The organism is Modestobacter lapidis (genome assembly GCF_054780755.1).
Window position 1 is genome coordinate 287,248 of record NZ_BAAGVS010000001.1, and the last position, 113,849, is coordinate 401,096.

A 113,849-nucleotide genomic window follows, 5' to 3' on the forward strand; every position below is an offset into this window, starting at 1 on the left:
GCACACTTCCCCGCATGGCCGCCGACTTCCCGCTGCTGCTGGTCCTGGACCTGGCCGGCACGTTCGCGTTCGCGCTGAACGGGGCTCTCGTCGCGGTCCGTGCCGCCCGGTTGGACCTCGTGGGGGTCGTCGCGCTCGGCGTGACCACTGCGGTCGGGGGCGGGATCATCCGCGACGTCCTGCTGGGAGCCCTGCCGCCGGCCACGTTCAGCGACTGGCGGTACCTGGCCGTGGCGGCCGCCGGAGGCCTGCTGGCCTTCCTGTTCAGCGGCCTGCTGGACCGCCTGGCCACGCCCATCGAGGTGTTCGATGCGGCGGGCCTGAGCCTCTTCGCGGTCGTCGGAGCGGCGAAGGCGCTGGAGTACGGCATGGGGCCCGCGCAGGCGGTCATCCTCGGCGCGCTGACCGGCGTGGGCGGTGGCACCCTGCGGGACGTCCTGATCCGGCGGGTCCCCACCGTGCTGACCAGCGGTCTCTACGCGATCCCGGCTCTGGTGGGCGCTCTCCTCGCCGTGCTCGCCACCCGCGGCGACGTCGATGACGTCCTCGGCGTGCCCGCCTCGCTCGGTGCGGCCGCCGCCTGCTTCGTGATCCGGATGGTCGGGGTCCGGTTCGACCTCCACGCGCCACGGGCTCCGGGCACCCGGCGTGGTCCGGCCACGCCACCGGGCGGCAGCGCCGGGTGACCCGCGGGCAGCGACCGGGCGGCCCGCGTCAGCGCGAGTGGCCGAGTTCGGCCGCCAGGGCGGTGTCGGCCACGGGCTTGAGCACGTCGAGCCACCGGAAGTAGATGTCGGTGCTCCGGGCAGCCGGCCAGTCGCCGTACAGGTAACGGGCCGGCAGTCCGGGATCACTGCGGAGCACCCGCAGCCAGTCCGCGCCGAGCAGGGTGATCTGCCCGAGGGGATCGTCCCCGGTCGGTCCGGCCGACCATGCCTGGATGAAGGCGTCGTGCCGTTCCCGGATGCGTTCGACGGGCCAGGCCCGGCCGACGAGGTCCGCGACGTCGACGCCGGGCATCGGGGTGGCCGCGAACCAGTCGGCGTGATCCCCTCCCTCGTCCAGCCCCGCACGGGCGAACACCCCGGCGACGTCCACCCGCCCGGGCGCTATCCACAGTCCGTCGCGTAGCCCGCCGAAGCCCGCCCACGTCAGCGCCGCCCGGAGCTTGTGGCGCAGGTCGCGCCGGCTCTCGGGCATGGAGTAGCTCAGCAACGTCCACTCGCCGTCGAGATGGTCGAAAGGTGCGGGCGACCACACCCGGTCGGCACCCCGCCGCAGCAGCTCCTCGGCCGTCGCGGTGAGGGTGTACCGCGCGATCCGGCCGGCCTGCTCCCTGGCCAGCAGACCGTTGCGGGTCATCCGTCCCAGCGTCGCCCGCGCCGCTGCCTCGGCGACACCGAGGTTGCTGAGCACGCGGAGGAAGACCCCGGCAGGAATGGGGGGGAGCATGCGGTCCACCACCAGGGTGCCGAAGAAGCTGAACAGCAGGGCTTGCGGACGATGGCCGCCGAGGCCGGGCTCCTCCGTTCCAGTTGACCTGCCGACAACGTGCCCGTCCACTCCGGCCTCCCTCGGTGCTCGATCACGAAGCGATGTCGGAACGGGTGCGAAAGTCGACGTTCCCTTGACGCTCGTCACGGCCAACTTTACGGTCCCTGTGATCCACGACACGCTCGTCGTCGGTCGGGCGCCTGTCTCCACCCATGGGACGGGGAGGGCGCGGCCGCCGCCACCACGCCCTCAGACAGCTTTGTTCGCCTCCGCAGCGACGTTCCGGAAGAGGTTTCGATGATCGCCACCCGCGCCCCCCGACGTGTGCTGACCGCTGCTCTGGCGCTCTCCCTCGGCGTCCTCGCCGGCTGCGGCGGGGAGTCGGACGACGTTGCGGCGAGTGACGGCGGGGAGTGCGGCACCGACGACCTGGGCACGGTCAGCGTCGGGTACTTCGCCGTCGCCCCCTCCGCCCCGGTGTTCCTCATCGCCGAGAGGCTCGCCGAGGAGCACGGCTTCGAGGTCGAGATGACGCCGGTGCCGACGGGCCCGGAGATCCTGACCGGTGTCGCGACGGGACAGTACGACGTGGGCAACCCCGGGATGGGGGCCTACGTCTACAACGCGCATGCTGACGGGCTGCCCTTCGACCTGGTGTCGTACCAGCACATCGACACTCCGGAGAACCTCTGGTTCCTCTCGTCGCAGGTCGCGGCCACCCAGGAGGAAGCCACCGAACTGGGCAACGACCTGTCCGCTCTCGCCGACCAGTCGTTCGCGACGGTGACCCCCGGAGGATCGACGACCTACCTGCTCGACCAGGCCCTCGAGATGGGTGGGCTGAGCATCGAGGACGTGAGCGTCGAGTACATGCCCTTCCCCGACATGCTGCCGGCGCTCACGAGTGGCGCGATCGCCGGTGCCACGCTGCCCGAGCCACTGCTGGCCGCCGCAGAGGCGCAGGGGATCGGCTTCCGCGCCTTCCCGGACCAGTCCGCGTGGGGCGAGCCGAACATTCCGTCGACCGTGCTGGCCTTCAACAGCGACTGGTCGGCGGAGGACCCCTGCCTGGCCGAGGCGTACCTGACGGCCTTCGATGCGGCCACCGACGAGATCAGGGAGATCGGCTGGGACGACCCGGAACTGCTGACCATCCTGAGCGAGTACACCGACCTGCCCGAGGCGGCGCTGGCGTCGGGGGTCCCGAGTGACATGCCCGAGGACCTCGCGGTCGACTTCGACGTCCTGCAGGACATGCAGGAGTTCTTCCAGCGCACGGACACCCTCAACTACGAGGAGCTCATCGACGACGAGGAGCTCTTCGACCAGGAACTCCGGGACCGGGTGCTGGGCAACTGACCCCTTCGACCGAACCGCGCCCGATCCATGCCGAATCGTGGAGGTCCAGGAGCATGACCGACAAGACCAGCGTCGTCGTGGCCCAGGTCGCCGGTCCGGCCGTCGAGAAGGGGGAGGAGGCGGTGACCACGGCGGCCCGACCAGCTGAGCCGCGATCGGTGAAGGTCCGGTTGGAGGGGGTGACCCGGAGCTACCCCGGTCCTGACGGCGGGGCGGTCGTCGCCCTGCAGGACGTCGACCTGGCGGTGCGGGAAGGCGAGTTCGTGGCGATCGTGGGGCCCAGCGGCTGCGGCAAGTCGACCCTGCTGCGCCTGGTCGCCGGGCTGCAGGAGACCACGTCCGGAACCATCGACCGCCACCACTCCGGAAGCGCCCGGCCGGACACCGCCATGGTCTTCCAGGACCATGCCCTCTTCCCCTGGCGGACCGTGCTGCGCAACGTGACCTTCGGTCTGGAGAACCGCGGCACGCCGAAGCGGGAGGCCTGGGAGATCGCTGCCCGGGAACTGCAGAAACTGGGCCTCACCGGCTTCGCCAGCGCCTATCCCCACCAGCTCTCCGGCGGGATGAAGCAGCGAGTGGGCATCGCCCGCGCGCTGGCCTCCGACGCGGAGATCCTGCTCATGGACGAGCCGCTGGGCGCGCTGGACGCGCAGACCCGCACCGTCCTGCAGGACCAGATCCTCGACCTGCGGAAGGCCGACCCGAGCCTCACCTGCCTCTACGTGACGCACGCCATCGACGAAGCGGTCTTCCTGGCGGACCGGATCATCCTGATGACCGCCCGCCCCGGGCGGGTCAAGGAGGAAGTCGCCGTGGATCTCGGTGCAGGGCGGGACTCCTCGGTCCGGGGCACCGCCGCTTTCGCCAAGCTGGCGCAGGACATCTGGGAGCACCTGCGGTCGGAGGTCGAGGCGGCCATGCAGCAGGAATCCGCGCGGTCGTCCCCGTGACCGGGCCGGCCGTGCCCACCGGAGAACGAGGAGAGCGAGGACCCATGCCCGCGGTTTCCCTGGAGGACAGCTACGCCCGGACCTCCGGTCAGGTCTTCCTGACGGGTATCCAGGCGATCGTCCGTGGGTTGATCGACCAGGCCCGCCTGGACCGGGCCGCCGGGCTGCGCACGGGCACCATGATCAGTGGCTATCCGGGGTCACCGCTGGGCGGGCTCGACGTGACCCTCGAGCGCGCGGCCCGCCAGCTGAGGCCGCTGGACATCCACCACGTCCCCGGCGTCAACGAGGAGCTCGCGGCCAGCGTGGTCATGGGCAGCCAGATGCTCGACTTCTTCCCTCCGGGCGGGTTCGACGGCGTGACCGGGGTCTGGTACGGCAAGGCGCCCGGCGTCGACCGCGCCGGTGACGTCTTCCGGCACGGCAACTTCAGCGGCACGCCCGCCGGCTCCGGGGCGGTGGTCCTCTGCGGCGACGACCCGACGGCGAAGAGCTCGACCCTGCCGACGCAGAGCGAGTACGCCCTGTTGAACGCCGGTATCCCGGTCCTCTATCCGGCCTCGGTGGCCGAGGTCCGCTCGCTGGTCATGCAGGCGATCGCGCTATCGCGCTACGCCGGGATCTGGGTCGGCCTCAAGCTCGTGACCAACGTCTGCGACGGCGGTGCGGTCGTCGACCTCGACGCGACCTGCACGACTGCCGTCACGGGACCGGCCACGCCGGGTGCCGTTCCGTTCCAGAAGCAGGTCTCGTTCAGCTACGGGCCCCAGGCCGAGCTCGAGCGGACGCTGGTCACCGAACGGCTTCCCGCGGCACAGCGCCACGTGCGGGCGAACCAGCTGGATCGCGTCTCGATCGGGGAGGACGACCGCCTGGGCCTGCTGGCCGCGGGCAAGACCTGGACCGACGTCGCGACGGCGCTGCGCGACCTGGGGTTCGACGGTTCCGACCGGGAGCGCCTGGGGGTGCGGCTGTACAAGCCGGCCCTGATCTACCCCCTCGACGACGAGCCCCTCCTCCGGTTCGCGGCGGGCCTCGAGGAGGTCGTCGTGATCGAGGAGAAGCGGCCCTTCATCGAGTCACAGGTGAAGGAGATCCTCTACGGCCGGGACGGCGCGCCCAGGGTTGTCGGCAAGCGGGACACCGACGGCAGCCCGCTGCTCGCGGCCCACGGAGAGCTCGACGCGGACTCCGTGACCGTGCAGCTGGCCCCACGGCTGCGGGCGCGGGCGGTCGCGGCGGGCCGGGACGATCTCGTGGACCGCATCGACCGCCGCGTCGCCGCGCTCACCTCGACCGAGAGCGTGGGCGGGGCGCCGTCGGTGCCGATGCGCATGCCGAACTACTGCTCCGGCTGCCCGCACAACCGCTCGACCCTCGCCGTCGACGGCGTGACCGCCGGTGGCGGCATCGGCTGCCACGGGATGGCGGGCATGATGACCCAGCCGGAACGCCAGATCCTGTCGATGGTGCCGATGGGTAGTGAGGGCGCGACGTGGATCGGTGCCGCGCCGTTCACCGCGCGCAAGCACTTCCTCCAGAACATCGGCGACGGCACCTTCTTCCACTCCGGGATCCAGGCCCTCCGCGCCGCGATCGCCGCCGACGTCGACATCACCTACCGCCTGCTCTGGAACAAGGCGGTGGCGATGACCGGCGGCCAGGACGTCGTCGCTGACATCGAGGTGCCCGCCCTCACCCGGTCCCTGGAGGCGATGGGGGTACGCAGGACGATCGTCGTCGCCGAGGAGCCAGAGCGGTACCGCGGACTCGGGCGCCTGGCCGGCAACGCCACGCTCCGCTCCCGGGAGGACTACGAGGACAGCGTTCGCGAGCTCTCCGGCATCCCGGGTGTGACCGTCCTGGTCTTCGACCAGCAATGCGCCGCCGAGAAGCGGCGCCTGCGCAAGCGGGGCCGCCTCGCGGCGCCGACGAAGTACGTCGTGATCAACGAGTCGGTCTGCGAGGGCTGCGGGGACTGCGGTCAGCAGAGCAACTGCCCTTCCGTCCAGCCGGTCGAGACGGAGTTCGGCCGCAAGACCCAGATCGAGCAGTCCTCCTGCAACGCCGACTACTCCTGCCTGAGCGGTGACTGCCCGTCCTTCCTGACCGTCTACAGCGAGGAGGGTCCGGCGGAGACCGGGAGGGTGGCGGAGCTGCCGGCCGGCCTGGACACGCTGCCGGAACCCGCTCGGCTGCAGCTGCCCGACCCCTTCCACGCCTACCTGCCGGGGGTCGGCGGCACCGGCGTCACCACGGCGAACCAGTTGCTGGCCTACGCGGCCCTGATCGAGGGCAAGCAGGCGATCACGCTGGACCAGACCGGCCTCGCCCAGAAGGGCGGAGCCGTGCTGTCCACCATCGTCATCAGCGACGAGGCCCTCTCCCAGACCGCCAACCGGGTGGGGCGAGGCTGCGTCGACCTGCTGCTCGCGGCGGACGCGGTGACGGCTGTCCAGCCGCCCCACCTCGATCGGTGTGCCCCCGACCGCACCCACGTCGTCGCGAACCTGGACGTCATCCCGACCGGCGCCATGATCCGCGATGTGCACGCCGCGGCGCCCGACCCGGCCGTGCTGCGGGATGCCCTGGCCGCGGCCAGCACGGGCGAGGGGAACCACTGGGTGGCGGCCGGCACTCTGGCGCAGCGCTTCTTCGGCGACCACATGGCCACCAACCTCATCCTCATCGGCGCCGCCTACCAGGCCGGGTTGCTGCCACTGGCGGCCCGCTCCATCGAGGACGCCATCGCGGTGAACGGGGTCGCCGTCGAACGGACGACCCGTGCCTTCCGCCTGGGCCGGATGGCCGTGGCCCACCCCGAGCGGTTGGCCGCCCCGGCCGCCGCAGCCCCGGCGGGGACGGACGGAACCGAGCTGGACACGTCCAGGCGCTGGCCGGCGGCCAGTCGGAACGCGGAGCGCCATGCGGAGCTGTTGGGCCGTTGCGCCGGCCTGGACGAGGACAGCCGCCGGCTGCTGGACGTGCGGATCGCAGATCTGATCGGCTACCAGGACGCGCGGTACGCCGCCACCTACGTGGACACGGTCCTGGCCGTCGCGGAACGGGAAGCGGCAGTCGTCCCCGGCCGCCGGGAGCTGACCCGAGCCGTGGCCCGGCAGCTGTACAAGCTCATGGCGTACAAGGACGAGTACGAGGTCCCGCGGCTCCTGCTCCAGAGCGAGTGGAACGACGGTGTGCTGTCCCGGTTCGGGCCCTCGGCGAAAATGCGGTACAACCTGCACCCGCCCCTGCTCCGCTCGCTCGGCATGGATCGGAAGATCGAGCTGGGACCGTGGGCGCGGCCGTTGCTCCGGGCCCTCGTCGGGGCGCGACGCCTCCGGGGCACACCGCTCGACCCGTTCGGCAGGACCACGGTGCGCCGGACGGAACGCGAACTGATCCGGTGGTACCGGGACCTGGTGGCCGAGACCAGCGAGAGCTTGCGGTCGTACAACCACGGCGTCGCGGTGGCGGTGGCCGAGATCCCGGACATGATCCGGGGGTACGAGCACATCAAGCTGGACAACGTGGAGCAGGCCAGGCGACAGGCCGAGGACCTGCGCCGGCGGATGCGGGCACTTCCGCTGACCGCTGCATGACGGTCACGACCGGCCCGGCGACGACCAACGAAGCGACGACCGACGCTGCGACGGGAACCCGGCGGCCCCGCCGGACCACGCGGGGATTCATCCGGCGCCACTGGCTGTCCGTCCTCAGCCCCCTGGTGGCGTTGGCGCTGTGGGAGTTCGCCTCCCGGTCCGGCATGGTGTCCCCGGTGCTCTTCCCCCCACCCTCGGCCATCGCCGTGCACGCCGTGGAGGTGCTGACCAGCGAGCCGGAGTTCGGAGGACACATCTGGGCGACCGTCCGCCGGCTGCTCCTCACCGCAGGGATCGCAGCCGTCGCCGGCATCCTCGTCGGGACGTTGATCACGGTCACGCGGTTCGTGGGGACCGGGGTCGAGAACCTGCTCGCCTTCATCTTCCCGGTGCCGTCGCTGCTGTTCCTCCCCATGATCACGTTCCTGGTCGGTCGCACCGAGACCGCCCTGCTCCTCACCGCGGCGGTCACGCCGGTATTGATCATGGTCAACGCCACCGTCTTCGGAATGCGCCAGATCGACCGCTCACTGGTGGAGGCGGGCCGGCACTACGGGGCGCGCGGCACCCGGTTCTTCTCCGGCGTGCTGCTGCCGGGGGCGATGGCGGCGATCGTGCCGGGCTTCCGGGTCGCCCTGGGCTTCTCGCTCATCACCGTGGTCGCGCTCGAGATGGTCATGTCCGAGACCGGACTGGGCGCCGTGCTGTGGCTCTCCTGGCGGATCCTGCAGGTTCAGGACATGTACGTGGCCCTGCTGGTCGTCGCCATCCTGGGGCTGCTGGTGACCCGGGGGCTGAACGCCGTCATGGACCGTCTCGCACCCTGGCAGGCGACGGGGAACACGCCGTGACGGCCGTGCGGTCCTGGGCCTGGCGGATCGGGCCACTCCTGGTGGCCGCGCTCGTCTGGGAGCTGCTGGTGCGCACCGGTGTCCTGGACGCCCAGTTCTTCCCGCCGCTGCACAGCATCCTGCAGGGGTTCGTCGAGGCGTTCACCGCGGAGCGCATCTACGCAGACATCGCGGTCACCCTGCAGCGGCTCGGGATCGCCTTCGTCGTCGCGGCGTTGCTGGGCATCCCCCTCGCCATCGGCATCGGCCGTTCTCAGGTGATCGACGGCATCTCCCGGCCCTTCGTGGACACGCTCTACCCCGTGCCCAAGGTGGCCCTGCTGCCGATGATCATCCTGCTCACCGGAGCCGGCGAGGTCCCGCTACTGCTCGTGACGGGGCTGACCGCCTTCCTGCAGATCACCATCTCGGTGTCCGGAGCCGTGCGGAGCATCGACACGACCCTGCTCGAGGCCGGATCCAACTTCGGTGCGACAGGGGTACGGCACATCACGAGGGTGGTGCTCCCGGCCCTGATGCCGGCGATCTTCTCCGCTCTCCGAACGGCACTGGGCCTCTGCCTGGTCACCCTGATCGTGGTCGAGTTCCTGTCCTCCCGCACCGGGCTGGGGGCCTTCGTCGCCATCTCGTGGCAGACCCTGTCGGTGAACCTGCTCTACGTAGGAGTGCTCGTCACCGCCGTACTGGGGCACGGGCTGAACGCGCTGCTCCGGATCATCGAGCGCAAGAGCCTGCCGTGGAACGTCTCCTGGGCCGGCGCAGCGCCCTGACGACCTCGGCGTGCGATCGTCGGGAGAGAGCAGGCGATCCCCATCGTGGCCGCCGACAGCCGACTGCCCCGTTCAGAAGCCGCGGCGGAGCTTCAGGCCCAGCGGGCGACCGTCGGGATCCAGCACGGTCCGGTAGGCCGTGTTGACCACTAGCCGGCGCCGATCCGGCGAGTCACCCACCGGTTCGTCCCCGGCGTGCCGTCGCAGTCGGCCGGCCGGCCGTGGTCCGCGGCAGCCGTGCGCGTGCCACGCGTCGAGAGCCGCGACGCTGCCCCGGATCGCCGCGGCGGCGCGGTCGGGATCGAGCAGCTCCGAGTCGTCCTCGGTCTGCAGGTGCTCGCGCATCAGATCGAGGCGCAGCCGGCGGGCGAAGCGGCGGGCTCCGTCACCCAGTCCGCCCGGGTCGGCAGGTGCGCGCTGGTCGCGCTCGTCGTCGAGGATCGCCGCGGTGAGTTCGCTGTCGTGGGTCCACGAGCGGCTGTTGAAGTTCGCGCTGCCGACCGCGGCCCAGACGTCGTCGACGATGCAGACCTTCGAGTGCACGTACACCGGTCGCCCGGCGGAGGTCTCCACGTCCAGGATCTGCACCCGGTCACCGCCGGCCTCGAACACCATCCCCAGGGCACCGGCATGTCCCAACGACGCCGACCGCAGGTAGAGCGGGCTCTCCTGGTCGGGATGGCGGGGCACCACAGCGATGAGCTGCAGCCCCGGCGCGCGGTGCAGGGCGGTGGCGAACACCCGCGCGACGTCCATCGACCACAGGTACTGGTCCTCGACGTAGACCAGCCGCTGCGCGCGGCTGAGTGCCTTCGCGTAGGCGCGGGCGACGCTGCGCTCACCGCGCGGCGCGAACGGGTACGAGGGCCAGCGGTGGGGATAGGTGCGCAGCAGCTGCACCGCGCAGCTGCCGGCCCGCGGCGGATCCGGGCCGGCGGGCGGCAGCGGCTCGGCGGTGCGCTGCAGGCGGCGGACGCGGTCGGCGAGGACCCGCCAGGGCAGCCGGGACAGCGCGGCCGGGTCCTCCCACCTCTCCCGGAAGACCTCCTCGGCGTCGCGGACCGCCGGCCCGCGCAGGCCCACCTGGACGTCGTGCCATGCCGGGCGCGGGCCGTAGGCGGCGTGCAACGGCCTGCTCTGCGGATCTCCGGCGTGCCGGTCGTCGTCCCTGCGGCTGTGCGCGATGTCGATGCCGCCGACGAACGCGACGTCGTCCGCCGGACGCTGCCGGTACCGGACCACGACGAGTTTCTGGTGGTGGCTGCCCAGCGGCCGAGTGCGCTGGTCGAGCAGCACCTGCCCGCCCCCGGCGGTGACGTGCAGCGCCAGCTCCCGGTTCTCCGCGGCGGAGAACCCCAACGCGCTGGAGTAGGAGCGCCACAGCAGTCCGCGGACCAGCGCGCCACGGCCCGCAGCGCCGACGAGCGCCTCCCCGACGGTCCATCCCGGCGAGAGCCGCTCGTCGGTGTCGCCTCGCCAGCCCAGGATCGTGATCAAATCACCAGGCCCGGTCCGGGCCAGCGCGTCGGCGAGGGCCGGGAAGTAGCTGCACCCGTGCAGCAGCGCGTGCGCGGCATTGCCCTCGGTCCAGGCCCGCAGCCGGGTCGCCTCGTTGCCCCGTTCCGCGCCGCCCAGCAGCCAGTGCGGCGCGGCCCCGCCCGGGGCGTCCCCGCGCGGCGGGCTCAGGCCGAGGCTCGATCTCAGCAGCGGCAGCAACTCCTCACCGTTCGGCGCCCAGACCACCGGAACGTCGCTCGCGCACTCGCCCAGCGGCGATCCGGCTGCTGCCGAGCTGTTCCGGCGGTGATCGCCGACGACCTCTCGCAGCGCGATCGCGGCGACCCTGCCGGGCGAGGCGGCGGCCAGCTCTCGGAAGAGCCCCGGGTCGTCGTCTGCGTCGTCCCCGATGAGCACCCACCGCAGCTGCGACTCTCGCCGCAACGCCCGGTCGATGGTTCGTTCCTTGCCTCGCCTGATGCCTCCGGGACGCCAGCCGGTCAGCAGCCCCCGCTCGGCCGTCAGCAACGTGCCCGGTGGGTACACGTCGTTCCTCATGCGCTCCCGGATGAGCCCGATGGACCATCGCGGGGCGGAGGTCAGGTACAACACCGGTGTGTCCGGCTGCTGCGCCACCAGCTCGCGCAGCACGCCCGACATGCCGAGCACGGACCGGCGATCGCGCGTGGTCGGCGACAACAGCCCCCGTACCCGGCGCAGCAGCCCGCCCGGCGACATCAGGCCCAGCGTGCCGTCCAGGTCGTACACGACTCCGTAGCGCATTCCGGTCGAGCGGCTGGGAGGCGTGTCGCCCGCTGTCCCGGCGGTCAGCACGGCGACGTCCTCCCATGGGTGAGCGGATGACCCGGGTGGCACTCCGGGCCGGCGGATGCGCGGCCTGGCGAGGGGTGATCCCGGCGGCTCACGGCCCCTTGGGAACGAGGATCCACAGCGCGATGTAGACGATCTCCCCGACGCCGAAGAGGCCGAACAGTACGAAGCCCACGCGTACCAGCGCGCGGGAGAGCCCGAACCGGTTGGCCAGCCCCGCACAGACACCGGCGATCACGCGCTGGGAACGGGGCCTCATCAATGTCGCTGCCATGCGACAGTCCTACCCGCTCCAGGGCCGGAACAACGTCGCGGTGCCCGTGGAGGAGTGCTGCTCCTCCCAGCGGTCCATCGCGTCCCAGTCGCGGCCCTCCAGTGTCGCCAGTGCCGCCGGGAACAGACCGAAGTCCTCCTTGTACATGTGCTCGCCGAGGTCGTGCAGCACCTGCAGCACACCGTCCCGCCACCGCTGTGCGGCAGCGGTCGAGACGTCGTCGAGGTCGTCCACGGCGTCGTAGAGCCCGGCGTGCTCGCTCTCGAGCACAGCGACGTGGCCCACCAGCTCCTCGCTGCGGCGCAGCATCGGGAACAGCGACCCCTCTTCCTTCGCCACGTGCGGGCCGAGGACGAGAAGCAGCTCCTCGACGTGGGCGCGGGCCGCGGTGTCGTCGCCGGCGGCCACGTGCCGGCGGATGTGGTCGCTGAGGTCGCGGAGCCGGTCGTGCTCGTCCATCAGGCGGGCGACGGGGGTGAGGTCACGGCAGCCGCAGTGGTCGCACATCGGCGGGAACTCCTTCGACGCGTGGGGTGCTCGGCCCACCGACCGCATGCCCCGGAGACCTGGGACCGCAGAGATGCCCGCGGCCCACCCGGGAGAAGGCGCGGCCTGGACGCGCCATTCCAGCGCTGCCCATGTCGCGTCACCGTGCCCCGGCTGCGCCTCCTGCTCAGGCAGCGTCCGCCGGCCTGCCCACCGACCGCATGCCCCAGGCGGTGTATGCGGCGGCGACCACGGCCGTACCCGCCAGCAGCCACAGCCCGGGTCGGTAGTTGCCCGCCCAGCCGTAGATCGCGCCCATCACCAGTGGCGGCGCGAACCCGCCGAGGCCGCCGGCGGCGCCCACGATCCCGGTCACGGCCCCCACCTTCCCTGCCGGCGCGGCGAGCGCGACCAGGGCGAAGACGGCGCCCGACGAGGCTCCCAGCGCGGCCGCCATCGCCAGGAAAGCGACGGTGCCGGTCCACTCCAGCGGCCGCTCCAGGGCCGAGACGGACGCGAAGACGGCGACGACGGTGAAGCAGACGGACAGCACCGGAACCGGGTGGAACCGGTCGGACAGCCATCCCCCGATCGGGCGCATGACGACGGCGAGCACGACGAACCCTGCCGTCCGCAGCGCCGCGGCGCTGGGCGACAGACCGAAGGCGTCGCGCAGGTAGGTGGGCAGGTAGACGCTGAAGGCGACGAAACCGCCGAAGCCGACCGCGTAGAGGAAGGACATCTGCAGCGTCACGGGGAGCCGGAAGGTGTCCCACGTCCGCCGGACGAAGCCGCCCGTGGCCACCTGCCGCCCAGGGGCGTCGCGCAGCAGGAGGTAGGAGGCGACCGCGTAGCCGGCGAGCAGGATCGCGACCAGCGTGAAAGGAAAGGCGAGGCCGAACGCGTCCTTGAGTTGCACGGTGCTGAACGCCGAGATCGCGGTCCCGCCCATGCCGGCCCCGAAGATCCCGAGCGCGGTGCCGCGCTTCGCCGGGGGGAACCAGGCGTTGACCAGGGGAACCCCGATGGCGAACGTGGTGCCGCCGAGACCGAGGACGAACCCTCCGAGCAGCATCATCGGGTAGGAGTCGCTGCCCAGGTAGCCGATGAACAGCACCGGCGCGATGGTCAGCACGCTGACCAGCGGGAACATCATGCGTGCCCCGAACCGGTCGGTGAGCGCGCCGACCGGGATGCGGCCGAGCGACCCGACGATGACGGGCACGGCCACCAGCAGCGACTTCTGCAGCGCGCTCAGGCCGAGCGCCTGCGTGTACAGGGCGCCGAGCGGACTGATCAGCGCCCAGGCCCAGAAGTTGATCGTGAACCCGACCGTGGCGACGGCCAGCATGGTCCATGCCGCACGCGGGACCGTGGCCTCGGTGGTGGCACCGGCGGCCGGTGGGGCACTCACCGCCGGTCTCCGCCCACCCGCTCCCAGCCGCGTGCCGCGCGCCGGCTGCCCAGCTGCGGGTCCCGGCTGCGGTAGACGATGTAGGGCCGGGTGAAGTAGCCGAGCGGCGCGCTGAAGACGTGCACCAGCCGGGTGAACGGCCAGATCGCGAACAGCAGCAGCGCCGACAGCGCGTGCAGCTGGTAGCCGAGCTCGGCCGCGGCCATCAGCTCCGGCTGCGGCTGGAAGTAGAAGATGCTGCGGAACCACGGGGACACGCTGTCCCGGTAGTGGCCCCCCTCGCCGGCGGCACCCAGCACGGTGTTGCTCAGCCCGAACAGGATCGTCGCGGTGAGAACCAGGTACATGAACTTGTCGTTCTTCGTGGTCGCCGAGAAGACCGGCCCGACCGTCCGGCGCCGGTAGATGAGGATCGCCAACCCGGCCAGCGTGCAGAACCCGGCGATGGCACCGATCCCGACGGCGACGACGTGGTACATGGTCTCGGTGATGCCGACCGCGGCGGTCCAGGACTCCGGGATACCCAGCCCGATCACGTGCCCGCCGAGGGCGAACAGGATCCCGAAGTGGAACAGCGGGCTTCCCCAGCGCAGCAGGCGCCGCTCGTAGAGCTGGCTGGACCGGGTGGTCCAGCCGAACTTGTCGTACTTGTACCGCCAGTAGTGCCCGACGACGAAGATCGCCAGGCTGACGTAGGGGACGACGACCCAGAGCAGGATCTCCAGCGTGCTGCTCATGTCGGGGCTCCTGCGGACGTACCGGACGTGGGCTGAGGCATGAACTCCGGTGGCGCGAACGGCAGCGCACCGTAGGGGTCGAGGCCGACCTCTTCACCGGGCGGCCCCTCCTGGGCCAGCCGCAGCACCGCGGCGCGGTCGGCTGCCTCCACCGGTGGGAGCGTGGCCGAGACAGCCTGCAGCACTGCGGCGTACGGCGAGCCCCGGTCCTGCAGGGCCAGCCGGATCAGCTCGAGACCGGGGCGGTACTCCGTCAGGAGCCGCTCACCGCGGACGGCGTCACCGGTCGCGGTGAACTCGAGCACCACGGCCAGGTGGTCGGGCAGTTCCTCGTCCGACAGCGTCATTCCCGCGCGGGAGTAGAGGTGCTTGAACTGGACGAGCGCCATGCCGCGCTTGCGGGTGTCGCCGTGCGTGAAGTACGTCAGGTACAGGCAGCACCGTCGCCGGAGGTCGAACGTCTCCACGTACTCGGCCTGCTGCTGCTCCAGGGGCGTGGTCTCCAGGTGGTCGAGGAACCTTCCCAGTGGGCCCGCGAACTCCACCGGCAGCGGCGCCACCGAGGCCCGCAGCAGGGGCAGCCGGGCGAGCAGGCCCTCGTCCGGATAGCCGAGCAGCAGGGACGCCGCCTGGCGAGCGGTGGCCACCTGGGCGGCGGCCGGCTCCGACCGACGGGACAGCAGCCGGGGGCTCATGGCTTGGGATCCGTGACCGCCGGCGAGCCCTCGCCGACACCACCGCCGTCCGCCCCCTGGAGGGCAGCGGACTCTTCGGGCCGCTCCGGGAACAGCCCCTCCGGAGCGCCCTTCCCGTCCCAGTTGAGCAGGTTGACCCGCTGCGCCTTCTCTCCCGGCGCCGCCATGGTGTCAGCCGTCTGCCGGGCCGCCAGCATGTGGAAGTTCTCCACCGCGATCGGGGTCGACCCACCGGAGCTCTCCCCGAACGGGCCCCAACCACCCATGCCCGGGCCGTCCTCGTAGTCCAGCGAGCAGCCCGTGTCGAACTCCTCCTGGCGGGGGCCCTGCTCGGCGTGGATCTGCGGGATCACGTAGCGCTCGTCGTACTTGGCGATCGCGAGCAGCCGGTGCATGTCCTCGATGTCCTGACCGGTCATGCCGACCGCGGTGGCGATCGACTCGTCCGGGGGCCGGCCGAGGTTGAGGTCGCGCATGTAGGCGCGCATCGCCCCGAGCTTCTTGAGCACCCCGGTGACCAGGTCGGTGTCACCGGCGGTGAACAGCTCGGCCAGGTACTCGACCGGGATCCGCAGTGACTCGATGGCGCCGAAGATGTTCCCGGCGTCCTCCCCGTCGTGGCCGGTGTCGGTGAGCGCGTCGACCACCGGGGACAGCGGCGGGATGTACCAGACCATCGGCATGGTCCGGTACTCCGGGTGCAACGGCAGGGCCACCTCGAACTTGGTGATCAGCGCGTAGATCGGCGAGCGCTGCGCGGACTCGATCCAGTCGCGCGAGATGCCGGCCTGCTCGGCGGCATGGACCACCTGCGGGTCGTGCGGGTCCAGGATGATCGATCGCTGGGCCATGTAGAGGTCCTGGTCGTTCGGGGTGGACGCTGCTTCGAGCACCCGGTCGGCGTCATAGAGCACGATGCCGATGTAGCGGAGCCGGCCGACGCAGGTCTCCGAGCACACGGTCGGGAGGCCGATCTCGGTCCGCGGGAAGCAGAACGTGCACTTCTCGGCCTTGCCGGTGCGGTGGTTGAAGTACACCTTCTTGTACGGGCACCCGGTGACGCACTGCCGCCAGCCACGGCAGCGGTCCTGGTCGACCAGGACGATCCCGTCCTCTTCCCGCTTGTAGATGGCGCCGGACGGGCAGGATGCCGCGCACGAGGGATTGATGCAGTGCTCGCAGATCCGCGGCAGGTAGAACATGTAGGTCTGCTCGAACCTCTCCTTGATCTCCGCCGAGATCTTCTTCAGAACCGGGTCGTCCTGGGTGAGTTCGGGCGCACCACCGAGGTTGTCGTCCCAGTTGGCGCTCCACTCGATGTTCATCGGCTCGTTCGTGATCAGTGAGCGGGGCCGCGCGACCGGGGTGTGCTCCTGGAGCGGAGCGTTGGTGAGGGTCTCGTAGTCGTAGGTCCAGGGCTCGTAGTACTCCTGGATGGACGGCAGCTTCGGGCTGGAGAAGATCTGCAGCAGGCGCTTGAGCCGGCTGCCGGTGCGCAGCTGCAGCTTGCCGCGGCGGCCGACCTGCCAGCCGCCCTGCCACTTCTCCTGGTCCTCGTACGTCCGGGGATAGCCCTGCCCGGGCCGGGTCTCCACGTTGTTGAACCAGACGTACTCGACGCCGCTGCGGTTGGTCCATGCCTGCTTGCAGGTGACCGAGCAGGTGTGGCACCCGATGCACTTGTCGAGGTTCATGACCATGCCCATCTGGGCCATGACGCGCATCAGAGGGCACTTCCCTCAGGGGCCACAAGCACGAAAATGGCCCTACCGGTGGTCGCGGGCATCAGTACTCAACCTCCTGGTTGCGGCGGCGGATGACGGTCACTTCGTCGCGCTGGTTCCCGGTGGGGCCCAGGTAGTTGAAGGCGAACGACAGCTGCGCGTAGCCGCCGATGAGGTGGGTCGGCTTGAGGAAGAGCCGGGTCAGGGAGTTGTGGATACCGCCGCGCTTGCCGTTGGTCTCCGTCAGCGGGACGTCGATGAGCCGGTCCTGGGCGTGGTGCATGTAGACCGTCCCTTCCGGCATGCGGGAGGACACGATCGCCCGGGCCACGACGACGCCGTTGCGGTTGACCGCCTCGATCCAGTCGTTGTCCTGCACCCCGACCTTGGCGGCGTCCTGGGTGCTCATCCAGATCGTCTGCCCGCCGCGGGACAACGACAGCATGAAGAGGTTGTCCTGGTACTCCGAGTGGATCGACCACTTGTTGTGCGGCGTGAGGTACCGGACGGTGATGCCCAGCTCACCCTGGTCCCCGACCTGCGGTTCGCCGAACAGCGTGTGCATGTCCAGCGGCGGCCGGAACACCGGCAGGTTCTCCCCCGCCTCGGTCATCCAGTCGTGGTCGAGGAAGAAGTGCTGCCGCCCGGTGAGGGTGTGCCAGGGCTTGAGTCGCTCCACGTTGATGGTGAACGGCGAGTACCGCCGCCCGCCGTGTTCGCTGCCCGACCACTCCGGTGAGGTGATCACCGGCGTCGGCGCGGCCTGGGTGTCGGCGAAAGTGACCTGCTTGCCCTCGTGCTCTGCGGCCAGGTCGGCCATCTGCATCCCGGTGCGCTCCTCCGACCGGTGGAAACCCTGGGTCGCCAGCCGCCCGTTCGTCGTCCCGGACAGCGCGAGGATCGCCTCGCACCAGTGCAGGTCCCGCGCCAGCGCCGGCCGGCCGGCCGCGGCGCCGTCCCGGATGACGCCGTTCTTGTGCTTGAGGTACTCGACCTCCTTGTCCGGCATGGTGGTGACACCCTTGGTCGTCAGGCCGAGCTTCTCCACCAGCGGCCCGAGTGCCGACCACTTCTGCGCGACGGCCGCGTAGTCCCGCTCCTGGACGACAAACTTCGGCATCGTCCTGCCGGGCACCGGATCGCACTCGCCGGCCTTCCAGTCCCGCACCACCCCACGCGGGTTGGCCATGGCGTCCGGCGTGTCGTGCAGCAGCGGCAGCGCCACCAGATCCTTGCGGACGCCGAGGTGCGTGGCTGCCAGCCGGCTGAACACCCTGGCGATCGTGCCGAAGGCCTCGAAGTCGGTGCGGGTCTCCCACGGCGGCGCGATGGCCGGGTTGAACGAGTTGACGTAGGGGTGCATGTCCGTGGTGTTGAGGTCGTGCTTCTCGTACCACGTGGCAGCCGGCAGCGTGATGTCGGAGTAGATCGTCGTACTGGTCATGCGGAAGTCCAGCGCCAGCAGCAGGTCCAACTTCCCGGTGGGCGCCTCGTCGTGCCAGACCAGGTCCTTCGGGCGCGCCTCCGGCGGAGCCTCCTGGGCGCGGACGGCGTCATCGGCTCCGAGCAGGTGCTTGAGGAAGTACTCGTTGCCCTTGCCGGACGAACCGAGCAGGTTCGCCCGCCAGATCGTGAGCACCCGGGGAAAGTTCTCCGGCGCGTCGGGGTCCTCGGAAGCGAACCGCAGGCTGCCGTCTCGCAGGCCGGCGATGACGTGCTCGCCGGGCTCCTTCCCTGCGGCGGCCGCCTCGTCACCGAGGTCGAGCGGGTTGCGGTTGAACGTGGGGTAGGACGGCATCCAGCCCATCCGCGCCGACTCGGCGAGGACGTCGGCCGGTGTCTTGCCGTCGAATCGGCCCGCACCCAGCGGTGAGGCGAAGCCGTCCAGCGTCGTCTGGTCGTAGCGCCACTGGTCGGTGTGCAGGTACCAGTAGGCGGTCTGGATCATCTGCCGCGGCGGGCGCGCCCAGTCGAGGGCGGCAGCGACGGTCGAGTATCCGGTGAGCGGACGTACCTTCTCCTGGCCGACGTAGTGCGCCCAGCCGCCCCCGTTCACGCCCTGGCAGCCGGTGAGCGTGGTGAGGGTGAGGAACGCGCGGTAGATCGTGTCGGAGTGGAACCAGTGGTTGGTGCCCGCACCCATGATGATCATGGACCGGCCCTTGGACTCGTCGGCGTTCTGCGCGAACTCCCGGCCGATCCGCGCCGCGGCGGCCGCGGACACGCCGGTGAACTGCTGCTGCCAGGCCGGGGTGTAAGGCTGCGAGGGGTCGTCCATCCCGGTCGGCCACTCGCCGGGCAGCCCCGCGCGGCCGACGCCGAACTGGGCCAGCAGCACGTCGTACACCGTGGTCACCAGGTGCTTGCCGACCCGGCGCACCGGTACGCCGCGGCGCATGGCAGCGCCTTCGCCGCGGGCGGTGTCGAACCGGGCCAGGTCCACGGTCACCGACTCCGCGGCGCCGTCGTAGAGGCTCAGCCGCGGGTCGACCTCGCCGAGGTCGAGGTTCCACTTGCCCTTGCCGGCCTCACCGAAGCGGAAGCCGAGCGAGCCGTGGGGGACGTGCGGCTCGTCGGTGACCGAGTCGACCAGCACGGTCTTGAACTCCGCGCCCTCCTCCAGATCACCGAGGTCGGCCGCGGTGAGGAACTTGCCGGGCACGTAGCTGTCCCCGCGCGGGGTCAGGGTGAGCAGGAACGGCAGGTCGGAGTAGCGCTTGACGTAGTCGGTGAACCGGGGCACCTGCCGGTCGACGAAGAACTCCTTGAGCACGACGTGCCCCATCGCCATCGCCAGCGCGCCGTCGGTGCCCGGGTGCGGCGCCAGCCAGTCGTCGGCGAACTTGGTCGCGTCGGAGTAGTCCGGGCTCATGACGACGACCTTCTGGCCGCGGTAGCGGGCCTCGGTCATCCAGTGCGCATCGGGCGTCCGGGTCACCGGGACGTTGGAGCCCCAGAGGATCAGGTAGGCCGCATCCCACCAGTCGCCGGACTCCGGCACGTCGGTCTGGTCGCCGAACACCTGCGGCGAGGCGACCGGCAGGTCGGCGTACCAGTCGTAGAAGGACAGCATCGGCGCGCCGATGAGCGACATGAACCGGGACCCGGCGGCGTGCGACACCATCGACATCGCCGGGATCGGCGAGAAGCCGGCGACGCGGTCGGGCCCGTACTTCTTGATGGTGTGCACGTGCGCGGCGGCGATCATCTCGGTCGCCTCGTCCCAGGACGCCCGCACGAGGCCGCCCTTGCCGCGCTGCGACTTGTAGGTGCGTGCCTTCTCCGGGTCGTCGACGATGTCGGCCCAGGCCAGCACCGGGTCATCCAGCCGCTGCCTGGCCTCGCGGTACATCTGCAGCAGCGAGCCCCGGATGTAGGGGTAGCGGACCCGGGTGGGGGAGTAGGTGTACCAGGAGAAGGCGGCGCCACGCGGGCAGCCACGGGGCTCGTACTCCGGCCGGTCGGCGCCGGTCGTCGGGTAGTCGGTCTGCTGCGCCTCCCAGGTGATGATCCCGTCCTTGACGTAGACCTTCCACGAGCAGGACCCGGTGCAGTTCACGCCGTGGGTGGAGCGGACCACCTTGTCGTGCGACCACCGGTCCCGGTAGAAGCTGTCGGCCTCCCGCCCGCCGATCTGGTGCAGCGACCGCAGGTCGGCGCTCACCTCGCCCTTGCGGAAGAAGCGGGACGTTCCGACGAGGGCCTCCGACAGGTTGCCGTCGAAACCCGCTGATCCGCCGACCGGTCCGGCGCTGGACGCATGTTCCCTGACCACAGTTCTCCCTCTTCCGGGCGCGGGCCCCGACGGTTCGATCACCTGGCTGGCGTGCACTGCAGGACGTGGTCGACCTGGGTGGTCTGCCGCCTGCCGATCGGGACGGCCTCGGCGGCGCCCCGGCCTGATGCCGTGCTGGGCGGCGGCGCCCGGCCGACCAGATCTGTGAAACTCGAACCATGGACGTGTCGCCGGAGCAGTTGCCCCCGCAGGAGGCCGCGCGGGCGGGGGTCAGCCGACAACGCATTCTGGAAATGCTGCGCGCTGCGCCGGAAGGCCTCGGCGTGCAGGAGCTGGCTGAGCAGGCGGGGCTGCACCCCAATACGGTGCGGTTCCATCTCGATCGCCTGGTCGGCGACGCGCTGGCGGAGCGGCACGTGGGCGAACGCGGCGAGCCAGGACGTCCGCGGCTGGCCTTCACCGCCGCGCCGCGGCCGGATCCGGCCGGTGATCGGCGCAACTACCAGTTGCTGTCCGAGATCCTCGCGAGCTATGTCAGCGGGACGACCGACGACCCGGCGGCGGCCGCGATCGAGATGGGACGCGCGTGGGGTCGCCATCTCACCGAGCGACCGGCCCCGTACCAACGGATCACCGAGGAAGAGGCGGTCGCTCGCCTGCTGCGCATCCTCGATGAGGTCGGCTTCGCCCCCGAGTCGCCGCCGGAGAACCGGCGGCGGGTCCTGCTGCCGCATTGCCCCTTCCGGGAGGTCGCGACCGCCCACCGGGAGGTCGTGTGCTCGATCCACCTGGGGCTGATGCGGGGAGCGCTGGCCGAGATGAACGCACCGGTGACCGCCGTACGGCTGCTGCCGTTCGTCGAGCCGTCCCTGTGCGTGGCCCACCTGGCGCCACTGACCGGACCGCCCGACGCCCACGCGCCACCGCCGCAGTCCGACCGGGCGGGTGGGTCGACGGCAGGCCGGCTCTGACATGGGGTCAGGGCTCCGGAACCCGCGCCAGTCGCGGGACCACGGGCCCGGTCGCGACGCCCGGTCGGGCGGGACGCGTCGTGGTGCGGGCCGGCATCGCGCTCATCAGTGCTTGGCGACCGTCAGCAGCACGGTGGCGTCGCTGAGCGCCTCGAGGCTGTGCCGGGCGTCGGGAATGATGATGAGGTCGCCCTCGCGCCCTTCCCAGGAGGCATCCGCTGCGACGAGCCGTACCCGGCCGCTCAGCACCACCAGCGTTGCTTCTCCGGGGTTCTCGTGCTCGGCCAGGGTCTTGCCGGCCGTCAGGGCCACCACCGTCTGCCTCAGCGACTTCTCATGACCCCCGTAGACGGTGTCGGCGGCGCGGCCGCTTGCGGTCGAGCCGGCTGTTCGTAGCAGCTGACGGCCCAAGGCTTCGAGGCTGAACTTCTGCACGGGTACCCCCTGCTGTCGGACCATTCGCGGAAAGGCCAAAGCATCAGGCTGGACGAGCATCAGGCTGGACGGACCTGCTTGATGAGACCGCCGTCATGCGCTTCTTCTTCCTACCAGGTTGCCTGGTAAGTACAAGCCGAGCTGTTCTCAATTGCCGTGTCCGACTACCGTGAAAGCCGTCGTCCATGACCCGGTCACGACCTCGTCGAGCCGGACGCACTCTCTCAGCGACACGAGGAGTCCACGTGCTGTCCGACCGTTCCCGCCCCGTGATCGAGGCGACCCTGCCGGTCGTCGCCGAGCACATCCGGGAGATCGCCGTCCGGGCCGGGGCCGTCCGGTGAGCGTGCCTGGCCCCCGCGTGCTCGTGACCGCGGCCAGCAGGCACGGCTCCACCAGGGAGATCGCCGCTGCGGTGGCCCGCTGGCTGCCCGACACCGCGGCCGGCCGCGATGCCGGTCTGGCGGCCGGCTTCCTGGCGGTCGACCAGCAGCCCGACCCTGCCCGGTTCGATGCCGTCGTTCTCGGCAGTGCGGTCTACGTGGGCCGCTGGCTGGAAGGGGCCAGGCACTATGCCGCCACCTTCGCCCCGACGTTGCGGTCCCGGCCGGTCTGGTTGTTCTCCAGTGGCCCCATCGGCGAGCCGCCGTTCCCGCCGGACGAGCCCTACGACGCGGAACCGATAGCCCGCCTCGTGGGCGCGCGCGGCCATCGGGTGTTCCCCGGATGCCTGGAGAAAGACTCCCTCACCTTCGGTGAGCGCGCGATGGTGACCGCGATGCGCGCACCGACCGGCGACTTCCGCGACTGGGATGCCGTCCGCGGCTGGTGCGAGGAGATGGCCGTCGACCTCGTCGAGCACCTGGCCGGCGCTCCGCCTGCGTGATCACGCGGCACGGGGGAGCGACGCCGCTCGCCCGGTGCGCGGATCAGGCGGGTTCGGGCACGCCGCCACCGTCGCCGCCGGGATCGTCCGGCGTCGATTCGATCGGCGCGGGCGGGAGCGGCTCCGGTGCGTCGGGGAGCAGCTCGGCCGGATCGTCCGGCATCGGCGCGTTCGGATCGATCTCCGGATCCGGCTCCGGCAGGGGTGCGACCATGCACCGAGTCAACCAGCGTGTCGCCCCGATCGCAGGGCCGGGCGTGCGAGGGCGGCGAGCGCCGCGCCTTCGGCGGCGGCGTCGTGCAGGTCGGGAGGGCCCGGAGAACCGATCGGCCCGGCCGCGGGTCGCCCCGCAGCTCGTGCCGGGCCGGCAGGCGCTAACATTGCTCCAGCGCCGGCCCCAGGCGAGCCTTCGCCCCTCTGGTGACGACTTTCCCCTGTGCGGTCGGTGCCCGGCCATCGACTGGTGGCTGCTGGTCCCACCATGGGCGGGCTGTCAGTCAGCCCGAGGCGTCGATCTCTCGCAGATCCGTGGGACCGAGTCGCGTCTCGGAGCAACCGCCCAGGCCCTCTCTCGCGAGATCGGCTAGCCCCGATCGCTGGACCGGGTGCGGCATTCCGCCGCGGCAACCGGGCCGGGCATGTCAAAGGAGGAGTCTGTGGCTCGACGAGGCCAGGGCCGGGCGGGCACTCGCCGTACCGCCCCGCGGACGCAGCGGCGCGTGGGTGACCGCGGCGACATCATCGCGGAGCTCGCGCGCGCTGTCCGCGAGGTCGAGGCGGCTGCCCAGAGCGGCCGCGTGTCACCCGCAGTGCGTACGAAGTTCCAGGCTGTCGCACTGCTGGTGCGCGAGGAGCACGCGCGGGTCCGGGCCGACGACGCCAGCAACGCCACCCACCGGGCCGAGCAGCTCAAGCGTCTCGACGGGATCGCCACCATCCTCGCGAAGACCGCCGTACGCGATCCCGCGCTCCTCGCGCTCCTCACCGAGGACGCCGTCGTCTCCGATACGGCCCATTCGCGCAAGCGGGAGATGCTGCGGGCCGTCGGCATCGAACCGACCCCCGACGAAGCTCCGCCGGCGGCGCCCGCGGCGCCCTCCGCTGCCAGCGAGCGTCGGGTCGTGCCGCAGTCGGTCGTCTCGCGGCAGCTGGCCAACCCCTTCCTCGCCCCCGACTTCACGTCCACCAGGCCGGCGCCGGTCCGTCCGCGCCGACTGGCCGGTTGGGAGCTGCTCGGCCCGCTCCTCGGATCCTTCGAGCGCGCCGGCGGCGGGGCCCCGGCGTGCATGGCCCTGCCCGCGCCGGCCTCGCTGCACGCGCCGGGTGGTCTCGAGCTGATGCCGCACCAGGCGCAGGTGGTCGCGGCCGCCGGCTCCGGCCACCGGACCTTTCTGCTCGCCGACGAGCCGGGCCTGGGCAAGACGGCTCAGGCGCTGCTCGCCGCGGAGGCGGCGAACGCCTACCCGCTGCTCGTCGTCGTCCCGAACGTCGTCAAGACGAACTGGGCTCGCGAGGCCGGCCGCTGGACGCCTCAGCGCTCGGCCACCGTCATCCACGGCGACGGGCACACGATAGACGGCTTTGCCGACGTCGTCGTGGTCAACTACGAGGTGCTCGACCGCCATGTGGGTTGGATCGGCGACTTCGGCTTCCGCGGCATGGTCGTCGACGAGGCGCACTTCATCAAGAACAAGACCTCTCAGCGGTCCCAGCACGTGCTCGAGCTCTCCGAGCGCATCCGGTCCCGTATCGCGCGTCCGCTGCTGATGGCACTCACCGGCACCCCGCTGATCAACGACATCGAGGACTTCCGGGCCATCTGGCAGTTCCTCGGCTGGATCGACGACACGAAGCCGCTCGCGGAGCTGATGGATTCGCTCGAGGAGACCGGCCTGACGCCCGCCGACCCCGGCTTCTACCCCGCTGCCCGCAACAGCGTGGTGGACCTCGGCATCGTCCGTCGGCGCAAGGTCGACGTGGCCGCCGACATCCCGGCCCGCCGCATCGCCGACCTGCCCGTCGAGCTCGACGAGAAGGCCGGCCGGTCGATCCGGGCGGCCGAGCGGAACCTCGCCCGCCGGCTGGTGTCGCGGTACGAGAGCGCGCTCGCGGCCCGAGCGTCCGCCGACGACGTCGAGGGCATCGACCACGACCTCGTGCGCAGGGTGGCCAGGTGGGAGCAGAAGGACGCGACCACGACGACCGGCGAGAACGTGTTCGGCATGATGCGGCGCATCGGTCAGGCGAAGGCCGCCCTCGCCGCCGACTACGCGGCACAGCTCGCCCGGAGCGCGGGGAAGGTGGTCTTCTTCGCCAAGCACGTCGACGTGATGGACGTCGCCGAGCAGACCTTCGCCAGGGACGGGATCCGTTTCTCGTCGATCCGTGGCGACCAGACCCCCGCGTCGCGGCAGAAGCACATCGACGCATTCGTGCACGATCCCGACGTCGCCATCGCGGTCTGCTCGCTGACCGCGGCCGGCGTGGGGATCAACCTGCAGGTGGCCTCGAACATCGTGCTCGCCGAGCTGTCCTGGACCGACGCCGAGCAGACCCAGGCCATCGACCGCAGCCACCGGATCGGTCAGACCGAACCCGTCACCGCGTGGCGCATCATCGCCGCGCAGACCATCGACGCCAGGATCGCCGAGCTGATCGACAGCAAGGCGGGGCTCGCCGCCAGGGCGCTGGATGGCTCGGAGGAGGAGGTGCCGTCCTCGGCCGACGTGCAGCACGAGGCGCTCGTCGCGTTGTTGACGGACGCGTTGTCAGCTCTGCCGCCCGCGCGCGCCAGCGCCCCGACCGGTCACTGACCCGGATCCGCCGCCTGCCCGAAGGCGGCGGCGTCCCAGGGGACGCCGGCCCACGGCCGGCGGCTGTACTCCAGGCGCAACCGTCCGGGCCGGGCGTCGATGATCTCGGCGAACACCGTGCCGTACACCTGGCCGTCCCGCTCGTGCCGAACGACCAGGGCCGAGGGGTCCTCGGCAGGTGGCCGGCCCTGCACCAGGCTGCGCCAGCCATGCGGGAAGGCCGCCGCTGCGAAGGTCTCCTGCCACCGGTCGGCCTTGCGATCCTCGGGTCCGCCGGAGGTCAGCACATGGGTGCCCTCGGGGTGTTCCGTCTCGGTGAGCCGGTCGCCGTCGAAGACCCAGGTGGTCAGTCGGTCCGGGGTCGCCAGCACGAGCACGAAGCCCGCCATCCCGGTGAGCCGGGCGTGGGAGACCCAGTCGGCCCCGTGTACGGCCCCGAGCAGCGGCAGTGCTCCCCGGCTCGGAGCCCCCGGAGCGGCCGGCCGCTCGTGGTACCGGTTGAGCACGAGAGAGGTCACCCCGGTGCCGACCCGGGTCGCGCACCACGTGCCCCCGGCGACGTGGTCACGCCCGCCGACGACGTCGGGGAACTGCGGCCACCACCGGCCGGGGACATCGAAATCGCGGCTGATCAACTCGTCGCGCACGGCGAGGACCTCCACCGGCCGGTCGGCGGACCGACGCATCACCACCGTGCACATGCGCGCATCCTCCCGCGCCCGCGCGGAGCACCGTCAGCTGAGTGGGAGTTGTGCGAGCTGCCCTCGGGATCGGATGCCGAGCTTCTGGTAGGCGTTGCTCAGGTGGTACTCCACGGTCCGGGGGCTCAGGAACAGCCGGGCGGCGATGTCACGGTTGCCGAGCCCGGAGCGAACGAGCAGCACCGTCTGGCGTTCCTGCGGGGTGAGATTCCCGATCGTGCTGACGTTGCGCTTGCGGGCCGTCTCTCCGGACGCGCGGAGCTCCTGCCGGGCGCGTTCGGCCCACGGCTCGGCCCGGAGTTCGGTGAACACCTGCAGGGCGGCACGGAGGTGGGAGCGGGCGTCGATGCGACGGCGGCCGCGGCGCAGGAACTCGCCGTAGGCCAGCTCCGTACGGGCCCGCCCGAACGGGCGTCCGGCCGCGGCATGCAGCCGGAGGGCGTCCTGGAAGTGTCGCTCGGCGACGTCGCCGTGGGCGAGAAGGGCACGTCCGTGCTCCGCGATCGCCGCAGGGGAGGCCGCCCCGACCTGGGCGGCGAACGCCGTCAACTCCTCGACCCACTGCTGGACCAGGTCGGTCCGGCCGGCGCGCTGGGCGGCCTCCAGCCGGTCGAGTGCAGCGGACCGGCAGATCGTCGGATGACGGATCCGTTCGAGGTGGTGCAGTGCCGCGTCGACGTCGGAGTCGTTCGCGGCCAGGACGCCCTTGGCCCAGTCGGTCATGTCCACCGCCGCCGCGCCGACGATGCCCATGGGGCGATCAGCGCGCATCGCCTCCAGTTCGTCCAGTTCCTTGGGCCAGGCGGACTCGCCGCGGAACGCGGCCAGCAGCCCCAGCCAGGCCAACGGCATCGCAGTCAGCGGCGCCTGCCCGATGCCCCGGGCGAGGACGAGGGCCTCGTTCGCGGATGCCGTGGCCGCGCTCCAGTCTCCGGCGGCGACCTGGGCGGACGGGAGCCGGGACAGCGCCCATACGGCGTTGGTCAGGGAGCCGCCGTCCCGCGCCAGCGCGAGGAGTCCCCCGTAGGTCCACCGGACCGCCTCGAGGTCGGCGAGGTGCAGGGCGGCCACGCCCAGGTTCCCCAGCAGGTCGGCGTCGGGGGGAAGCGTTCCTCCGATGCCGAACGCCTCGTGCCAGGCCGCCGCGGCTTCGGCCATCTCGCGGCGGAGGAAGTGGCGGTGGCCCCGCAGGATGGCCGCGAAGCAGCGCAGTCGCGCAGGTGAGCGCTCCTCGGCGGCCCAGGAGAAGTCGACGTCCTCGTCGGCGGGGAGGTCCCAGCTCCAGGTGGCCAGGGCGGTGGCCAGCATCGCCATCTCCAGGGCGCGGCCCCCGTCGAGGGGGGCGACGTCCCGCGCGGCACGCAGGACGATCCGCCGTCCTGTCTGCGGTGAACCGATGTGCCACTCGATCCTGCCCCGGAGCCAGTCCACGTCGGCGCGGAGCAGGGGGTCGTCCGTGGTGTGGCGGACCCTGTCGGCCAGGGTCCGCGCACGGGCACCGTCGCCGGCCAGCCAGGCACTGCTGGCGGACGTGAACAGACGCTGCGCCCGGTCACCGGCGGAGCTGCTGAGTTCCGCAGCCCGCTCGGATGCCGTGCTGGCAGCCTCGTGGCCACCGCGGCGGGTGGCGCGCCCGGCGACTGCATCCAGGTCATCGGCCACGTCGTCGTCGAGGGTCGTGGTCGCGCGCGCGGCATGCCAGGTTCCTCGATCCGGGTCACCCGCCGCGGTGAGCACCGCGGCCAGGGCCCGGTGCGTGCGCTGCTGCTGCGGCGCGGTGGCGGCGCTGTAGACGGCTGACCGCACGAGGGGGTGGCGCAGCCGTACGTCGTCGTCGTGGATGAGGAGCAGCCCCGAGCGCTCCGCGGCGTCGAGCGCCGGGTCACCGGCCCCGAGTCGGGCGGCGGCCTGCTGGATGATCGACAGCCGCCCGGAGTCGTCGGCGGCGACAGCCAGCAGCAACGTCTGGGCGTCGGCGGGCAGCCGGCGCGACCGGTCGAGGAACGCGCGTTCGACCCCCTCGGTCAGCGGTAGCTGCGACGGCAGTCGCAATCGACCAGCGAGCTGTCCCTCGGACAGCATGGTGGGGAGTTCGACGAGTGCGAGCGGGTTCCCGCCGGTGCGGATCCTCAGCTCGTCGCGCACTCCGGCGGCCATCGGGCCCCCGGCGTGCTCGGCGAGCAGGGCCGAGGCCGCGTCGGCGTCCAGGCCGGGCACGACGAGTTCGGGCAGGCCGGACGCGTCGAAGTGGCGCGTCTCTCCCTCGCGGACGGCGAAGAGCAACGCGAGGCGGTCGGCGTGCAGCCGGCGGGCGACGAAGAGCAATGCCTCGGCAGACGCTGCGTCCAGCCAGTGGGCGTCGTCGACGACGCAGACGAGCGGCTGCTTCTCCGCGGTCTCGGCCAGGAGCGACAGGGTCGCTGCGAACACGAGGAACCGGTCGTCGGTCGGCCCATCGCCGCGGTTCGCATCCTCACCCAGCGCGCCGTGCAGCGCCCGGGCCTGCACGGGCGGGATGCCTCCCAGGTGGCCGAGGACGGGCCGCAGCAGTCGGTGCAGCGCCGCGAAGGGGAGTGGCGACTCCGACTCGACACCCGCGGTCCACAGGACGGCGACGGCGGTGGCACGGTCGATCGCGTCGGTCAACAACGCGGTCTTGCCCACGCCGGGCTCACCGCGCACGACGAGGGCCCCACCACGGGCGTCGGCGGCCCCGGCGACGAGCAGGTCGATCCGGGCGCGCTCTGCTGCACGCCCGTAGAGCACGTCGCGGACCGTACTCCGCGCGAGCGCGGGACAGCCGGTCCTCGCTCCCGCCGGATCCAGCACCGCTCACGAGCGCCGCACTTCGCCGAGATCCCCGTGGTTCCACGGAGGTGACCACCCCTCCGTCGCGAGCAACCTCAACGGCATCCACACCAGCGATGACCGGTAGGAGCGTCACTCATGATCACGGTTTCAGGTCTCACGAAGCAGTACGGCAGGCGGCTCGCCGTCGACGACATGACCTTCGACGTCGCCGCCGGCCGCGTGACGGGATTCGTCGGCCCGAACGGTGCCGGGAAGTCCACGACGATGCGGATGATGGTCGGGCTCACCCGACCCGGCCGCGGTGACGTCCGCTACGCGGGCGTCCGCTACGCCGACCTCAAGATCCCCGTCCGGACCGTCGGCTCGGTGCTCGACGCCCGGTCCATGCACCCGGGTCGCTCGGCCCGGAACCATCTCCGGGCCACCGCCGCGCTCAGCGGCATCCCCGCGGCCCGGGCCGACGAGGTTCTGGCCGAGGTGGGTCTCGAGACGGCAGCGGACCAGCGGGCGGGCAGCTTCTCCCTCGGCATGCGCCAGCGGCTGGCGCTGGCCGGCGCCCTGCTGGGAGACCCGCAGGTCCTGCTGCTCGACGAGCCGTCCAACGGTCTGGACCCCGATGGCATCCGCTGGCTGCGGAACCACCTCCGCGATTTCGCCCGCCGCGGCGGCACGGTCTTCGTCTCCAGCCACCTCATCGGCGAGCTCAGCATGTTCGCCGACGACCTGGTCGTGGTCGGGGGCGGCAGGCTGCTCGCGGCCGAATCGGTCCAGGCGATCACCGCCCGCGACGACGTGGCCGTGCTCATCGAGACCCCGCAACCCGCCGAGCTCGCCTCCCGCCTGGCCGCACACGGCCTCGTCGTCGAGGTGGCGGCCGACCGGCTGGTGGTTCGGGGAACCACCAGGGCGGCCGTCTCGCAGATCGCGTTCGACAGCCGTATCCAGGTCTTCGGGCTCAGCGAGACGTCCCGCTCCCTCGAGGACAGCCTGCTCGACTTGACCAGGGCATCCGCCGAGTTCGCCAGCTCCTGATCCAGCTCGTCCGATCCAGCTCGTCCGATCCAGCTCGTCCGATCCCACTCGTCCGGTCCCTCCATGTTCGACTTCTTCGAAGGACACCAGCCATGACCGCCATACCTGCGACCGCGTCCCAGCGTCGGGCAGACCCGCTGCCCTCCACCCCCCGACCCGGCAGGCGCTCGCCCGGCGATGACATCCGGGCCGTCGGTGCCGCCCTGACCAGCGACTGGATCAAGGTGTCGACCGTTCGCGTGCATCGAGCGCTGCTCCTCCTGACCATCGCCGGCGGCCTGCTCGTCTCGTGGGCGGTCGGAGTCCTGGTGACCGACCAGGTGCAGTACGTCGCCCAGGTCGGCTTCTTCTGGACCAGCGTGACGTCGATGCTCGCCGCGATCAGCGGGATCCTGCTGTTCGGCTCCGAGGTCCAGCACGGCACCCTGGCCGGCGCGCTCGCCGCGCAGCCGGCGCGCTGGGTGCTCGCACTGTCCAAGGCGCTGACCGCCGCCGCCCTGGGCATGGTCATCGGGGCCGCCGGGCTCGCCGCCGGCTTCGGCGGTGCGGTGCTCGCCGGCCTGGGTGCGGGTGACACGTCGTCGCTGTCCGCCTCGGTGGCGTGGGCCCTGCTCTTCACCACGCTGTCGGCGGTGCTGGGGTTGGGGATCGCCATGGTGGTCCGCACCAGCACGGCGGCCATCGCGGGGGTCCTGGTCTGGGGGTTCGTCGTCGAGCACCTGTTCAAGCTCTTCCTCGCCGAGGAGGCCGCCCGCTTCCTGCCCTTCATCGCCGGCAACCACCTGCTGGCCTACAGCTCCGACTTCGAGACGCCCAGGACGCTCGCCGTCGCGCTCACCCCGGCCGCGAACGCGCTGGTCTTCGGCGGGTACGCCGCGGTCGCGCTGGTGCTCGGGACCGTGCTGCTGTACCGGCGGGACACGAACTGATCGCCCGATCGGTCCCATCGATCGGATCGCCCCGGCCGGGTCACGTGGCCGGGGCGATCGGCGTGCCACGGTTCCAACCCCTGACCCATCGACACGACCAGCTCCCGCTGACACGATCCGCTCCGGAGCCCACCGATGCGTTCCCGCCATCGAGCAGCTGTCGACGGCAGGTGAATGCCGGCCGCTCAGGGGAGGTGGTCTTGGCAGGCCCGCTGCTCGAGACCAAGCCTTACGTCCCGAGGTTGCGACATGGTCTGGTGGCGCGCCCGAGGCTGAGCGAGCTCCTGACCGGCGCGAACGAGTCGGCGCTGACGCTGCTGTCGGCTCCGGCCGGGTTCGGGAAGACGACGCTGCTGGCGCAGTGACTGGCTGCCGATCCGGTCGCGGGACGGTCGGTGGCGTGGCTCTCGCTCGACCAGCGTGACAACGACCCGGCGTCGTTCTGGACGTACCTGGTTGCAGCGCTGCAGACGGCGACGCCCGAGGTCGGGGCAGGTGCGCTTCCGCTCCTGCAGTCGTCCCGGTCATCGATGGAGGCGCGGGTCTCGCGACTCTGCTCAACGACCTTCACGCCGTCCCGAGCGACGTCGTCCTGGTGCTCGACGACTTCCACGTCGTCGAGTCGCGCGACGTGCAGGATGGGATGACGTTCCTGCTGGACCACCTACCGCGGCAGATTCGACTCGTGCTCGCCAGCCGCGCCGATCCGGCGTTGCCGCTGGCGCGGCTGCGGGGACGCGGCGAGCTCGTCGAAATCCGCGCCGCCGGTCTGCGTTTCACGCCCGGTGAGGCCACGGCGTACCTCGACGAGGTCATGGGCTTGAGGCTGGCGGCACGGGATGTCGCCGCCCTGGAATGGCGGACCGAGGGGTGGATCGCCGCGCTCCAGTAGCTACGCTCGGCTCACCCGCGAACCGGCTGGCTGCCGGGCGGAGATCGCCGCGGCCCATCGGCGGTGGCTGGACCTGGTCCGCCGCGGTGGGCGGCCGCCCGCCGGCACTGTGCGCCAGTGGACCGTTCTGCCGGCGGAGTGGGGCCCCAGCGCACAGTGCCAGCCCGGCGGGACGTCAGGCCCGCAGCGAGACGGTCTCCCCGCGGCCGACGACGCGGATCTCACCGGGCGCCTGCCGGTCGGCCACCTCGGCCACGAAGTCGCCGAGCGGGCTCTTGAACAGCCCGTAGTCGTCGTAGTGCACCGGCACGGTGACCGGCGGCTTGAGCAGCTCCACCAGGTCGGCGCCCTGCCGGGCGTCCATGGTCACGGTGATGCCGGCGATCCTGGTGCCGCCCAGGTGCGGAACGAGCACGTCGAGCGGGCCGCAGGGCTCCAGCACCTCGCCGAGCACCGGGCGGAACAGGGTGTCGCCGCTGACGTACCCCCGCCAGGTCACCTCGCTGCCGGCGGCGCCGCCACGCACCAGCTCCAGCACGCTGCCCATCACCTGCGGCAGCACCCGGGCCAGCGGCCCGGGGCCGTGGACGCCGGGCACCGACGTGATGCGCGAGCTCCAGGGCGTCGAAGGGCGGCTGCGGGGCACGTACGCGGAACCGGCCGCACCGCTCACGCGGGGCGGCCGGTTCCGCGCTGCACCGCGGCGACGAGCACGGTGCAGGCGATGCGCCGACCGGTACTGCTCACCCCGCCGTGACGTCGGTTCGCCCGGCCGTGTCGGTGGCCGCGGCGGGAAGCCGCACCCGGAGCACCGTCTCGCCCGATCCGGTTTCGATGCTGATGTCGCCGCGGTGCCGGTCGACGATGCGCCGGGAGATGTCCAGACCCAGGCCGGTGCCCTCGCCCACGCCCTTGGTCGTGTAGAAGGGGTCGAAGGCGTGTTCCCTGGTCTCCGGGGACATCCCCGGCCCGGTGTCGGCGATCTCCACGATCACCGAGCCCCTGCCGAGGCGTGTCGACACGCGCAGCGTCCCGCGGCCGTCCATCGCGTCGAGTGCGTTGGTGATGAGGTTGGTCCAGACCTGGTTGAGCTCCGCGGCGAGGGCCTGGATGCGGGGCACGTCGGCGCCGTGGTCCCGCACCACGGTGACGCCCTTCGGGATCCGGTGCGCCAGCATGACCAGGGTGCTCTCGAGACCTTCCGCCAGGTCGGTGGTCTGCATGGAGGCCCGGTCGAGTTGTGAGTAGGACTTCACCGCCGCGACCAGGTCGGAGATGCGCCGGGTGGATTCCTTGACCTCGTCCAGCAGGCCGGTCGCCGACAGCGTGTTCGCGACCCAGTCGAGAGCCGCCTCGAGCGGAGCAGCACCCATCGCCGCGGCGACCCGCTCGCACCAGTCGACATCGGCTCCCGCCCCGGCCAGGACCGGAGCGAGCACCCAGTCCCGCGCCACGGCCTTGTCGGACAGCCAGTCCGACAGGGCATCCTCCCGATCCGCGAGACCCATGGAATCCATGATCGGGGCCCGGGGTCCCAGCTCACGGCGCAAGGTGTCGATCCGGCTGAACTGGTCGGCGCTGATCGGCACCGCGGCGAGGCGCTGGAGTGAGGACAGCATCCCCTCGTGCGCGTCGCCGAGGGCGTCGACCGCCCGCGTCGCCGCGGCGGCGGGGTTGTTGAGCTCGTGGGCCAGCCCGGCCGCCAGGGTGCCGAGGGCGGCGAGCGCCTCCCGCTGTCGGGCCATCGACTCGTAGTTGCGAGCGGACCGTGAGACGCCCTCGATGAGGTAGAGGCCGAGCGGGAACCGGGCCGCCCACAGCCGTCGCAGGTCCTCGGCGGCCACCCGGAGGATGCGGCCGGCCGTCGCGGCCCGACCGGTCGCGAGGTAGGCCCCGTGCTCGTCCCACGCGCGGAACCCGCCGGCCCACCGTCCCGGCACGTCCATGACCCCGAGCTGCGTCTCGTCGCGTCCCACATGCCGCAGGAGGTCGATGCGCCCGTCGAGGAGAACCCACCAGAACCCGGCGCGATGGTTCTCCTGGAACAGGACGTCACCGCACTCGAAGGGCACCTCGGTGCCGGCTTCGATCAGGGCCAGCAGTTGGTCGTCGCCGGTGCCGTCGAAGAGCCCGATCCGGCGCAGGTCGTGGAGTTCCATCACGTCATCGCCAGGTAGCGGTGGACGAGGTAGACCGACATGGCTCCCTCTCCTACGGCCGAGGCCACCCGTTTCATCGAGTCCAGCCGGACGTCTCCGGCAGCGAAGACCCCGGGGACACTGGTCTCCAGCGTGAACGGCGGCCGTGCCTCGGCCCATGCAGTGGGGGACAGGCCCAGCAGGTCCTGCCCGGTGAGGATGAACCCTTTGGCGTCCCGGGCCACCTCACCGCCCAGCCAGTCGGTGCGTGGTGACGCGCCGATGAAGACGAACAGCCAGTTGACGGCGACGTGCTCGCCCGCGCCGGAGTCGCGGTCGGTGAGCGTGACGGCCTCCAGGTGGCCGTCGCCGCGTGCGTCGGTCACCTCGCTGCGCAGCCGTACCTCGATGTTGGCGGTGGCCTGGATCCGCGCTACGAGGTAGAGGGACATGCCTTCCTCGAGCGATGACCCGCGCACCACCAGGACAACGCGCCCGGCGTACTGCGCGAGGTTCAGGGCGGCCTGACCGGCCGAGTTGGCCGCGCCGACGATGAGCACGTCGTCGCCCTTGCACTGGACCGCGTCGCTGGCGTTCGCGCCGTAGTAGACGCCGCGTCCGGTGAGCTCGGCCAGTCCCGACGCCTCCAGGCGACGGTAGGAGACCCCGGTGGACACGACGATCGCGCGCGCCTCCAGCTCGCCGGTGTCGAAGCAGACCGCCCGGACCGGGCCGCGTCGCTGCAGCGACACCACGTCGCGAGCCAGCAGCATCTCGGCGCCGAAGCGGCCCGCCTGCGCGACGGCACGCTGGGTGAGATCGGCGCCGGACAGCCCCCTGGGGAATCCGAGGTAGTTCTCGATAGAGGCGCTCTGCGCCGCCTGTCCTCCGGGCGCCTCGCGCTCCACCACCACGGTGCGCAACCCCTCCGAGGCGGCATAGACGGCGGCGGCCAGTCCGGCCGGGCCGGCGCCGACGATGCAGAGGTCGTAGAGGGGCTGGAGGGCACGGGTGCGCAGGCCGAGCGCAGCGGCGAGATCGAGGGTCGACGGCGACCGCAGCACCTCCTTGTCGGGGACGAAGACCAGCGGGAGCTCGTCGACCTCCGCCTCGGCCAGTGCCTGCAGCCGATGCCCCTCGGTGTCGCGGTCGACGTCGACCCACCGATAGGGAACGTAGTTGCGGGTGAGGAAGGTCTTGATCTCGTGGCTCCGGTCCGACCAGCGGTGCCCGACCACCCGCACGTCATCGGTCTCCCGCGGGTGCGCCCGCTGCCAGTCGGCGAGCAGATCGTCGATGACGGGGTAGAGCCGCTCGGCCGGCGGGTCCCACGGCTTGACCAGGTAGTAGTCCAGCCCGATGTCGTTGATCGCCTTGATGGCGACGTCCGTGTCGGCGTAGGCGGTCAACAGCAGGAGCTTGGCCTCCGGGGCGTGGCGGCGGGCCTGCTCGAGCATCTCGGTCCCGGTCATCCCGGGCATCCGCTGGTCGGTCGCGATCAGCGCGACCGGGCGCAGCCGCAGGGCCAGCTCTTCCAGCGCGGCGAGGGCTTCGGCGCCGGACGACGCGCGGACGATCCGGTAGTCCGATCCGTACCGGGCCCGGAGGTCGCGGGTGATCGCCCGCAGCACCATCGGGTCGTCGTCCACGGTCACGATGGTCGCCTTGCTCATGGGGCGGTACCTCCTGGCGGGCGCATGCACTGCAGGGTCAGTGCCGAGGCTCGTCCGCCGAGCCGTCGGTAGGCGCTACCCGACGACCTGCTCGATCGCCCGCGCTGGCCGGCGTCATCGCTCTCCGGTAGGAGCCGAGGGATGGTGCCGCCATCCAAGCACGGACAGGACCGCCGGATGGGTGCTCAGCGCACCCGGATTCCCTGCACCGACCGGCTGCCCGGGACCCGGGGCGGCGATCTCCCGGCGTGGTTCTACGGGCGGACCCGGAAGACGACGCGGGCGCACCGCCCCGACTCGATCACAGCCCGAGGTCACCCAGCCCTGGGTGGTCATCGGGGCGCCGTCCCAGTGGCCAGTGGTAGAGACGCTCGGCCTCGGTGATGGGCAGGTCGTTGATGCTGGCGTGGCGCCGGCGCATCAGGCCGTTCTCGTCGAATTCCCAGTTCTCGTTGCCGTAGGAGCGGAACCAGCTCCCGGAGTCGTCGTGGAACTCATAGGCGAACCGGACGGCGATCCGGTTGCCTTCGAAGGCCCACACTTCTTTGATCAGCCGGTACTCCAGCTCCCGCCGCCACTTGCGGGTCAGGAAGGCCACGATCTCGTCCCGCCCGGTGACGAACTCCGCCCGGTTCCGCCATCGCGAGTCGATCGTGTAGGCACCGGCGACCTTCTCGGGATCGCGCGCGTTCCAGGCGTCCTCGGCGAGGCGCACCTTCTGCACCGCCGTCTCGTGGTCGAACGGGGGCAACGGCGGTCGGGTCATGGCGTGCTCCTCTCGGTGGGGCGGGCGTCCAGGACGCCCGCAGGGTGTGGCCGCGCTGTGGTCAGTCGGCGAGCAGTGCGCACCAGGCGTCGGTCATCAGGTCCAGTGCCTCGTCGCGGCCGACGTCCCAGCCGCGCCGCATCCATCGCACCGAGGAGAACTCGAGCTGCCCGAAGGCGAGGACCCCGCGGATGCGCCGGGTCGACCCCTCGAAGCGGTCGGCGCGGTCCAGCCCGTTCTCGATGTCACCGATCGCGCTCTCGAACCACTCGTCGACGGCTTCCCGGATCTCCGCGTCGGACGCTGCGGCCTCGTGCGCCGCCGTCACGTACGGGCGGATCTCCGGCCATTGGTCGATCTTGCGGGACAGCCAGGTGCGGATCTGCGCGCGATCGCCCGAGGCGATCACCGCGGCCAGGGGCGGGTCGTCCGCGGTGGTGAGGATGGTGTCGACGACGGCGATCAGTTCCCGGAGCAGCTGCGCCTTCGACGGGAAGTGCAGGTAGAACGTCGTCCGGGTGGTGCCGGCCGCGGCGGCGATGTCGTCGATCGTGGTGGCCCCGTAGCCCTTGGCCTCGAAGCAGCGGAGTCCTTCCCTGAGCAGCAGCTCACGGGTCATGCGCTTCTGGGCCTCGCGGAGACTGCTCACCGCACGAGGATAGGTCGACAGCGAGCAGCGGCACCGTTCCGCGCATTCATCTCCTTGGCAGTGTGCCAAGTGAACGAACACGATGTGGGCCGGTGGCGCGCCGGGGCGGACGTCCGCCGAGGACCCCGGCGGACGTCCGGCTCAGGCGTCGGTGGGCAGCGCGAGTGACTGCGGCGTGAACATCGGCGGCTCCTGGTCGGGGGTGAGCGCCGTGGGTCCGTACAACCAGTCCACGAAGCCGTAGTCCTGCACGTCCCGCCGGCGCAGCAGGTGGTTGCGCGCCTCCCGCTCGGCGCCGGTGAGGTGCCACAACTCGCCCCAGGCGCGGGCCGTCGTCTGCACGCGTCGGCAATGCTCCGGCCGGACGGCGTTGTAGGCGGCCAGCGCGGCGTCCCAGTCCAGGCGCCCGGTGGCGAGCTGGGCGCCGACGTGCTCGGACAGCACCCAGGCGTCCTCGATGGCCATGACCGCGCCCTGCGCCAGGTACTGCAGCGGCGGGTGCGCGGCGTCCCCGGTGAGCGCGAGGCGGCCCTGGACCCAGTTCGGAATCGGGTCGCGGTCGAACATCCGCCACCAGCGGTCCCGCCACATCTGCGGCAGCCCGGCCCGGACCTGCTCGCAGGTGTCCTCGAACGCGGCGTCCAGCTCGTCGGGCGTGCCCCAGTCCTCCTGTCCGGCGAGGGCCTTCGGCGACCGGAACACCGCCACCTGGTTAAACATCTCGCCCTGCCGCAGGGGGTACTGCACGAAGTGGCAGTGCGGCCCCACGTACACGACCACGTCGGTCATCGACACGTCCATGGCGGCCACCTGCCCGGCGGGGATCGCGCCGCGGTAGGCGACGTAGGCGGAGCTGACCGGCTGGTCGTCGCTGAGCATCGGCCGGGCGACGGAGTTGAGACCGTCGGCGGCCAGCACGACGGGGGCGATCTCCCGGCCGCCGCCGTGGACCACTGCCACGCCCTCGGGCACGTGCTCGTAGGCGGTCACCGCCGTGTCGTTCACCAGGTCCACCCCGGCCCGGCGGCACGCCCGCAGCAGCGTGCCGTGCAGGTCGCTGCGGTGGATCACCACGTACGGGGAGCCGTAGCGTTCCCGGGCGTCGGCGAGGTCCAGGCGGGTGAGCACCGTGCCGTCGACGGCGTCCTTCATGACCAGGTTCTCCGGCGGCACGCCGAGGGTGAGCACCTCGTCGAGCAGCCCCCAGGAGTCGAGGATCCGGGTGCAGTTGGGGGCGATCTGCAGGCCGGCGCCGACCTCGCCGAACTCGGCCGCGCGCTCCAGGACGCGGACCCGCAGACCCTTCAGCGACAGGGCCAGGGCGTTCGAGAGGCCGCCGATGCCGCCGCCGACCACCAGGACGTCGGCGTCGGCGGTGCCGTTGCCGTTGCCGTTGCCGTTGCCGTTGCCCATCAGTTCCCTCCCAGGGTGACCGGGTCCGCGACGACGGTGTTCTGGCAGCGGCCCAGGCCGGCGATCTCGGTGCTGAGCTGCTGCCCGACCTCCAGGTAGCGGGCCGGCTTGCGGGCGTGGCCGACCCCGCCCGGGGTGCCGGTGGCGAGAACGTCACCGGGCCGGAGGGTGCCCATCGTGGAGACGTACTCGACCAGGGCGACCGGGTCGAAGAGCAGGTCGCCGGTGGTGTCCTCCTGCACGGTCTCGCCGTCGACCTTCGTGCTGATCGCCAGCGCGGGCCGGACCCCGCCGGGCAGCTCGTCGGGGGTGACCAGGTAGGGGCCCAGGGGAGTGGTGGCCTCCCAGCTCTTGCCCTGCAGCCACTCTCGGGTGCGGAACTGCCAGTCGCGGCAGGTGACGTCGTTGAGCACCGCGAAGCCGGCGATGGCCCGCTCGGCCTCGGCGCCCCGCGCCCGCCGGACCGGGGCGCCGATGATGACCGCGAGCTCGCACTCCCAGTCGAACTCGCCGGTCTCCGGGGGCTTGACGATCTCGTCGTTGGCGCCGACGAGGGAGTCGGCGTACTTGCTGAACAGCGTCGGGTACTCGGGCAGGTCCCGGCCCATCTCCAGGATGTGGTTGCGGTAGTTGAGGCCGACGCAGATGACCTTGCCCGGTCGCGGTACGACGGGCGCGAAGGCCGCGCCGCGCACCTCGGCCGCCACCTCGGTCGCGGCCGCGGCCCGCTCCTGCCAGTTCGGGGTGGCGAGGAAGCTGCCCAGGTCGTCGGCGCCCAGGTCGACGAGGGAGTCCTCGTCCACCCGGACCGCCCGGGTCCGGCCCTCGAGGGTGCGGATGGTCGCCAGCTTCATCGGGTGCCCTCCTCGACAGCGACGCGGTCGAGGCGCAGGGCCTCGAAGATGGGGGCGTCGCTGAAGCTGAAGAGGTCCAGGGCGCCGGAGTCGGAGTCGGAGGCGCCGGCCTCCGAGCGGATCGACAGCGGCTGCCAGGACGGGACGACGAAGAGGTCGCCGCGCTCGACCCGCCAGGAGGCGTCGCCGACGGTGACCGTGCCGGTGCCGTCGAACACCTGGTGCACCGACGACCCGGCCTGCCGCCGCGGCGCGGTCTCGGTTCCGGTGCGCAGGCGGTGCATCTCGGCGCGGATGGTCGGCAGGACGTCGCCGCCGGTGGTCGGGTTGGCGAAGCGGACGGCGGCGTGGCCGGGCTCCACCGTGCCGGGGTGCCCCTCGGCCTCCAGCTCGAGCTGGTCGGTCAGGGCGGCGTCGGTGTCCGCCCACCGGTAGTTCAGCAACGGGGTGCCCGCCGTCGCGCCCGGCGCCGACACCGGCCGCAGACCGGGGTGCCCCCACAGCCGCTGGGATCGGGACCGCTCCGGCGTCGTCCGCTCCTCGGCGCTGATCCGGTCGCGGCCGAACTCGAAGAACTGCGACTCGGTGGCGTACTGGAACGGGATGTCCAGGCCGTCGATCCAGGCCATCGGCCGGTTCGCGGCGTTGTGGTGGGCGTGCCAGTTCCAGCCGGCCTGGGGAAGGAAGTCACCGCGGTTCATCGGCACCGGGTCGCGGCCCACGACGGTCCACACGCCCTCGCCCTCGACGACGAAGCGGAAGGCGTGCTGGGTGTGCCGGTGCTCGGGGGCGTCCTCGCCGGGCATCAGGTACTGGATGGCCGCCCACAACGTGGGGGTGGCGTAGGGCTTGCCGCCCAGCGCCGGGTTGGCCAGCGCGATGGCGCGCCGCTCACCGCCGCGCCCGACGGGGACGAGGTGACCGGCCTGGTCGGCCAGCCGCAGCAGGTTGCGCCAGCGCCACACGTGCGGCGCGGCCTTGGACCGGGGGTGCGCCGGCATGAGATCGCCGATCTCGGTCCAGAGTGGGACCAGCAGCTCCTCCTCGAAGCCGCGGTAGAGCTCCTCGAGCGCGGGCGTCGGGGTCGGCTGGTCCGGGGCGTCCACGGCGGTCAGCGAGACCGGGGACGAGAGCTGCTGGGTCATGACTGGGGTTCCTCCCGTGCGGCGGGGGCTCAGGGCGAGGAAGGGGCACGCGTGGCGTTCCGCGCCCCTGGCGGTGGATCACCTCAGCATGGACGCCCTTCTGTTTTGCGGGATAGGCTTTTCTACTGTGAAGAACAGGCCGCCGTACGCCATCGCCTCGGTCGACTCGGCGCTGCTGCTGGCGACGCTGCTCCAGCAGGAAGGGCCGCTGCGCGTCACCGATGCCGCGGAACGCCTCGGCGTCTCGGTTTCCACGGCCCACCGGCTGCTCGGGATGCTCGTCTACCGGGACTTCGCGATGCAGCTGCCCGACCGCCGGTACGGGGCCGGGCAGGTCCTGCGCGGCGCGACGGTCCAGCAGACGCCGACGGTCCGGCTGCGTGAGGTCGCGCTCCCGCACCTGCGGCGCCTGGTCGACGCCCTCGGGGAGACGGCCAACGTGATGGTCCTGGCCGGCACGCAGGTGCGGTTCGTCGCCACGGTCGAGTGCGACCAGATCCTGCGGGTCGGCGACCGCACCGGCCGGACGCTGCCCGCGCACCTGTCCTCGGGCGGCAAGGCGCTGCTGGCCATGCTCGACGACGAGGCGCTCGCGCCCTGCCTCGCCGCCGTCGACGGCGACACCGCGGCCAGGCTGCACCGGGAGCTGCGCACGGTCCGGCGCCGTGGGTTCGCGGTCAACGACCAGCAGACCGAGGCCGGGCTGACGGCGATCGGCGTCGCCGTGCCCGACCCGGCACGATCGGTCCGCGCCGCGGTCTCGGTGGCCGTGCCGACCGCCCGGTACTCGCGCGAGGCGCTCCCGAGGTGTGCCGCCCAGCTGTCGGGCGCAGCCGCCGGCATCGCCCGGGACCTGGCCCTCGGTTGAGCCGGGAGCACGGCGCGGGAGCGGGGGACCTCTCTCAGTCGTCCTGCCGGCGGCGCACCATCTCGGCGATCCAGACGGGCGCGAACGGAGACGTGCAGTTCGGCGGAGTGGGGTAGTCCTTGAGCACCTCCAGGCGCTCACCGATGTCGATGGCTCGGGCGCGGTGCTCGGCGTGCTGGATCCCGATCTGCGCCAGGCAGTCGTTCATCGACCACTGCAGGCGGTCCGGGGCGTTCCGCATCGTCGCCTCGATGACGTCGAGCAGGCCGGCCAGCTCGAGGCCGGCGGGTCGTTTCGCCACGCGTTCGGTGGTCAGCGCCCAGCCGGCACTCGCCACCACCGGATCCGGGTCGGCCGACCAGGCCACGCGGAGCTCCTCGGCGTGCGGGCTCTTCTTCACCACGTAGTTCACCAGCCAGTCGTGCACCTTGGGGGCGCGCGACTGGCGCACCATGACGTCCAGCTCGTGCTGCTCGAACGCCTTCGGGCGGCAGATCAGGATCGCCAGCAGTCTCGCCGCGGTGTCGTCGGTCTCCCAGAGCCGGCGCGCGAGTTCCTGCTGCGTCTTCAGCTGCTTCGCGAGCGCGCGCAGCCGGCCGAGGTTCACCCCGTGGTCGTCACCGTGCCGCTCGTTCACCGCGCGTGCCCTCGGGTCCTCGAGCGCGGCCAGCTCGGCCAGCACCTCGGCCACCGTCGTCCCGGTCACCGTCGTCCTGGCCACTTCGGCCTCCTGTCCGTTCCGTGCGGAATGCATCCTGCGAGGCGAGCACGCCAACGACCCGGCCGGGCAGCGGTGCGGTCCGGCTGCAGGACGCCGTCCAGGCCCCGGAGCGTATCGCCGGCGCATCCAGGGGCGGTGAGCTGCTTCGCTCACCGGGGCGGAGCCCTGCCCACCCTCCCGGTCGTCCGCCTCCGGCTAGTCGCCTCCGGCTATTCCGCCGTCGCCGTCCGCGTCGTGAACGGCAGCACGAGCCGCGAGAGGTCGGGGCGCGGGCGACCAGCCCGGGCGTGCCCGGCGCGGGGGAGGACTGACCGCTGAGCGGCTGCGTCCGGGCAGGGTCCCGCGGTCAGCGTGCGGCCCCCTCTGCCGTGGTCACCGCCCGGCGGCGTCACCTCGGTCGGGGCCCTGGGTCTCGTTCTCGGATTCCGCTCCCGGGGCCTGCGGGTCCATGCGTTCGAGGCGCTGCCGGATCGCCGCGACGTTGAGCGTGAGGTCCTCGAGCGCCTCGACGGCGCGCGTGGCCAGCGCGAACGAGAGGTTCTCGCGCTGTCGGCCGGGACTGGGCTCGCGGCTGCCCAGCGAGGTCTCCGAGTGCTCGCGGGAACGACGCGTCGCGTGGGCCCACGGGTCGTCATCGCTTCGCTGATCGCCGAACATCTCGCGCAGCAACCGCTGCGCCCGTTCGAGGAACTCGCCCGGGTCAGGCCGGTCGGTGGCCATCCGTTCCCCTCTCAGCTCTGGTCGAGCGCGTCGCGCGGACCGGGGGTGGCCGTTCCGCGGCCACGCGACCAACCTACGACCACGAGCTCCTCCGCAGTAGCCCGCGGCGGCCGATCGACGTCCGGAGTCCGCGGACCCGGTCTCGGCACGCCACCGCCGATGCGGTACGCCTGCGCTCGTACGTCAGGGTGTGTCCGAGGGAGTCGGAAGCAGCCAGAGCCCGCTCGCCACCGCGCCGTACAGCAGCGCCGGGCCGGTGTGCGGCAGTCGCTTCCCGGAGGCTGCGCGTGCCTGTCCGTGGCGGAAGGCCGCCCGTTCGGCGACGAGGAGCGAGCCGATCGACCCGGCGGAGACGACGGCCACCAACGCGAGGACGGCGGCCTTGCCCCTGGCGGGAAGCGACCTGAAGACCGCCGAGGGTGCGGCGCCGTCGTCGGGCTCCTGCCCCTCGCGTGCGGTGGCCCATGCCGCGCGAAGCTCCGGCACGGATGCGGCGAAGGTGACGGCCGTGAGCCCTGCCTTCGCCCAGCCGCGCGCCGTGCGCGAGGACATGAAGTCGGGCGTGGCGTAGTACCCGGTGGTCCCGACTCCGGTGACCACGGCTGCGACTGCCCGGAACGGTGGTGGTGTGGTGCTCATGCCGCGATTGTGTCGTGCGGAAGCTGCCAGCAGCGGCCACCGCAGTTGCCAGGCCGGCGACAGGAGAACCTCCATGGGACCCAGCGGCCCTGGGGTCCTGCGTGGTCGGACTGGCTCATCGCCGGCTATCGCCGCTTGACGGCCGTGTGGTTCGCAACACATATTCGCCCAACTGCCGGGTGGAGTGGAGGCGTGCCGCGTGACCCATCTCTTCGATACGCGGCGGGTCGACATGTCCGACCGCAGGGACTACTGGCTGCAGACCGTCTGCCGGAACATCTTTCCTGTTGACTTCGATCCCCGGCTCGACGTCCAGCCCCAGGCCGCCATGGCGTGCACGAGCGTGGGGGCCTTGTCGATGCGCGAGGTGGTCGGCGGGAACCACGTCTACGTCCGGGACGAGGACCACGTACGCCGGTCGGACCCGGAGAGCTTCCAGGTCGGCATTCCGACGAGGGGCTCCTCCATGCTCATCCAGGACGGCCGCGAGGCCCAGCTCGACCCCGGCGACATGGTGCTGTGGGACAGCTCGCGTCCCTACACGCTGGTCATGGCCGAGCGTTTCCGTTGGCACGTCTTCCTGCTGCCGAAGCAGGACCTTCGCCGGTCTGCTGCCGAGCTGCGCTGCCTCACGGCGCGGCCCATCCGCGCCGGCACGGGCGGGGTGCCGGACGTGGTGTCGCACTTCCTGCTCGACCTGGCGGCACGCGGGCGTCAGCTCGAGGGAGATCCGTCTGCCGCGGTGCTCGGTGAGGCCGCCGGCGACCTGATCGGAACCCTGATCCGGTCCGAGTTCGGAATGCCGTGGCAGGTCGGCAAACCCGAGGACGTACTGCGCAACCGGGCGCGCCACTTCATCGCCGAGCACCATCACGACCCGGCGCTCAGCCCGACCCTGATCGCCGCGGCCGTGGGCGTATCGGTGCGAAGCCTGCACCAGCTCTTCCTGGGTTCCGACGAGACGGTCATGGACTGCGTCCGCGGCACCCGGCTCGCCGCGATCCACGCGGATCTCGCCGACCCCAGGCTCGCCCACCGCTCCATCGGGCGGATCGCGGCCATGCACGGGCTGCCCAACGCGACGGTGTTCGCCCGCATGTTCAAGAACGAGTACGACGTGACCCCGCGCGAGTTCCGGGTCGCCGCAGCCCTGAGCTGAGCACGCGCGATCGCTGGAGTCGACCCAGAGCGCAGGGTTCTCGACTCCCAGCGCGGGCTTGCCCTTCCGTCGTTGTCCTCGACGTGGCGGCCGTCACAGGCTGGGGCTCGACCCGCCTTCCTGTGGCGCGGATCGCGTCAGGAGGACCTGGTCCTCCGACCTACCGACGGGAGTTCCCCGCGATGTACAAGGTCGACATCGACACCGGCGGCACGATGACCGACGCCCTGGTCAGCGGCGAAGGCCGGGTGGCGTCGCTCAAGGTGGAAACCACCCCGCACGACGTCACCATCGCCTTCGTCAGCATCCTCGAGGCCGCGACCTCGGAGCTCGGTTTCGACAGCCTCCGCTCCTTCCTCGAACACGTGGAGGTGATCCGCTGGTCGTCGACGATCACCTCGAACGTGCTGGCGCAGCGGGTCGGCCCGAAGCTGGGCCTGCTGGTCACCGCAGGGCACGAGACCGACCTCTACGACGCCGCCGCAGCGAGCACCGTGATCGGGACCCTGGTAGAGGCCGACGACATCACCGGCATCGAGACCGACGCCTCGGAGCAGCAGGTGCGGCTGGCGGTGAAGTCGTTGCTGGACCGCGGCATCCGCCGCATCAACATCAGTCTTGCGGGGGCCTTCCCGGATGGCGCGGCCGAGGCCCGGATCGTCGAGATGATCGGGAAGGACTACCCCGACCACTTCCTCGGCTCCATCCCGGCGCTGGCCGGCACCGAGGTGATGCTGCGGCCGGACGACAGCACGCGCACGATCGCGTCCCTGATGAACGCCTATGTGCACCCCTCGCTGGCGTCGACGCTCTACCGCGCTGAGGAGATCGTTCGCGATCAGCACGGCTGGCAGGGCAACGTGCTGATCGGTCACATCAACGGCGGTATGGCGCGGATCGGGAAGACCAGGGCTTTCGACACGATCGAGTCGGGGCCCCTGTTCGGGACCTACGCCTCGGCGGCCGCCGCCGAGGAGTTCGGTGACGGCAAGGTCATCGCCATCGACGTGGGTGGCACCACGGCGAAGGCCAGCGCCGTCGACAACGGTCGCGTCGTGCTCAAGGCCGAGGGCGACCTGTTCGACATCCCGCTCAAGTTCGACTTCCCGCTGTTGCGGTCGATCGCGCTGGGCGGCGGATCGGTCGCCCGCGTGTCCGACGGGAGAGTCACGCTGGGGCCCGACAGCATGGGCGCGGCCCCGGGCCCTGCGGCGTACGGACTGGGCGGCCGGAACGCGACCATCACCGACGCTTTCGTCGTGTGTGGCCTGTTGAACCCGACCGAGTTCCTGGGCGGCAGGCGTCAACTCGATGCCGGGCGCGCACGCAAGGCCCTGGACAGGCACATCGGTGGACCGCTGGAGCTGACCACCGAGCAGGCCGGGCTGGCCGTCGTCGAGGCCGCCTGGGACACCGTGGCGCAGCTCGCCCGGGAGACGGCCGAGGAGGTCGGCTGGGACCCGTCGGCGTGCGTCGTCTACGCATACGGCGGCAACGGGCCGTTGTTCGCAACCGCCGTCGCCGACCGGCTCGGCGCCCGGACCGCCCGGTTCTTCGGATACGGCGCCGTCTACTCGGCGTTGGGCTCGGCCATCTCGGATGTGGTCCACGTGTACGAATCGGCGCTGACCGGAGCCGACCACCTCGCGAGCGCCGGTGCGGCCCTGGCCGCCGAAGCAGCTCGCGACCTGCGCGGCGAGGGGTTCGACCCGGACGATGCAGTCCTGGAGTGGGAGCTGCGATCCGATACCGCAGCCACCCGCGGCCGCGGTGGCGATCCCCGAGCACTCCTCGACGGTCTCGACGGCAAGCCGACCCTGGTCCGCCTGACCGCCCGCTACCCCCTGCCGCGGATCGAGCGCCCGGAGATGGTGGGCAACGGCGCCGGACAGACGACCAGCCGGACGACCATCCACGGGGACACCCCGTGCCACAGCCCGACCGCGGTCGTCGGCCGAGAGCTGTCCGGACCGTTGGTCGTCGACGGATCCAGCTACACCTGGCTCGTCCCGCCGGGGTGGCGTCTCGCAACGGATGCACGCGGAGATGCGTCTTTGACCCCCGAAGGGATCTCGTGATGGGCACACTGCATTTCGCCGAGTACATCGACGCCAACCTCGACACCGAGCGCTGGTCCTGCCACGAATGTGGTCAGGACCTGGGTGACCTTCGCGGCAACTACAAGCGCGGCCTGCTCGTCGCCGAGCGGGACCCACGTGAGATCCACGAACCCGTGCTCGAGGGCGAGTACACGTTCGCCCCGAAGAGCGACTGGATCCGGATCATCGAGTTCTACTGCCCCAGGTGCGGCCGGCAGGTGGAAACCCAGTACCTGCCGCCCGGTCACCCCCTCACCCAGGACACGGAACTGGACGTGGATGCGGTCAAGCAGCGCATCGCGGCCGGCGTGGTGCGCATCAACGACGACGGAAAGCTGGAGGCTGCCCGATGAAGGCCATCGACATCGACGTGGGTGGCACCTTCACCGACCTGGTGCTGACCTGGGACGACCAGCGGTACGTCGCCAAGTCGCCGACCACGCCCTACGACCTCTCGGTCTGCTTCCTCAACGTGCTCAACGCCGGCGTGGGCCAGCTCGGACGCACCCTCGACGAGGTGCTGCCCGAGGTCGAGGTGGTCCGCTACTCGACGACGGTCGCCATGAACCGGCTCATCGAGCGCAAGGGGCCCCGGCTCGGACTCATCACCACCGAGGGGCACGAGGACGCGATCCTCATCGGACGGGGCTCCCAGTGGACGGACGGCACCCGGCTTGCCGAACGCCGCAATCTCGCGGTGCAGTTCAAGCCGAAGCCGCTGGTGGAGCGGGACATGATCGTCGGTATCACCGAAAGGGTCGACTCGGCCGGGAGCGTGGTGCGCGAACTCGACGAGGACGACGTCCGTACCAAGCTGCGCGAGCTGGTCGACAAGGGCGCCCGAGCGATCGCGGTATCGCTGCTGTGGTCCTTCGTGAATCCCGAGCACGAACTGCGGATCCGCAAGATCATCCGCGAGGAGTACAAGGGCTACCACGTCGGCTACCTGCCGGTCGTGCTCAGCCACGAGGTGGTCGGCAAGGTCGGTGAGTACGAGCGCACCATGACCGCGATCCTCGACGCGTACCTGCAGACCAGCATCAAGTTCGAGCTGGAGACCACCTGGGACGAGTTGCGCAAGCACGGCTACACCGGCACGTTCCTGCTCACGCACAACACCGGTGGCAGCGCAGAGATCTTCAAGACCACCGCCAGCCGAACGTTCAACGGTGGCCCGGTCGCCGGTCTGATGGGCTGCTACCACATCGGTCAGGCGCTCGGGTTCCGGAACGTCATCGCATCGGATGTCGGAGGTACCAGTTTCGACACCGGCATGGTCGTCGATGCCTCGGTGCGAAGCTACGAGTTCCGGCCGATCATCGACCGGTGGATGGTCGGCATCTCGATGCTGCAGACCACCACCATGGGCGCCGGCGGCGGATCGATCGCCTGGATCAACGAGCTGCTCGGCGGACGCCTCGAGGTCGGGCCGAAGTCGGCCGGCTCCTATCCAGGCCCGGCCTGCTACGACCTGGGCGGCACCGACCCCACCGTGACCGACGCCGACGTGGTCCTGGGCTACATCGCCCCGGACGGCTACTTCGGCGGCAAGATGCCGCTCGACCGGGACAAGGCGGTCGCCGCGATCCAGACCAGGATCGCCGATCCGCTCGGCGTGTCGGTCGACGAGGCGGCGGCCATGATCCGTCGGATCGTGGAGAGCAACATGGCTTCGGCGATCAAGCGTGAGGTCCATCTGCGTGGCTACCACCCGGAGGACTTCGTCCTCTTCGCCTTCGGCGGCGGTGGTCCCACCCATGTGGCCGGCTATCGATCCGACGTGCCGGCGGCCGTGATCTTCCCGCAGGCGCCGGTGTTCTCGGCGCTCGGCAGCTCGGTCATGGACATCATGCACGTCTACGAGCAGAGCGGCCGGATGCAGTTCATGGCCCCGGTCTCCGAGGAGATCGTCGTGGACAGGGCGGCGTTCAACGCCAAGGTGGACACGATGATCAACCAGGCGCAGGTCGACCTGGAAGCCGAGGGCCTCGGTGACTCCGACCCGGTGTTCAGCGTGGAGCTCGACATGCTCTACGGCGGTCTGGTCCAGGTCAAGCGCGTGTCGTGCCCGGTGCTCAGGATCGATTCCGATGACGATGCGCAGCGGCTCTACGACGCGTTCGAGAAGGAGTTCTCCGAGGCGTTCAGCCCGCACGTGGTGAACAAGCCGGGAGGTGTGTTCATCGACGGCATCGTGCTCAAGGCGACCGTCGTCACCGAGAAGATGTCGCTACCGCTGCACGAGCTGCAGCCGGCCGATCCTTCGGCCGCCAGGGCCGGCACCAGGTCGGCGTACTGGCCGGAGTACGGCGAGCGACGTGACACCGACATCTACCGGTTCGACGACCTGGTTCCCGGAAACGTGCTCGTGGGTCCGGCCATCTCCGAGATGGAGTTCTCCACCATCGTCATACCCCCGGGGCAACAGATGCGGATCGACCAGCACGGCCTCGGCATCCTCGAAGACCAGGCGCTGACGGTGACCGCCAACGATGCAGCGGAGGTACGGGCATGAGCTACCCCACCAAGGAAGAGAAGCTCGCCGCGCTGAAGGTGACCGAGCCTTCCGAGTACGAACTCGGGTGCGTCGACCTGGTGAAGCCGGGCGACTACGAGATCGGCGTGCAGCGCACCAACGACATGGTCGACGAGGGCTACGAAGTGTTCATGCGGAGCTCGCGGTCATCGATGGGCGTCGCGGGTGACTCGATCGTCGCGATCTTCAATGCCCGGGGAGACCTGGTCAATGCGTCGGCCGGGACCTACCTGCACGCGATCATCCCCCCGATCGTGATCAAGTTCATCCTCAAGCGGTACTCGGAGAACCCCGGCATCAACGACGGCGACGTCTGGTACACCAACGACGCTCTCTACGGCGGCATCCACAACCCCGACCAGTGCGCGATCATGCCGGTCTTCTTCGACGGCGATCTGGTCGCCTGGACGGCCGCGCTGTCGCACACGACCGAGACCGGAGCGATCGAGCCTGGTGGCATGCCGCTGACGGCGACCTCCCGGTTCGAGGAAGGCATGAACCTCCCGCCGATGCGGGTGGGACAGAACTTCAGGATCAACTCCGACATCCTGGAGATGTTCGCCGCCTTCGGCATCCGGGCCACCGACAACGTGACCGTCGACATGCGCGCCCGTGCGACCACCTGTGACAGGGTGCGCGTCCGGTTGCTGGAGATGTTCGAGCGCGAGGGCAAGGAATTCGCGATCGGCCTGCTGCGCAAGATGCTGATCGAGGCGGAGGAGGGCGCACGCAAGCGAGTGAGCCACTGGTGCGACGGCGTCTACCGGAACGTGACGTTCAGCGATGCCGCGGGCCTGCAGCCGGGCCTGATCCGGAACTGTGTGATGACCATGACCAAGAAGGGCGACCACCTCGCCTTCGACTTCACCGGGACCAGTCCGGAGAACCCGTCGTCGTACAACGCGCACCCGCAGGCTGTGGTCGGCCACATGGCCAACTACATCTACGAGTACGTCTTCCACGATCTCCCGGTCAGCTCGGCCACCTTCCAGGCGGTCGACTTCATCTTCCCGGAGAACTCGATGCTCTCCCCGGACGCCCGGGCAGCCACCTCCAACTCGGTGATGGCGTGCACGGGGGTGATGAGCTCGGTGGCGAACTGCATCTCGCGGGCGAGGTTCGCCAGCGACGAGTGGACCCAGGTGGCGGCCAGTCAGGGCAATGGCGGGAACGCCATCGTCATCGCGGGCATCAGCCAGTGGGGGGCCAACTTCGCCGACATGATCGCCTACCCCATCAATACCGAGGGGCAGGGTGCCCGGGCGACCTCCGACGGCATGGACGCCTACGGCTTCCCGTGGTGCGGTTTCGGCCGGGCGCCCGACGTGGAGAGCATGGAGAACGAGTTCCCGTTGCTCTTGCCGTTCTCGTCGCACTGGAAGGACTCCGGGGGTGCGGGAAAGCACCGCGGCGGCGTCGGCACCGCCCAGCTCTGGGTCACCCACAACGTCCCGATGCTGTTCCAGATGGCGATCGCGGACAATTCCTCGATCCAGACGCCGCAGCCCCTCTTCGGCGGCTACTCCCAGCCCACGGTGCCCGGGATCGTGCTCGACGGCGTCGACGTCAAGGAACTCATGGCGAAGGCGAAGGCGGGGGCCGGCAGCATCAGCTTCGAAGGCCTCCTCAGCGGCGACTTCGGGGGACGGGTGGTCACCAGCCAGTACGGCAGCCAGATCCACCCGGTCCTCGACGGCCAGACCGTCATCGTGGGCCTGTCCACGGGCGGCACCGGATACGGTGATCCGCTGGATCGCGATCCCGCTGCGGTAGAGGTCGACGTCCGCAAGAACCTGGTGTCCATCGGGCAGGCGCACAGCCTGTACGGCGTGGTCGTCGACCCCACGAGCGGGCGGGTGGACGACGGGGCGACCACCGCGCGTCGCGCCGACCTGGTGGAGCAGCGTCTGGCACGAGGGGTGCCGTACGACGAGTTCGAGGCGACGTGGTCCACCAGGCGGCCCGATGAGTCGATCATGCAGTGGTTCGGCTCGTGGCCGGAGGGCAACGTGGTGAACCCGGTCATGCGGCCATGAGCAGGGCGGTCGTCCGGTCGTTGCTGGAGGGGGGCGAGGGCACCGTCGCGGTGCCCTTGGCCCTCGCTCCGGCCGCGCGGATCGCGGAGCGGGACTGGAAAGGGTTCCTGACCGATCCCACCCAGCTGGCCAATGGGTTGCGTGACCTGGTGAACGCGGTGAACCCGGACGGGGTGCCGCTGACGAGCGACGATGAGTTGCTGCGGGAGGCGACGGCCGGGGCCTGGTCACAGGGGGCGCACCTGCAGGCGGCTCAGGAGGCGGCCCGGAGGCTCCGGCAGACCCTGGGTGACCGGATGGCGCTGGTCGCGGTGCTGCCGGGTCCGGCTCGGGTTGCCGCGGCGACCGACAACGACCTGCCGGCGGCAGTGGGCCTGGTGCAGGCCCTGGGGGAGAGCCTGCTGGCTGCCGGTGCCGACGTCCTCCTGGTCCGGGACGAGGGGGAGTCGGACGCCGGGCTGTCGACATTGGCCAACATCGCCCGGTTCCACCGGGCGCTGGCCCTGGCCGTCGGGCAGCCGACCGGGGGGCTTCCGGAGGTCACCCGGCTACCCCTGCAGGCCCCGACGCCGGCCGAGGGAGTGGTGGTGACCGACGAGCAGCTACCACGGGACGTCGACTTCACGCTGCTGGAGGACTGGCTCGACGGCGTGCACGGGTAGCGCCGGTGCGCCGAGAGACCTGGGAAGGGCCCCGCTCATGAGTCACGCGACCGGCGAGCTCGTCGCCGACCCACCGCCCACCGTGGTGCACCTGCTCGCCTCGGCCGCGGAGGAGTCGCCGGGGGCCGAGGCCGTGGTGTTCGGAGAGGTCCGCCTCACCTACGCCGAGTACTACGAGCGGGTGCGCGCCTTCGCCCACGAGCTGCTCGAACGCGGCGTGGCAGGCAGGCGCGTGGCGACGGTCCTGGGCAACTCTGCCGACACGTGCATCGCCTTCTTCGCGGTACACCTCGCCGGAGCCCAGCTCGTGCCGGTCAATCCGCTCTACACAGATCGCGAGCTCCGCCAGATCCTCAGTGACGCGGAGCCGGTGCTCGTGATCGCCGACGAGTCGCTCGGCGCTCGGGTGGCGCGCCTGGCCGAGGAGCAGGGGGTCGAGGCGCTGCTGGTCGGCAAGGACACCCGGGGGCTTGCCACCGCCCCCGCCGAGCCCCCGGTGTACGACGCGTCGGAGCTGTCGCTCCCCGAACCCGACGCGCCGGCTCTGCTGCAGTACACCGGCGGGTCGACCGGCACCCCGAAAGGGGTGCAGCTGACCCACCGCGCGATCGCAACCAACGTGGCGCAACGCGAGGCATTGCTGCCCACCCGCTGCGGCGAGGAGCGGGTGCTCTGCGTGATGCCGCTGTTCCACTCCTATGCACTCTCCATGGCCCTGTACCTCTCCGCCCACTCCCACGGCTGCCTCGTCGTGCTGCCGCGCCACCACCCGGAGCACCTGCTGCAGACCATCAGGAAGGAACGGATCACCCTCTTCCCGGGCAACCCGACGATCTATTCGGGGCTGCTCAGCCACCCCGCCGCCGCGACCACCGACTGGTCCACCGTGCGCGCCTGCTACTCCGGCTCCGCGCCGCTCCCGGTGGAGACGCTGCGGCGCTGGGAGGCCCTGGTCGGCGCTCCGGTCGTGGAAGGCTACGGCCAGACCGAGGCCGGCCCGGTGCTCACCTTCAACCCTGCGGAAGGCACCCGTAAGGCCGGCTCGGTCGGCGTCCCGGTGCCGGGGACGACCGTCCAGGTGGTCGACCTGGCCGCCGCCGATGTCCCGCTGGGGCCCGGCCAGGTCGGCGAGATCCGTGCCCGAGGTCCGCAGATCATGTCCGGCTACCTCAACCGGCCGGTAGAGACCGCCGAGTCGCTGCGCGACGGATGGCTCTACACGAGTGACATCGGGGAGTTCGACGACGACGGCTACCTCTACATCCGCGAGCGGAAGAAGGAGCTGGTCATCGTCGGCGGGTACAACGTCTACCCGCGCGAGGTGGAGGAGGTTCTCTTCTCGCACCCCGACGTCATCGATGCCGGTGTCATCGGCGCACCCGACGACTACCGCGGGGAGGGGCTCCAGGCCTTCGTGGTCCTCGCGACCGGCAGCGCAGCATCCGCCGAGGAACTCCGGGAGCACTGTCGCGGCAGACTCGCCAAGTACAAGGTGCCGACGCTGGTCCGGCTGGTGCAGCAGCTACCCAAGACCTCCGTCAACAAGACCGACAAGGTCGCCTTGCGGCAGGAAATGACCTCATGAGACCGGACCGACCCGCCCAGGCACGGTGAGACCGGCCCCTGGCCGCGTGCTCCGGTCGACCCCCGGGTGATCCGCGGCTACGTGGCGGCGGAAGCCGTCACGAGCTGCCGGAACTGCTCCGCGGTCATCACGTGCGCCGTGGAGAAGGAGAGGATGGACAGCGTGGCGCGGTGGACGTCGTCGGCCGACATGGCGCCCCAGCCGACGTCCGGATAGTCGAAGGTGCCCGTGGCGTCGGACAGGAAGGCCACCTTGTAGTTGTGGAACATCGCGTCGCGCGCGGTGGCGTGGCAGCAGTTCTCCGTGGTCGTCCCCGAGATCACGACCGAGTCGATTCCCCACTCCCGGAGGATCAGGTCCAGGTCCGTGGCGAAGAAGCCGCTGTACCGGTGCTTCTTGATCACGTGCTCGCCGGGCGCCGGAGCCAACGCCGGGAAGATGTCCGACCCGGGCGTGCCATCGATCAGTGCGGCGCGCTGGTCGATCGGCGGGTAGAGGTCGTCGTACAGCCCCATGTCCGAACCATCTCGGCGGTGGACGTGGGCGGTGTAGATGACCCGGATCCCGCTGTCGCGGCAGAAGGTGAGCGTCTGTGCCAGTTCGTCGACCATCGCCAGAGCCTGCTTGGACTGCAGGGCCGCTCCTTCGGCGACGAAGTCGTTCTGCATGTCGACGACGACCATGGCCGTGCGGGCCGGGTCGATGCGGTCGAAGCTGTAGGGCACGGGGGCCTCCGGGCGGTGATGGAAGGGGACGCAGCCAACCGGCCGACGAGATCGGCGCGGGTGGTCCCTCGGTGTCGGATCGCCACAGTGTGACAGCGGCCACTGACGAGGCGCCATCCTCCGTGGTGCTTTCCGGCGGCGCACGACCTGACCCGGCTGACCTGTGCCGTGGACCGGCACCGCTGGAGCGGGGCGGCCCGGGGTTCCCAGGGCGCCGGCCCGCGGCGCGGCAGTCCGCGGCGAAGACCGGGCAGCCGTCAGACCGGGCCCGTGAGGGCCGGCCCGCCGTCGGCGAGGAACGCCTGCAGTGTCCGCGCCGGCCGTCCTGTCACGCGCTCGACCGTGTCGGTCACGCCCGTGAAGATGCCGGCCTGCACGCGCTCGAACGTGAGCACGGAGAGCTCCCGCTCGAAGCCATCGGTACCGGCCACGGCCTCGCCGATCGACACCTCCCGGTGGACCACCGGGTGCCCGGTGGCTCGGGAGAGCAGCTCCGCCGTGCGCGGCAGCGAGAGGCTCTCCGGCCCGGTGAGCTCGTACACCCGACCGGCGTGTCCCTCGTCGAGCAGGGCACGCTCGGCCACCGCGGCGATGTCCCGGGCGTCGATCCAGGCCACGCTCGCGCCACCGCTGGCGAACGGCAGCTCGCCGGTGTCCACGAGCTGGTCGCGGTAGAAGCGGGGGTCGGTGAAGACCTGCATGAACCAGCTCGGCCGCAGGATCGTCCAGCGCCGGCCGCTGCTGCGTACCGCACGCTCGGCCCGCAGCGCCCACCCGTCGGGCGCCACCTGGCCCGCGTCGCGTTCGGACAGCAGGACGGCGTGGGTCGGGAGCGGCGTCGCGGCGAGGAATGCGCCGATCAGCTCCGGCGCGTCCGCGCGATCGGGCCGGACGAGGTACACGGCGTCGATGCCGTCGGTCGCCGCGGACCAGCGGGACGGCTGGTCCCACGAGAAGTCGGTCGGCCGCACGCCGTCGATGTCGACCGTGGCCGGACTGCTGCTGCCGCCGAGCACCGCGACGCCGGGTCGGGCGACGAGCAGCTCCGCCAGGGGGACGCCGGTCTTGCCGCGGACCCCGGTCACCAGGATGCGGGTCACGGCAGCTCTCGGTGCGGACGCGTCACGACGAACCCTCCGGTCGTTCGAGGAACGGGAGCTCCGCAGGCTCATGCCAGCACGGCCGCGCGAGCGGATCGACCGAGGCCGGTAGCCCCGTACCGGTCGTCCCTGGTGGCCATCCGACCACGGCCGGGTCCAGCCGGGGAAGTACCCACGGGAAGGACTGCACGAGGCCGCCCGGACCGGTCAACGGAGACGCCTCGTGGTGCGCACCGCGGCAGGATGCCCCGATCCCCACGGACAACGACCGCGCCGGGTTCATGCCGATGTCCGTGCGGAAGCCCTACGGTGCGGCGGCATGGTGCACCGATCGACCCTCGTGGCCGTCTCTACGGCCCAACTGGCCGCCCAGGTGGCCGGCCACGTCGTCGCCGTGCGGCGGCGCAGGCACTTCGACGTCCCGCTCATGACCGGGAGTCCTGAGCACCTGGTCCGCGACTGGCTGTGGTTCGGCACGGCCTACAGCGGACCTCCGTACCTGCTCGGCCTCCAGCTGTGGGCCATCGCCCGGTTGCTCGGCGGACCGGACGACCGTGCGCGCTGGGTGCTCCGGTGGCTGGGCACTGGTCTGACGCTGGGCTACCCGAGCGAGCGGTGGAACCGGGTCCGGGTCAGCCGTGGCGGCCTCGACCTGCTCGAGACGCCGATTGTTGCGACTGGGTGGAGCTGCGCGATGGCGATGGCCGTCCTCGCCCGCCGCTGACGGGGGCCCGGAACCCGCTGCCTCCGATGGGGGCGCCTCCTGTCGTGGGCCCGCCGCGGGGTCCACCTCGATCCGGGTCGGCGGCTGCGGATCCGCGTCGCCGGCGGGAACGAGGGCTGCTCTCAGTCCTCGATGACGTCCCGCCCCTGCGCCCGCAGCACTTCCAGGTTGTCCAGCATCCCCTTCAGCGCCTCCGGGGCGTGCCCCTCCCAGCTGTCCACCTCGCCGACGACGCGCAGCGGATGGCGGGTGCGGTAGGACCGTGTGGGGTTGCCCGGGAATCGCTTGTCGGTCACGTTCGGGTCGTCCTCGAAGGGGCCCAGGGGCTCCACGACGTAGATGTGTCCCCGCTCGTCGCTCCCGGCCAGCGCGGTCGCCAGCTCTGCTCCCCAGGCGGCTGTGTCCACGAGCGCGGTGAAGTAGATGTTGTTCGACACCCGGCCCGCCTGGAAGTTGGAGCCGTGGCCGGGGATCAGCTCATCGCCGGCCTCGAGCGTGGCCTTCGTCCCGTGGTAGAAGGGGCCCCCGATGTGCGCGCAGCGTTCGTAGGTCACGGCGACGTGGGAGTCGCTGTTCAGGTCCATGGCCGTCTTCTCTTCAGACATCGTGGTCAGCCGCTCTGCTCCGGCGTCGGCCAGCACGCTCTGCCGCACGACGGGCGGCGGGCCGTGGGGCAGACCTCGAGCCGGAGACGAGCGTAGTTGCGTCCAGCAGCGACCGGAGGACCTACGCTCGTCAGCTCGCCAGGAAGGAGACAGCGAGTGGCCTACGATGCTGAGCTCGCAGACCGGGTTCGCGCCCTCGTCTCTCACGAGAAGAACGTTCGTGAGGTGCAGATGTTCGGTGGCCTCGCGTTCATGGTCGACGAGAAGATGGTGGCCTGCGTATCTGGCGGTGGCGGCGCACTGCTCGTGCGCGTGTCCCGCAGCCGCGATGCCGAGTACCTGGGGGTGGCAGGGGCCCGCCGGGCAGAGATGGGCAAGGGCCGGTCGATGGGGGAGGGGTGGATCACCGTCGACGAGGATGCGCTCACGGAAGACAGCGCCCTGCACTTCTGGATCGACGCCGTCCTGGAGTACAACGCCGAGTAGACAGCAAGGCGTCGAGCGAACGGACTGGGCGCCGCGCCCGAACCATCCGGCAGATCACGCCACGCGAACCCGCACGGACGCTGTCGGCTGCTGCGGCCTCGGGCTGATGAGGCTAACGGGGAACGGGGAAGGACCGGTCGCCGAAGAGGATGCGGCGGGCCGCTGCCCGCCCGGGCGGGGTGCGCAGCACACCGAACGCCGCCGCCGCGACGGCGGGCGTGCGCACCTGGGCCAGCCCCCGGCGTAGCAGGAGCCGCCCCCGGAACCGGGCGCGCAGGACGGCCCCGTCGTAGTGGGCCAGCGCGTCGGGGCGCCCGGCGCGCAGGGCGTCGTGCAGGACGTCGGCAGCGAGCTCCGACAACCGCAGACACGGATCGAGTCCGCCCGCCGTGAGCGGGGAGACCGCTCCGGCCGCATCTCCGACCAGGAGACCGCCGGCGCAGCCGATCCGGCGCAGCAGGCCGCCCACGGGGATCGGGCCCCCGCGCCGCTCGACGTCGTGCGGGCGTTCGGCGACGGGCAACCCGGGCGCCGAGGTGCCGAACCGCTCCAGGGCCGAGCGCATGCCGCCGGGGAAGCGGTGGGCGTAGCCGGCGACGCCGACGTGGGCGTGCCGCCCGTCGTTGACCACCCATGCCAGGTAGCCGGGCGCGAGCGAGGGGTCCAGCACGCAGTGGAAGGTCGGAGGCCTCTCGTGGCCGGAGACCTCGAACACCTCCTCGGCACCGATGAGCAGGTGGTCGTTGCGGTCGAGGGCGAGGTCGCGGGCGACCTTCGAGCGGGCCCCGTCCGCGCCGACGACGAACCGTGCCCGCACCCGGGTCGGCCCATCCGGCCCGGCCAGGAGGAAGGCGTCGTCCCGCCGGCCGGCGTAGCGGGTGCCCAGCGCGATCCGGACGCCGGCGTCGGCCGCGGCGCGGGCCGCGGCCACGTAGAGCGGCGCCATGTCGCCCACCCGGTACTCGTCGCGATCACTGACCAGGGTCACCGGCCGGCGCAACCCCGGCGGGTAGAGCACCACACGCCGGATCGGTGGCCCCAGGCACTCGGCGGGCAGCGGAAAGTCATCGAGCGTCTTCCGGACGAAGATCCCCGTGGTGCGGATCGCGCCGGTCAGCGACGGCCGCCGCTCGACCAGCAGCACGTCGTGGCCGCCCTGCGCGAGCAGCGTGGCGGTGTGCAGGCCCGCGAGCCCGGCACCCACGACCAGCACGTCGACGCCGGTCACCGGTTCGCGTCGTCCCGGGCCAGCCGCAGCCAGCCCAGCAGCAGGGCTCCGCCCGCCCAGCCGAGCAGCGAGACGACCGACGAGGTCTCGGTCATGCCCGGTACCTGGCCGAGCAGGAGGAACGCCGCGCCGGATCCGGGCAGGACCTCGGCGAGCGCGGACATCCACGGGTAGCCGAACTGCGGCAGCAGCAGGGGGAGCACCAGCATTCCGAGGAACACGGTGACGAGAGCGCCGGCCGTGGTGCGCAGCAGGAAGCCGAGCCCGACGGCGAAGGCGGCGCCGGCCGCGACGACGAACGCGATCGTGCCCAGCGCGTCGAGGCCCTCCCCGACGGGCAGGGTGAGGCTCGGGCGGGCCGCGGCGAAGGCTGCGAGGGCCGAGCCCGACCCCAGCAGGATCCCGACGCTCGTGGCTCCGCCCACCGCCACGAGCGTGCGGGCGAGGAAAAGGACCCCTCGCCTGGGCGTCCACTGCAGCGTCGGGACGATCCCGCCGGTGGCGTAGTCGGACGTCACCGCGATCAGGGCCAGCGCGAGGAGCGCGAACTGCGCCGGCATGGCCGCGACCGGTGCCACCGCCCAGGCCGGGTCGCCCTGGGGCGCAGGCGCCTCGGCAGCCGCCTCGAAGCCGGCGATCGCACCGATCCCCACCATCGCGACGGCGGCCGCCGCCAGGAATCCCCAGGTGGCCCTGACCGTCCACAGCCGGGTCCATTCGGCGGCGCACGTGCGGATGAGCACCCGCCCGGTGGAGACGCCGCCGCGCGGGATGGCAGTGGCCGACGGAGCCGTCACCGGGCATCCGCCGTCGTCGCGGGAGCGGCCCCGGCCGCACGGCCGTGGAACTCCACGCTGTCGCCGGTCAGGTCGAGATAGGCGTGCTCGAGGGACGGGCGGACCTCGGAGAGGTGATGGAGCGGGATGTGGGCGTCATGGGCGACGTCGCCCACGTCATGGGCAGTCCCGTCCTCGATCTCCAGTTCGTGGGCATCGATCCGCGCCACCGTGAGGCCGCGCTCGCGCAGCCGGGTGAGGAGTGCGTCGGCCTGCGAACTGCGGACCCGCACGCGAAGGTTGCCCAGCCCGCGGAGGATCTCCTCCGTGCTCGCGTCGGCGATCAGGCGGCCGCGACCGATGACGACCAGCCGGTCCGCGGTCTGCTCCATCTCGCTCAGCAGATGGCTGGAGACGAGCACGGTGCGGCCCTCGTCGGCGAGCCGGCGGAGCAGGCCGCGGATCCAGCGGACGCCGTCGAGGTCCAGGCCGTTGACCGGCTCGTCGAACAGCAGCACCTGCGGGTCCGCGAGCAGCGCAGCCGCGATCCCGAGGCGCTGGCGCATCCCCAGCGAGTAGCCCTTGATCCGGCGGCGGGCCGCGCGGTCGAGTCCGACCTGCTCGATCACCTCCTGCACCCGGCGCTGCGGGATGCCGTTCGTCCGGGCAGCGACCCGGAGGTGGTTGCGTCCGGTGCGGCCCACGTGCAGGGAGCCGGGGTCGAGCAGCGCACCGACCTCGCGCAGCGGTTCGCCGAACGCCGCGAACCGCCGCCGGTTGACGAGCACCTCTCCCGCGGTGGGCCGGTCGAGGCCGAGCATCATGCGCATCGTCGTGGACTTCCCCGCCCCGTTCGGCCCGAGGAAGCCGGTGACCTTGCCGGGCTCGACGTCGAAGCTCAGGCCGTCGACGGCCAGGGTGTCGCCGTAGCGCTTGGTCAGGCCACGCACCTCGATCATCGGTGGGCCTCGTACGGGGTCTGCGACGCGCCGTGGTTGTCCTCGACCCACTCGAGCAGGTCTCCGGGCTGGCACTCCAGCACCCGGCACATGGCTTCCAGCGTGCTGAAGCGCACCGCCTTGGCCCGCCCGTTCTTGAGCACGGCCACGTTGGCCGGGGTCAGCCCGACCCGTTCGGCGAACTCGCCCACGCTCATCTTCCGCTTGGCCAGCTCGACGTCGATGCGTACGACGATGGGCATCAGATCACTGCTTCCATGTCGGACCGCAGGTTCGTGGCCTGCCGGAGCAGCGCGCGCATGATGACCATGAGCAGGCCCAGGACCGCTCCGACGAGCAGCAACAGCAGCAGCAGCGCCGGGAGCACCGGATCGTCGCTGACCTCGTCGATGATGAAGTAGTAGGCGCAGACGAGGGTGCCGAGGAGCATCACCCACCCGACGGCGATCGCCCACACGATCGCGTTCACCCACCGCAGCGCGCTCGCGCTGAAGATCCGGTCGTGCGTGACCATGGTCAGCAGCTTCCAGGTGCACACGATGACGATCTGGATGCACGCCAGCCCCAGCGCCGAGACCGCCAGCATCGCCCACCGCATGAACGACCGCTCCAGGGTCGGCTCGGCCAGGTCGGGCACCAACGCGGGAACCGCCCAGATCTGGGCGATCACAAGGGCCGCGAGGACGATCGCAAGCAGGATCCGGAGGGGGAGCACCACATGCCGCAAGTGGGTCATGCGATCGACTTTCGTCGATTAGCTATCGAATGTCAATCGACACGCCCTCGGTCATGGTGAACCATGCGCCGGGGCTTCGCGGACCGGGGGCTCGGGTGACGGGGGAGGGGCAGGTGACAGCCGGGGGACCACCGGCGGGGCGGTGAGCTCCTGGTAGGCGGTCGTGTGGGCGCGCAGGGCGCTGACCGCATCGGCGACGTCGGTGGTCACCCGGCCGGCCGCCGGTGCCGCCCGCTCGGCCTCCAGCACCGCTCCGCAGACGTCCGCGACCATGTCGAGGTACCTCCGGGCATCGGCCTCCAGGTCCGTCCGGCCGGCCGGGTTCGGAGCCAGCGCCCGTTGCCGCAAGAGTTGCTCGAGCCGGTCGCCCTCGGCCTCCAGCGACGGCAACAGGGCCGGAACGTCGCCGAGGTGCGCACCGGTGGCCTGGGCGGTGGACATCTGGTGGCGCAGTCGATCCCGGGCGCGGGCGATGTCGAGCTGGAGCTCCGCGGCAGCGCGCCGCGGGCCCGGCGGCAGGCGGCGCGCAGCGACGGCCGTGGCACCCCGTACGCCCAGCTGCCGGGCCCGGGCCACCAGCGGATTGCGCCGGACCCTTCTGAGCACCAGCCACCCGACGAGCGCGGCGACCACCAGGAGCACCAGGATCACGCCACCGAGGACGGCGATCATCGTGGGATCCAGCGAGAGCAGCCAGGACAGCTCGTCGTCGGCCCGGACGTCCAGGGCATCGGCGGGGCCGGTCGGCAGCGGGGTGGTCATGGGGCTCCTCGTCTCGGGCGGTGGACCGTCCGGCAGGGCAACGGTCGCAGTACCTCCGGCGGTTCCCGGGACGTCGCCCGACCGCGGCGCACGGTCGTGCCCCGCGAGGCCGCTGACGGGTGTCCGGGCGGCGACGTCACCGTCGGCTCGAGTGGCGCCACGTCCGGCCGTCCCGAGCGATCAGTGCGCCGGCCTCCGACGGCCCCCACGAGGCTGCCTGGTACAGCGGGATGGGCCGCTCGTCGCCGGCCCAGAACCGCATCACCGGATCGACGATGCGCCAGGACCGCGCCACCTCGTCGGCGCGGATGAACAGGGTGGGGTCGCCGATGAGTGCGTCGAGGATGACCCGTTCGTAGGCGTCGGGGGACTGCTCGTCGAAGCTCTCGTACGAGAAGTCCATGGAGGCCTTCTGCACCCGGAAGGCGTGCCCGGGCACCTTCGCGCCGAACCGCAGGCTCAGCCCCTCGTCAGGTTGCACGCGCACGACGAGGGCGTCGGGATCGAGCCCCTCGGCCGTGCCGGGGAACAGCGGGAGCTGAGGAGGGCGGCGGAACTCCATGGCCACCTCGGTGAGCCGCGCCGGTAGCCGCTTGCCGGTGCGCACGTAGATCGGCACGCCGGTCCAGCGCCAGTTCTGGACCTCCAGTTTCATGGCCACGAAGGTCTCCGTGGCGCTGAGCGGGTCGACGCCGGGCTCGTCCCGGTATCCGGGCATGAGGTCCTCCCGGGTGCCGCCGCGGGTGTACTGCCCGCGCACCGCGTTCGCGGCGATCTCCGCCTCCGCGTCCAACGGCTGGATCGCACGCAGCAGCTTCACCTTCTCGTCGCGGATGGCCTCCGCGTGGAACGAGGTGGGCGGTTCCATGAGGAAGAGGGAGAGGACTTGCAGGACGTGGTTCTGGACGATGTCGCGCATCGCGCCGGTGCTCTCGTAGAACCCGCCTCGCTCGCCGACGCCCAGGGTCTCGGCGACGGTGATCTGCACGTTGTCGACCCAGGTCCGGTTCCAGATCGGCTCGAAGACGGAGTTGGCGAACCGTAGAGCCAGCAGGTTCTGCACCGTCTCCTTGGCGAGGTAATGGTCGATCCGGAAGATCTGCTCCTCGACGAACGCGGACGACAGGTCCGCGTAGAGCTCCCGGGCGCTGATCTCGTCCCAGCCGAACGGCTTCTCGACGACCGCGCGGACGAAGCCCCCGCCGACGGGCGCGGACAGCCCTGCCTTGCCGAGGCTCATCGCGATCGGCCCGAAGAGGCGCGGAGGTGTTGCGAAGTAGTGGACCCGGTTGCCGGCGGTCCCGTGCCGGTGGTCGCATTCGGCCAGTACATCCGCCAGGCGCTGATAGGTGGCCGGGTCGTCGTAGTCCCCGGCGACGTACCGGGCGGCAGCCGCGAATTCCTCCCAGCGGTGGTTGTCGTCACTGGTCACGCTGCGGCGGCACAGATTCCCGAACTCGGCGTCGGTCATGGGAGTGCGTGCGACGCCGACCAGCGCTACCTCGGGAGGAAGGGCCCCATAGCCGGCCAGCCGTTCGAGTGCGGGTAGCAGTTTGCGGGCGGTGAGGTCACCGGAGGCGCCGAAGATGACCAGGACGCACGGCGGGGAGCGGCGATCCGCATCCACGTTCATGCGCTGTGAGCATGCCCGGATCGGACGAACACCGACAGGCCCTGCGAGCCGGCTCTGCCGCTGCGCCGCGGCGGCGCCTGACAGGAATGTGGGCGCGGCGGGGTGGACAGCCCTGCCCGGCCGCAGGTGCTGCCCGATCCCCGGTTCTGGCCGGACTGACGGCCGCCGGGCTGCCGATCACTCGGCGTAGAGCTCGTCGATCACCGCCCTGGCGAGCTCTACGGCCGGGGCGTCGCCATTGGGTGCGGGGGCGGTGGAGGTCCAGGTGACGACGGTGATGTCCCGGACCGGGTCGTGGCCCATGAAGGAGTTGGTGCCGGGCAGCTCACCGGTGTGCCCGTACACGGCCCCGAAGCTGGCCAGGCCGAGCCCGTAGCCGGGGCTGGCCGGGTCGGCCGGGTCCAGCGGCTGGACGCTGGCGATCCGCTGCTCCTGCAGCTGCGGGCTGAGCAGGCACCCGTCGACCAGCTCCTCCACGTAGTCGGCGAGGTCCGGCGCGGTGGAGATCCCGGCGCCCGCGGTCCACGCCCAGGAGGGGTTGGCGTCGGTGACGTCCATCGGCTCGAGGGTGCCGGCGCTGGCTGCGGCCTGGACCTCCGGTGCGAGCACGAGGCTGTCGATGGTCTCCACGTTCGTGCCGAAGGTGTAGGTCTGCGGGCGCGGTCGCGGGATCGAGGCGTCGGTCAGGGCCGGGAAGGAGGTCTGGCTCAGCTCGAGCGGGTCGAAGATCCGGTTCTGGAAGGCCTGCTCCACCGGTGACCCGGTGAGCTGTTCGATGATCACGCCCAGCAGCACGTAGTTGGTGTTGGAGTACAGGAACCCCTCGCCCGGGGGGAAGGCGGGCGGCTCGGCGAGGCCGATCGCGAGCAGTTCCTCCGGGGTCCACACCCGGCCGGGGTCGCTGTCCATCTGCTCGTTCAGTTCCAGGTCTTCGGTGTAGTTGGCCAGCCCGCTGCTCATGTCCAGCAGCTGGGCGATGGTGATGTTCTCCCCGTTGGGCACGTCCGGGCGGTACCGCGACACCGGGTCGTCCAGGCCGATCCTGCCCTCGTCGACCAGCTGCACGATCACCGTGGCGGTCCAGGTCTTGGTGTTGCTGCCGACCCGGACGTGGTCGGCGAGCGTGACCGGCTCGGTGCCGTGCCAGGTCCGGGTGCCCATCGTGGTGGCCCAGTCGCCGAGTTCGGGGGACCGCACCAGGACGACGGCGCCGGTGACCGCCAGGTCCCTCATGAGCCGGTCGAGTTCGGGCTGGACCGCCGCGGCGTACGCCGGATCCTCTGACGGCTCCGCCGCCCTACCCGGCGACGCGTTCGCCGGGGCGGGAGCCACGACCAGCAGGGCGACCGCCGCCGTGGCGATCGAGGCGGCCAGCGAACCGGGTGGCCGGGAACGACGCGATCCGCACGAGCGCTCTACAGCAGTCATGGTCGACCTTTCGATGGGTAGCCGGGCAGGGGGTGTCCGTGTGTTCGCACCAGGCCACTCGCCGGCCGGGTGCATCTCTGGGGAGTCACAGCGCCTGTTGGAACGCCGCGGCGACGGCCGCCACGTCTGCGCCGGCGTTCTGCAGACCGGTGGGCAGGTCGGGGTACGTCGCCCCGCTCATGGACAGCGAGAACACCAGCCGCTCGCCCCGCTCGGTCGTGAGGTAGCCGGCGAGACTCTGCACCTTGTAGTACACCCGGCCCGTGGTGGGGTCGACGTCGACGCTGGTCCCGGTCTTGGCCGCGACCTTTCCCCTGGCGGGATGGTCCTGACCCGTGCTCGCCAGCGTTCCGCTCACCCCGAGGACGGGCTGGTCGGCCGCGAGCTCCGCGCCCCAGGGTTGCGTCTGCGCCCACCTCATCCAGGCGACCATCTGATCGGGGGTCGTCGAGGCCGGGTCAGCGCCCTGCCCGTCGAACAGCACCACGTCCTCAGGAGGGACGCCGGCCCGGTCGAGCTGGTGGTGCACCGCCTGCAGCCCGTCGAGGCAGTCCGGCGAGCCGCCGTGCGCCGCGAGCAGGCACAGCAGGGCGTTGGCACCGGTGTTGTAGCTGGTCTCCAGGATCATGCGACCGAAGGCCTTCATCGGCGGGGAGGTCAGGGCAGCCATCCGGTGCTCGGGCGGGTATGAACCGGTGGGCGGCAACCCCGCCTGGTCGTTGGGTCCGACGGCGGAGGAGGTGACCGTGACCCCGGCGCGACCGAGTGCCTCGATGAACAGGGTTCGTGCCCAGGACGCGGCGTCCGGAACCCGGTAGATGGTGAGCTGGGACGTGCCGGCCGCGATGGTGCCGCCGACCGTGATCGAGGTGGGATCGCCGGGAGCGGGGGTGACGGTGAGCGACGTCGGCGTGCCCGCGTCGGTGGTGGTCACCGTCGAGGTCACGGTCACGGCCTGCGTCTGCGGGCGGAGGTCGAGGACGGCGGGCTGTCCGACCCCGGCCGCCGCCACCGTGATGTCCAGGATGTTGTCGTTGACGTAGATCGACGGTGCAGGTCCCTCCTGGCCCGCGAACGTGTTCCACAGCCGGGTGTCGATGACGACGTCGCCGGTGATCTCGGTGACGCCTGCGGCGGCCACCTGTCGGGCGAGATCGTCGAGGCCGGCCAACGGGTCGTCCGGGACGAACGCCGCGTTCGGGGCTAGGTCGCCGTAGACGTGGTCGATCGTGCTGGCGGTGAACGCGTGATCCACGCGGCCGTCCATGGCGCCGCGGCCGCCCATGGCGAGGTCCCCTGACGCCACCAGCACCAGGTCGCCGGCGAGGACGCCACCGGCCGGCTCGGCCGTCGCGTACACCGGCGTGGTGAGCGTGGCGTCGGTGCCCAGCGTCGCGTACGTGCTGCCGACGGTGAAGTTCTTCGCAGTAGACGCGGTGAAGACGAATTCCCCGGCACGGCCGGCCAGGACGACGCGACCCGTCTCCGCCTCGGCGACGGAGTACAGCCACCGGGCCGCCTCGAACTCCGGCTTGGCCATGATGGCGGCGGCCGCGGCGGGGAGCTCGCCGACCTGCGGCTGGATGCCGGGCGTGTGGCCCGGCAGGGCGGACGACTCGGTCGACGACGTGAACCCGGTGAGCAGGACGGTCGACACGAGCAACAGGACCGCGGCTGCTCGGCGCTTCATGTGGGAGACCATGGCGATGTCGTGACCGCCGGACAAGGGACCGGAGTGGCCTGGCCACCTGGACCTGGGTACAGGGTCCCGCGGGAGTCGTTGCCGCTGCGGGGCTGCCCCGGGCACGCGTCGCCGGTGCCATGCTGCACCGGTGGCGCGTCGGCGAGGTGTGCGATCGCCGCTGGCCCGGGCGCTGATGGTGAGTCTCGCGCTGATCGGCGCGTCCGGTGCCCTCGTCGCCGGCATCGAGATCGCCCTGCTCGCCGACCAGCGCGAGGACCTCTGGTGGCTGCTCGCCCTGTTCCCCGCCGGGGGGCTGGTCTACCTGGCCGCGGGGCTCGAGGCGTGGCGGCGCCGGCCGAGCAACCGGACCGGCCCGATCATGGTCGTCGGGGCTCTGACCTGGTTCGTCGTCGCTCTCGCCAACACCGTGACGCCCGTCCTGGTGGCCGTCGGCGTCGTGCTCGCCACCACCCCGCTCGCCGTGGTGGTGTGGCTGCTGCACGCCTTCCCGTCCGGCCGCCTCCGCTCGCGCACCTCCCGCCTGACGGTGGTGGGGGGTTTCGTGGTGTCGCTCGTTCTGCAGGTCCCGGGTTACCTCTTCGACCCGGACGCCAGCCCGGCGGGCATGCTGTTCGTCGCCCATCGGCCGGATCTCCTCGATGCCGGCAGCTGGCTCCAGCGAGGCGCGGGGATGGTGGTCATGCTGATGACCGCGTACGTGCTCGTCGATCGGTTGTGGGACGCGACGCCCGGCCAACGTCGAGTCCTGCTACCGCTGTACGCCTACGGGACCCTGGCTGTTCTCGCCACGCCGCTCGGACCTCTCCTCGGCCCGTCCGCCGGGCTCTCGGTCGCGCAGGTGGTCGGGCTGCAGATCGTCCTGCTGGCCGGGGTGCCCGTCGCGTTCGCGGCGGCGATGCTGCGCGGGGGGTTCGCGAGGACGGCGGAGATCCAGGAGCTGAGTGCCTGGCTCTCGTCGTCCGCCGCCACCCCGGAGCTGCTCGCCGCTGCCCTCGGGCGCACCCTCGGGGACGCGTCGCTGCAGGTCGTGTACGCGTCGCGGGACGGGCGCGCCTTCGTGGACGGCGACGGCGCCTCGTTCGACACGTCGGCGCTGGGCGAGCACCGCGACCTGGTCGACATCGAGCTCGGGTCGAGACGGATCGGCGCCATCGTCTACGACGCGACGGTCATCGACGACGCCGAGTTGGTCCGCGGGGCGGGTCAGGTGGCCGCCCTCGCCATCGACCACGACCGGTTGACGGCCGAGCTGCGGGCCAGCCATGCCGACCTGCAGCAGTCGCGCGCCCGCCTCGTCGAGGCAGGCGACCGGGCCCGGCAGCGCATCGCCCAGGACCTGCACGACGGTCTGCAGGTGGAGCTCGTCCTACTGGCGCTCGAAGCGCAGCAACTGGCTCGCATCGACGGGGCCGCCGACCTCCCCGGCGCGGCGACGCGCCTCCGCGTCGGCATCGACGGGGCCGCCCGGCACCTCCGGGGGATCGTCCACACCCTGATGCCGGCCGCCCTCGTCGAGCGGGGTCTGACCGCGGCCATCGAGGACCTGGTCGACCGCATGCCGCTGCCCACCCGGCTGGCGGTGGCCGAGGTCGACGGGCGCCTGCCGGCGACGGTGGAGCGGACGGCCTACTTCGTGGTCGCGGAGGCGCTGACCAACGCGGTCAAGCACGCCGCGGCCGACACGTTGACCGTGACGCTCGAGCACACGCCGACGCGGCTCGTCATCGGCGTGACCGACGACGGCGTCGGCGGTGCGACCCAGGAGGCTGGTGTGGGGCTGCACGGGCTCGCCGATCGTGTCGATGCCCTCGGTGGCCGGTTCACCATCGAGAGCCCGGCCGGCGGAGGCACCCATCTGCTGGTGGAGCTGCCGTGCGGGTCGTGATCGGCGAGGACGAGGCGCTGTTGCGCACCGGGCTCACGCACGTGATGCAGGCGGCCGGGTTCGATGTCGTCGCCGCGGTCGGAGATGCACACGCGCTGGTCCGCAGCGCGGAGGAACACGTTCCCGACATCGTCGTCACCGACATCCGGATGCCACCCGATCACAAGGACGCGGGCCTGCGGGCGGCGACGGAGATCCGACGGAAGCATCCCGAGATCGCCGTCCTCGTGCTGTCGCAGCACCTCCAGCGCGCCTACGCCGTCGAGCTGCTGGGCGATCGCCCGTCGGGCGTCGGGTACCTCCTCAAGCAGCGGATCGCCGACATCGACACGTTCACGGACGATCTCCGCCGGATCGCTGCCGGAGGCACCGTCCTCGACCCCGAGGTCGTGAGCCTCATGGTCGCCCGCGCCAGGGGGCACCACGATGCGCTCGACCGGCTGACCCCTCGCCAGCAGCAGGTGCTGGTCCTGATGTCCGAGGGCCGGACCAACGCGTCGATCGCCAGAACCCTGGCGATCACCGAGCGGGCGGTCGTGCAGCACACGTCCCACATCTACGACCAGCTCGACCTGGCGCCCAGCGATGACGACCATCGCCGAGTACTGGCGGTGATCCGCTACCTCTCGTCATGAGCGGCTCACCCGGCCGGCCCAGCGCGGCCGTGGCCGACACTTCCGGCGACGCTCCACCAGCCCTCTCGGCGTCAGCGGGCCTGACCGCCACTCGGCCGACTCGACACGCTGAGATCGGGCAGCGTCGACCGGCCGCGCCAGCCCAGCCCGTTGCGGTCCAGTGCCGCAGAAGCGTCGCCCGTTGGTGCCACGCGGTATGAGACGTCGGCCAACGGGATCCCGAGGTGCAGCACCTGAACGCTAGGTGCCACACTTGCCTGCGTGCCCACCACACGTCCGCGGATCATGGTGACCGAGACCGATGAACTCGCTGCAGCTCTGGACTCCGCGGCCTCCCGGTATCCCGGGCTGAGCCGCGCGCAGTTGCTCGTTCGCCTCGCGCTGGAAGGCCAGCAGGTCGCCCAGCGCGCGCAGGAAGACCGGCGACGTCGACGGCTCGACGCGCTACGGGAACACAGTGGTGCCCTCACCGGCGCCTACGGTGCGAACTATCTGGAGCAGTTGCGCCAGGAGTGGCCGGCGTGATCGTGCTGGACGCCAGCGTGCTCATCGCCTACCTCGATGCCGAGAACGCCCAGCATCACCAGGCCGAGTCGCTGCTCGCCCGGGAGATCGACGACGAGTTCGCCGCCAACCCGCTCACGCTCGCGGAGGTGCTCGTCGGCCCGTCGCGAACCGGCCGCCTCGACGCCGCGCGTTCGGCGTTACGGGAGCTGGAGGTCGGGGAACAGCCGTTTCCGGCCGACACCGCTGTTCGGCTGGCCCGGTTGCGCGCCGACACGGGTTTGCGGATGCCGGATTGCTGTGCCCTGCTGGCCGCCCACGATGCGGCCGCGCGAGTCGCCGCGTTCGATGACCGGCTCATCCGTGCGGCCGAGGAGCTGGGGCTGGCCGCACTGCGCTCGTAGCCACCCGCTCGAGCTGGCGGGTGTGCATCAGCTGGTGTCCGAGGGGCGGGAGCCCACTCCTCCGGGCAGCAGCGGCCGGTCGTGATGTCGGCCACGGAATGTCCGCGCACAGCCGATCCACCACGACGGAGAAGGCCTGCGCCGATCGGTGGAGGCAGCTCCAGCCGGTCGATGGACGTCGCGGCGGGTTGGGCGTTGCCAGGGTCGTGCCATGCCACTGATCGAGGTCCGCGCCCTCCGCAAGACGTACCGCTCCACCGTGGCCGTCGAGCACGTCGACCTCGACGTGCACGAGGGCGAGATCATCGGAGTGCTCGGTCCCAACGGCGCCGGCAAGACCACCACGGTCGAGTGCATGGCGGGGCTGACCCGCCCCGACCGCGGCACCGTCCGCCTCGCCGGGCACGTCCCCTGGCGGGATCGCCGTCAGGTCACCGGACTCCTCGGCGTGCAGCTGCAGAGCTCGGGCCTGCAGGCCAAGCTGACCGCCCGCGAGGCCGTCGCCATGGTCGCGGCCTTCCACGACGCCCCGGCCGACCCGGACGAGCTCATCGAACGCCTCGGCCTGGGGCGGGTCGCCGGCACCCGCTACGCCAAGCTCTCCGGCGGCCAGCAGCAACGGCTGGCGATCGCCACCGCGCTGGTGGGCCGACCCCGGGTGGTGATCCTCGACGAGCTGACCACCGGCCTGGACCCGGAGGCCCGCCGGGAGACCTGGGAGCTGATCCGGAACGTCCGGGGGAGCGGCACCACGGTCGTCCTCGTGACCCACCTGATGGAGGAGGCCCAGCAGCTCTGCGACCGGATCACCGTGCTGGCCGGCGGCCGGGTGGTCGCCGAGGGCACGCCGGACGACGTGGTCGCCCGCTCGGCGAGCTCGACGGTCATGTCCTTCACCGCTCCCGCCGCGGTCCTCCCGGCGGACGTGCTCGCCGGGCTGCCCGGCGTCCGGCAGGTCGAGCGGCGAGGGGCCCGGCTCGAGGTGGCCGGGACCGACGACGGCGTCCTCGCGGTGCTGCGCGTCCTACAGGAGCGCCAGGTGGAGCCGGCCGGGCTGCGCGTCTCCGCCACCACCCTCGACGAGGCCTACCTCGCCCTCGTCCGCCGCCCCGACACCGACACCGCCCCCGCCATGGAGGAGATCTCGTGACCGTTCCCCGTACCGCATCGCCGGTCGCGGACCGCCGGGCCCGCCCCGGACGGGCCGTCCTCGCCGCGGAGACGCGGCTCTTCCTCCGCGAACCGGGGTCGCTGTTCTGGATCGTCGCGTTCCCCACGATCCTGCTCGTCGTCCTCGCGTTCGTCCCCGGATTCGACGAGCCGTCGGCGGACTACGGCGGCAGGAGCTTCCTGGACGCCTACGTGCCGACCTCCTGCCTGCTGGCGGCGATCATGGGCGGGATCCTGGCGATGCCGACGGTGATCAGCGCGTACCGGGAGCAGCACGTGCTCCGCCGGATCGCCACCACCCCGGCCCGGGCAGGGCACGTGCTCGGCGTGCAGGTCGCCCTGCACGCGGCCGCCGTCCTGCTGTCGATGGTGCTCGTCCTCGCCGTGAGCCGGCTCGCCTTCGGCGTCGCGCTGCCCGACACCCTGCCCGCCTGGCTGCTCGCCTACGTGCTCGCCGTCGTCGCGGTGCTCGGCGTCGGCGCCCTGATCTCGGGGACGGCGCCGTCGGTCCGGGCCTCCTCGACCCTGGGGATCGTGGCGTTCCTCCCGCTCATGTTCACCGCCGGTGTCTGGTACCCGGTCAGCGCGATGGGCGGCCTCCTCCGCGACATCGTCGCGGCCACCCCGACCGGCGCTGCGGCGCTCGCCATGGACCGGGCCCAGGCCGGGGACTGGCCCTCCCTGCTGCAGGTCTCCGTCGTGGCCGGCTGGGCCGTCCTGCTCGCCGTCCTGGCGGTGCGATGCTTCCGCTGGCAGTGAGCACCACGGAAGGATGGCTCGGGTGACCGACCTCGGGACCCCGATCGAGGTCCGGTGGCGCGCCCAGATGCGCCGCGTGCCCTATGCGGTGCTGGGCCTGTCCTGCGTGCTGGCGGGGTTGACCATGAGCCTGTTCGACCGTGGGCCGGCGGCCCTGGCGACCACCGGGGTGCTGGTCGTGGCCGTCGCCGGCGCGCACGCCTGGATGGTCGACCGACGGTGGGACCGCCGGGCCAGACCGGACCGGGGCAGCGAGCTCTACCTCCTCGCCCGCACCGGAGCCGCCGCCGTCCTGACCTGGATCAACCCCTTCTTCGCCGTCTTCGCCTCCCTCGGCTACTTCGACACGGTCGAGCACGTCCGTCGGCGGCTCGTCACCCCGGTGGTGCTGCTCACCGCTCTGACCCTGGCGGGTGCGCAGTCCGGCGGCCTGCCGCCCGCCAACGGGGCGCAGGCCACGGCGTTCGTCGGGCTGTTCGCCCTCAACGCGGGGGCGGCGCTGTTCTTCGTCCGGATGGAGCGGCACGAGCAGGCGGTCGCGGCGAGCCGGGTCGCGACCATCGAGGAGCTGGAGCGGACCAATGCCCGGCTGGCCGAGGCGCTCGCCGAGAACGCCGCCCTGCACGCGGCGCTGCTCCAGCGCGCTCGAGCGGCGGGCCGGCACGAGGAACGGGAGCGGCTCGCCCTGGAGATCCACGACACGATCGCGCAGAGCCTCGTCGGGGTTGTCACCCAGTTGCAGGCAGCCACGGACGACCCCGACCCCGCTGCCGTCGGGCAACGGGTCACGGCCGCGACCGAGCTGGCCCGCACCGCGCTCATCGACGCCCGACGGTCCGTCGAGGGCCTCATGCCTTCCCAGCTGGACGACGCGGACGCCCCCGCGGCGCTGGATCAGCTGGTCCGGGACTGGACCGCCCGCACCGGTGCGCGAGCCGAGCTGGTGGTCACCGGCACCGCTCGCCCCCTGCCCGACGACGTCGAGGCGGTCCTCCTGCGCGTGGCCGGGGAGTCCCTGGCGAACGTGACGCGGCACGCCCGTGCCTCGCGGGTGGGGGTGACCCTCTCGTTCCTCTGCGACGAGGTCCTCCTGGACGTGCGGGACGACGGGGTGGGCTTCTCCGCAGCCGTGGACGACGGCACCGGGCCGACCGCTCTCCGGTTCGGCCTGCGCGGGATGCGGCAGCGCGCGGAGTGGGTCGGTGGCGAGGTGGTCGTGGAGTCCGAGCCGGGTAGCGGGACGGCGGTCTCGCTCCGGTTGCCGGGGACCCGTGGCTGAGCGGCGCACCGTCCGGGTGGTCCTGGCCGACGACCACCCGGTGGTGCGCGACGGGTTGCGCGGCATGCTCGGTGCGGTGCCGGACGTCGAGGTCGTCGGCGAGGCCGGGGACGGCGTGGAGGCGGTGGCCGTGGTGCGGGCCACCCGGCCCGACGTCCTGCTCCTGGATCTACGGATGCCCCGGGGTGACGGGCTGGCCGCGATCGAGGCGCTGCGCGGCGACCCGGTGCGGGTGCTGATCCTGTCCACCTTCGCCACCGCCCGGGACGTGCGCGAGGCACTCGAGGCCGGGGCCACCGGCTACGTCCTGAAGGACACACCCCGGGACCAGCTGGTGACGGCTCTCCACGCGGCGGCGGGCGGAGAGTCGGTGCTGTCGCCGGCGGTGGCCACCCAGGTGGTCTCGCGACTGCGGCGCGGGACCTCGGGAGAACTGACCGACCGGGAGCTCGCGGTGCTGCGCCTGGTTGCCCAGGGCACGCCGAACCGGGCGATCGCAACGACCCTGTTCGTCAGCGAGGCCACGGTGAAGACGCACCTGGTGCACGTGTTCGCCAAGCTCGACGTCACCGATCGGGCGGCCGCCGTCGCCACCGCCTACGAGCGCGGCATCCTGCCCGGCTGACGCGTGGCACGTCGGAGGGCGAGTGGCGGCGGTGTCGAGCGGCAGGGGCGGGTCCTTCAGGGGGCGTCGCCCGTCAGTGCGAATCTCGTCGGCCCTCGGGGTCGGCTCGCGGTGGGTCCGCGTGCCGCTGCCGGTCGTCCGAGAGGTAGCCAGTGACGACTTGCTCGGCGGTGGAGGAGGTCGCGGAGAAGCCGGTGATCGCCGACACGAACTGGTCCCCGCTGAGGGTGGCGAGTTCGGTGTCCTCGACGGCACGGACGGTTGCCGTCCGCGGGACCGCACGAAGCAGCGCGATCTCGCCGAAGGCGTCGCCGGGGCCCAGCCGGCGGATCTCGTGCCCGTCGTCGATCACGGCCACGCGTCCGGATTCGACGACGAAGAACCCGTCGGCCGGATCACCCTTCCGGAACACATCGCGCTGCGCCGGCACACGCAACCTGCCCAGGCGCAGCGCCAGGCCCTCGATGGCCGGGACGGGCAGCAGGCGGAACATGCCGACCCGGCGCAGTAGCACGATCCGGTCGCGCCGCACGCCGATGTCCGCGTCGATCGCCCGCAGCGCCGCCCAGCGAGCGGTGACCGCCACCGGCAGGCTGCCGCCGGTGGCGATGAGGGTGCCTGTGTCGCCCAGCGTGGAGAGGACGAGCGGGATCGCCAGCGAGCCCAGTGCCAGCGCCAGCGAGAACACCGCCTCGGTCAGGGCGAGCACACGCGCCAGCGTCTGGTCGGGGACGAGTCGCTGCAGCAGCGTGAACCCGCTGACGTCGACGAGCGCGTTGGCGGCGCCGATGACGACGAACGCGCCGACCGCCACGGGACTGCCCGTCAGCAAGCCGATGAGGACGATCGGCACGCCCCACATCGCGATCCCGGCACCGAACAACGTGCCGAGTCGGGCGCTGCCCGCCGCGCCGATCGAGGCCATGGCCGCGACGAAGCCGCCGACCCCGAACGCCGCCCAGAGGACCCCGACCCCCGGGCGACCCAGGTCGGTGACCTCCACGGCGACCACCACCACCAGCACGGTCAGCGCGCCGCGGACCAGGCACTGCGCGCCGCCCAGGACGATCACGTCCAGCGCCCGTGGGCGTCGTCGCAGTTCGCGCAGCCCCTCGACCACGTCGGAGACCGCCCCCACCCGGTCGGCCGGCCTGTCGGCTGCGGCAGGGCGCGGCGATTCGTAGCGCAGTCGGGCAGCCAGCGCGCCGGCAGCACCGGAGAGCAGGGCGACCGCGGCGAACGCGGCTGCCGCGTCGTACCCCGCGAGCAGCGCGGCCGCGGCCAGGGGACCGATGAGCGCGGCCGCACCGTCGAGGATGGCCCGGACCGCGTTCACCGCGGTGAGCTCCTCCGGCCTGGTGCACAGCGTGGGGAACAGGGCCGCGAGCACCGGCCGGTAGGCGGCATGGCAGACCGTCGAGAGCGTCAGCAACGCATACACCACCGCCGGCTGATCGACGGCCACCGCGGCCCCCGCCGCGGTGACCGCTCGGAGCGCGCACGCGATCACGAGCAGCTGCCGGCGCGAGACCCGGTCGGCCAGCGCGCCCAACCAGGGGAGCGCGAGCGTCGCCGGCAGCACCCGGAGGAACCCGACCAGGCCCACGCCCGCCGCGCCGCCCTGGTCGAACGCGTACACCGTCATCGCGGACAGGAACAGGAACTCGCCGGTCCAGGCCGACAGCGACGACACCTGCGCGAGCCGGAGGTTGCGATTGCGCGCCACCGATGCCCACGCCTCGCGGTAGGACCCCGGCACGGCGCGGACGCTAACAGGGAAGTCGCTACGGGTACGTCGAGTCGGACGTGGCCTCTGCGGTCGGTGTGCGCGACGGAAATGCTGGCTCGCGCGCTCCGCGGGACGGTACGGTGCGCGCTCGACCGGCCGGCCGGCCCACAGGTCCATCCTCAGGTGCCGGCGGCAGCCTCGACGGTGATCGGTGGGCGTACGACATGTCTGTGGATCCCGCCGGTCGGAGGGCTCGGCGTCTGTTGGGGATCTTCGCCCATCCCGACGACGAGACCATCTGCGCCGGCGGCACGCTCGCCAAGTTCGCGGGCTCCGGCGCCGACGTCGGGGTCGTCTCGCTCACCCGCGGTGGAGCGGGCCAGATCAGGGACGCCGGCGTCGCCACCCGGGCCACCCTGCGGGGGGTGCGGGAGCGGGAACTCGAGGCGGCCGGCAAGGAGCTCGGGCTCAGCCTGACGAGGTGTCTCGACCACCCGGACGGCGGCCTCTCCGGGGTCGACGGTGCGACCCTGCTCGAGCAGGTGTCGGCGCTCATCACCGAGTTCGAGCCCGACGTGGTGATCACGTTCGGGCCCGACGGGTTCTCCGGTCACCCCGACCACGTGGCCGTGGGAGCCGCGGTGACCGAGGCCTGCTACCGGCTGCGGTCGGCCACGTCGCCCCGGCTCTTCCACTGTCACCTGCCGCGCAGTGGGATGCTGCTGCGCGACCGGCTGGCCGCGTGGGTGGTGGAGCTGACGACCCGCTTCAAGGGGACCAGGGAGTTCGTCCGCGCCCTGTCGGTCTTCTCGCGCGAGACGGCGGCGCTGGGATACGCGGCCGACTTCGTGAACGTCGAGTGGTTCCCGGCCGGCTCCTACCTCATCGAGCAGGGTGAGGAGGCCACGATGATGCACTTCCTCCTGTCCGGTTCCGTGGAGATCCGACGAGAGGGTGCGGACGGTCGCGTGCGGGTCGTCGACCGGTCGGGTCCGGGTGAGTTCATCGGGGAGGAAGGCATCGCCACAGGCCGGCCGCGCAACGCGCACGTGGTGGCCCTCGACGACGTCACGAGCCTGACGTTCCTGGCGTCCGACCGCTTCGTCGCCGACGTGCACGGGGGCCAGGCGCTCCCGATGCTGACGCGGACGCTGCCCTCGGGGGATCGGGTCGACGCCAGGGTGAGCACGTGCATCGACGTCTCGGATTTCGTCGGCCACAAGATCCGGGCGACTGCTGCACATCGCTCCCAGTACCCGATCGATCCGACGATGTTTCCGGACTCGATCCTCCGGGAGATGTTCGGCGTGGAGTACTTCATCCAGGTCCTGCCCGAGCGGGAGCTGGAGCCGTCGCTGTTCGACGACGACGCCTCAGCCGGCGGAGGCGAGTGACCGTGGGCGTCGGCGGGGGAGGATGTGCGGGAGGCCCCGGCCGACCATGTCGAAGGTGGCGCCGATGCGCAGGAGCAACGAGGGCTCCGGCGCGGGTGCGAGCGTCGCGGTGATGTCCTGGACGTCGACGTAGAAGGTCTGCACCCGTCCGATGCCCTCGAGGTCCTGCGCGATCTCGTGGGCCGTCAGTCCGGCGGAGGTGGCGCCACCGTCGCGGAAGAGGTCGTCGGTGACCAGGAGGTACTCCGGCACCGTCACGGGGTTCTTGAGCAGGCGGTGGACGTAGATCACGTCCATACCGACGAGCTTCTTCCGGCGCCTGATCGTCTGGGTCGCGACGTCCCCGACGTGCGCCACGAACTTGAGCTTCAGGGCGCCGGTCTGCGTGCAGCTTCCGCAGGGACACATGTTGAGCTCGATCAGCCGGCGCTGCGCATGGAAGGCGCGGTGCATGGCGACGGCCGCACGGGTGGCGGCGGACAGCGTCGCGGCGCCGTCCAGCCCGTCGGTGTCGCACGAGAGGAAGGCCGCGTCGCCCTCGATCTCGATCAGCTCGAAGTCCCGTGCGGCGTCGACGATCTTGTCGAGCAGGCGTCTCGTGGCCGCCTCCGCGTGCCCCAGCATGCTGCGGTGGAACTGCATGTACTCCGTGTAGCCGCCGATGTCGGCGATCAGCAGCAACGCACGCCGGGTGGCCATGGGCGGGACAGTAGCGCCGGACGGCGGGCCATGGCGGTCATCGCGACGGGGTGCCGAACGTACCCGACCCGGACCGCGGCCCGACTCAGCGTCAGCCGTAGGCGTCGGCGCGGTGCGAGATCCGGACGACGCGGACCAGAACCTCGTCCCCGTGGATGGAGTAGATGACGCGGTATTGACCGCGTCGAGCCGACCAGTAGCCCTCGAGCTGGAACCGCAGCGGCTTGCCGACGCGGCGTGGGTTCTCGGCCAGCGGGCCGTAGAGGAAGTCGACGACCGCCACTGCCACCGATTCCGGGAGGTCCTGTCCGATCGCTCGCTGGGCGCCGGCGGACAGAACGACGGTGTACCTCCCGTCGCTCATGGGCGGCGGCGGTTGGCGAGCGCCGCCCGTACCTGCTCTTCGCTGTATGCCCGGCCCTGAGCCATCTGCTGTTCGGCCTCGCGAATCTCCGGGACTGCGTGGCGGTCCGAGAGGATCCCCAGCGTTTCCATCAGTGACTCGTAGTCATCGACGGCGAGGATGACGGCGACCGGACTGCCGTTCTTGGTCACAGTGACGCGTTCATGGGTACCGGCGACGTCGTCGATCACCTGGCTGAAGCGAGCCTTGACCGCCGCGAGGGACAGCGTCGTCATGACTAGAATTGTGGTCACGAGACCAGGTGCGGTCAAGCAGTTCCTCGACAGACTGGCGAACGACCCTGCGGGGGTCGAACCTCCCTGCGGAATTCGGTTGCGGCCCCTTCGCAGGATGGGGCCATGGACGGCGACCGCATGCTGGTGAACTTCTTCTACGCCCAGCCCGTGGGGCACGCCGTCGAGGCGCTTCACTATGCCCACGGGCACGCGGTGGCGGTGCCGGGACGGGAGGTCTCGCTGGCGCTCAACGCGGCGACGGCAACCGAGCTGGCCGGCTTCTGCCCGTTCGTGTCGGCGACCTACGCCATCCAGCACCCGTTCCTCGAGCCGTGCCCCGACTCGGCGTCGCGGCTGCGGTCGGTGCCGCGCGACTGGGACTGGATCGTCGACGACACCCGGCGGTACCAGCCACTCCAGTACGAGCTCTTCCCCGGGATGCGGGACTACTACGCGGCCTCCGATACCCACCTGCGAGCCGGCGTGAGCCGGTCCGTGGTGGGCGCCGAACGCGCCGGGTACCGGCCGCACCAGCCGCTGCGGCTCGAGCTGCCGGCCACAGCCCGTCGCGCCGCCGTCGACCGGCTGAGCAGCGACCATGCCCCCGCCGCGCGGATCGCGGTGATGCCCGCAGGCTCCAGCGACGCGTCCCGCTACCCGTCCGCCGGCTCGTGGTCGCAGATCCTCGATGCCCTGGCAGACGCCTTCACCGGTGTACAGGTGGTGCTCCTGGGCCGGACGGCGCAGGACGAGCGGACCAGCACGGCGCTGAGCGGTGACGACCTGGCCGAGCTCCGGCGCCACCGCTCGGGACCGGTCGACTGCTTCGACGTCCCGCTGGGGGAGCAGCTCGCCGTCGTCGAGGCCTGCGATGTCTTCCTCGCCCCGCACACCGGGTTCGGTCTGGCGGCGCTCGCCGTGGGCACCCCGTGGCTCTCGCTGTCTGGCGGCCGGTGGTTCGAGTACTACTTCAACCACGTGCCGTTCCGGTCCGTACTGCCCGATCCCGACCGCTACCCGAGCTTCAGCCAGTTCGACCCGGCGCAGATCATCATCGACGGGGAGGAGGGGCCGCGGACACCGAGCATGACCCGCGCCCGCATCCGCGAGGACCTCGACCGCATCGTTGCCGCCGCGCAGGAGCTCGTGGCCGGGACCCTGCCCTACGAACGGGCGCTGAGCGAGTACTTCGCCGGGCTGAAGGCCGTTCACCGCGGTGACACGTCGGCGATCTGGTCGATCGACTCGGTGCACCTCGGCTACGTATGACCGGCAGGCCGGCCGTCGGACGGGAGAGTCACTCATGGCAGCCAGGACGTGAGCCCAGTGGCGTGCAGCTGTCGCCGCGCGCTGGCCAGGGGAGCGCGCTCAGCCGCTTGGAGCCGGTCGGCCCGCCGTTCGAGGCGGGAGGGAAGCGGGACATCCGGGGCGGGCGCCAGGAGCGCCGCAGGTAGGCCGCCTCCATTCGATCGCCAGCCGAGTACACCGACACGAAGCCGCGCGGCCGCGTCGCGAGCACGATGGCGCGGGTGGCACCCCGCTCACCGGCGGTCGGGACAGGCACCGGCTCGGTGACACCACCGTCGACCCACGCTGTGACTACTTCCTCGGTCAGCGGCAGGTACTCCCGCTCCGCGGCCGGGATGCCCGTGCGCCAGCCGCCGCGCACCGCGGACACCCAGCCCGCGCGGGGAAGAGGCTGGCGTAGAAGGCGACCTGTGCGGACGCGGGGGAGCCGGGTGCGCCGGCCCCGGCTCGCCGTCGAAGACACCGGTCTGGACCGGACCGGGTGGGCGCGCCTGCTGCGGAGTCAACTCCAGCAGTCGCAGCAGCCGGGCGTTCTCCGCCTGCAGCCGGACAACCTCGTCGCTCAGCGCCGACAGTTCGTCGTCCAGGCCGACGAACGGCGAGGTGCGTTGATCCGCGGACCCGGACGAGATCGGCACGACTCCGTACTGGCGCGAGATCTACGTCGCAAGGCAGAGGTGCGAAGGCGGTATCCCGCAGAGGGGTCAGTGACCGGAGGCGATCGGCTCCTGGTTGCCGGCCACGGCGCGGTACTTCTGCCGGCCGGCTTTGCCGCTGGTCGCGACCGCCTCGTCGATGCAATCCCACGGGACGCCGGCCTTCCCGGCAGCGGCAGCGGCCTCACCGAGGTCGCCCAGGGCACACCGCAGAGCAGCGGCTCGCACCGCTGTCTCTTCCCTGGAGACGGACAGCCGGAGGCAGAACCGACCACAAGATATCAAGACATGATATCCTACTCAGTCGACAACTGCAGCGGAGGGGCAAGAGCATGGCCAAGACACTGGTCGACATCCCTGAGGACAAGCTTGCCCGAGCGCAGGCGCGGCTCGGCACGGCTACGAAGCGGGAGACCGTTGAGCGTGCGCTGGATCTGGTGCTGCACCAGGCCGAGCAGCGCGACCTCATCATGGCGGTGGCAGCGGGACAGGTTTCGCCGCACTTCACTCCGGAGGCACTGGCCGAGGTCAGGCCGGGTGCCTGAGGCGATCCTCGACAACTCCGCGTATGCCCGCCTGGCTCGGCACGCCTCGGTCCGGGAGGCCGTCCTCGACTACCTGAACGGCCCACTCAACAGCCTCCGGTCAGTGCTGGTGCAGCGGTTGGAAATCTGCACCTCAGTGCGGAACGTGGCGGAGTTCGACGCCGAGATGCAGGCCCTTGCCGCGATGCCGCTGCTGGAGGACGCGCTTCCCGCTGTCGGCGCTGCGGCGCAGTCACTGCAGCGGGCGCTCGTGCAGCGCGGCACCCACCGTGGGCCGAAGGTGGTGGACTTGCTCATCGCTGCCACCGCACTCGTGCACGATGCGGAGATCCTCCACTACGACGGCGACTACGACCTGCTTGCTGCCGCCGAGCCGAGGCTGCGGACCCGGTGGATCGTGCCGCGGGGGAGCGTGGCGTAGCTGCCGCGGGCAGCCCGCATGCATCCAGCCGATGGCACGGCTTCGATCGAAGAGGCACACCCACGTCGGTGTGCATGAGCCGGTGTCCGAGGGGCGAGATGCTACTTGCGCACACGACTTCCAGCCCCGCCCCCGTAGCGATGGGGATGAGCCGCGAGGCCGGAGAGCGCCGATCTGCCTCGAACGTGTATATGCTGCGCGTTAGCATTGTATATATCCGCGAGGAGGGGTCGCACCATGACGAAGCGCTTGATCGACCTCGACGACGAACTGCTGGCTTCGGCGCAGCGCGAGCTCAACACCACCGGGGTGTCGGACACGGTCCGCGCTGCGTTGCAGCAGGCGGCGAGTGCCGCTGCTCGCGCGCGGCAGGTGACGTGGCTGCGCGAAGGCGGGGTCGAGACCCTGGCGGATTCCACCCAGCGAGCTGACGTGTGGCGGTGATCGCCCGGTTCCTCATCGACACCAGCGCGGCGGCCAGGATGCGGCTGGCTGCCGTCGCCGACCGGTTGGAGCCACTCATCACCGGCGGCCTGGTGGCCACCTGCGCCCCGCTGGATGCCGAGGCGCTCTACAGCGCGCGTAGCCAAGCCGAGTACGAGCAGGTGCGCGCCGACCGTCGCGAGGCGTACGAGTACCTGCCGACCGACGACGGTCACTGGCAGCGTGCTTTCGACGCGCAGCGCGTCCTCGCCCGCACCGGCCGGCACCGAGCGGTAGGCATCGCCGACCTGTTGACCGCCGTACTGGCGGCTGAGCACGGGGTGACGATCGTGCACTACGACGCCGACTTCGAGGTCGCTGCCGAGGTGCTCGACTTCGAGCACCGATGGGTCATGCCGCGCGGAACCGCGTAGTGGCACCCACCAAGGGGTGTGCCCGAGCTGGTGTCCGAGGGGCGACACGCTACATACGCACACGCCTGTGCTGACTCGAGTGCCGCTCCTGCGCTGTCGACGGAGAGCCCTGCGGTGAGCCGACCGGTGGCGGCCGTTGGTCGGTGCGAAAGGGCAGTGTGCACGACCCGCAGGCGCCGGTAGGCGCGATCGACGGGCACGCACCCGGCTGCCTTGCGGTCGAGTAGGCGCGCACCGGAGCCCGTCGGCGGTTCGCCCTCGTCGCCGTAGCCCTCCGCCCGCACCCCAGCGCCCGCCGCCGCTCCTCCCGGCGAACGATCTGGCGGTAGCGTCGGCTGTCGTGCGCATCCCGTCCACACGTTCCGACATCGGCGTCGCGATCCGCGAGATCCTCAGCGACCAGGCAGCCATGTCGAGGGACGACCTGGTCGCGGAGCTACAGCGGCGTGGCGTCGACCTGGGCACCGACCCGGCGGACGTGCTCGAAGAGCTGCTGGAAATCGACGAGACCGGCGTCGTCATGCCCCTCGCCGCCGGACGGCTGACGTACCTGCCTGCGCTGCTCGAGGGGCGCACGTTCATCCACCGACTCACCGACGCCGAGGTGGCACACGGCTTCATCGAGACGACCGCGGACCTGCATCCCATCGCGATGCTCACCGAGGAGCCCCGCTACCAGCGGCTGCGCGATGGATCTTCGGTCACCGACGTCCTCACCGGCTTCGACGACGAGCTGTTGCGGAACCGCGGCGTCCCGGACGGTGCGATCCTGGATGCCGCCTGGCTGCTCGCTCCCGACGCGCTGCGGGGATGGGTCGCCGGCGATCTCCTGGGCGTCACCGTACGTCCGGACGGGTTCGAGCTCGGCACAGCGACGCCCGTGCCGCCACCGGCCAACTTCGCCGAACGCCTGACCACCGCGATCGGGGACGACGTGCCCGCCATGCTCGACAGCGTCCTGTGGGAGTTGTGCGCCGAGGATCCGACGCTGTTCGCGACCCCGCTCCCGCCGCTCGGCGAACTGCTCGCCGAGCACGGACTCGTGCGGGAAGGCGACTACCTCGCGCCGCCTGGCTTCGACCTACCCGGCTGGCGGACCGGGCAGCAGATGGAAGACCTGCAGCGCCGCCACGGCATCGACGGGGACGAGGCGTCCGCCGTCCTCCTGTTGAAACGGCTGCACGGGAACGCCGGCACGCTGCTGGAGCTCGCGTCGGGTTCGCCGGACCTGTCCGCCCCGGCGGAGCAGGAGCCGGCTGAGCCCCTGAGCGATGTCGACGGGGACGTCGTCCAGGCCACGCTGAGCATCCTGGCCGACCCGGACGTCGCCGAGGCGGTCGCCGTCGAGACGATGGGCGCAGGTCGGGCCGGTGCCGCGGCGCTCGGCATGCTGGCCGAGTCGCTCGTCGCTCGGGCGCCGCGCCAGGCGCGTCCGGCGTTGCGCTGGCTGATGGGCAAGGCTTTCGACCGGCTCGGCAACGTGCTCGAGGCGGAGGACGCCTACTACGGCGCCCTGGAACTGGACCCCGGCTGGGTGCCTGCGCTGTTCGATCTGGCCCGCATGGCGAGTGACCGCGGCGATGCCGAGCGCGGCCTGTCGCTGCTCCGCCGGGCCGGCGCGCGTCCCGACGACGAGCTGGTCGCGCTGCTGGAGCACTTCCGCCCGGTCGAGCGGACAGACATCGGCCGCAACGAGCCCTGCTGGTGCGGATCGGGTCGCAAGTACAAGGCCTGCCACCGCAACCGCGAGCAGCTGCCGCTGGAGGAACGCGCGGCGTGGCTGTACCAGAAGTCGGGAATGTACGTCTCGGACGGCCCGTGGCGTGAGGACGTCATCCGGCTCGCCCGGATCCGCAGCCGCCACTGGGCCGGCGGGGCGGCCACGTGGCAGGCGACCCAGGACCCGTGGGTCGTGGATGCGCTGCTGTTCGAGGGCGGTGCCTTCGAAGCCTTCCTCGCCGAGCGCGGCCCGCTGCTGCCCGACGACGAGCGGCTGCTGGGACAGCAGTGGCTGCTCGCCGAACGCTCGCTGTACGAGATCGAGGACGTCACGCCCGGCTCGGGCTTCCGGGTCCGGGACCTGCGTACCGGTGATCGACTCGACGTCCGCGAGCGACGCGGGAGCACCGCCGTCCGGAAGCACTTGCTGGTGTGCGCCCGATTCGTTCCGGCGGGCGAGACGATCCAGTGCTTCGGCGGCATGGAGCCGGTGCAGCTGCATCAGCGCGACGCGCTGCTGAAGCTGCTCGACAGTGAACCGGAGCCGGCGGAGCTGGTCGAGGCCCTGTCGGCCCGCTTCGCCCCGCCTGAGCTGCGCAACACCGAGGGTGATCCGATGGTGCAGTGCGAGGCGACGCTGCGCACTGCCCAGCCGGACGCGCTGGCCGCAGAGCTCGACGAGACCTACGAACGCGACGGCGACGAGCTGCTGTGGCACGAGTTCGTCCAGACGGACGGCATGCGGCGCGTCCGGGCGACGGTCACCCTGGACGACGCGCAGCTGACGGTCGAGGCCAACAGCGAGCGCAGGTTCGACCGCATGCTCGCGGCGCTGCGCCAGCTGGACCCTGATCTGCAGGTGGTGGACGAGTCGCGGCGGCCGGTGGCCGACGTGCTCGATGCGATGGAGCGGCCACCGATGCAACCGGCCGTGTCGCCGGACCCGTCCGACCCGCGCTTCGCGGCGGCGATCGAGCAGTTCATCCGCCAGCACGAGCAGGCGTGGCTGGACGAGTCGATCCCGGCGCTCTCCGGTGCCACGCCACGACAGGCGGCGGCCGACCCGAGCCGGCGCGACGACTTGGTCCGGCTGCTGGCCAGCTTCCCGCCGGGCGGTCCCGGGCAGATGGATCCCGACCGGTTGCGGGCCGCCCTCGGCCTGGCGTAAAGCCGGCGACAGCTCTGCCCCCGGACGGGATGCGCGTGACCGTTGACGATGCTCGCGGTTGTCTGGCCGCTATGAGTCGGCATACGAAGCCGCCGGCGCGGTCGGCTATTCGCAGGCATGTAGGCCAGGCCGCGGGCGACAGACTGGCCGCGGTGGGCAAGCGCCGTCATCGTGTACGCGAGGGCAGCGGGGGAACCGCGACGTCTTCGGTCTCACTCAGGGAAACGGACGGGAGCGACATGTCGGATGTGAAAGTCCAGCAGAAGCAGACACTGAGCCGGCAGGAGGCCGCGCGTCTGATCGCGGCGTTGGCCGAGGGGCTGGGTGGCGACGGGAAGGTCACCGTCCAACTGGGCGGCAGCACCCTGGAATTGTCGGTGGCCGACCAGGTCGGCTACGAGCTGGAGGTAGAGGTGGACGGCGACCAGATCGAGCTGGAGCTCGAGCTGAAGTGGTCGACGTCGAGCGCATCCGCCGAGCCGGCAGACGACGACCCGGACGAGGACGACAGGTCCAAGAAGGCCGGGTCGAAGCGGAGCCGGTCGGGAAAGGGCGGGGTGGTGGGGGAGGAGTCCGAAGACGTCTGAGTGGGAGCCGCCGGTGCAGAGCAGCCGGGCTTTCGCGCACCAGACGTTCGCCTGCCTCAGGCGGTCCGGTCCGACTCGGCGAAGACGACGGCTTCCTCGCGACTGGTGAAGGGGCCGTCGGTGCGGCCGTCAGCGCGGCACGTCCACCCGTAGCCACCCGGGATCTGCTCGATGAGGTAGCCGTCCGGGTCGGCGGGGCCGTGGCCCAGGCGTTCGTACGGGTCGGTCATGCGAACACCACGTTCTTGAAGCGGACCCCGGCGAACGCGCTGCCGAGGTGGACGACGGGCACGGGGCGGTAGGTGGCGTCCGCCACGGTCAGGGTCTCGGTGTCGGTGCGTGTGAAGGAGAGTTCCGAGCCGGTGACGGTGATCCGCAGTCGGACGTAGGTGCCCAGTGTCGGCGCCCTTCCTCCCGTCGAGGACGCCAGCGTGGTGGCGGCACCCTCGACGACCCGATGGATCTCCAGGTCGCCGTCTCCCCGCAGGAGGAAGAGGTAGCCGTTGGCGCCGGGCGACGAGCCGGACGACGGTCGGTACGGGTGGTCGTCGGTGCTCAGGAAGACGGACCCACGGCATCGGTGGCTGTCCGCGCAGATCCGGTCCACCCGCACGTCGAGCTGCAGCGTGAACGCCTCCGGGTCCGGCGGTGCGAGGAAACCCATGAGGGTGGAGGTGACGGTGTCGGAGACGTCGAAACCCCAGGATGAGTCGTCCGGGTAGAACCGGCCGCGGCTGGTGTCCGGCAGCATCCCGGGCAGCCAGCCCTGGCGGGCGAACAGGTCCGAGGTGCGGCGGCCCGTCTCCCCAGCGATGTAGAGGGGGTCGTCGGAGAAGATCGCGTCCACGCCATCGGCGATGACGGCGTCCCGCTGGTGTCGGCGGTTCACCGTGTAGCAGGCCACCTCGATTCCGGCCGCATGTGCCGCCCTGCAGACCCTCGGGGTGACGTGGCCCGCCTCCGGGCCGATCCAGCTGATGCCTTCGGCGGCGGCCCGGGCGACGTCGGTGCTGCCGAGCCAGATGACGGCCCACCCCCGCGAGCGCGCCAGCCGGCAGTCGGCGAGGGCGAAGGACTGGAGCAGTACGGACGCCGGGCTGATACCGCGTCGCTCGAGCGCGTCGATCATCGGGCCCATCGCATCGCTGCTCTTGGCCTCGGCGCAGAGGAGGACGCGGTTGCCGAACTCGGTGAGCACCTCCTCGAACAGCGGAGGGCGCAGCCCGTCGGGCCAGCCTCCGCCGAGGGTGACCGAGGCGTCGATGTCCAGCTGTTTCCAGGAGACCGACGTGTGATCGGCGACGTTGCCGCTGGAGGTGGTCATGCGGTCCACGGTGCCGTCGTGCATGACGCCGAGACCGCCGTCGGCGAGTGTCGACACGTCCTGCTCGATGACCGCCAGGCCCTGGGCTACCGCCACCCGATAGCCCTCCATCGTGTGCTCGGGCACCTGCAGGGATCCGCCGCGGTGAGCGATGACGAACGGCCGGCTCAGGTCGGCGAAGGACACGGACGACCCTAAGGCTGCGCCTCGGGCCCGCGCGCCGCAGGGGTCACGGGCGGCCGGATGCCGAGGAAGGTCTCGGGGGCAGAGGAACGGCTCGGGCCGAGCAACGATGTCTCTGCCGACCGCCCTGCTGGAGGGCCTGCCGACACCGAGCGGTCCGCCGGCCGAACACCGGCCTCGAAGGGCGCCGGGGGAGGAACACCTTCCGGAGATCCGGCTGCACGACCAGCGCGTGCGGCGCTGAGCGAAGGCGACGGGGGCGGTGCGAGGGAGCTGAGGCCACCGGTTTCTGAGACCTCCTCGTTGTTGCTCAGCGGGCGGCTTCTCCGCGGAAGGCCCGGATGAGCTGGGACGGCGACGGCGACGACGGCGGTCAGTAGTGCCACCGCGGTCACCGCGAGGGCGATCGGCTGACCACCGGAGAGCAGTTGGTCGACGAGGCCGTCCTCGCCGTTGGACGAGTTGAACACCGCGTGCAGCACCGCGACGGCCAGCAGGCTGTCGGCGGCGGCCCGGAGCACGACACCGACCATGAGCCGGAAGAGGACGCTGACCGCCAGCAGCAGGCCGACGCCGAATGCCACTGAGGCCGCCGAGAAGTCGCCGACGAACTCCAGCGGCACGTGGATGGCGGCGAACGGAACGGCGGTGAGCGCGGCCGCGAGCACCAGACCGTGCCGCCGTTTCAGCCGGGTCTGCAGGAAGCCGGCCCAGACCATCTCCTCCCACAGGTTGATCAACACCACGGCAACGACCAGCGAGACGACCTCGCCGGCCAGGACGCCGAGCAGGTCCGAGGTCTGCACCGATCGGCCGGTCGCGACGCCGAGGGCCAGGGTGGTGAGGGGCAACGCGAGCAGCACGACGGCCCACCGTCCGGCGCCGAAGCGCCAGCGGAACGCACGGTGCAGCAGCTCGCGCACCCCGCTACGCCCGTCGGTCACCGAGGTGACCCACAGCGCGGCGGGCAGCATCACGAGAAGGACGACGGCCAGGATCCAGATCTCGCCTGGAAGCGCTCCGCCAGGCACGACGCCGTGGTCGGTGAGGGCCGGCAGCGACATGAGCGGCCAGCCGAGCCCGAAGACCAGGACGAGGAAGGCAGTCAGCGGCCGGCGGATCACCCAGGAGCGGATGCCGGACGAACTTCCTGGACGGGGTGGAGCGGACGTGGTGGTGCCGGCTGTCTGTGGGATGGACATGCGGAGACTTCTCTCAGAGTTGGGTGGTCGGGCGGAGGAGCGGGACGCCGACGCGGAACGCCGGAAGGACCAACGCCGTGGGGAGACGTTCACGAGAGCAGCTGCCGGTGAATCGGTTGCATGGCCTCCGCCACACCGAGGCGGTCCGGCTGCTCGCCGACGGGGTGCCGGTGAAGGTCCTCTCGGAGCTCGAAGGGCAGTGGCTTGCCGACGCGGTGGGGATCCGCCGCGAGCGGTCCCTTAAGGAACTCGACGACCGTGACTGCAACCGGCTCGGGGAGGTCGAGTTCGATGGCCCGAGCCGGCAGTTGGCCCCCTGATCGGGCGATGAGTTCCGGGGGCGGGTGGGGTCTGCACCACCATGACCACGATGATCGCCACCGGCACCCTCGACACGCCTGAGGCATCGCTGGTCTACGACGTCCGCGGTCCGCTGCCGACGGTGGACGGACGGCCGCCGCTGTCCCTCGTCGGGGCACCGATGGACGCGAGCGGCTTCGGCACGCTCGCGGGGCACTTCGCCGACCGCACAGTGGTCACTTACGACCCGCGCGGCCTGGGCCGCAGCACGCGGACCGACGGGCGGAGCACGTACACGCCCCAGCAGCACTCCGACGACGTCCACCGCATCATCGAGGCGGTCGGGGGGCCGGTGGAGATGTTCGCCAGCAGTGGGGGAGCGGTCACGGCGCTGGCCCTGGTCGCGGCGCATCCGGACGACGTGATGACGCTGGTCGCGCACGAGCCCCCGCTGCTGCATGTCCTCCCGGACGCCGACCGCGCGATCGCCGCCACCCGCGCGGTGCAGGCGGTCTACGAGGCCAAGGGCTGGGGGCACGGCATGGCGGCCTTCATCGCGCTCACCTCGTGGCAGGGCGAGTTCACCGACGACTTCTCGGCCACCGCCGCCGCCGACCCGGCGGCCTTCGGCCTCCCGGCCGAGGACGACGGATCGCGCGGCGATCCTCTGCTGTCCCACGACTCCGACGCGATCACCGCCTTCCGGCCCGCCGTCCCGGCGCTGATGGCGGCACCGAGCCGGATCGTCGTCGCTGCCGGCATCGAGTCGAAGGACGCCCTCACGTGGCGGACCGCGGTCGCGACCGCCCAGGCGCTGGGCCAGGACATCACCGTTTTCCCGAGCAACCACGGTGGGTTCCTCGGCGGCGAGTTCGGCCAGCACGGCCAGCCGGAGGCGTTCGCCGCACGGCTCCGCGAGGTCCTCGACGCGCGTTGACGCCGGTCCGACCGCGTTCTGACGGGGTGACAGATCGGCGCACATCCCCACTGCGGTCGTGCAGCGGGCACTGTGGGTCAGGAGTTGAGGGCGACCCGGTCCCGGTACTCGATCAGCACCGAGTCATGGGGCCGTAGTCCCGTGGGCAATCGCCCACAGAGGAGTGTCCGAGGGGCGACACGCTACATACGCACACGGTTCGCGCCGGGCCTGTGACTGCGCGCGCACGGTGAGAGCCCGGCTTCATTAGATTACGGTCGGGTACTCGGTGAAGTCGGCTCGACTGCGTACGAGGACCATGGCCTTCTCTGGTCGCTGACTACCGAGTGACTCAAGCTCCAAGCAGGCGCGACGCCGTTTCGCATCACCCGACAATCGCCGCATTCTCGGGCAGGAGGACTGCTCTACCCGAGGACCGGCGTAGTTGCGCCGACTCGATCGGTCATCGTCGCTGTGGCTTGGCGGCGGAATGCTGAGGTGCTGGCTGGCCGGTACAACGGGCTCTGGCGCAATCCCGCAGACGGAGGCGTCGGGGCCGGCGGCCGGGTGGTGCTTCTCCGCTGCCCTCCTCGCTTATGCCTGGACGATCAGAGTTCGACGTCCGCTGTGTAGGCGGCGTGATCGCTTATCAGCGTCCCGTCTTCGTAATGCGGCCGGTGGACCGTGGCCTCGCATCGCGCCACCGGCTCGCTGACTGCGAGATGATCGATGGTGGGCGCCTCGGGGTTGAGGTGCTCGGATCCCTCGGTCAGGGGGCGGAGGCCGAAGCGGTCGAAGGCGGCTCGAAGCCGCTCGATGCCGGCGACAGTGCCTGCGAGGCGGTGGTGCGCAGCCTTTCGTTCCGAGGTCAGGTTCCGCAGTTCCTGGTTGAAGTCACCGCCCCAGACGATTGGCTCCTGCCTGTCCCAGGCGTCGTCGATCCGGTCTATGTGGTGCTCGAGCACGAAGGCTTGCTGGTCGTTTAGGTACTTCTCCGGGAGACCCGGCCACCACTTCCCGGCGCCTCCCCAGGGCAGGACAGAACAGGCGACCAACACCGACCTGGACTCCGCTCCCTCCGGCAACTGGACGCGGGCCAAGCACAACGCCTCTTCGGCGGCAGGAGCATCAGTGGGGCCTTCATGGATTGGCGTAATCGAAAGGTGTGTCTGGATGCCCGCCCAGCGCTTGGTGTCCGGGCTGTCGCCGCGGCGGGGCCCCGACACGCTGACCCACCCGCTGGATGAGTCCCAGTCGCGGTGCACCTCGGTCAGCAGCCAGATGTCCGCCGAGAGCTTCTCCTGCCACCGGACGATTTCGGCGGCCTTTGCGTAGCCGGGGCTCGGGCAGTCGCGGAGGTTCCACGTCGCGATGCGGGTGAGGCCGTCCTCTGCTGCTGCGACCTCGGTGTGGGAAGACGCCGCTTCCCAGCCGAGGGACCGCTGGCAGTGGGAGCAGGCCCACCGCGGTGAGGGGCCTGCCTCCATCAGGCAGCCAGCGAGCACGATCTCGCCACGCTCTGCTGCCTCCAAGGCCTCCGCAGACGGGAGGCCGTAGACAAGGGGGACCCCCGGCGGCACACCCGGGCAGTCCGGGCAACGTGGGGCGCGACGACTCATACCGATCACGGTATGGGCGCCTAGCGACGGAATCAGCGCGCCTCGCCCGGTCGAGGGAGGCTGATGACAGCGCGCGGGAACGAATGCCCCCTGCAGTCCGGCTTGGCTACCCGTCAGGCCTTGAGCGCCGGGAAAGTGCAGAGGCGTACTGCCGCGACGGCGACGGCCTGTGCAACGAGGGCTGAGGCAGCTGTCGGCCGGGCGGCCGAAGGGCCGTCACTTCAACCGAACCGAGGGCAGTCCCGGACGCGTGAGTGTCCGGGTGGGTGCGTGGCCGTCGGCCGTGGTCGCGAGAGTCCCATCGCGCAACGGGGGGGGTGTGCTTTAGCTGGTGTCCGAGGGGCGACACGCTACATACGCACACGGCTCGCAGTGCCGGCGCCAGGAGCTTGACCGGCAGTGCAGCCAGGTCACCGGCGGGCGGCGGTGACCTCCTTGCCGCGGTCGGAAGCGGGAAACCGGTCGATCATGGCGCGCAGCCGCTCGGCGTCGACGTTGGCGCCGAAGGGCTCGGTGCGGGGTTCGAGGCGCACGCCGTGCGCGAGAGGGCCGGCGACGACCCCGTCGAAGCCTAGGTCGTGGACGATCAGGGCAACGGTGTCGAGGTCGGCGACCTCGTCCCCGGCGATCGCGATCGCTTTCCGGCCGGGATCGCCGACGGGGCGGGTTTCGCCTTCGAGGTCGTGGTAGCCCATGTGGTTGAACGCCTTCACCACCCGGGACTCCGGTAGAAAAGCCTGCCCGATCTCGCTGGTGGAGGTACGCGGATCGGTGAGGTTGTCGCGGACGCCGTCGACCTCCCACCAGTAGTTCATCGCGTCGATGACCAGCTTCCCGGCCAGTGCATCGACCGGGAGCGTGCGGTACTTGCCCAGCGGCAGGGCCAGGACGACGACATCACCCTTGAGCGCGGCATCAGCCGCGGTGGTCGCGGTTGCCCCGGGTGCGAGCACCTCGACGGTCAACGCGATCTTCGCCGGGTCGCCCGAGCCGGCGACGAGCACCTCGTACCCGGCTGCGATCGCAAGCCGGGCCAGCACGGTGCCCACCTTGCCGGCACCGAGGATGCCCAGCGTGGTCATGCCCGCACCTCCTGCGTGACGGTGTGTACGTCGTCGCCGGCGAGAAGCTCGCGGACCCGGGGGATGACCTGGCTGCCGTAGAGCTCCATGGCCCGCAGGCGGGCGGCGGCCGGGGTGCTCCCGCTGGTGTAGACCATGTCGAACCGCCCGACGTCGAGGGTCCGGATCGCCTCGGCCATCCGGGTCGCCACGGTCTCGGACGAGCCGACGTAGAGCGACCCGGAGGCGATCTCGGCCTCGTAGTCCTGCCGCCGGACCGGCGACCAGCCGCGCTGCGCCCCGATCCGGTCCCGGCTCGCGCGGTAGTGCGGCCACACGGTCTCGACCGCCTCCTCATCAGTGTCGGCGACGAAGCCGTGGGAGTGCATGCCGACCGGGTGCGCGGGAGTGCCGAACTGCGCCGCGGCCCGCCGGTAGAGGTCGACGTAGGGCGCGAACCGCTCGGGTGGCCCGCCGATGATGGCGATCATCAGGGGAAGGCCGTACCGGGCGGCGCGGATCACGGACTGCGGTGAACCACCGACGCCGACCCACGTGTCGAGGCGCCCGGACTCCGTCTTCGGATAGACGTCCGCGTCCTGCAGCGGCGGGCGGGTGGAGCCCTGCCAGGTGACCGGGCGCTCCCTCAGCAGCCGGGAGAAGAGCTCGATCTTCTCCTCGAAGAGCACGTCGTAGTCGGCCAGGTCGTAGCCGAACAGCGGGAAGGACTCGGTGAAGGAGCCGCGGCCGAGGATGACCTGCGCCCTGCCCCCTGAGAGCGCGTCGACGGTGGCGAAGCGCTGGAAACCCGCACCGGGTCGTCGGAGGACAGCACCGTGACACCGGAGGCCAGCGTGATCCGCTCGGTGCGGGTGGCGATGCCGGCGAGCACGGTCTCCGGGGTGGAGATCGCGTAGTCGGGCCGGTGGTGCTCCCCCAGGGCGATGACGTCTACGCCGACTCGGTCAGCCAAAACCGCCTCCTCCACGACCCGGCGGATCGCGTCGGCGTGCGGCAGCAGGTCGCCCGCGTCGTCCACGGGGATGTCGCCGAAGGTGTCGAGTCCGAACTCGACTCCTGAGGATGCGCGGGGGGCCTGCGTGGTCATGGATGAGCCCTCTACCTGACGGCACGAAGTTGAGCGTTCATCTTGGTCTCACGGCTCGACACTTCCGATGTTCCAGCCGGCCGCGCGACTGGCACCCGGCCCGTCAGGAGCCCGCGAGCCGCCGCGCGAGGTAGGGCGCGGTGGCGCTGCCCGGGACCGTGGCGATCTCGGACGGGGTGCCGGCGGCGACGATGCGCCCGCCCGCGTCACCGCCGCCCGGGCCCAGGTCGATGACCCAGTCGGCGGAGGCGATCGTGTCGAGGTCGTGCTCGACCAGGACGACGGTGTTGCCTGCGTCGACGAGCCGGTGCAGCTGCTGGAGCAACAGCCTGATGTCGGCCGGGTGCAGGCCCGCCGTCGGCTCGTCGAGCAGGTAGAGGGCATGGCCGCGGCGGGCGCGCTGCAGCTCGGTGGCGAGCTTGATGCGCTGGGCCTCACCACCGCTGAGCTCGGTGGCCGGCTGGCCCAGTCGCAGGTATCCCAGTCCGACGTCCTGGAGCGTCTGCAGGCTGCGTGCCGCGGCCGGGATGTCGGCGAGAAACGTGGCGGCGTCGTCGACCGACATGGCCAGGACGCCGGCGATGCTCGTGCCGCGGTGGACCACCTCGAGGGTTTCGGCGTTGTAACGGGCGCCGTGGCAGGTGGGGCACGGCGCGTTGGTGCCGGGAAGAAAGAGCAGCTCGACGGCGACGAAGCCTTCGCCTTGGCAGGTCTCGCACCGGCCCTCGGGGACGTTGAAGGAGAACCGGCTGGCGGTGTAGCCCCGGGCCTGTGCCTCCTCCGTCGAGGCGTACAGCCTGCGCACGGCGTCGAACATGCCGGTGTACGTGGCCAGGTTGGACCGGGGCGTGCGGCCGATGGGCCGCTGGTCGACCAGGACGAGCCGGTCGAACGCCTCGAGCCCGGACGCGTCATGCAGGTCGACGTCGAGGGCTGTGTCCTCCTGGTCCGCGGGCGTCAGGCCGAGGTGGCGCCTCACGACCTCGGCGAGCACCTGCGTGACCAGCGTCGACTTGCCGGAGCCGGAGACCCCGGTCACCGCCGTCAGCACGCAGAGCGGCACGTCGACCGACACGTCGCGCAGGTTGTGGCGGGAGACGCCGCGCAGGTGCAGCCAGCCCTGCGGGGATCGCCCGCGGTGCTCGAACGGTCGCGCGCGCCCGAAGAGGTACCGACCGGTGGCCGATTCCTCCACCTGCTCGAGGCCGGCGACCGGGCCGCTGTAGAGCACGCGCCCGCCGCCGGCGCCCGCGCCGGGGCCGATGTCGACGACCCAGTCGGCCCGGCGGACGACGTCCATGTCGTGCTCGACGACGAAGAGGGAGTTGCCCGACGCCTTGAGCCGGTCGAGCACGTCCAGCAACGGCTCCGCGTCCGCGGGGTGCAGGCCCGCGGAGGGCTCGTCGAGGACGTAGACGACGCCGAACAACCCGGACCGCAACTGGGTGGCGATCCGCAGGCGTTGGGCCTCACCCGGCGACAGGGTGGTCGAGGACCGTCCGAGGCCGAGGTAGCCCAGGCCGAGGTCGAGCAGCACGTCGACCCGGGTGACCAGGTCGGCGCTGATCCGCACCGCGACCTCGGTCGACTCCCCGGACTGCGCCGTAGGCGTAGCGGCGCCGGGTTCGGCGAGGAGCGCCACGGGTCGCAGCCACGCCGCGACCTCGGCGAGCGGCATGGCGTTGACCTCGGCGATCGAGCGGCCGGCGAAGGTCACCGCGAGCGCCTCCGGCCGCAGGCGGCTGCCGTGGCACTCGGGGCAGGGGATGCTCTGGACGAACCGCAGCGCCCGGTCGCGCATCCGCTGGCTCTGGGAGTTGGCGAGCACGTGCATGACGTGCTTGCGGGCGCTCCAGAACTTCCCGTAGTAACCGTGGTCGATGCGGCCGGGTTCGGGGGCCACCAGCACGGACGGTTGCTCGTCGGTGAACAGCAGCCAGTCCCGGTCGCGCCGCGCGAGCTCGCGCCACGGCTTGTCGACGTCGATGCCGAGCCCGGTCACGATGCTGCGCAGGTTGGCGCCCTGCCAGGCGCCCGGCCACGCCGCGATGGCTCCGTCGCGGATGCTCAGCGACGGGTCTGGCACCAGGAGGTCCTCGGTGACGTCATGCACCACACCGAGCCCCTGGCAGCGAGGGCAGGCGCCCGCTGCGGTGTTGGGGGAGAACGCGTCGGCGTCCAGGCGCCGGGCTCCCGGCGGATAGGTGCCTGCGCGCGAGTAGAGCATCCGGAGCAGGTTGGACAGCGTGGTCAGGGTGCCCACAGTCGACCGTGAGCTCGGGGCTCCGCGACGCTGCTGGAGGGCCACAGCCGGGGGGAGACCGGTGATCTCCCGTACGTGCGGTGAGCCCACCTGCTGCAAGAGCCGGCGGGCGTAGGGCGCGACCGACTCGAAGTACCGTCGCTGCGCCTCGGCGTAGAGCGTGCCGAACGCGAGCGAGGACTTCCCGGAACCGGAGACGCCGGTGAAGGCGACCATCGCGTCGCGCGGAATGTCCACGTCGACGTTGCGCAGATTGTGCTCGCTGGCACCGCGGACACGCACGAAGTGATCGGTAGCCGCGTCTCCCACCTTCGCAGGCTAGCCACGGTCGGCGACACAGCGCGCCGGCGATGCCCTCGTGCTAGGCGTCGATCTTGTCGGTCTCGTCGCGGATCTCCGCACCGACAGCGGCGAGGGCAGCCTCGTGGTCGCGCCCGTGGTGGGCGCAGAAAATCAGGTCGCTACCGCTCGGCAACACAGCGCGGATGAACGCCTGCGCACCGCAAGAGCCACGGTCGGTCCTGCCGTTCGAGCCACCCACCACCGCGGGGGCATCGCAGCGGTCGGCCAGCGTCAAGGGAGCGATGACGCGTGCAGCAGACCGGACGTCGTGGTCGAGAGTGGAGTTGGACATCTCTGGCTCCTCCGAATGGTCGCGACCGATTGCTTCGATGGTGGGTGACGCTGACTCGTTCGACGGGGCTCAGTGGATGCTGAGCACATCGTCGAAGGGAAGCCGCGGCAGCCGATCCATCCACGCGTTCTCCGCGGGCTTGCCCATGTTGATGGCGACGAGCACGTGGTGTCGGCCATCGGGAAAGAACTCGCGGGCGATCGCGTCGGCGTCGAAGCCGGTCATCGGCCCGGCGGCGAGGCCGGCAGCCCGGATGCCGATGATCGCGTAGCCCACCTGGAGGCCGGCGTTCAGCTCCGCCGTGCGGGCCCGCGCCTCCTCGTCACCGGCGAACAAGTCCTTCGCGCCGGGGAAGTGCGGAAAGATGCGCGGCAGCTCCTCGTGAAAGTCGAGGTCCGCGGCCAGTACGGCGGTGGCCGGCGCCGCGGCCGTCTTCGCCCGGTTGCCCTCGGAGAGATGGGGGAGAAGGCGTGCCTTCGCATCCGTGGAGCGGACCACGACGACGCGTAGCGGCTGGGTGTTCATGGACGTGGGCGCCCACTTGACGAGCTCGAAGATCGCGGCGATCTGCTCATCGGTGACGGGCTCGTCCGTGAATGCGTTGGCCGTGCGGGCCTGGCGGAAGAGGAGATCCTGCGCATCCGCGTCGAGGAGCAGCCCGTCCGAGATCGGGAGGTCAGCGGTTGCGGTCATGACTAGTTGAACGCGAAAGCAACGCGGAGCCTTCCTCGTCGGAAGCGGTTCCGATCACAGCCTCCGCTCGGGGTGCGCCCGGGGGCAGTGAGGTCAGACCCGTTCGTAGCCCTCCAGCGGCGCTAGTGAGCTCCATCGTTCCGGGAGCCGCACGACCGCCTGCTCGGACAGGGGTAGAACGTGGTCCGGGTCGAGCAGCGCCACCTCGGCGCCGTCCAGCTGCAGGCGGCGGACAATCTCTGCGAGCATCCGTCGAGCGACGTCGTTCACCGACGACACCCGCCGAAGATCCAGGACGAACAGCGCGATGGGAAGGCCGTCGGTCACCGTCCGCACCACCCGTTCCACGCTGCTGAACTGCATCGAGCCCTGCAGGCTGCACACGCGTGCGAGGGAGCCGTCCGGCCCACGGAGCGTCCGGTCCCGTCGAACCGTCGACCGTGCCGGCTCGGGGGCCTGCATGATGTGGAGCCCCATGTCGGCAGACATGCGGGTGCAGATCCGGACCCCTCGCGTGCTGTTGCCGTGGGAGTCCAGCCTCGGTGAGAAGACGGCCATCCCGAGCTGCCCGGGCAGTGCCCCCAGGATGCCTCCGGAGACGCCGCTCTTCGCCGGAAAGCCGACCGTGGTCATCCAGTCCCCGGCGGCGTCGTACATGCCGCAGGTCATCATCACGCTCAGCACCTGTCGGGCCACTTTCTCCGGCACGACCTGCTTGCCGGTGGTCGGCTGCACACCACCCGTGGCCAGCGTGGCCGCCATGGTCGCCAGATCACTCGAAGTCACCGAGATCGCGCACTGCTGGGTGTATCCGCGGACCACGTCCCGCGGATCCTGGCCGATCACGCCGTAGCTGCGGAGCATGTTGGCGATGGCCAGATTGCGGTAGGCCTGCGACATCTCCGACTCGTAGATCCTCCGGTCCACGTGCAGTTCACGGCCGGCGAAGTCCGACATCAGTCGCCGGACCCGCTCCACTCGGGTGTCGACGTCGTCCCCAGGGTCGCCGACCAACGCGTGTGCCGTGAGCGCCCCGGCGTTGATCATGGGATTCCGGGGCCGCCTCGAGTCCCGTTCCAACGAGAGCTCGTTGAACGCCTCGCCGCTGGGTTCCACGCCGATCCGCTCCAGGACGTCGTCCAGCCCGTGGTCGGCCAGGGCCAAGGCGTAGACGAACGGTTTCGAGATCGACTGGATGGAAAACTCAGTGCCGCTGTCGCCGGCGCGGTAGAGCTTCCCGTCGATCGTCGACAGGCACACGGCAAGCCGGTCCGGGTCGGCCGACGCCAGCTCGGGGATGTAGCCCGCCAGGGCGCCCGCGTCGCCGCCGCAGGCGTCCAGGATCTCCGTCAGATAGTCGGGCACCGGGGATTTCACTGATTCCGCCTCCTATCGCCGGCACAATGGGAACCATTCCACGTGATGCTCCGCGGACGCGAGCGGGTGACCGGGGACAGGGCCCGTGGCCCGTGGCCCGTGCAGTGTCAGCCGCCCAGTCAGGCCAGCGCTGCGACGACGAGTGCCTGCGTTCCGGTGTCGCAGGTCGGCTGGATGACCGGGCGCGAAGGCGGGTGAGTGGCTGCCCGGGATGTCCCGGGCCACTCGGTCGGCGGCCGCGGCTTGCTGGGGCATCGCGCCGCCGGCGTGGTTGTCGTGCGGGCCGACCCCCTCTGGGGCCGACACAGAACGAGGGAACCCCACCGGCCAGGAAGCCGTAGGGGGTTCAACTCGGTATCCGAGGGGCGACGGTACTTCCCGCACACGCCTGCGTCGGCCATGACCTGGTGATCAGCGGTAGGCATCCGTGCGGTGCGAGATGCGCACGACCGGGACCAGGATCTCGACATCGTGGATGGAGTGGATGACGCGGTACTGACCTCGGCTCGCGGACCAGTAGCCGTCGAGCTCGAACCGCAGCGGCTTGCCGACACGATGCGGGTCCGCGGCGAGCGGTCCGTAGAGGAAGTCGACGACCGCGACCGCAACTGGCTCGGGCAGGTCTCGCTCGATGGCCCGCCTGGCGGCTGCAGACAGGACGACGGTGTAGGTGCGGGGACCGGTCACCGGCGGCGGGCTGCCAGCGCGGCCCGCACCTGGGCCTCGTCGTAGACCTCGCCACCGGCCATCTCGGTCTCGGCCTGCCGGATGTCGGACCTGGCCTGTGGATCCGACAGGATTTCAAGGGTCTCGATCAGTGACTCGTAGTCCTCGACCGCGAGGATGACGGCGACCGGACTGCCGTTCTTCGTGACCGTGATTCGCTCGTGGGTACCGGAGACCTCATCGATGACCTGGCTGAAGTGCGCCTTCACCATCGCGAGCGACTGCGTTGTCATGACCCTAGTTCTGGTCAACTAACCAGTCGCGGTCAAGGAGGATCGATGGCGGGCGACGAGCGATCCGGCGTGCGTCGAACTTCTCCGCCGGCGGCTCGACGACGGTGGTGATCCACCGGTCGGTCGCCACGTGGAGGCTCCAACTCACCTGATCGTCCGCGTCGAACGCCGCCTTCAGCACCGTTGCCCACTCGCGGTCCGACCTCGTGGCCGAAGACCGGCCCGATCGGGAGAGCGCGAGGGCCAGGTGCGCCGGGGTGCCGGACTCGCTGACCATCATGTCGCGCAACTGGCGGACGAAGCCGATGACCCCGGGGTCCGGCTGCGCCGTGATCCCGGAGATCGAGAGCACGCGACCGATCCGGCAGCCGGCGGAGTCGAGCCACTGCAGCGACAGCGCGCGACCGGGTGCATCGGGCTCGGAGAGCACTTCGGCCCACCAGACGCTGAGCTCAGCGGCGGACGTGATCGGTACGGGAGAACGGAGAGCGAGCGACATGCCCGGCAGAGTCGCAGCTGGATCCGACGCCGATCCGCGTTGTCCACAGGTCGCGGGACGCTGCGATCCGCGACTCGAACGGCAGAACCCCCACCGCCCAGAGGCCTGTGAGGGTTCGACTCGGTGTCCGAGGGGTGACACGCTACATACGCACACGCTTTCCGGCGGTGGGGCGAGGAAGAGCCGTCCTACAGCGGCGTGCCCGTTGATGTACAGGCCGGCGCTGAACCATTTTTGTCGAGGTGGCGACCGTGGTCACCCAAGCGGCAGGGTTCGCATCACCTGTGACGGCGCCGGGTGCACGAGCTCAGCGGGGTGGCGGCAGGTCGTCCAGGTCGAAGGCGGCGTGCAGGGCTGCGGTGAGCGCCACCTCCTGCTCGGGCAGCAGTCGGCCGATCTGTCGGCCGAGTGCCGATGTCGGCACGGTGACGACGTTGTCGCAGCTGACCACGCTCGGATGGTCGAGTCCGTTGTTCGGTCCTACCCGCACCTCCGTCGACAGGCCCCGGATGGTGCTGGTGATCGGTGCGACCGTCACCCGGGACAGATGCGGACGCACCAACTCCCGGGTCAGCACCAGCACGGGCCTAGGCTTGTCCAGCTGTGCGAGGTGGATCGGGCGCATCAGTCGAGGTCGTCGAGCGGCGTGCGGACAGCGTGCTCAGCCAGGGCGTCGAGGTCATCGTCGTCGTCCCCGGCGGCGGCCAGGATGGCCGCATCGCGGGCCGCGAGCTCACGACGTCGTTCTCGTTGCAGTGCCTGGCCCACAACCGCAGCGCGGGACGACGCCCGGCCCTCGGCCACCAACCGGTCGATGAAGTGGACGAGTTCCTCGGGCAGCCGGACGGCGATCTGAGTACTCATGAGATTCACGGTACCGCCGCGGGATGCGAACTGGTACCGTTCAGGCCGCCGGCCATGCTCGCCGGGGGAGGACGGGGACCGCGGTGCGCCCGTTTCCCACGTGCACGCTGCAGTCGACGCCGTTGTGGTCGCCGACGATGGCCTCGATCGCCGAGCACCAGGCGTGGTCGTCGGGTGAGAGCCCCGCCGGCCCGCGCCGCTCGAGCAGCATCGCCAGGTGCAGCCCGGCCGGCTCCACGTCCTCGGACTCGGCGACGGTCGCGTGCAGCTCGACCAGGTTGGCGAGGACAAGCCGGTCGGGTTCGAGGGGCACGTCCTCGACGGGGATGAGGAGAGGCACCATCGTGCCGTCGGGCCGCAGCCACGCGAGGAACAGCGAGCGACCCGACGGTGGGCCGTCGAGATGGAGGAGGGCGCGCCACCGTTCGGTGAGCTCGGCGTCGCTGCGAACCGGCATGTCCGGGTGCGATCGGGTCGTCATGGCGGGGGACTCTGACGCATGCTGGCGGCTACGTGCCGGCCTTGTCCACAGGCCTCGAGCGGCCGGTGTGCGCCGATATCGGAATTGTCCGATCCGGCTGCTTGACTGGTCCCCGCCATCGGAACGACGACCGCGCCAAGGGGGGGAGGAGCGGTGGACGTGCTCCGCAGTCACGACGAGATTGACGAACTGCAGCGCCGGCACTCCGCATGGCAGCTGCTGCGCGCCCGCACCGCCCCGCTGGCGCTGGCGTTCCTCGGCGGGGTCTTCGTCGAGGAGAACGTCCGTTCCGTCTCGCGCACCGACCTGATCACCCAGCTCGACGAGCTGCTGCACGCCCTGAACAGCCGGACCGACGACGGCGACCAGTACGCGCGCACCGCTGCGCAGTACGTCGACGAGTGGGCCGATCCCGCAACCGGCTGGCTGCGGGCGTACTACCCGCCGGGTGCCGACGAGCCCGCTTACGACGCGACCCCGGCGGTCGAGACCGCGCTCTCCTGGCTGCGGTCGCTCCGCCCGGCACCCTTCGTGGGCACCGAGTCGCGGCTGAACACTGTCATCGAGCTGCTCCGCCAGATGGCCTTCGGCGCCGAGTCCGATCCGGAGGTCCGGCTGGAGGAGCTGCACCGCCGCCGCCGGGAGATTCAGGAGGAGATCGACCGGGTGAGCTCGGGGCAGGTCGACGTCCTCGACCCGGCAGCGCAGCGCGACCGCTACCAGCAGTTCGCCACCACGGCGCGCGAGCTGCTCGCCGACTTCCGCCAGGTCGAGGAGAATTTCCGCACCCTCGATCGTGCGCTGCGCGAGAAGATCGCCACCTGGTCCGGCGGCAAGGGTGAGCTGCTGGAGGAGGTGCTCGGCGACCGGCGGGGGATTGCCGACTCCGACCAGGGCCGCTCGTTCCACGCCTTCTACGACTTCCTGCTCTCCGTCCCGCGGCAGGAGGAGTTCGCCGACCTGCTGCTCCGCGTGCAGCGGCTGCCTGACGTCACGCAGACGCTGCCCGATACCCGGCTGCGGCACATCCACCACGACTGGCTTGACGCCGCCGAGCGCACCCAGAGCACCGTGCGGCAGCTCTCCGACCAGCTCCGTCGCTTCCTCGACGACCAGGTGTGGCTGGAGAACCGGCGGGTGATGGAGATCCTCCGCGGTATCGAGGCCACCGCACTGGCCGTGCGCGACGTCCCGGGCAGGCCGCCGGGCATGGACGTCGGAGCCACCGAGATCGACGTCGTGCTGCCCACCGAGCGGCCGCTGTACCGGCAGCGACGGCGCCTGGCGCTCGACAGCGACGGCGTCACCGACGCCACCGACCGCGCCGACCCGACCGCCCTCTACGAGCAGGTCTACCTCGACCCCACCCGGCTGGCCGCGGCCGTCGCCGACGGCCTGGCCCGGCGGCCGGTCGCCGCGCTGCCCGACATCCTGCGCGAGCACCCGCTCCAGCAGGGCCTGGCCGAGCTGGTCGGCTACCTCGCCTTGCGCGACGGCGTCGAGAGCACCATCGACGGCGACCGCCACGACGAGGTCACCTGGACCGGCGAGGACGACGTCGACCGCGCAGCGCGTGTCCCGCACGTCGTCTACTCCCGCGCCGGCGCACCCCGACCGACGACGAGCTCGGAGAGCGGGAACAGCCGATGACCGCGCCGCCCCGGCACTCCGACCTCGACCTGCCGCTGGTGCTCACCTCCCTGGTCCGCGGCGTCGTCGAGCAGGACAGCCACCCGCAGGTCTGGCGGCACCTGCTTGGCCTCACCAGCCAGGTGCGCGACCACGTCTCGCTCCTCGGCCTGACCCTCGTGCTGGACGAGGTCGAGGGCTACGCGTTCTTGCGCGCGCTGCCCGACGAGCAGCTCGCCGAGCTGCGCGTCGGCAAGCCGGCGCTGCCGCGGCTGGTCCGGCGACACGCGCTCACCTATCCGGTCAGCCTGCTGCTCGCCCTGCTGCGCAAGCGGATGGCCGAGTTCGACGCCACCAGCGGCGACGTGCGCCTCGTGCTCACCCGCGACCAGATCAACGAGATGGTCGGCATCTTCCTGGCCACCGGCAGCAACGAGGCCCGCGTCGTCGAGCAGCTGGACGGCGCCATCGCCAAGGCCGTGGAACTCGGGTTCCTGCGCCGGCTGCCCGCCGACCAAAGCCGCTACGAGGTGCGCCGGATCCTCAAGGCGTTCGTCGACGGGCAGTGGCTCGCCGACTTCGACGCCCGGCTCAGGGCGTACGCCTACGGACCCGACGGACCGCCCGACGACGCCGGTGGCCCCGACCCGATGCCGGAGGGCGACCGGTGACCACCCTGTTCAACGCCGCCGACGTCGCGGAGGCGGTTCGTTCCGGTTCCGCTGGCCGGGCGCGCGTCGGCCACCGGCTGCACCGGCTCGAGCTGCTTAACTGGGGCACCTTCGACCAGCGGGTCTGGACTTTCACCCCCGGTGGCGACGACAGCCTGCTCACCGGCGACATCGGCTCCGGCAAGTCGACCGTCGTCGACGCGCTCACCACCCTGCTGGTGCCGCCGCAGCGGATCACGTTCAACCGTGCGGCCGGAGCCGAGACGCGGGAGCGCGACCTGCGCTCCTACGTTCTCGGGCACTACAAGGCCGAGCGCAGCGAGACGACCGGGGGCTCCGCTCCGGTGGGCCTGCGCCGCGGGCCCACCTTCACCGTGCTGCTCGCCGTCTTCGCCAACGAGGGGTACGGCACGACGACGAGCCTCGCCGTCGTCCTGTGGCTCGCCGACGGCCAGACCGGCCAACCCGACCGGTTCTACGTCACCGCCGACCGCGAGCTCACCATCGCCGGCGACCTCACCAGCTTCGGCGGTGACCCGGCGGCACTGCGCAAGCGGCTGACCGCCTCCGGCACCGGCGTCCACGACGGCTATCCCGCCTACGCCCAGCGGCTGCGACGGCTGCTCGACATCCCGTCGGCGCAGGCCATCGAGCTGTTCGCGCAGACCGTGTCGATGAAGGCCGTCGGCGACCTCACCGGGTTCGTCCGCCAGCACATGCTCGAGCCGTTCGACGCGCAGACGTGGGTCGACAAGCTCGTCACCCACTTCGAGTCGCTGACCCGGGCGCACGACGCCGTGGTCGCCGCCCGCACCCAGCTCGAACAGCTCGACCCGCTGCTGGCCGCCGCGGTCGGCTACGAGACCCTCAGCGAACGCATTGCCGCGCTCGCCGCGCAGCGGGCGGCGCTGCCGGCGTTCGCCGCCGATCGGACCGTCGCCCTGCTGGAGACCGAGTCGCGCGCCGCCGCGGAACGTCTCGCCGCGCTCACCGAGGAGAAGCAGCGTCTGGACGACGACATCGCTCGCGACGGCGAGGAGGTCAAGGCGCTCGAACGCGAGATGGACGGCCAGGGCGGTGCACGGCTGCGGGAGATCGACCTCCGAGTGGAGCTGCTGACCCCGCAGAAAGCGCAGCGCCGTGCCCGGGCGAGCGCGTACACCGTCGACCTGGGCGTGCTGGGGCTCCCGCCGGTCGAGACGGCGGAGGCGTTCGCCGCCCGCCGGCCGCAGATCGCCGAGCTGCACGCCGAGCAGGAGAGCCGCCGAGCCGGGCACCGGGAGCAGGCCGACCGGCTCGCCGTCCACGCAGCCTCGCTCAAGGCCGAGGAGGCCGAGCTCAACGCCGAGCTGCTCGAACTGCGGCGTCGCCGGGTCAACATCCCCGCCGCCAGTCTCGACCTCCGCGCGCGACTGCTGACCGCAACCGGGCTCTCCGAGGGCGAGCTGCCGTTCGCCGGCGAACTGATCCAGGTGCGGCCCGAGCACGCCGACTGGGAGGGCGCCGCCGAGCGGGTTCTGCGCGGGCTCGGGCTCTCGCTGCTCGTGCCCGACCGGCACTACGCCGCGGTGAGCGACTGGGTTGAGCACGAGCACCTGCGCGGCCGGCTCGTCTACTACCGGGTGCCCGCCCGGCCCGAGCCGGCCCGCCCGCCACGCAGCCCGCACCCGCTGGCCGACGTGGTGGAGGTCAAGGAAGGTCCGCTCGCCTCCTGGCTGCGCGGCGAGGTGCTGGCCCGCGCCGACCTCGAACGCGTCGAGACCACCGCGCAGTTCCGCCGGTCCGAGCGGGCGGTCACCCGGGCCGGACAGGTCAAGGGCGGTCGCAACCGGCACGAGAAGGACGACCGCTTCCGCATCGACGACCGGCGCAACTACGTCCTCGGCTGGTCACCCGAGGCCAAGATCGACGCCCTGCTGGAGGGAGCCGGCGACCTTGGCCGGCGGCGCAAGGAGCTCGGGGCCCGCGGCGAGGAGCTCCGGTCGGACGAGCAGCAGCTGCGCTCCCGCGGCGCCGCGCTCGACCGGGTGGCCGGCGTGACCGGATTCGAAGAGCTCGACTGGGCCGGGGTGGTCCGCCAGATTGAGGAGCTCACCGCTGAGCGGGACCGGTTGACCGGGGCATCCGGGGAACTCACCCGGCTGCAGGGGCTGCTCGTCGACGCCGCGCGGCGGGTGACCCGCGCCCAGCACCAGCGCGACCAGGTGCTGAGCCGTGCCGGCTCCACGGAGAGCGAGCGGCGCCGCGCACTCGCCGAGGCCGACGTCCGCCGGCAGCGCGCGGCGACGGCCCGCGACGTCCACCCCGCGGTCCTCGACGCCCTCCACGGGGCTGCTCCGGTGCCCGCACCCACCGGCGTGACCGGGTGGGACGACTGGGAGAAAACCACGCTGGCCAGGCTCACCGACGAGCACGACCGGGCCACCGTGCGCCGCAGCCAGGCGGCCGGCCGGGTGACCAGTGCCATGCACGATTTTCGGCTGCGTTGGCCGCTGCTCACCGGTGAGCTCGACGACGCGGTCGAGTCGATCAGCGGCTACCGCGAGCTGCACGGCCGACTGGTCTCCGACGACCTGCCTCGGTTCGAAGCCGAGTTCCAGGACCTGTTGCGCACCAACGCGATCCGCGACATCGCGATGTTCTCCGCCGAGCTGCGCAAGCAGTCAGAGCTGATCGGCGAGCGCATCGACCGCATCAACGACTCCCTGCGCGGCATCGACTACAACCCGGGGCGTTACATCAGCCTGGAGACTGCACGTACGCCGAACATGGAGGTGCGCACCTTCCTCGCCGACCTGCGGGCCTGTACCGACGACGCGCTCGACGGTGGTGACGCAGACGGCGCCTACTCGGAGCGGAAGTTCCACCAGGTGCGCGCTCTGGTCGAGCGGTTCCGCGGGTGCGACGGCTCCACCGAGGCCGACCGCATCTGGACGCAGCGCGTCACCGACGTGCGCAACTGGGTGGTGTTCACCGCTGTCGAACGGTGGCGGGACACCGATGAGGAGCACGAGACCTACACCGACTCCGGCGGCAAGTCCGGCGGGCAGAAAGAGAAGCTGGCCTACACCGTGCTGGCCGCCTCCCTGGCCTACCAGTTCAAGCTGAGTTGGGGCGCCGACCGGGCCAAAGCCTTCCAGATGGCGGTCATCGACGAGGCGTTCGGTCGCGGCTCCGACGAGTCCACCCGGTACGCCCTCGCGCTGTTCCGCCGGCTCGGACTGCAGCTGATCGTCGTCACGCCACTGCAGAAGATCCACGTCATCGAGCACGCGGTCTCGGCCGTCGGCTTCGTCGACAACCCCACGGGCGCCGGCTCGCGGATGCACACCCTCACCATCCAGGAGTACAGGGCCGGTCGGGCCGCGCACCTGGCCGCCGACCAGCCGGCGCCGGACAGCGCCCCCGGCGACTGACGTGGCCGGTACGCGCCGCGCTTCGGGCTGGACTACCTGGTCCGACGTTCGCGCCACCCTCCGCGCCCGGTGGGAGTCCGGGGCGTTGTTGCGATCCCGGCTCACCGGCCGGCCGGTCGGGCCGCTCGTGCTGCCACTGCGCGGCCCCACCGTTCGCGAACTCGCCGACCGGTTCGGCGACGTGCAGGACTGGGTCGCCGGCTGGCGGGCCGCCCGGCTCGGCCCCGCCCGGCTGGAAACCACCGCCTTGGGCGGCCGGCTGATCGGCGTCAACCAGGTGCCCAAGCGGGTGGTGCTCGACACCGCCGACGACGTCTGGACCGTGCTCGGCGTCACCGCCGACGTCCGCCGGTTCGACGCACTCGTGGCCGCCACGGAGGAGGCCCTGCCTGGCGCGCTGAGCTGGGTCGCCGCCCGCCCGCACGAGGCCCTCGCGCACGCGACCGACTGGCTGCGCCTGCTCGCCGCGGTCGCGTGGATCCTGCAACGCGGCGGACCGGCGGTGTACCTGCGCCAGGTCGACGTCCCCGGCATCGACACGAAGTTCCTCGAAGAACGCCGCAGCGTGCTCGACGCACTGCTCACCCGCACGCTCCCGGCCGAACGGATCGACCCCGAGGCGCCGCGGACCGACCTGGCCCGCCGATTCGGCCTGCGCGGGAAGTCCGACACCGTGCGATTCCGCTCCTTCGACCCGGGCGACGGCCCCTACAGCGAACTCGCCGTACGGGTCGAGGAGCTCGCCGAGTTCCCCTTCGCGGCCCGATCCGTGGTCGTCGTGGAGAACGAGGTCAGCTACCTGGCCTTCCCGCGGGTGCCCGGGGTGGCGGTCGTGCTCGGCGGCGGCTACGCGGTCTCCCGGCTGGCGGCACTGCCCTGGCTCCTCGGTCGCGACGTCGTCTACTGGGGCGACCTAGATACGCACGGTTTCCGCGCCCTGAACCGGCTACGCCGCTTCGCACCCGCGACCCGCAGCATGCTCATGGACCTGCGCACGTTGATGGACCACCGTCCGCATTGGTCGCAGGAGCCCGCTCCCGTCAGAGACCACCTGGCCCTCCTCGACGCCGGCGAGCAGGCCTGCTACCAGGCGCTGCTGCACGGTAAGCACGGCGAACGAGTGCGCCTGGAGCAGGAGCGCATCCGATTCTCCGTGGTCGAACGCGCCGCTGAGGACGCCTTCGTGCTATCGCCCGACAGTGCCCTGACTTCCGAGACCACCCCAGCCTCACCGGCTGTGACGCCGGAATCGTCAAGTACCGGGCTGCACTCGACGCGGGGGCCGGCCCTGTCTTAATCGCCAAGTGGTGCGGCGGCTGCGAACTTTCGCGCCGCTTGAGTGACAGAGCCGCCGGGTTCTCGGCTTGAGCCGGTGTCAAATGCTGCCTACATCCAGTCTCGGTATGCGGGTGCACTCCGCATCGAGCCGGCCCGGACGGCGGAGGTGAAGGGCGATGAACGGCTCGTCGAGGTCTCCCCGTGCCCCCGGTACCAGGTCGGCGCGACCGGCTTCGTCGGACATTCGCCAGCTGCCAGAAGGGTCCTCGGCGTCCCTGCCTCCGCGATCGCAACGGCGATCTCCACGGTATGAACCGGCCAGCGTCCGCGACCTCGCGAGGTACCTGAAGGAGGGTGACGATGGCGACGAGCTCCGAGTATGACGAGGCCAGCGCTGCTCGCGAGGACGGCCAGCGGCTGCGGGGGGAAGAACGGCGCGCGTCCTTACGCGATTCCCCTGGCCGCGGAGACGTCGGTGTGCGTCAGCTGGTGTCCGAGGGGCGACATGCCACATACGCACACGGCTTCCGTCCTGGGACTGAGAGGTCGGTGACCGGGTCGGCCGGTACCGGCTCCCGATGTGCCGACCAGTGGCCCTCGAGCTGTATGCGAAGGGCTTGCCTACCCGGTACGGATCCTCGGCGAGTGGGCCGTACGGGACGTCGACCACGGCGAAGGCAACGGCCTCGGGAACGTCCCGTTCGATTGCGCGTTTGACGCGAAGTGGGGAGAACGACCCCATTCGTCGTCGGCCTGACCGGGGGCGCAGTCGCCGTCGCGGGACAGAAGCCGAGCCAGGTGACGCGAGGCTTCAGGTCCGAGATGTACTCGGTCATCAGGCTGATGCCAGGCGGCTGAACTCCGGCGGTGCCCCGGAGGTCACTCCGGGGATCGCAGCTACCGTGCAGCCAGCCGGGCGTCTCGAGACCGTGTCGCCGAGGCGCTGACCCGGGGGATGCCGATGCTGACGTTCAACGACCTGCTGTGCCTCGAGGGTGTCGACCCGGCGCAGGTCCGCCTGGTCCGACACCAGGACAACCGGGTGAAGGCCGGCCGGCTCTACGAGGCCTGGCGCAACGACCGATCCACGTTCGAGCGGTATCAGAGTGCCCAGAAGCGCGACGTGTTCGACGTGGGCGATCTGCTCGCCAGCTTCATCGTGACCGAGGCCCGCAACACCGTTTTCGTCGGCCTCTACCAGGTCGCCGGCATCGGCCCCTGCCCGGCCGGCACCGTCGACGCCCTGACCGGCGTCGACCTGTCCGGCCACCAGAGCTACGACCTGCGGCTGCTAGAGCAACTCGGCGACTACACCGACAAGATCGTCATCGACTGGGGCCCAGGCACTCGGAGCTGGGTCCAGCGTGCCGCCAACCAGCCCAAGCCGGTCCTCGAAATCGCCGAGCAGTACGAACCTCGCTTCCCCGGGTTCCGCGAGTTCGTCCGGCCGGTCGACGACATCCCCACCCTCCCGCACGGCTGGCAGCAGGTTCTGCGCGCCGTGAAGGGCGTGTACCTGCTGGTCGACGTCGAGTCCGGACAGCAGTACGTCGGCTCGGCGAAAGGTGCCGACAGCCTGCTCGGCCGCTGGCTGGAGTACGCCAACGGCGGTGACGGCGGCGACGTCCGTCTCAAGGCCGTCGCCCGCCACGGCCGCCGGCACTACCAGGTGTCCGTGCTGGAAGTCGTCGACGGCAACACCCCCGACGACACCATCGAGCAGATCGAGTCGTACTGGAAGTCCAAGTTGCTCACCCGGCGGTTTGGCCTCAACGCCAACTAGTGCCGCGGCCGTGAAGGTTGGCCCTGGTGGTCCTGGGTCGTGGTGGTGAACCCTCGTCTCGTTCAATCCTGTATTCCCCGCAGGAGATGCGAGATGGTTCATCGGGTGCAGGTCCGCACGATCAGCAACGACGAAGGCAACCAGCTGCTGCGCATCGTGCGCCGCAGCAGCGGTTCGGTGGTGACGTGGCGAAGAGCGCAGATGGTGCTGCTCTCGGCCCAGGGCATGGCCGTGCCGCAGATCGCCGAGGTGACGTTCACCAGCCCGGATCGGGTGCGCGACGTGATCCACAACTTCAACGCCGACGGCTTCGACTCGCTGAAACCGAAGTACGCCGGCGGAAGGCCACCGAAGTTCGACCTCACTCAACGAGCAGAGATCAAGAAGATCGCGCTGGCCCGACCTGCCGATCACCGGCTGCCGTTCTCCACCTGGAGCCTGTCGAAGCTGGCTGACTTCCTGGTCGCCGAGGGGGTGGTCGACGACATCTCCCACGAGGGCCTGCGAGTGCTGCTGCGCGAGGAGGGCGTCTCCTTTCCAAGCCGTCAAGACCTGGAAGACCAGCACCGATCCTGACTACGAGGCCAAAAAGACCGGGTGCTTCAGCTCTACGCCATCGCTGATGGCAAGGCTGCTGCCGGTCCGGGAGATCCCACCGTCGTCATCTGCATGGACGAGTTCGGCCCGTTGAACCTGCAGCCCCACCCGGGCAAGCAGTGGGCACCGGCCGCGGTCGGCAAAGGAGAGCAGGACCGGCCGCGGCGACGTCGCCGGCGGGCGACCTACAAGCGGCCGCACGGCGTGCGGCACCTGCTGGCCGGCTACGACCTGGCCACCGACCGGCTCTACGGCCACGTCAAGGTCCGCAAGGGCCGAACCGAGTTCCTGGCCTTCTGCCGCTACCTGCGCTCGCTCTACCCGCCCGGAGTGCGGATCGCGATCGTGCTGGACAACTTCAGCCCGCACCTGCCCACCAAGACCGACGACCGAGTCGGGCAGTGGGCCGCGGCGAACAACGTCGAACTGGCCTACGTGCCGTTCTACGGCTCGTGGCTGAACCGGATCGAAGCGCAGTTCACCGCGCTGCGCTACTTCGCTCTCGACGGCACCGACCACGAGACCCACCGGGAGCAGGCCAGCATGATCCGCCGCTACATCGCCTGGCGGAACCGGCACGTCACCGATCCCACGCTCCGCAAGGTCATCCGCCGAGCCGAAACCATCAAGAGGGCGAAGGTTGCCTGACCCGGCACTAGCTAGTCAGCAGCGAGGTGCACCCCTGGGCACCGGGAAGCACTGACACCGCTGTTCGGCTGGCCGTTTGTGTGCCGATACGGGTTTGCCCTTGCCGGTTTGCTGTGTCTTGCTGGCCGCGCAAGATGAGGCTCGCCGCTCTGCGCGCTCGACGTGCACGTACGAGATGACGGTGTGCATGAGCTGGTGTCCGAGGGGGGACTTGAACCCCCACGCCCGATAAAGGGCACTAGCACCTCAAGCTAGCGCGTCTGCCATTCCGCCACCCGGACAAGGTGGGCCCCCTCCGCGGAGGAAGCCAGGGACCGAGCATAACGGAGGCCGACCCCGGCCCGGCACAGCCCCCGGTGGCAGGATCATGGACATGTCGCAGCCCTCGGTCACGCTCCTCGCCGGCGCCCAGCAGGAGGTCGCGGAACTGCTGTCCGACCTCATCCGGATCGACACCACCAACACCGGTGACACCGCCACCAGCGCGGGGGAGCGGAAGGCCGCCGAGTGGGTCGCGGCCAAGCTCGACGAGGTGGGTATCAGCAGCGTCATCCACGAGTCCGAGCCGGGCCGGGCGAGCCTGGTCGCCCGGATCGAGGGCGCCAACCGCGACCGCCCCGCGCTGCTGGTGCACGGCCACCTCGACGTCGTCCCCGCCGACCCCACCGAGTGGAGCGTCCACCCCTTCAGCGGCGAGGAGCGCGACGGTTACGTCTGGGGCCGGGGCGCGGTCGACATGAAGGACATGGATGCCATGACGCTGGCGCTGGTCCGCGACTGGGCCCGCACCGGCGTCCAGCCCGACCGCGACATCGTGCTCGCCTTCGTCGCCGACGAGGAGGCCGGCGGCCGCAAGGGCGCCCACTACATGGTCGACTCGCACGCCGACCTCTTCGAGGGCTGCACCGAGGCGATCAGCGAGGTCGGCGGCTTCAGCATCACCGTCCGCGACGACCTGCGGCTGTACCTCGTCCAGACCGCCGAGAAGGGCCTGGCGTGGATGAAGCTCACCGCCGACGGCCGGCCCGGCCACGGCTCCTTCGTCCACGACGACAACGCCGTCACCCGGCTCGCCCAGGCCGTCTCCCGGATCGGCTCCACCCGGCTGCCCACCGTCCTCACGCCGCCGATGCGCGAGTTCCTGGACGGCGTCAGCGACGCCTACGGCATCGAGATCGACCCGAACGAGCCCGAGGAGGCTCTCGCCCGGCTCGGCAGCATCAGCCGGATGATCGGCGCCGCGCTCCGCAACACCGCCAACCCCACGATGCTGGACGCCGGGTACAAGACCAACGTCATCCCCGGTACCGCCAGCGCCACCATCGACGGCCGCTTCCTCTACGGCCAGGAGGAGGCGTTCGAGAAGCAGCTCGACGAACTGATCGGTGAAGGCGTCCAGCGCGAGTGGCTCGTCTACGACCAGGCCGTGGAGACGACGTTCGACGGCCCGACCGTCGACCTCATGGTGGAGGCCCTCAAGGCCGAGGACGACGGTGCCCGCCCCGTTCCGTTCACCATGAGCGGCGGCACCGACGCGAAGAGCTTCGAGACCCTCGGGATGCGCTGCTTCGGCTTCTCCCCGCTGAAGCTCCCCGCCGACCTCGACTTCGCCTCGCTTTTCCACGGCATCGACGAGCGCATCGCCGTCGACTCGCTGCAGTTCGGCATCCGGGTGCTCGACCGGTTCCTGCGGAAGGCGTGAGCGTGACCGCTCCGGCCGCGGGCAGCGTCGCCCTGATCACCGGCGGGAGCGGTGGCTTCGGCCGTGCCCTCGCCGGCCTGCTCCGGGAGCGCGACGTCACCGTCGTCCTCGCCGACCTGGACCGCGAGTCGAATAGGCAGGCCGCGAGCGACCTCGGTGCGTACTTCGTCGCCCTCGACGTCACCGACCGGGCCGCCAACGCCGCCGCCGTCGCGCAGGTCGAGGCCGAGCACGGCCGGCTGGACGCCGCCTTCCTCAACGCCGGCATCGCCGGGCGGTCCCGCGACGCCCTCGACGTCGATGAGTTCCTGCGCGTGGTCGACGTCGACCTGTTCGGCGTCGTCTACGGCACCGAGGCCGCGCTGCCGGCACTGCGCCGGGCCGGGGGCGGGTCGATCGTGGTGACGGCCTCGCTGGCCGGGCTCGCGCCGATGGCCACCGACCCCGGCTACAGCGTGGCCAAGAGCGGGGCGGTGGCGTTCGTCCGGGTGATGGCGCCGCGACTGGTCGGCGAGCAGATCACGATCTCTGCGATCTGCCCCGGATTCGCCGACACCGCGATCATCGACCCGCTGCGCGCGGAGTTCGACGCCGCTGGTTTCCCGGTGCTCACCGCGGGCGAGGTCGCCGAGGCGATGGCCGCGGCCTGGATGGGCGCCGAGCCGGGTGCGGCCTACGTCGTCCAGCCCGGGGTCGGCGCGGTGCCCTACGCGTTCAAGGGCGTGCCGGCGGCCCGGACGGCGACGGGGGAGACCGTCGCCGTCCCCGACGCGCTGCGGCCGCCCTCCATGCGCTGAGCGAGCGACCCGGCCTCACCCGGGACGACCCTGGCTCGCCTCGCACCGTGAGCCGGGAGTCGCCACGACAGCCCGGCCTGATCCCCGGGTGATCCGGGTCACCGGTGTTCTGGCAGGGTCGCCGGCATGCGTGCTTGGCGAGTCCACGCCCTCGGGAACCCGGCCGAGGTGATGTCGTTCGACGAGGTCGACCAGCCCGTTCCCAGCGACGGGCAGCTGCTGGTCAGGGTGCTCGCGGCCGGGCTCAACTTCCCCGACGTGCTGATGGCCAAGGGTGAGTACCAGGAACGTCCGCCGCTGCCGTTCACCCCCGGGGTCGAGCTGTGCGGCGAGGTCGTCGGCACCGGCCAGCGGGTGCTCGGGTCACCCGCGGGCGGGCCCGGCGCCTTCGCCGAGTACGCGCTGATGGACGCCGCCGCGGCCTGGCCGGTACCCGACG

General features: G+C 71.3%; 107 protein-coding genes, 1 tRNA gene and 1 pseudogene (1 of these 109 running past the window's edge). 51 read left to right on the top strand and 58 right to left on the bottom strand.

Translation table 11 applies throughout. The features are described from left to right. Positions 1-14 precede the first annotated feature (14 nt). On the top strand, positions 15-686 hold the full coding sequence (locus ACYVG5_RS01300) for a trimeric intracellular cation channel family protein (protein WP_222045278.1): 672 nt from the start codon (positions 15-17) through the stop codon (positions 684-686). Positions 687-714: 28 nt separating this feature from the next. Here ACYVG5_RS01300 and ACYVG5_RS01305 read toward each other — a convergent pair whose 3' ends face one another. Further along, entirely contained in the window at positions 715-1,563 is an 849-nt protein-coding gene (locus ACYVG5_RS01305) for a PaaX family transcriptional regulator (protein WP_222045280.1), read from the bottom strand. A 228-nt stretch (positions 1,564-1,791) separates the two neighbouring features. Between ACYVG5_RS01305 and ACYVG5_RS01310 the strand changes: the two genes are divergently transcribed. The 5 genes from ACYVG5_RS01310 to ACYVG5_RS01330 are packed head-to-tail and all read left to right on the top strand — an operon-like array spanning position 1,792 to position 9,029. Beyond that, complete coding sequence (locus tag ACYVG5_RS01310) at positions 1,792-2,853, top strand: ABC transporter substrate-binding protein (RefSeq protein ID WP_222045282.1); 1,062 nt, start codon at positions 1,792-1,794, stop codon at positions 2,851-2,853. A 53-nt stretch (positions 2,854-2,906) separates the two neighbouring features. Continuing rightward, on the top strand, positions 2,907-3,806 hold the full coding sequence (locus ACYVG5_RS01315; protein WP_222045284.1) for an ABC transporter ATP-binding protein: 900 nt from the start codon (positions 2,907-2,909) through the stop codon (positions 3,804-3,806). 44 nt (positions 3,807-3,850) lie between these two features. Beyond that, on the top strand, positions 3,851-7,408 hold the full coding sequence (locus tag ACYVG5_RS01320; protein ID WP_222045286.1) for an indolepyruvate ferredoxin oxidoreductase family protein: 3,558 nt from the start codon (positions 3,851-3,853) through the stop codon (positions 7,406-7,408). After that, positions 7,405-8,259 (top strand): ABC transporter permease, encoded by an 855-nt coding sequence (locus ACYVG5_RS01325; protein WP_222045288.1) that lies wholly within the window; start codon positions 7,405-7,407, stop codon positions 8,257-8,259. The genes ACYVG5_RS01320 and ACYVG5_RS01325 overlap by 4 nt, the downstream gene beginning before the upstream one ends. After that, positions 8,256-9,029, top strand: coding sequence for an ABC transporter permease (locus tag ACYVG5_RS01330; RefSeq protein ID WP_222045290.1), 774 nt, complete (start codon positions 8,256-8,258; stop codon positions 9,027-9,029). Before ACYVG5_RS01325 ends, ACYVG5_RS01330 begins: the two co-directional genes overlap by 4 nt. A gap of 72 nt (positions 9,030-9,101) precedes the next feature. Here ACYVG5_RS01330 and ACYVG5_RS01335 read toward each other — a convergent pair whose 3' ends face one another. From ACYVG5_RS01335 to ACYVG5_RS01370, 8 genes are all read right to left on the bottom strand, one after another. Continuing rightward, positions 9,102-11,294, bottom strand: coding sequence for a phosphatase domain-containing protein (locus ACYVG5_RS01335; RefSeq protein WP_460682900.1), 2,193 nt, complete (start codon positions 11,292-11,294; stop codon positions 9,102-9,104). A gap of 154 nt (positions 11,295-11,448) precedes the next feature. Then, the gene (locus tag ACYVG5_RS01340) at positions 11,449-11,631 is read right to left on the bottom strand and encodes a PspC domain-containing protein (protein ID WP_246629423.1); all 183 of its coding nucleotides are present in this window, start codon (positions 11,629-11,631) and stop codon (positions 11,449-11,451) included. Between the two features lie 9 nt (positions 11,632-11,640). Beyond that, on the bottom strand, positions 11,641-12,138 hold the full coding sequence (locus ACYVG5_RS01345) for a hemerythrin domain-containing protein (protein WP_460682901.1): 498 nt from the start codon (positions 12,136-12,138) through the stop codon (positions 11,641-11,643). Positions 12,139-12,304: 166 nt separating this feature from the next. After that, positions 12,305-13,531, bottom strand: coding sequence for an MFS transporter (locus ACYVG5_RS01350; RefSeq protein ID WP_460682902.1), 1,227 nt, complete (start codon positions 13,529-13,531; stop codon positions 12,305-12,307). Next, a complete protein-coding gene (gene narI, locus ACYVG5_RS01355) occupies positions 13,528-14,268 on the bottom strand; it encodes a respiratory nitrate reductase subunit gamma (RefSeq protein WP_222045296.1) in 741 nt (246 codons plus the stop codon). Before narI ends, ACYVG5_RS01350 begins: the two co-directional genes overlap by 4 nt. Further along, a complete protein-coding gene (narJ, locus tag ACYVG5_RS01360; RefSeq protein WP_222045297.1) occupies positions 14,265-14,963 on the bottom strand; it encodes a nitrate reductase molybdenum cofactor assembly chaperone in 699 nt (232 codons plus the stop codon). Before narJ ends, narI begins: the two co-directional genes overlap by 4 nt. Further along, entirely contained in the window at positions 14,960-16,687 is a 1,728-nt protein-coding gene (gene narH / locus ACYVG5_RS01365) for a nitrate reductase subunit beta (protein WP_222045300.1), read from the bottom strand. The genes narJ and narH overlap by 4 nt, the downstream gene beginning before the upstream one ends. A 61-nt stretch (positions 16,688-16,748) precedes the next feature. Continuing rightward, entirely contained in the window at positions 16,749-20,462 is a 3,714-nt protein-coding gene (locus tag ACYVG5_RS01370) for a nitrate reductase subunit alpha (protein WP_222045302.1), read from the bottom strand. Positions 20,463-20,641: 179 nt separating this feature from the next. On the opposite strand from ACYVG5_RS01370, the gene ACYVG5_RS01375 reads away from it, so the two are divergent. Then, the gene (locus ACYVG5_RS01375) at positions 20,642-21,394 is read left to right on the top strand and encodes a helix-turn-helix transcriptional regulator (protein WP_222045304.1); all 753 of its coding nucleotides are present in this window, start codon (positions 20,642-20,644) and stop codon (positions 21,392-21,394) included. 105 nt (positions 21,395-21,499) lie between these two features. Here the strand turns inward: ACYVG5_RS01375 and ACYVG5_RS01380 are convergent, their stop codons facing one another. Next, positions 21,500-21,829 (bottom strand): cupin domain-containing protein, encoded by a 330-nt coding sequence (locus tag ACYVG5_RS01380; protein WP_222045306.1) that lies wholly within the window; start codon positions 21,827-21,829, stop codon positions 21,500-21,502. A gap of 346 nt (positions 21,830-22,175) precedes the next feature. Here ACYVG5_RS01380 and ACYVG5_RS01385 point away from each other — a divergent pair, with 346 nt between their 5' ends. Next, a complete protein-coding gene (locus ACYVG5_RS01385) occupies positions 22,176-22,715 on the top strand; it encodes a flavodoxin domain-containing protein (RefSeq protein ID WP_460682903.1) in 540 nt (179 codons plus the stop codon). 43 nt (positions 22,716-22,758) lie between these two features. On the opposite strand, the gene ACYVG5_RS01390 is transcribed toward ACYVG5_RS01385, so the two are convergent. After that, a complete protein-coding gene (locus ACYVG5_RS01390; protein ID WP_222045310.1) occupies positions 22,759-22,929 on the bottom strand; it encodes a hypothetical protein in 171 nt (56 codons plus the stop codon). Positions 22,930-23,434: 505 nt separating this feature from the next. Here ACYVG5_RS01390 and ACYVG5_RS01395 point away from each other — a divergent pair. Continuing rightward, complete coding sequence (locus ACYVG5_RS01395; protein WP_460682904.1) at positions 23,435-25,528, top strand: DEAD/DEAH box helicase; 2,094 nt, start codon at positions 23,435-23,437, stop codon at positions 25,526-25,528. Here the strand turns inward: ACYVG5_RS01395 and ACYVG5_RS01400 are convergent. Both ACYVG5_RS01400 and ACYVG5_RS01405 read right to left on the bottom strand, forming a co-directional pair. Then, the gene (locus ACYVG5_RS01400) at positions 25,522-26,229 is read right to left on the bottom strand and encodes an NRDE family protein (protein WP_246629424.1); all 708 of its coding nucleotides are present in this window, start codon (positions 26,227-26,229) and stop codon (positions 25,522-25,524) included. The genes ACYVG5_RS01395 and ACYVG5_RS01400 overlap by 7 nt on opposite strands. A gap of 33 nt (positions 26,230-26,262) precedes the next feature. Further along, positions 26,263-28,995 carry a helix-turn-helix transcriptional regulator gene (locus ACYVG5_RS01405; protein WP_222045315.1) on the bottom strand — a complete coding sequence of 911 codons (2,733 nt, stop codon included), beginning with the start codon at positions 28,993-28,995 and terminating at the stop codon, positions 26,263-26,265. Positions 28,996-29,175: 180 nt separating this feature from the next. On the opposite strand from ACYVG5_RS01405, the gene ACYVG5_RS01410 reads away from it, so the two are divergent. The 3 genes from ACYVG5_RS01410 (at position 29,176) to ACYVG5_RS01420 (ending at position 31,893) form a co-directional block, all read left to right on the top strand. Continuing rightward, positions 29,176-30,072: an ATP-binding cassette domain-containing protein gene (locus tag ACYVG5_RS01410; RefSeq protein WP_222045317.1), complete on the top strand. Its 897-nt coding sequence runs from the start codon at positions 29,176-29,178 to the stop codon at positions 30,070-30,072. 92 nt (positions 30,073-30,164) lie between these two features. After that, entirely contained in the window at positions 30,165-31,001 is an 837-nt protein-coding gene (locus ACYVG5_RS01415; protein ID WP_222045319.1) for an ABC transporter permease subunit, read from the top strand. A gap of 595 nt (positions 31,002-31,596) precedes the next feature. Continuing rightward, positions 31,597-31,893, top strand: a complete 297-nt coding sequence (locus ACYVG5_RS01420; protein WP_222045323.1) for a hypothetical protein — start codon at positions 31,597-31,599, stop codon at positions 31,891-31,893. Between the two features lie 175 nt (positions 31,894-32,068). Here ACYVG5_RS01420 and ACYVG5_RS01425 read toward each other — a convergent pair whose 3' ends face one another. From ACYVG5_RS01425 to ACYVG5_RS01460, 8 genes are all read right to left on the bottom strand, one after another. Beyond that, positions 32,069-32,491 carry an MBL fold metallo-hydrolase gene (locus tag ACYVG5_RS01425; protein WP_460682905.1) on the bottom strand — a complete coding sequence of 141 codons (423 nt, stop codon included), beginning with the start codon at positions 32,489-32,491 and terminating at the stop codon, positions 32,069-32,071. A gap of 145 nt (positions 32,492-32,636) precedes the next feature. Next, positions 32,637-34,052: an ATP-binding protein gene (locus ACYVG5_RS01430; RefSeq protein ID WP_222047660.1), complete on the bottom strand. Its 1,416-nt coding sequence runs from the start codon at positions 34,050-34,052 to the stop codon at positions 32,637-32,639. After that, positions 34,052-35,704: an FAD-dependent oxidoreductase gene (locus tag ACYVG5_RS01435; protein WP_222047663.1), complete on the bottom strand. Its 1,653-nt coding sequence runs from the start codon at positions 35,702-35,704 to the stop codon at positions 34,052-34,054. Before ACYVG5_RS01435 ends, ACYVG5_RS01430 begins: the two co-directional genes overlap by 1 nt. A gap of 301 nt (positions 35,705-36,005) precedes the next feature. Continuing rightward, entirely contained in the window at positions 36,006-36,470 is a 465-nt protein-coding gene (locus ACYVG5_RS01440) for a nuclear transport factor 2 family protein (protein WP_222047666.1), read from the bottom strand. Between the two features lie 61 nt (positions 36,471-36,531). Further along, on the bottom strand, positions 36,532-37,119 hold the full coding sequence (locus tag ACYVG5_RS01445; RefSeq protein WP_460682906.1) for a TetR/AcrR family transcriptional regulator: 588 nt from the start codon (positions 37,117-37,119) through the stop codon (positions 36,532-36,534). Positions 37,120-37,260: 141 nt separating this feature from the next. After that, on the bottom strand, positions 37,261-38,532 hold the full coding sequence (locus ACYVG5_RS01450) for an FAD-dependent monooxygenase (RefSeq protein ID WP_222047669.1): 1,272 nt from the start codon (positions 38,530-38,532) through the stop codon (positions 37,261-37,263). Then, on the bottom strand, positions 38,532-39,386 hold the full coding sequence (locus ACYVG5_RS01455) for a fumarylacetoacetate hydrolase family protein (RefSeq protein WP_222047672.1): 855 nt from the start codon (positions 39,384-39,386) through the stop codon (positions 38,532-38,534). The genes ACYVG5_RS01450 and ACYVG5_RS01455 overlap by 1 nt, the downstream gene beginning before the upstream one ends. Continuing rightward, a complete protein-coding gene (locus ACYVG5_RS01460; RefSeq protein ID WP_222047675.1) occupies positions 39,383-40,531 on the bottom strand; it encodes a cupin domain-containing protein in 1,149 nt (382 codons plus the stop codon). The genes ACYVG5_RS01455 and ACYVG5_RS01460 overlap by 4 nt, the downstream gene beginning before the upstream one ends. Before the next feature lie 127 nt (positions 40,532-40,658). Here ACYVG5_RS01460 and ACYVG5_RS01465 point away from each other — a divergent pair, with 127 nt between their 5' ends. Next, positions 40,659-41,399 carry an IclR family transcriptional regulator gene (locus tag ACYVG5_RS01465; RefSeq protein WP_222047676.1) on the top strand — a complete coding sequence of 247 codons (741 nt, stop codon included), beginning with the start codon at positions 40,659-40,661 and terminating at the stop codon, positions 41,397-41,399. 34 nt (positions 41,400-41,433) lie between these two features. On the opposite strand, the gene ACYVG5_RS01470 is transcribed toward ACYVG5_RS01465, so the two are convergent. The 3 genes from ACYVG5_RS01470 to ACYVG5_RS01480 form a co-directional block, all read right to left on the bottom strand. Then, a complete protein-coding gene (locus ACYVG5_RS01470; RefSeq protein ID WP_460682907.1) occupies positions 41,434-42,120 on the bottom strand; it encodes a DNA alkylation repair protein in 687 nt (228 codons plus the stop codon). 372 nt (positions 42,121-42,492) lie between these two features. Further along, positions 42,493-42,840, bottom strand: coding sequence for a hypothetical protein (locus ACYVG5_RS01475; protein WP_222047680.1), 348 nt, complete (start codon positions 42,838-42,840; stop codon positions 42,493-42,495). Positions 42,841-43,023: 183 nt separating this feature from the next. Further along, on the bottom strand, positions 43,024-43,479 hold the full coding sequence (locus ACYVG5_RS01480) for a hypothetical protein (protein ID WP_222047682.1): 456 nt from the start codon (positions 43,477-43,479) through the stop codon (positions 43,024-43,026). A 199-nt stretch (positions 43,480-43,678) separates the two neighbouring features. Here ACYVG5_RS01480 and ACYVG5_RS01485 point away from each other — a divergent pair, with 199 nt between their 5' ends. The 7 genes from ACYVG5_RS01485 (at position 43,679) to ACYVG5_RS01515 (ending at position 53,556) form a co-directional block, all read left to right on the top strand. Next, a complete protein-coding gene (locus ACYVG5_RS01485) occupies positions 43,679-44,638 on the top strand; it encodes an AraC-like ligand-binding domain-containing protein (protein ID WP_460682908.1) in 960 nt (319 codons plus the stop codon). A gap of 182 nt (positions 44,639-44,820) precedes the next feature. Further along, on the top strand, positions 44,821-46,716 hold the full coding sequence (locus ACYVG5_RS01490; protein WP_222047685.1) for a hydantoinase/oxoprolinase family protein: 1,896 nt from the start codon (positions 44,821-44,823) through the stop codon (positions 46,714-46,716). Beyond that, complete coding sequence (locus ACYVG5_RS01495) at positions 46,716-47,090, top strand: acetone carboxylase subunit gamma (protein WP_222047687.1); 375 nt, start codon at positions 46,716-46,718, stop codon at positions 47,088-47,090. Before ACYVG5_RS01490 ends, ACYVG5_RS01495 begins: the two co-directional genes overlap by 1 nt. Beyond that, positions 47,087-49,252: a hydantoinase/oxoprolinase family protein gene (locus ACYVG5_RS01500; protein WP_222047689.1), complete on the top strand. Its 2,166-nt coding sequence runs from the start codon at positions 47,087-47,089 to the stop codon at positions 49,250-49,252. The genes ACYVG5_RS01495 and ACYVG5_RS01500 overlap by 4 nt, the downstream gene beginning before the upstream one ends. Further along, the gene (locus tag ACYVG5_RS01505) at positions 49,249-51,309 is read left to right on the top strand and encodes a hydantoinase B/oxoprolinase family protein (RefSeq protein ID WP_222047691.1); all 2,061 of its coding nucleotides are present in this window, start codon (positions 49,249-49,251) and stop codon (positions 51,307-51,309) included. Before ACYVG5_RS01500 ends, ACYVG5_RS01505 begins: the two co-directional genes overlap by 4 nt. Further along, a complete protein-coding gene (locus ACYVG5_RS01510) occupies positions 51,306-51,971 on the top strand; it encodes a hypothetical protein (protein WP_222047693.1) in 666 nt (221 codons plus the stop codon). Before ACYVG5_RS01505 ends, ACYVG5_RS01510 begins: the two co-directional genes overlap by 4 nt. Positions 51,972-52,008: 37 nt before the next feature. Further along, positions 52,009-53,556, top strand: a complete 1,548-nt coding sequence (locus ACYVG5_RS01515; protein ID WP_222047695.1) for a long-chain-fatty-acid--CoA ligase — start codon at positions 52,009-52,011, stop codon at positions 53,554-53,556. Between the two features lie 77 nt (positions 53,557-53,633). Here ACYVG5_RS01515 and ACYVG5_RS01520 read toward each other — a convergent pair whose 3' ends face one another. Then, on the bottom strand, positions 53,634-54,281 hold the full coding sequence (locus ACYVG5_RS01520) for a cysteine hydrolase family protein (RefSeq protein ID WP_222047697.1): 648 nt from the start codon (positions 54,279-54,281) through the stop codon (positions 53,634-53,636). 257 nt (positions 54,282-54,538) lie between these two features. Further along, positions 54,539-55,381: an NmrA family NAD(P)-binding protein gene (locus ACYVG5_RS01525; protein WP_222047699.1), complete on the bottom strand. Its 843-nt coding sequence runs from the start codon at positions 55,379-55,381 to the stop codon at positions 54,539-54,541. A 319-nt stretch (positions 55,382-55,700) separates the two neighbouring features. Between ACYVG5_RS01525 and ACYVG5_RS01530 the strand changes: the two genes are divergently transcribed. Continuing rightward, positions 55,701-56,105 (top strand): hypothetical protein, encoded by a 405-nt coding sequence (locus ACYVG5_RS01530; RefSeq protein WP_222047704.1) that lies wholly within the window; start codon positions 55,701-55,703, stop codon positions 56,103-56,105. Positions 56,106-56,227: 122 nt separating this feature from the next. Here the strand turns inward: ACYVG5_RS01530 and arr are convergent, their stop codons facing one another. Beyond that, positions 56,228-56,689: an NAD(+)--rifampin ADP-ribosyltransferase gene (gene arr / locus ACYVG5_RS01535; protein WP_460682936.1), complete on the bottom strand. Its 462-nt coding sequence runs from the start codon at positions 56,687-56,689 to the stop codon at positions 56,228-56,230. A gap of 177 nt (positions 56,690-56,866) precedes the next feature. On the opposite strand from arr, the gene ACYVG5_RS01540 reads away from it, so the two are divergent. Continuing rightward, entirely contained in the window at positions 56,867-57,196 is a 330-nt protein-coding gene (locus ACYVG5_RS01540; protein WP_222047706.1) for a TfoX/Sxy family protein, read from the top strand. A gap of 112 nt (positions 57,197-57,308) precedes the next feature. Here the strand turns inward: ACYVG5_RS01540 and ACYVG5_RS01545 are convergent, their stop codons facing one another. The 9 genes from ACYVG5_RS01545 to dacB all read right to left on the bottom strand — a co-directional run bounded on the left by ACYVG5_RS01545 (position 57,309) and on the right by dacB (position 66,408). Beyond that, positions 57,309-58,424 (bottom strand): FAD-dependent oxidoreductase, encoded by a 1,116-nt coding sequence (locus ACYVG5_RS01545; protein WP_222047709.1) that lies wholly within the window; start codon positions 58,422-58,424, stop codon positions 57,309-57,311. Continuing rightward, positions 58,421-59,221 carry a hypothetical protein gene (locus ACYVG5_RS01550; RefSeq protein ID WP_222047711.1) on the bottom strand — a complete coding sequence of 267 codons (801 nt, stop codon included), beginning with the start codon at positions 59,219-59,221 and terminating at the stop codon, positions 58,421-58,423. The genes ACYVG5_RS01545 and ACYVG5_RS01550 overlap by 4 nt, the downstream gene beginning before the upstream one ends. Continuing rightward, on the bottom strand, positions 59,218-60,159 hold the full coding sequence (locus tag ACYVG5_RS01555; RefSeq protein WP_222047714.1) for an ABC transporter ATP-binding protein: 942 nt from the start codon (positions 60,157-60,159) through the stop codon (positions 59,218-59,220). The genes ACYVG5_RS01550 and ACYVG5_RS01555 overlap by 4 nt, the downstream gene beginning before the upstream one ends. After that, positions 60,156-60,401, bottom strand: coding sequence for a helix-turn-helix domain-containing protein (locus ACYVG5_RS01560; RefSeq protein WP_222047717.1), 246 nt, complete (start codon positions 60,399-60,401; stop codon positions 60,156-60,158). Before ACYVG5_RS01560 ends, ACYVG5_RS01555 begins: the two co-directional genes overlap by 4 nt. Further along, on the bottom strand, positions 60,401-60,895 hold the full coding sequence (locus tag ACYVG5_RS01565) for a DUF2975 domain-containing protein (protein WP_222047720.1): 495 nt from the start codon (positions 60,893-60,895) through the stop codon (positions 60,401-60,403). The genes ACYVG5_RS01560 and ACYVG5_RS01565 overlap by 1 nt, the downstream gene beginning before the upstream one ends. Positions 60,896-60,946: 51 nt before the next feature. After that, a complete protein-coding gene (locus ACYVG5_RS01570; protein ID WP_222047723.1) occupies positions 60,947-61,657 on the bottom strand; it encodes a hypothetical protein in 711 nt (236 codons plus the stop codon). 136 nt (positions 61,658-61,793) lie between these two features. Beyond that, complete coding sequence (gene zwf / locus ACYVG5_RS01575) at positions 61,794-63,290, bottom strand: glucose-6-phosphate dehydrogenase (protein WP_222047726.1); 1,497 nt, start codon at positions 63,288-63,290, stop codon at positions 61,794-61,796. 177 nt (positions 63,291-63,467) lie between these two features. After that, complete coding sequence (locus tag ACYVG5_RS01580) at positions 63,468-64,718, bottom strand: serine hydrolase domain-containing protein (protein WP_222047729.1); 1,251 nt, start codon at positions 64,716-64,718, stop codon at positions 63,468-63,470. Between the two features lie 85 nt (positions 64,719-64,803). Continuing rightward, complete coding sequence (gene dacB, locus ACYVG5_RS01585) at positions 64,804-66,408, bottom strand: D-alanyl-D-alanine carboxypeptidase/D-alanyl-D-alanine endopeptidase (RefSeq protein ID WP_246630085.1); 1,605 nt, start codon at positions 66,406-66,408, stop codon at positions 64,804-64,806. 142 nt (positions 66,409-66,550) lie between these two features. Here dacB and ACYVG5_RS01590 point away from each other — a divergent pair, with 142 nt between their 5' ends. The 8 genes from ACYVG5_RS01590 to ACYVG5_RS01625 all read left to right on the top strand — a co-directional run bounded on the left by ACYVG5_RS01590 (position 66,551) and on the right by ACYVG5_RS01625 (position 73,684). Beyond that, positions 66,551-68,308, top strand: coding sequence for a sensor histidine kinase (locus ACYVG5_RS01590; RefSeq protein WP_460682909.1), 1,758 nt, complete (start codon positions 66,551-66,553; stop codon positions 68,306-68,308). Next, positions 68,296-68,943: a response regulator transcription factor gene (locus tag ACYVG5_RS01595; protein ID WP_222047735.1), complete on the top strand. Its 648-nt coding sequence runs from the start codon at positions 68,296-68,298 to the stop codon at positions 68,941-68,943. The genes ACYVG5_RS01590 and ACYVG5_RS01595 overlap by 13 nt, the downstream gene beginning before the upstream one ends. A gap of 261 nt (positions 68,944-69,204) precedes the next feature. Next, complete coding sequence (locus ACYVG5_RS01600; RefSeq protein WP_222047738.1) at positions 69,205-69,468, top strand: hypothetical protein; 264 nt, start codon at positions 69,205-69,207, stop codon at positions 69,466-69,468. Beyond that, positions 69,465-69,851 (top strand): type II toxin-antitoxin system VapC family toxin, encoded by a 387-nt coding sequence (locus ACYVG5_RS01605; RefSeq protein WP_222047741.1) that lies wholly within the window; start codon positions 69,465-69,467, stop codon positions 69,849-69,851. Before ACYVG5_RS01600 ends, ACYVG5_RS01605 begins: the two co-directional genes overlap by 4 nt. Positions 69,852-70,062: 211 nt before the next feature. Beyond that, positions 70,063-71,001 (top strand): ABC transporter ATP-binding protein, encoded by a 939-nt coding sequence (locus ACYVG5_RS01610; protein ID WP_222047744.1) that lies wholly within the window; start codon positions 70,063-70,065, stop codon positions 70,999-71,001. Further along, complete coding sequence (locus tag ACYVG5_RS01615; protein WP_222047747.1) at positions 70,998-71,780, top strand: ABC transporter permease; 783 nt, start codon at positions 70,998-71,000, stop codon at positions 71,778-71,780. The genes ACYVG5_RS01610 and ACYVG5_RS01615 overlap by 4 nt, the downstream gene beginning before the upstream one ends. A 22-nt stretch (positions 71,781-71,802) precedes the next feature. After that, positions 71,803-73,059 (top strand): sensor histidine kinase, encoded by a 1,257-nt coding sequence (locus tag ACYVG5_RS01620; protein ID WP_222047750.1) that lies wholly within the window; start codon positions 71,803-71,805, stop codon positions 73,057-73,059. Further along, complete coding sequence (locus ACYVG5_RS01625) at positions 73,052-73,684, top strand: response regulator (RefSeq protein ID WP_460682910.1); 633 nt, start codon at positions 73,052-73,054, stop codon at positions 73,682-73,684. The genes ACYVG5_RS01620 and ACYVG5_RS01625 overlap by 8 nt, the downstream gene beginning before the upstream one ends. 73 nt (positions 73,685-73,757) lie before the next feature. Here ACYVG5_RS01625 and ACYVG5_RS01630 read toward each other — a convergent pair whose 3' ends face one another. After that, positions 73,758-75,443 (bottom strand): cyclic nucleotide-binding domain-containing protein, encoded by a 1,686-nt coding sequence (locus ACYVG5_RS01630; protein WP_222047752.1) that lies wholly within the window; start codon positions 75,441-75,443, stop codon positions 73,758-73,760. A 233-nt stretch (positions 75,444-75,676) separates the two neighbouring features. On the opposite strand from ACYVG5_RS01630, the gene ACYVG5_RS01635 reads away from it, so the two are divergent. Further along, a complete protein-coding gene (locus ACYVG5_RS01635) occupies positions 75,677-76,807 on the top strand; it encodes a PIG-L family deacetylase (RefSeq protein WP_222047755.1) in 1,131 nt (376 codons plus the stop codon). Here ACYVG5_RS01635 and ACYVG5_RS01640 read toward each other — a convergent pair. From ACYVG5_RS01640 to ACYVG5_RS01650, 3 genes are all read right to left on the bottom strand, one after another. After that, a complete protein-coding gene (locus tag ACYVG5_RS01640; RefSeq protein ID WP_222047759.1) occupies positions 76,787-77,506 on the bottom strand; it encodes a DUF2652 domain-containing protein in 720 nt (239 codons plus the stop codon). The genes ACYVG5_RS01635 and ACYVG5_RS01640 overlap by 21 nt on opposite strands. Before the next feature lie 91 nt (positions 77,507-77,597). Then, positions 77,598-77,870, bottom strand: coding sequence for a type II toxin-antitoxin system RelE family toxin (locus ACYVG5_RS01645; protein ID WP_222047762.1), 273 nt, complete (start codon positions 77,868-77,870; stop codon positions 77,598-77,600). After that, positions 77,867-78,145: a type II toxin-antitoxin system Phd/YefM family antitoxin gene (locus ACYVG5_RS01650; RefSeq protein ID WP_222047765.1), complete on the bottom strand. Its 279-nt coding sequence runs from the start codon at positions 78,143-78,145 to the stop codon at positions 77,867-77,869. The genes ACYVG5_RS01645 and ACYVG5_RS01650 overlap by 4 nt, the downstream gene beginning before the upstream one ends. 123 nt (positions 78,146-78,268) lie before the next feature. Between ACYVG5_RS01650 and ACYVG5_RS01655 the strand changes: the two genes are divergently transcribed. Then, positions 78,269-79,414 (top strand): glycosyltransferase family protein, encoded by a 1,146-nt coding sequence (locus ACYVG5_RS01655; RefSeq protein WP_222047768.1) that lies wholly within the window; start codon positions 78,269-78,271, stop codon positions 79,412-79,414. A gap of 743 nt (positions 79,415-80,157) precedes the next feature. Here ACYVG5_RS01655 and ACYVG5_RS01660 read toward each other — a convergent pair. After that, complete coding sequence (locus ACYVG5_RS01660) at positions 80,158-80,337, bottom strand: hypothetical protein (RefSeq protein ID WP_222047773.1); 180 nt, start codon at positions 80,335-80,337, stop codon at positions 80,158-80,160. A 104-nt stretch (positions 80,338-80,441) separates the two neighbouring features. Between ACYVG5_RS01660 and ACYVG5_RS01665 the strand changes: the two genes are divergently transcribed. The 6 genes from ACYVG5_RS01665 to ACYVG5_RS01690 all read left to right on the top strand — a co-directional run bounded on the left by ACYVG5_RS01665 (position 80,442) and on the right by ACYVG5_RS01690 (position 85,406). After that, positions 80,442-80,654 (top strand): type II toxin-antitoxin system VapB family antitoxin, encoded by a 213-nt coding sequence (locus ACYVG5_RS01665; protein ID WP_222047776.1) that lies wholly within the window; start codon positions 80,442-80,444, stop codon positions 80,652-80,654. Beyond that, positions 80,647-81,075 carry a PIN domain-containing protein gene (locus tag ACYVG5_RS01670; RefSeq protein WP_460682911.1) on the top strand — a complete coding sequence of 143 codons (429 nt, stop codon included), beginning with the start codon at positions 80,647-80,649 and terminating at the stop codon, positions 81,073-81,075. The genes ACYVG5_RS01665 and ACYVG5_RS01670 overlap by 8 nt, the downstream gene beginning before the upstream one ends. A gap of 237 nt (positions 81,076-81,312) precedes the next feature. Beyond that, positions 81,313-81,519 (top strand): DUF2191 domain-containing protein, encoded by a 207-nt coding sequence (locus ACYVG5_RS01675; RefSeq protein WP_222047782.1) that lies wholly within the window; start codon positions 81,313-81,315, stop codon positions 81,517-81,519. Then, the gene (locus tag ACYVG5_RS01680) at positions 81,516-81,932 is read left to right on the top strand and encodes a PIN domain-containing protein (RefSeq protein WP_222047785.1); all 417 of its coding nucleotides are present in this window, start codon (positions 81,516-81,518) and stop codon (positions 81,930-81,932) included. The genes ACYVG5_RS01675 and ACYVG5_RS01680 overlap by 4 nt, the downstream gene beginning before the upstream one ends. Positions 81,933-82,272: 340 nt before the next feature. Next, positions 82,273-84,819 carry an SEC-C domain-containing protein gene (locus tag ACYVG5_RS01685; protein WP_222047788.1) on the top strand — a complete coding sequence of 849 codons (2,547 nt, stop codon included), beginning with the start codon at positions 82,273-82,275 and terminating at the stop codon, positions 84,817-84,819. 239 nt (positions 84,820-85,058) lie between these two features. Next, positions 85,059-85,406, top strand: coding sequence for an amphi-Trp domain-containing protein (locus ACYVG5_RS01690; protein WP_222047790.1), 348 nt, complete (start codon positions 85,059-85,061; stop codon positions 85,404-85,406). Positions 85,407-85,462: 56 nt separating this feature from the next. Here the strand turns inward: ACYVG5_RS01690 and ACYVG5_RS01695 are convergent, their stop codons facing one another. The 3 genes from ACYVG5_RS01695 to ACYVG5_RS01705 are packed head-to-tail and all read right to left on the bottom strand — an operon-like array spanning position 85,463 to position 88,037. Beyond that, on the bottom strand, positions 85,463-85,636 hold the full coding sequence (locus ACYVG5_RS01695) for a hypothetical protein (RefSeq protein ID WP_222047793.1): 174 nt from the start codon (positions 85,634-85,636) through the stop codon (positions 85,463-85,465). Then, positions 85,633-86,916: a glycerophosphodiester phosphodiesterase gene (locus ACYVG5_RS01700; RefSeq protein WP_222047796.1), complete on the bottom strand. Its 1,284-nt coding sequence runs from the start codon at positions 86,914-86,916 to the stop codon at positions 85,633-85,635. The genes ACYVG5_RS01695 and ACYVG5_RS01700 overlap by 4 nt, the downstream gene beginning before the upstream one ends. An 8-nt stretch (positions 86,917-86,924) precedes the next feature. Then, entirely contained in the window at positions 86,925-88,037 is a 1,113-nt protein-coding gene (locus tag ACYVG5_RS01705; protein ID WP_460682912.1) for a lysostaphin resistance A-like protein, read from the bottom strand. Positions 88,038-88,222: 185 nt separating this feature from the next. On the opposite strand from ACYVG5_RS01705, the gene ACYVG5_RS01710 reads away from it, so the two are divergent. Beyond that, positions 88,223-88,435, top strand: a complete 213-nt coding sequence (locus tag ACYVG5_RS01710) for a hypothetical protein (protein ID WP_222047801.1) — start codon at positions 88,223-88,225, stop codon at positions 88,433-88,435. A gap of 41 nt (positions 88,436-88,476) precedes the next feature. Beyond that, entirely contained in the window at positions 88,477-89,352 is an 876-nt protein-coding gene (locus tag ACYVG5_RS01715) for an alpha/beta fold hydrolase (protein WP_246630086.1), read from the top strand. 587 nt (positions 89,353-89,939) lie between these two features. On the opposite strand, the gene ACYVG5_RS01720 is transcribed toward ACYVG5_RS01715, so the two are convergent. From ACYVG5_RS01720 to ACYVG5_RS01730, 3 genes and pseudogenes are all read right to left on the bottom strand, one after another. Beyond that, entirely contained in the window at positions 89,940-90,950 is a 1,011-nt protein-coding gene (locus tag ACYVG5_RS01720) for an endonuclease/exonuclease/phosphatase family protein (protein WP_460682913.1), read from the bottom strand. A 410-nt stretch (positions 90,951-91,360) separates the two neighbouring features. Further along, positions 91,361-92,032, bottom strand: coding sequence for an NADPH-dependent F420 reductase (locus tag ACYVG5_RS01725; RefSeq protein WP_222047807.1), 672 nt, complete (start codon positions 92,030-92,032; stop codon positions 91,361-91,363). Beyond that, positions 92,029-92,999, bottom strand: a pseudogene (locus ACYVG5_RS01730) (LLM class flavin-dependent oxidoreductase). The gene ACYVG5_RS01725 and the pseudogene ACYVG5_RS01730 overlap by 4 nt, the downstream one beginning before the upstream one ends. On the opposite strand from ACYVG5_RS01730, the gene ACYVG5_RS01735 reads away from it, so the two are divergent. Continuing rightward, entirely contained in the window at positions 92,937-93,092 is a 156-nt protein-coding gene (locus tag ACYVG5_RS01735; protein ID WP_460682939.1) for a hypothetical protein, read from the top strand. The pseudogene ACYVG5_RS01730 and the gene ACYVG5_RS01735 sit on opposite strands and share 63 nt — an antisense overlap. Before the next feature lie 130 nt (positions 93,093-93,222). Here the strand turns inward: ACYVG5_RS01735 and uvrA are convergent, their stop codons facing one another. The 10 genes from uvrA to ACYVG5_RS01785 form a co-directional block, all read right to left on the bottom strand. Next, positions 93,223-95,691, bottom strand: coding sequence for an excinuclease ABC subunit UvrA (gene uvrA / locus ACYVG5_RS01740; RefSeq protein WP_222047815.1), 2,469 nt, complete (start codon positions 95,689-95,691; stop codon positions 93,223-93,225). Positions 95,692-95,743: 52 nt separating this feature from the next. Beyond that, positions 95,744-96,016 (bottom strand): DUF7455 domain-containing protein, encoded by a 273-nt coding sequence (locus ACYVG5_RS01745; RefSeq protein ID WP_246630087.1) that lies wholly within the window; start codon positions 96,014-96,016, stop codon positions 95,744-95,746. A 69-nt stretch (positions 96,017-96,085) separates the two neighbouring features. Beyond that, complete coding sequence (locus ACYVG5_RS01750) at positions 96,086-96,709, bottom strand: malonic semialdehyde reductase (protein ID WP_222047818.1); 624 nt, start codon at positions 96,707-96,709, stop codon at positions 96,086-96,088. A gap of 93 nt (positions 96,710-96,802) precedes the next feature. Next, positions 96,803-98,074, bottom strand: a complete 1,272-nt coding sequence (locus tag ACYVG5_RS01755) for a glutaminase (RefSeq protein WP_222047821.1) — start codon at positions 98,072-98,074, stop codon at positions 96,803-96,805. Between the two features lie 423 nt (positions 98,075-98,497). Further along, positions 98,498-98,773, bottom strand: a complete 276-nt coding sequence (locus ACYVG5_RS01760; RefSeq protein WP_222047824.1) for a type II toxin-antitoxin system RelE family toxin — start codon at positions 98,771-98,773, stop codon at positions 98,498-98,500. Then, entirely contained in the window at positions 98,770-99,045 is a 276-nt protein-coding gene (locus ACYVG5_RS01765; RefSeq protein WP_222047827.1) for a type II toxin-antitoxin system Phd/YefM family antitoxin, read from the bottom strand. The genes ACYVG5_RS01760 and ACYVG5_RS01765 overlap by 4 nt, the downstream gene beginning before the upstream one ends. A gap of 4 nt (positions 99,046-99,049) precedes the next feature. Next, complete coding sequence (locus tag ACYVG5_RS01770; protein WP_222047830.1) at positions 99,050-99,544, bottom strand: hypothetical protein; 495 nt, start codon at positions 99,542-99,544, stop codon at positions 99,050-99,052. A gap of 307 nt (positions 99,545-99,851) precedes the next feature. Then, entirely contained in the window at positions 99,852-100,169 is a 318-nt protein-coding gene (locus ACYVG5_RS01775) for a type II toxin-antitoxin system PemK/MazF family toxin (RefSeq protein WP_222047833.1), read from the bottom strand. Then, entirely contained in the window at positions 100,169-100,408 is a 240-nt protein-coding gene (locus tag ACYVG5_RS01780) for a ribbon-helix-helix domain-containing protein (protein ID WP_246630088.1), read from the bottom strand. The genes ACYVG5_RS01775 and ACYVG5_RS01780 overlap by 1 nt, the downstream gene beginning before the upstream one ends. 40 nt (positions 100,409-100,448) lie before the next feature. Continuing rightward, positions 100,449-100,889 (bottom strand): hypothetical protein, encoded by a 441-nt coding sequence (locus tag ACYVG5_RS01785; RefSeq protein ID WP_222047836.1) that lies wholly within the window; start codon positions 100,887-100,889, stop codon positions 100,449-100,451. A 159-nt stretch (positions 100,890-101,048) separates the two neighbouring features. Between ACYVG5_RS01785 and ACYVG5_RS01790 the strand changes: the two genes are divergently transcribed. From ACYVG5_RS01790 to ACYVG5_RS01820, 7 genes are all read left to right on the top strand, one after another. Continuing rightward, on the top strand, positions 101,049-102,539 hold the full coding sequence (locus ACYVG5_RS01790; RefSeq protein WP_222047839.1) for a DUF3375 domain-containing protein: 1,491 nt from the start codon (positions 101,049-101,051) through the stop codon (positions 102,537-102,539). After that, entirely contained in the window at positions 102,536-103,189 is a 654-nt protein-coding gene (locus ACYVG5_RS01795) for a DUF4194 domain-containing protein (RefSeq protein WP_222047842.1), read from the top strand. The genes ACYVG5_RS01790 and ACYVG5_RS01795 overlap by 4 nt, the downstream gene beginning before the upstream one ends. Then, complete coding sequence (locus ACYVG5_RS01800) at positions 103,186-106,605, top strand: ATP-binding protein (protein ID WP_222047845.1); 3,420 nt, start codon at positions 103,186-103,188, stop codon at positions 106,603-106,605. Before ACYVG5_RS01795 ends, ACYVG5_RS01800 begins: the two co-directional genes overlap by 4 nt. Position 106,606: 1 nt before the next feature. Next, the gene (locus tag ACYVG5_RS01805) at positions 106,607-107,902 is read left to right on the top strand and encodes a DUF3322 domain-containing protein (RefSeq protein ID WP_222047848.1); all 1,296 of its coding nucleotides are present in this window, start codon (positions 106,607-106,609) and stop codon (positions 107,900-107,902) included. A gap of 942 nt (positions 107,903-108,844) precedes the next feature. Then, positions 108,845-109,666: a GIY-YIG nuclease family protein gene (locus ACYVG5_RS01810; protein ID WP_222047850.1), complete on the top strand. Its 822-nt coding sequence runs from the start codon at positions 108,845-108,847 to the stop codon at positions 109,664-109,666. Positions 109,667-109,771: 105 nt separating this feature from the next. Beyond that, positions 109,772-110,242: a helix-turn-helix domain-containing protein gene (locus ACYVG5_RS01815; RefSeq protein WP_460682914.1), complete on the top strand. Its 471-nt coding sequence runs from the start codon at positions 109,772-109,774 to the stop codon at positions 110,240-110,242. Positions 110,243-110,263: 21 nt separating this feature from the next. After that, positions 110,264-110,911, top strand: coding sequence for a transposase (locus ACYVG5_RS01820; RefSeq protein WP_222047855.1), 648 nt, complete (start codon positions 110,264-110,266; stop codon positions 110,909-110,911). A gap of 193 nt (positions 110,912-111,104) precedes the next feature. Here ACYVG5_RS01820 and ACYVG5_RS01825 read toward each other — a convergent pair. Further along, positions 111,105-111,192, bottom strand: a tRNA-Leu gene (locus ACYVG5_RS01825). Between the two features lie 92 nt (positions 111,193-111,284). Between ACYVG5_RS01825 and ACYVG5_RS01830 the strand changes: the two genes are divergently transcribed. From ACYVG5_RS01830 to ACYVG5_RS01840, 3 genes are all read left to right on the top strand, one after another. After that, positions 111,285-112,613 carry a M20/M25/M40 family metallo-hydrolase gene (locus ACYVG5_RS01830; protein WP_222047857.1) on the top strand — a complete coding sequence of 443 codons (1,329 nt, stop codon included), beginning with the start codon at positions 111,285-111,287 and terminating at the stop codon, positions 112,611-112,613. Between the two features lie 2 nt (positions 112,614-112,615). After that, the gene (locus ACYVG5_RS01835) at positions 112,616-113,410 is read left to right on the top strand and encodes an SDR family oxidoreductase (protein WP_460682915.1); all 795 of its coding nucleotides are present in this window, start codon (positions 112,616-112,618) and stop codon (positions 113,408-113,410) included. A 126-nt stretch (positions 113,411-113,536) separates the two neighbouring features. Next, positions 113,537-113,849, top strand: the 5' end (the start) of a protein-coding gene (locus ACYVG5_RS01840) for an NADPH:quinone oxidoreductase family protein (protein ID WP_222047863.1). The gene runs 644 nt beyond the window's last position; the window shows 313 of its 957 coding nt (coding positions 1-313); it begins with the start codon at positions 113,537-113,539; its stop codon lies off the right edge, out of view.

Coding starts and splice junctions, on each gene's coding strand:
- ACYVG5_RS01725 (WP_222047807.1), bottom strand. CDS start 92,032: ATGACCACGCTGGGCATCCTCGGTGCCGGCAAGGTGGGCACCGTGCTG.
- arr (WP_460682936.1), bottom strand. CDS start 56,689: ATGGACCTGAACAGCGACTCCCACGTCGCCGTGACCTACGAACGCTGC.
- ACYVG5_RS01415 (WP_222045319.1), top strand. CDS start 30,165: ATGACCGCCATACCTGCGACCGCGTCCCAGCGTCGGGCAGACCCGCTG.
- ACYVG5_RS01560 (WP_222047717.1), bottom strand. CDS start 60,401: ATGCCCATCGTCGTACGCATCGACGTCGAGCTGGCCAAGCGGAAGATG.
- ACYVG5_RS01645 (WP_222047762.1), bottom strand. CDS start 77,870: ATGAGCGACGGGAGGTACACCGTCGTTCTGTCCGCCGGCGCCCAGCGA.
- dacB (WP_246630085.1), bottom strand. CDS start 66,408: ATGAAGCGCCGAGCAGCCGCGGTCCTGTTGCTCGTGTCGACCGTCCTG.
- ACYVG5_RS01510 (WP_222047693.1), top strand. CDS start 51,306: ATGAGCAGGGCGGTCGTCCGGTCGTTGCTGGAGGGGGGCGAGGGCACC.
- ACYVG5_RS01655 (WP_222047768.1), top strand. CDS start 78,269: ATGGACGGCGACCGCATGCTGGTGAACTTCTTCTACGCCCAGCCCGTG.
- narJ (WP_222045297.1), bottom strand. CDS start 14,963: ATGAGCCCCCGGCTGCTGTCCCGTCGGTCGGAGCCGGCCGCCGCCCAG.
- ACYVG5_RS01340 (WP_246629423.1), bottom strand. CDS start 11,631: ATGGCAGCGACATTGATGAGGCCCCGTTCCCAGCGCGTGATCGCCGGT.
- ACYVG5_RS01430 (WP_222047660.1), bottom strand. CDS start 34,052: ATGGAACTCCACGACCTGCGCCGGATCGGGCTCTTCGACGGCACCGGC.
- ACYVG5_RS01300 (WP_222045278.1), top strand. CDS start 15: ATGGCCGCCGACTTCCCGCTGCTGCTGGTCCTGGACCTGGCCGGCACG.
- ACYVG5_RS01440 (WP_222047666.1), bottom strand. CDS start 36,470: ATGACCCGACCGCCGTTGCCCCCGTTCGACCACGAGACGGCGGTGCAG.
- ACYVG5_RS01580 (WP_222047729.1), bottom strand. CDS start 64,718: ATGACTGCTGTAGAGCGCTCGTGCGGATCGCGTCGTTCCCGGCCACCC.
- ACYVG5_RS01565 (WP_222047720.1), bottom strand. CDS start 60,895: ATGACCCACTTGCGGCATGTGGTGCTCCCCCTCCGGATCCTGCTTGCG.
- ACYVG5_RS01475 (WP_222047680.1), bottom strand. CDS start 42,840: ATGGCCACCGACCGGCCTGACCCGGGCGAGTTCCTCGAACGGGCGCAG.
- ACYVG5_RS01530 (WP_222047704.1), top strand. CDS start 55,701: ATGGTGCACCGATCGACCCTCGTGGCCGTCTCTACGGCCCAACTGGCC.
- ACYVG5_RS01480 (WP_222047682.1), bottom strand. CDS start 43,479: ATGAGCACCACACCACCACCGTTCCGGGCAGTCGCAGCCGTGGTCACC.
- ACYVG5_RS01715 (WP_246630086.1), top strand. CDS start 88,477: ATGACCACGATGATCGCCACCGGCACCCTCGACACGCCTGAGGCATCG.
- ACYVG5_RS01390 (WP_222045310.1), bottom strand. CDS start 22,929: ATGGTCGCACCCCTGCCGGAGCCGGATCCGGAGATCGATCCGAACGCG.
- ACYVG5_RS01505 (WP_222047691.1), top strand. CDS start 49,249: ATGAGCTACCCCACCAAGGAAGAGAAGCTCGCCGCGCTGAAGGTGACC.
- ACYVG5_RS01745 (WP_246630087.1), bottom strand. CDS start 96,016: ATGTCCAACTCCACTCTCGACCACGACGTCCGGTCTGCTGCACGCGTC.
- narI (WP_222045296.1), bottom strand. CDS start 14,268: ATGAGCAGCACGCTGGAGATCCTGCTCTGGGTCGTCGTCCCCTACGTC.
- ACYVG5_RS01410 (WP_222045317.1), top strand. CDS start 29,176: ATGATCACGGTTTCAGGTCTCACGAAGCAGTACGGCAGGCGGCTCGCC.
- ACYVG5_RS01400 (WP_246629424.1), bottom strand. CDS start 26,229: ATGTGCACGGTGGTGATGCGTCGGTCCGCCGACCGGCCGGTGGAGGTC.
- ACYVG5_RS01555 (WP_222047714.1), bottom strand. CDS start 60,159: ATGATCGAGGTGCGTGGCCTGACCAAGCGCTACGGCGACACCCTGGCC.
- ACYVG5_RS01690 (WP_222047790.1), top strand. CDS start 85,059: ATGTCGGATGTGAAAGTCCAGCAGAAGCAGACACTGAGCCGGCAGGAG.
- ACYVG5_RS01375 (WP_222045304.1), top strand. CDS start 20,642: ATGGACGTGTCGCCGGAGCAGTTGCCCCCGCAGGAGGCCGCGCGGGCG.
- ACYVG5_RS01650 (WP_222047765.1), bottom strand. CDS start 78,145: ATGACGACGCTGTCCCTCGCGGCGGTCAAGGCTCGCTTCAGCCAGGTG.
- ACYVG5_RS01810 (WP_222047850.1), top strand. CDS start 108,845: ATGCTGACGTTCAACGACCTGCTGTGCCTCGAGGGTGTCGACCCGGCG.
- ACYVG5_RS01695 (WP_222047793.1), bottom strand. CDS start 85,636: ATGACCGACCCGTACGAACGCCTGGGCCACGGCCCCGCCGACCCGGAC.
- ACYVG5_RS01665 (WP_222047776.1), top strand. CDS start 80,442: ATGGCCAAGACACTGGTCGACATCCCTGAGGACAAGCTTGCCCGAGCG.
- narH (WP_222045300.1), bottom strand. CDS start 16,687: ATGCGCGTCATGGCCCAGATGGGCATGGTCATGAACCTCGACAAGTGC.
- ACYVG5_RS01515 (WP_222047695.1), top strand. CDS start 52,009: ATGAGTCACGCGACCGGCGAGCTCGTCGCCGACCCACCGCCCACCGTG.
- ACYVG5_RS01775 (WP_222047833.1), bottom strand. CDS start 100,169: ATGCGCCCGATCCACCTCGCACAGCTGGACAAGCCTAGGCCCGTGCTG.
- ACYVG5_RS01490 (WP_222047685.1), top strand. CDS start 44,821: ATGTACAAGGTCGACATCGACACCGGCGGCACGATGACCGACGCCCTG.
- ACYVG5_RS01345 (WP_460682901.1), bottom strand. CDS start 12,138: ATGTGCGACCACTGCGGCTGCCGTGACCTCACCCCCGTCGCCCGCCTG.
- ACYVG5_RS01435 (WP_222047663.1), bottom strand. CDS start 35,704: ATGAGCAAGGCGACCATCGTGACCGTGGACGACGACCCGATGGTGCTG.
- ACYVG5_RS01450 (WP_222047669.1), bottom strand. CDS start 38,532: ATGGGCAACGGCAACGGCAACGGCAACGGCAACGGCACCGCCGACGCC.
- ACYVG5_RS01500 (WP_222047689.1), top strand. CDS start 47,087: ATGAAGGCCATCGACATCGACGTGGGTGGCACCTTCACCGACCTGGTG.
- ACYVG5_RS01610 (WP_222047744.1), top strand. CDS start 70,063: ATGCCACTGATCGAGGTCCGCGCCCTCCGCAAGACGTACCGCTCCACC.
- ACYVG5_RS01785 (WP_222047836.1), bottom strand. CDS start 100,889: ATGACGACCCGATCGCACCCGGACATGCCGGTTCGCAGCGACGCCGAG.
- ACYVG5_RS01770 (WP_222047830.1), bottom strand. CDS start 99,544: ATGTCGCTCGCTCTCCGTTCTCCCGTACCGATCACGTCCGCCGCTGAG.
- ACYVG5_RS01495 (WP_222047687.1), top strand. CDS start 46,716: ATGGGCACACTGCATTTCGCCGAGTACATCGACGCCAACCTCGACACC.
- ACYVG5_RS01720 (WP_460682913.1), bottom strand. CDS start 90,950: ATGAGTCGTCGCGCCCCACGTTGCCCGGACTGCCCGGGTGTGCCGCCG.
- ACYVG5_RS01315 (WP_222045284.1), top strand. CDS start 2,907: ATGACCGACAAGACCAGCGTCGTCGTGGCCCAGGTCGCCGGTCCGGCC.
- ACYVG5_RS01750 (WP_222047818.1), bottom strand. CDS start 96,709: ATGACCGCAACCGCTGACCTCCCGATCTCGGACGGGCTGCTCCTCGAC.
- ACYVG5_RS01320 (WP_222045286.1), top strand. CDS start 3,851: ATGCCCGCGGTTTCCCTGGAGGACAGCTACGCCCGGACCTCCGGTCAG.
- ACYVG5_RS01325 (WP_222045288.1), top strand. CDS start 7,405: ATGACGGTCACGACCGGCCCGGCGACGACCAACGAAGCGACGACCGAC.
- ACYVG5_RS01455 (WP_222047672.1), bottom strand. CDS start 39,386: ATGAAGCTGGCGACCATCCGCACCCTCGAGGGCCGGACCCGGGCGGTC.
- ACYVG5_RS01780 (WP_246630088.1), bottom strand. CDS start 100,408: ATGAGTACTCAGATCGCCGTCCGGCTGCCCGAGGAACTCGTCCACTTC.
- ACYVG5_RS01570 (WP_222047723.1), bottom strand. CDS start 61,657: ATGACCACCCCGCTGCCGACCGGCCCCGCCGATGCCCTGGACGTCCGG.
- ACYVG5_RS01765 (WP_222047827.1), bottom strand. CDS start 99,045: ATGACAACGCAGTCGCTCGCGATGGTGAAGGCGCACTTCAGCCAGGTC.
- zwf (WP_222047726.1), bottom strand. CDS start 63,290: ATGAACGTGGATGCGGATCGCCGCTCCCCGCCGTGCGTCCTGGTCATC.
- ACYVG5_RS01640 (WP_222047759.1), bottom strand. CDS start 77,506: ATGGCCACCCGGCGTGCGTTGCTGCTGATCGCCGACATCGGCGGCTAC.
- ACYVG5_RS01460 (WP_222047675.1), bottom strand. CDS start 40,531: ATGACCCAGCAGCTCTCGTCCCCGGTCTCGCTGACCGCCGTGGACGCC.
- ACYVG5_RS01675 (WP_222047782.1), top strand. CDS start 81,313: ATGACGAAGCGCTTGATCGACCTCGACGACGAACTGCTGGCTTCGGCG.
- ACYVG5_RS01795 (WP_222047842.1), top strand. CDS start 102,536: ATGACCGCGCCGCCCCGGCACTCCGACCTCGACCTGCCGCTGGTGCTC.
- ACYVG5_RS01830 (WP_222047857.1), top strand. CDS start 111,285: ATGTCGCAGCCCTCGGTCACGCTCCTCGCCGGCGCCCAGCAGGAGGTC.
- ACYVG5_RS01310 (WP_222045282.1), top strand. CDS start 1,792: ATGATCGCCACCCGCGCCCCCCGACGTGTGCTGACCGCTGCTCTGGCG.